Origin of the sequence: Pseudomonas sp. NBB (genome assembly GCF_032701105.1) — a bacterium.
Classification (GTDB): Bacteria; Pseudomonadota; Gammaproteobacteria; order Pseudomonadales; family Pseudomonadaceae; genus Aquipseudomonas; species Aquipseudomonas asiatica.
Genome location: NZ_CP103994.1, coordinates 2,837,065 through 2,949,025, shown reverse-complemented (window position 1 = coordinate 2,949,025; position 111,961 = coordinate 2,837,065). Strand labels below are relative to the sequence as shown.

Annotated in this window: 110 protein-coding genes, 4 pseudogenes and 1 riboswitch (1 of these 115 cut by a window edge); of the genes and pseudogenes, 56 read left to right on the top strand and 58 right to left on the bottom strand. The window is 63.3% G+C overall.

Features of this window, described 5'->3' with window-relative positions:
• Position 1 precedes the first annotated feature (1 nt).
• Positions 2-892, bottom strand: a complete 891-nt coding sequence (locus tag NY023_RS13890; RefSeq protein WP_013972578.1) for a LysR family transcriptional regulator — start codon at positions 890-892, stop codon at positions 2-4.
• 127 nt (positions 893-1,019) lie between these two features.
• Here NY023_RS13890 and NY023_RS13885 point away from each other — a divergent pair, with 127 nt between their 5' ends.
• Entirely contained in the window at positions 1,020-1,850 is an 831-nt protein-coding gene (locus tag NY023_RS13885; RefSeq protein ID WP_013972577.1) for an oxidoreductase, read from the top strand.
• Between the two features lie 47 nt (positions 1,851-1,897).
• On the opposite strand, the pseudogene NY023_RS13880 reads toward NY023_RS13885, so the two are convergent.
• The 4 genes and pseudogenes from NY023_RS13880 to NY023_RS13865 all read right to left on the bottom strand — a co-directional run.
• Positions 1,898-2,164: pseudogene (locus NY023_RS13880) on the bottom strand (LysR substrate-binding domain-containing protein); the annotation flags it as partial.
• A gap of 223 nt (positions 2,165-2,387) precedes the next feature.
• Positions 2,388-2,888: a peroxiredoxin gene (locus tag NY023_RS13875; protein ID WP_013972575.1), complete on the bottom strand. Its 501-nt coding sequence runs from the start codon at positions 2,886-2,888 to the stop codon at positions 2,388-2,390.
• A 90-nt stretch (positions 2,889-2,978) separates the two neighbouring features.
• The gene (locus NY023_RS13870) at positions 2,979-3,398 is read right to left on the bottom strand and encodes a DUF6691 family protein (RefSeq protein WP_024087109.1); all 420 of its coding nucleotides are present in this window, start codon (positions 3,396-3,398) and stop codon (positions 2,979-2,981) included.
• Between the two features lies 1 nt (position 3,399).
• The gene (locus tag NY023_RS13865) at positions 3,400-3,837 is read right to left on the bottom strand and encodes a YeeE/YedE family protein (RefSeq protein ID WP_013972573.1); all 438 of its coding nucleotides are present in this window, start codon (positions 3,835-3,837) and stop codon (positions 3,400-3,402) included.
• Positions 3,838-4,075: 238 nt separating this feature from the next.
• Between NY023_RS13865 and NY023_RS13860 the strand changes: the two genes are divergently transcribed.
• Complete coding sequence (locus NY023_RS13860; protein WP_024087108.1) at positions 4,076-4,498, top strand: hypothetical protein; 423 nt, start codon at positions 4,076-4,078, stop codon at positions 4,496-4,498.
• Between the two features lie 18 nt (positions 4,499-4,516).
• Here NY023_RS13860 and NY023_RS13855 read toward each other — a convergent pair whose 3' ends face one another.
• Positions 4,517-5,158 (bottom strand): dTMP kinase, encoded by a 642-nt coding sequence (locus tag NY023_RS13855; protein WP_013972571.1) that lies wholly within the window; start codon positions 5,156-5,158, stop codon positions 4,517-4,519.
• Positions 5,159-5,249: 91 nt separating this feature from the next.
• A complete protein-coding gene (locus tag NY023_RS13850; protein ID WP_013972570.1) occupies positions 5,250-6,038 on the bottom strand; it encodes a helix-turn-helix transcriptional regulator in 789 nt (262 codons plus the stop codon).
• A gap of 162 nt (positions 6,039-6,200) precedes the next feature.
• On the opposite strand from NY023_RS13850, the gene NY023_RS13845 reads away from it, so the two are divergent.
• Positions 6,201-7,022 carry a carbon-nitrogen hydrolase family protein gene (locus NY023_RS13845; protein ID WP_024087107.1) on the top strand — a complete coding sequence of 274 codons (822 nt, stop codon included), beginning with the start codon at positions 6,201-6,203 and terminating at the stop codon, positions 7,020-7,022.
• A 99-nt stretch (positions 7,023-7,121) separates the two neighbouring features.
• Complete coding sequence (locus NY023_RS13840) at positions 7,122-8,444, top strand: APC family permease (RefSeq protein WP_013972568.1); 1,323 nt, start codon at positions 7,122-7,124, stop codon at positions 8,442-8,444.
• 134 nt (positions 8,445-8,578) lie between these two features.
• On the opposite strand, the gene NY023_RS13835 is transcribed toward NY023_RS13840, so the two are convergent.
• Positions 8,579-10,222 (bottom strand): acetolactate synthase large subunit, encoded by a 1,644-nt coding sequence (locus NY023_RS13835; RefSeq protein WP_013972567.1) that lies wholly within the window; start codon positions 10,220-10,222, stop codon positions 8,579-8,581.
• 170 nt (positions 10,223-10,392) lie between these two features.
• On the opposite strand from NY023_RS13835, the gene NY023_RS13830 reads away from it, so the two are divergent.
• The 17 genes from NY023_RS13830 to NY023_RS13750 all read left to right on the top strand — a co-directional run bounded on the left by NY023_RS13830 (position 10,393) and on the right by NY023_RS13750 (position 30,497).
• Complete coding sequence (locus tag NY023_RS13830; RefSeq protein ID WP_013972566.1) at positions 10,393-11,274, top strand: LysR family transcriptional regulator; 882 nt, start codon at positions 10,393-10,395, stop codon at positions 11,272-11,274.
• Between the two features lie 238 nt (positions 11,275-11,512).
• Positions 11,513-12,697 (top strand): MFS transporter, encoded by a 1,185-nt coding sequence (locus tag NY023_RS13825; RefSeq protein WP_044047038.1) that lies wholly within the window; start codon positions 11,513-11,515, stop codon positions 12,695-12,697.
• A 199-nt stretch (positions 12,698-12,896) separates the two neighbouring features.
• Complete coding sequence (locus tag NY023_RS13820) at positions 12,897-13,862, top strand: endonuclease (RefSeq protein WP_013972564.1); 966 nt, start codon at positions 12,897-12,899, stop codon at positions 13,860-13,862.
• Positions 13,863-14,008: 146 nt separating this feature from the next.
• Positions 14,009-14,317: a hypothetical protein gene (locus NY023_RS13815; protein ID WP_013972563.1), complete on the top strand. Its 309-nt coding sequence runs from the start codon at positions 14,009-14,011 to the stop codon at positions 14,315-14,317.
• 48 nt (positions 14,318-14,365) lie between these two features.
• Complete coding sequence (locus NY023_RS13810) at positions 14,366-14,917, top strand: YbhB/YbcL family Raf kinase inhibitor-like protein (protein WP_013972562.1); 552 nt, start codon at positions 14,366-14,368, stop codon at positions 14,915-14,917.
• 555 nt (positions 14,918-15,472) lie between these two features.
• Positions 15,473-16,528 (top strand): 3-deoxy-7-phosphoheptulonate synthase, encoded by a 1,056-nt coding sequence (locus NY023_RS13805; RefSeq protein WP_013972561.1) that lies wholly within the window; start codon positions 15,473-15,475, stop codon positions 16,526-16,528.
• Between the two features lie 80 nt (positions 16,529-16,608).
• Positions 16,609-16,890: a peptidylprolyl isomerase gene (locus NY023_RS13800; protein WP_003258780.1), complete on the top strand. Its 282-nt coding sequence runs from the start codon at positions 16,609-16,611 to the stop codon at positions 16,888-16,890.
• 11 nt (positions 16,891-16,901) lie between these two features.
• Positions 16,902-18,830, top strand: a complete 1,929-nt coding sequence (locus NY023_RS13795) for an extracellular solute-binding protein (protein WP_044047037.1) — start codon at positions 16,902-16,904, stop codon at positions 18,828-18,830.
• Positions 18,827-19,885: a microcin C ABC transporter permease YejB gene (locus NY023_RS13790; RefSeq protein WP_013972559.1), complete on the top strand. Its 1,059-nt coding sequence runs from the start codon at positions 18,827-18,829 to the stop codon at positions 19,883-19,885. Before NY023_RS13795 ends, NY023_RS13790 begins: the two co-directional genes overlap by 4 nt.
• Positions 19,885-20,901, top strand: a complete 1,017-nt coding sequence (locus tag NY023_RS13785; protein WP_013972558.1) for an ABC transporter permease — start codon at positions 19,885-19,887, stop codon at positions 20,899-20,901. The genes NY023_RS13790 and NY023_RS13785 overlap by 1 nt, the downstream gene beginning before the upstream one ends.
• A gap of 139 nt (positions 20,902-21,040) precedes the next feature.
• On the top strand, positions 21,041-22,423 hold the full coding sequence (locus tag NY023_RS13780) for a sigma-54 interaction domain-containing protein (RefSeq protein ID WP_044047036.1): 1,383 nt from the start codon (positions 21,041-21,043) through the stop codon (positions 22,421-22,423).
• Positions 22,424-22,692: 269 nt separating this feature from the next.
• Positions 22,693-24,084: a GntP family permease gene (locus NY023_RS13775; RefSeq protein ID WP_013972556.1), complete on the top strand. Its 1,392-nt coding sequence runs from the start codon at positions 22,693-22,695 to the stop codon at positions 24,082-24,084.
• 10 nt (positions 24,085-24,094) lie between these two features.
• Complete coding sequence (gene hbdH, locus NY023_RS13770) at positions 24,095-24,865, top strand: 3-hydroxybutyrate dehydrogenase (protein WP_013972555.1); 771 nt, start codon at positions 24,095-24,097, stop codon at positions 24,863-24,865.
• Between the two features lie 55 nt (positions 24,866-24,920).
• Positions 24,921-25,400 (top strand): serine protease inhibitor ecotin, encoded by a 480-nt coding sequence (gene eco, locus NY023_RS13765; RefSeq protein ID WP_044047035.1) that lies wholly within the window; start codon positions 24,921-24,923, stop codon positions 25,398-25,400.
• Between the two features lie 144 nt (positions 25,401-25,544).
• Entirely contained in the window at positions 25,545-27,500 is a 1,956-nt protein-coding gene (locus NY023_RS13760) for an acetoacetate--CoA ligase (protein ID WP_031324340.1), read from the top strand.
• 202 nt (positions 27,501-27,702) lie between these two features.
• Positions 27,703-27,978, top strand: a complete 276-nt coding sequence (locus NY023_RS13755) for a peptidylprolyl isomerase (RefSeq protein WP_013972552.1) — start codon at positions 27,703-27,705, stop codon at positions 27,976-27,978.
• A 92-nt stretch (positions 27,979-28,070) separates the two neighbouring features.
• Positions 28,071-30,497 (top strand): autotransporter outer membrane beta-barrel domain-containing protein, encoded by a 2,427-nt coding sequence (locus NY023_RS13750; RefSeq protein WP_013972551.1) that lies wholly within the window; start codon positions 28,071-28,073, stop codon positions 30,495-30,497.
• Here the strand turns inward: NY023_RS13750 and NY023_RS13745 are convergent.
• Positions 30,494-31,117, bottom strand: coding sequence for a LysE family translocator (locus NY023_RS13745; protein ID WP_013972550.1), 624 nt, complete (start codon positions 31,115-31,117; stop codon positions 30,494-30,496). The two genes, NY023_RS13750 and NY023_RS13745, sit on opposite strands and share 4 nt — an antisense overlap.
• A gap of 131 nt (positions 31,118-31,248) precedes the next feature.
• Between NY023_RS13745 and NY023_RS13740 the strand changes: the two genes are divergently transcribed.
• Positions 31,249-32,067, top strand: coding sequence for a helix-turn-helix transcriptional regulator (locus NY023_RS13740; RefSeq protein WP_044047034.1), 819 nt, complete (start codon positions 31,249-31,251; stop codon positions 32,065-32,067).
• Positions 32,068-32,267: 200 nt separating this feature from the next.
• Positions 32,268-32,882, top strand: coding sequence for a LysE family translocator (locus NY023_RS13735; RefSeq protein WP_013972548.1), 615 nt, complete (start codon positions 32,268-32,270; stop codon positions 32,880-32,882).
• Here the strand turns inward: NY023_RS13735 and NY023_RS13730 are convergent.
• Positions 32,848-33,555 (bottom strand): metallophosphoesterase, encoded by a 708-nt coding sequence (locus tag NY023_RS13730; protein ID WP_013972547.1) that lies wholly within the window; start codon positions 33,553-33,555, stop codon positions 32,848-32,850. The genes NY023_RS13735 and NY023_RS13730 overlap by 35 nt on opposite strands.
• Before the next feature lie 75 nt (positions 33,556-33,630).
• On the opposite strand from NY023_RS13730, the gene NY023_RS13725 reads away from it, so the two are divergent.
• From NY023_RS13725 to NY023_RS13715, 3 genes are all read left to right on the top strand, one after another.
• Entirely contained in the window at positions 33,631-34,146 is a 516-nt protein-coding gene (locus NY023_RS13725; protein ID WP_015270245.1) for a DUF3016 domain-containing protein, read from the top strand.
• 76 nt (positions 34,147-34,222) lie between these two features.
• Positions 34,223-34,966 (top strand): carbon-nitrogen hydrolase family protein, encoded by a 744-nt coding sequence (locus NY023_RS13720; RefSeq protein ID WP_013972545.1) that lies wholly within the window; start codon positions 34,223-34,225, stop codon positions 34,964-34,966.
• Positions 34,963-35,205 carry a hypothetical protein gene (locus NY023_RS13715; RefSeq protein ID WP_013972544.1) on the top strand — a complete coding sequence of 81 codons (243 nt, stop codon included), beginning with the start codon at positions 34,963-34,965 and terminating at the stop codon, positions 35,203-35,205. Before NY023_RS13720 ends, NY023_RS13715 begins: the two co-directional genes overlap by 4 nt.
• A 3-nt stretch (positions 35,206-35,208) precedes the next feature.
• Here the strand turns inward: NY023_RS13715 and NY023_RS13710 are convergent, their stop codons facing one another.
• The 8 genes from NY023_RS13710 to NY023_RS13675 form a co-directional block, all read right to left on the bottom strand.
• The gene (locus tag NY023_RS13710; protein WP_003258793.1) at positions 35,209-35,709 is read right to left on the bottom strand and encodes a methylated-DNA--[protein]-cysteine S-methyltransferase; all 501 of its coding nucleotides are present in this window, start codon (positions 35,707-35,709) and stop codon (positions 35,209-35,211) included.
• A gap of 859 nt (positions 35,710-36,568) precedes the next feature.
• Positions 36,569-38,209 (bottom strand): fatty acid--CoA ligase, encoded by a 1,641-nt coding sequence (locus NY023_RS13705; RefSeq protein WP_024087054.1) that lies wholly within the window; start codon positions 38,207-38,209, stop codon positions 36,569-36,571.
• 11 nt (positions 38,210-38,220) lie between these two features.
• Positions 38,221-39,999, bottom strand: a complete 1,779-nt coding sequence (locus NY023_RS13700) for an acyl-CoA dehydrogenase C-terminal domain-containing protein (RefSeq protein ID WP_013972542.1) — start codon at positions 39,997-39,999, stop codon at positions 38,221-38,223.
• Positions 39,992-42,457, bottom strand: coding sequence for an efflux RND transporter permease subunit (locus NY023_RS13695; protein ID WP_013972541.1), 2,466 nt, complete (start codon positions 42,455-42,457; stop codon positions 39,992-39,994). Before NY023_RS13695 ends, NY023_RS13700 begins: the two co-directional genes overlap by 8 nt.
• Positions 42,458-42,472: 15 nt before the next feature.
• Positions 42,473-43,468 carry a WD40/YVTN/BNR-like repeat-containing protein gene (locus tag NY023_RS13690; RefSeq protein WP_044047033.1) on the bottom strand — a complete coding sequence of 332 codons (996 nt, stop codon included), beginning with the start codon at positions 43,466-43,468 and terminating at the stop codon, positions 42,473-42,475.
• 21 nt (positions 43,469-43,489) lie between these two features.
• Positions 43,490-44,848: a DUF1329 domain-containing protein gene (locus NY023_RS13685; RefSeq protein ID WP_013972539.1), complete on the bottom strand. Its 1,359-nt coding sequence runs from the start codon at positions 44,846-44,848 to the stop codon at positions 43,490-43,492.
• Positions 44,849-44,886: 38 nt separating this feature from the next.
• Complete coding sequence (locus NY023_RS13680) at positions 44,887-46,842, bottom strand: DUF1302 domain-containing protein (RefSeq protein WP_013972538.1); 1,956 nt, start codon at positions 46,840-46,842, stop codon at positions 44,887-44,889.
• Between the two features lie 74 nt (positions 46,843-46,916).
• Positions 46,917-47,495: an RBBP9/YdeN family alpha/beta hydrolase gene (locus NY023_RS13675; protein WP_013972537.1), complete on the bottom strand. Its 579-nt coding sequence runs from the start codon at positions 47,493-47,495 to the stop codon at positions 46,917-46,919.
• A gap of 207 nt (positions 47,496-47,702) precedes the next feature.
• Here NY023_RS13675 and NY023_RS13670 point away from each other — a divergent pair, with 207 nt between their 5' ends.
• Positions 47,703-48,713 carry an AraC family transcriptional regulator gene (locus NY023_RS13670; RefSeq protein WP_044047032.1) on the top strand — a complete coding sequence of 337 codons (1,011 nt, stop codon included), beginning with the start codon at positions 47,703-47,705 and terminating at the stop codon, positions 48,711-48,713.
• Between the two features lie 156 nt (positions 48,714-48,869).
• Here the strand turns inward: NY023_RS13670 and NY023_RS13665 are convergent, their stop codons facing one another.
• From NY023_RS13665 to NY023_RS13635, 7 genes are all read right to left on the bottom strand, one after another.
• The gene (locus tag NY023_RS13665) at positions 48,870-49,883 is read right to left on the bottom strand and encodes a YeiH family protein (protein WP_013972535.1); all 1,014 of its coding nucleotides are present in this window, start codon (positions 49,881-49,883) and stop codon (positions 48,870-48,872) included.
• On the bottom strand, positions 49,880-50,206 hold the full coding sequence (locus NY023_RS13660; RefSeq protein WP_013972534.1) for a Rieske (2Fe-2S) protein: 327 nt from the start codon (positions 50,204-50,206) through the stop codon (positions 49,880-49,882). Before NY023_RS13660 ends, NY023_RS13665 begins: the two co-directional genes overlap by 4 nt.
• Positions 50,203-50,856 carry a DsbA family oxidoreductase gene (locus NY023_RS13655; RefSeq protein WP_013972533.1) on the bottom strand — a complete coding sequence of 218 codons (654 nt, stop codon included), beginning with the start codon at positions 50,854-50,856 and terminating at the stop codon, positions 50,203-50,205. The genes NY023_RS13660 and NY023_RS13655 overlap by 4 nt, the downstream gene beginning before the upstream one ends.
• Positions 50,853-52,166, bottom strand: a complete 1,314-nt coding sequence (locus NY023_RS13650; protein ID WP_013972532.1) for an MFS transporter — start codon at positions 52,164-52,166, stop codon at positions 50,853-50,855. Before NY023_RS13650 ends, NY023_RS13655 begins: the two co-directional genes overlap by 4 nt.
• 220 nt (positions 52,167-52,386) lie before the next feature.
• Entirely contained in the window at positions 52,387-53,439 is a 1,053-nt protein-coding gene (locus tag NY023_RS13645) for a 3-keto-5-aminohexanoate cleavage protein (RefSeq protein ID WP_013972531.1), read from the bottom strand.
• Positions 53,440-53,493: 54 nt separating this feature from the next.
• Positions 53,494-54,342 (bottom strand): TauD/TfdA dioxygenase family protein, encoded by an 849-nt coding sequence (locus NY023_RS13640; protein ID WP_013972530.1) that lies wholly within the window; start codon positions 54,340-54,342, stop codon positions 53,494-53,496.
• 13 nt (positions 54,343-54,355) lie between these two features.
• Positions 54,356-55,336, bottom strand: a complete 981-nt coding sequence (locus NY023_RS13635) for a quinone oxidoreductase family protein (protein WP_013972529.1) — start codon at positions 55,334-55,336, stop codon at positions 54,356-54,358.
• 229 nt (positions 55,337-55,565) lie between these two features.
• Between NY023_RS13635 and NY023_RS13630 the strand changes: the two genes are divergently transcribed.
• Positions 55,566-55,772, top strand: coding sequence for a hypothetical protein (locus NY023_RS13630; protein WP_003258802.1), 207 nt, complete (start codon positions 55,566-55,568; stop codon positions 55,770-55,772).
• Positions 55,773-56,055: 283 nt separating this feature from the next.
• The gene (osmE, locus tag NY023_RS13625; RefSeq protein ID WP_013972527.1) at positions 56,056-56,412 is read left to right on the top strand and encodes an osmotically-inducible lipoprotein OsmE; all 357 of its coding nucleotides are present in this window, start codon (positions 56,056-56,058) and stop codon (positions 56,410-56,412) included.
• Between the two features lies 1 nt (position 56,413).
• Here the strand turns inward: osmE and NY023_RS13620 are convergent, their stop codons facing one another.
• Positions 56,414-56,743: a hypothetical protein gene (locus NY023_RS13620; protein ID WP_044047031.1), complete on the bottom strand. Its 330-nt coding sequence runs from the start codon at positions 56,741-56,743 to the stop codon at positions 56,414-56,416.
• 164 nt (positions 56,744-56,907) lie between these two features.
• Between NY023_RS13620 and NY023_RS13615 the strand changes: the two genes are divergently transcribed.
• The gene (locus NY023_RS13615; RefSeq protein WP_013972525.1) at positions 56,908-57,108 is read left to right on the top strand and encodes a hypothetical protein; all 201 of its coding nucleotides are present in this window, start codon (positions 56,908-56,910) and stop codon (positions 57,106-57,108) included.
• Positions 57,109-57,485: 377 nt separating this feature from the next.
• Here NY023_RS13615 and NY023_RS13610 read toward each other — a convergent pair whose 3' ends face one another.
• From NY023_RS13610 to NY023_RS13600, 3 genes are all read right to left on the bottom strand, one after another.
• The gene (locus tag NY023_RS13610) at positions 57,486-57,908 is read right to left on the bottom strand and encodes an anti-virulence regulator CigR family protein (RefSeq protein WP_013972524.1); all 423 of its coding nucleotides are present in this window, start codon (positions 57,906-57,908) and stop codon (positions 57,486-57,488) included.
• A 258-nt stretch (positions 57,909-58,166) separates the two neighbouring features.
• Complete coding sequence (locus NY023_RS13605; protein WP_013972523.1) at positions 58,167-59,435, bottom strand: cation:dicarboxylate symporter family transporter; 1,269 nt, start codon at positions 59,433-59,435, stop codon at positions 58,167-58,169.
• A gap of 27 nt (positions 59,436-59,462) precedes the next feature.
• Positions 59,463-59,876, bottom strand: coding sequence for a VOC family protein (locus NY023_RS13600; protein WP_023660900.1), 414 nt, complete (start codon positions 59,874-59,876; stop codon positions 59,463-59,465).
• Between the two features lie 90 nt (positions 59,877-59,966).
• On the opposite strand from NY023_RS13600, the gene NY023_RS13595 reads away from it, so the two are divergent.
• On the top strand, positions 59,967-60,824 hold the full coding sequence (locus NY023_RS13595) for a LysR family transcriptional regulator (protein WP_013972521.1): 858 nt from the start codon (positions 59,967-59,969) through the stop codon (positions 60,822-60,824).
• Positions 60,825-60,833: 9 nt separating this feature from the next.
• Here the strand turns inward: NY023_RS13595 and NY023_RS13590 are convergent.
• The 6 genes and pseudogenes from NY023_RS13590 to NY023_RS13565 all read right to left on the bottom strand — a co-directional run.
• Positions 60,834-60,953: pseudogene (locus tag NY023_RS13590) on the bottom strand (hemolysin D); the annotation flags it as partial.
• 145 nt (positions 60,954-61,098) lie between these two features.
• A complete protein-coding gene (locus NY023_RS13585) occupies positions 61,099-61,410 on the bottom strand; it encodes a hypothetical protein (RefSeq protein WP_024087046.1) in 312 nt (103 codons plus the stop codon).
• A gap of 128 nt (positions 61,411-61,538) precedes the next feature.
• Complete coding sequence (locus NY023_RS13580) at positions 61,539-61,871, bottom strand: hypothetical protein (RefSeq protein ID WP_044039752.1); 333 nt, start codon at positions 61,869-61,871, stop codon at positions 61,539-61,541.
• A gap of 301 nt (positions 61,872-62,172) precedes the next feature.
• Positions 62,173-62,322 carry a hypothetical protein gene (locus NY023_RS13575; protein WP_023660898.1) on the bottom strand — a complete coding sequence of 50 codons (150 nt, stop codon included), beginning with the start codon at positions 62,320-62,322 and terminating at the stop codon, positions 62,173-62,175.
• Positions 62,323-62,351: 29 nt separating this feature from the next.
• The gene (locus tag NY023_RS13570; protein ID WP_013972516.1) at positions 62,352-64,163 is read right to left on the bottom strand and encodes a DAHL domain-containing protein; all 1,812 of its coding nucleotides are present in this window, start codon (positions 64,161-64,163) and stop codon (positions 62,352-62,354) included.
• Positions 64,160-65,086 carry a cytochrome-c peroxidase gene (locus NY023_RS13565; protein ID WP_044039983.1) on the bottom strand — a complete coding sequence of 309 codons (927 nt, stop codon included), beginning with the start codon at positions 65,084-65,086 and terminating at the stop codon, positions 64,160-64,162. The genes NY023_RS13570 and NY023_RS13565 overlap by 4 nt, the downstream gene beginning before the upstream one ends.
• Positions 65,087-65,257: 171 nt before the next feature.
• Here NY023_RS13565 and NY023_RS13560 point away from each other — a divergent pair, with 171 nt between their 5' ends.
• From NY023_RS13560 to NY023_RS13540, 5 genes and pseudogenes are all read left to right on the top strand, one after another.
• Entirely contained in the window at positions 65,258-66,625 is a 1,368-nt protein-coding gene (locus tag NY023_RS13560) for an HD domain-containing phosphohydrolase (protein ID WP_013972514.1), read from the top strand.
• Between the two features lie 130 nt (positions 66,626-66,755).
• Positions 66,756-67,421, top strand: a complete 666-nt coding sequence (locus NY023_RS13555) for an SOS response-associated peptidase (RefSeq protein WP_013972513.1) — start codon at positions 66,756-66,758, stop codon at positions 67,419-67,421.
• 154 nt (positions 67,422-67,575) lie between these two features.
• Positions 67,576-67,788, top strand: a pseudogene (locus NY023_RS13550) (site-specific integrase); the annotation flags it as partial.
• A gap of 20 nt (positions 67,789-67,808) precedes the next feature.
• Positions 67,809-69,395, top strand: a complete 1,587-nt coding sequence (locus NY023_RS13545) for an ABC-F family ATPase (protein WP_013972511.1) — start codon at positions 67,809-67,811, stop codon at positions 69,393-69,395.
• A 409-nt stretch (positions 69,396-69,804) separates the two neighbouring features.
• Positions 69,805-70,998 (top strand): MFS transporter, encoded by a 1,194-nt coding sequence (locus NY023_RS13540; RefSeq protein WP_013972510.1) that lies wholly within the window; start codon positions 69,805-69,807, stop codon positions 70,996-70,998.
• Here NY023_RS13540 and NY023_RS13535 read toward each other — a convergent pair.
• Entirely contained in the window at positions 70,960-72,006 is a 1,047-nt protein-coding gene (locus tag NY023_RS13535) for an alpha/beta hydrolase family protein (protein ID WP_024087042.1), read from the bottom strand. The genes NY023_RS13540 and NY023_RS13535 overlap by 39 nt on opposite strands.
• 200 nt (positions 72,007-72,206) lie before the next feature.
• On the opposite strand from NY023_RS13535, the gene yghU reads away from it, so the two are divergent.
• Positions 72,207-73,049, top strand: coding sequence for a glutathione-dependent disulfide-bond oxidoreductase (gene yghU, locus NY023_RS13530; RefSeq protein ID WP_013972508.1), 843 nt, complete (start codon positions 72,207-72,209; stop codon positions 73,047-73,049).
• Between the two features lie 123 nt (positions 73,050-73,172).
• Here yghU and NY023_RS13525 read toward each other — a convergent pair whose 3' ends face one another.
• Positions 73,173-74,498, bottom strand: a complete 1,326-nt coding sequence (locus tag NY023_RS13525; RefSeq protein ID WP_013972507.1) for a sigma-54 dependent transcriptional regulator — start codon at positions 74,496-74,498, stop codon at positions 73,173-73,175.
• A gap of 342 nt (positions 74,499-74,840) precedes the next feature.
• Between NY023_RS13525 and NY023_RS13520 the strand changes: the two genes are divergently transcribed.
• Positions 74,841-75,107: a hypothetical protein gene (locus tag NY023_RS13520; RefSeq protein WP_013972506.1), complete on the top strand. Its 267-nt coding sequence runs from the start codon at positions 74,841-74,843 to the stop codon at positions 75,105-75,107.
• Between the two features lie 108 nt (positions 75,108-75,215).
• Here NY023_RS13520 and NY023_RS13515 read toward each other — a convergent pair whose 3' ends face one another.
• The 4 genes from NY023_RS13515 to cobW form a co-directional block, all read right to left on the bottom strand.
• Positions 75,216-75,782 carry a vWA domain-containing protein gene (locus tag NY023_RS13515; RefSeq protein ID WP_013972505.1) on the bottom strand — a complete coding sequence of 189 codons (567 nt, stop codon included), beginning with the start codon at positions 75,780-75,782 and terminating at the stop codon, positions 75,216-75,218.
• A 101-nt stretch (positions 75,783-75,883) separates the two neighbouring features.
• Positions 75,884-76,906 (bottom strand): ATP-binding protein, encoded by a 1,023-nt coding sequence (locus tag NY023_RS13510; RefSeq protein ID WP_015270206.1) that lies wholly within the window; start codon positions 76,904-76,906, stop codon positions 75,884-75,886.
• 1 nt (position 76,907) lies between these two features.
• Positions 76,908-80,669: a cobaltochelatase subunit CobN gene (gene cobN / locus NY023_RS13505; protein ID WP_013972503.1), complete on the bottom strand. Its 3,762-nt coding sequence runs from the start codon at positions 80,667-80,669 to the stop codon at positions 76,908-76,910.
• A 3-nt stretch (positions 80,670-80,672) separates the two neighbouring features.
• Positions 80,673-81,740: a cobalamin biosynthesis protein CobW gene (gene cobW / locus NY023_RS13500; RefSeq protein ID WP_013972502.1), complete on the bottom strand. Its 1,068-nt coding sequence runs from the start codon at positions 81,738-81,740 to the stop codon at positions 80,673-80,675.
• Between the two features lie 99 nt (positions 81,741-81,839).
• Positions 81,840-82,052, bottom strand: a riboswitch (cobalamin riboswitch).
• A gap of 98 nt (positions 82,053-82,150) precedes the next feature.
• Between cobW and NY023_RS13495 the strand changes: the two genes are divergently transcribed.
• The 3 genes and pseudogenes from NY023_RS13495 (at position 82,151) to NY023_RS13485 (ending at position 85,570) form a co-directional block, all read left to right on the top strand.
• A complete protein-coding gene (locus NY023_RS13495; RefSeq protein ID WP_038410433.1) occupies positions 82,151-82,510 on the top strand; it encodes a hypothetical protein in 360 nt (119 codons plus the stop codon).
• Between the two features lie 325 nt (positions 82,511-82,835).
• Positions 82,836-84,414 (top strand): annotated as a pseudogene (locus NY023_RS13490) (ATP-binding cassette domain-containing protein).
• A 136-nt stretch (positions 84,415-84,550) separates the two neighbouring features.
• Entirely contained in the window at positions 84,551-85,570 is a 1,020-nt protein-coding gene (locus NY023_RS13485; protein ID WP_013972500.1) for a branched-chain amino acid aminotransferase, read from the top strand.
• Between the two features lie 253 nt (positions 85,571-85,823).
• Here NY023_RS13485 and NY023_RS13480 read toward each other — a convergent pair whose 3' ends face one another.
• The gene (locus tag NY023_RS13480; RefSeq protein WP_044047030.1) at positions 85,824-86,252 is read right to left on the bottom strand and encodes a multidrug/biocide efflux PACE transporter; all 429 of its coding nucleotides are present in this window, start codon (positions 86,250-86,252) and stop codon (positions 85,824-85,826) included.
• A gap of 92 nt (positions 86,253-86,344) precedes the next feature.
• Between NY023_RS13480 and NY023_RS13475 the strand changes: the two genes are divergently transcribed.
• The 3 genes from NY023_RS13475 (at position 86,345) to NY023_RS13465 (ending at position 91,331) form a co-directional block, all read left to right on the top strand.
• Complete coding sequence (locus tag NY023_RS13475; RefSeq protein WP_013972498.1) at positions 86,345-87,199, top strand: LysR family transcriptional regulator; 855 nt, start codon at positions 86,345-86,347, stop codon at positions 87,197-87,199.
• Positions 87,200-87,378: 179 nt separating this feature from the next.
• Positions 87,379-90,564 carry a T6SS effector BTH_I2691 family protein gene (locus tag NY023_RS13470; protein WP_316927907.1) on the top strand — a complete coding sequence of 1,062 codons (3,186 nt, stop codon included), beginning with the start codon at positions 87,379-87,381 and terminating at the stop codon, positions 90,562-90,564.
• On the top strand, positions 90,561-91,331 hold the full coding sequence (locus NY023_RS13465) for a DUF6708 domain-containing protein (RefSeq protein ID WP_238531269.1): 771 nt from the start codon (positions 90,561-90,563) through the stop codon (positions 91,329-91,331). The genes NY023_RS13470 and NY023_RS13465 overlap by 4 nt, the downstream gene beginning before the upstream one ends.
• Positions 91,332-91,355: 24 nt before the next feature.
• On the opposite strand, the gene NY023_RS13460 is transcribed toward NY023_RS13465, so the two are convergent.
• The 3 genes from NY023_RS13460 to NY023_RS13450 all read right to left on the bottom strand — a co-directional run bounded on the left by NY023_RS13460 (position 91,356) and on the right by NY023_RS13450 (position 94,689).
• On the bottom strand, positions 91,356-92,249 hold the full coding sequence (locus tag NY023_RS13460; RefSeq protein WP_023660937.1) for a DUF2950 domain-containing protein: 894 nt from the start codon (positions 92,247-92,249) through the stop codon (positions 91,356-91,358).
• Complete coding sequence (locus NY023_RS13455; protein ID WP_013972495.1) at positions 92,246-93,703, bottom strand: DUF3300 domain-containing protein; 1,458 nt, start codon at positions 93,701-93,703, stop codon at positions 92,246-92,248. The genes NY023_RS13460 and NY023_RS13455 overlap by 4 nt, the downstream gene beginning before the upstream one ends.
• A 326-nt stretch (positions 93,704-94,029) precedes the next feature.
• Positions 94,030-94,689, bottom strand: a complete 660-nt coding sequence (locus tag NY023_RS13450) for a VIT1/CCC1 transporter family protein (protein WP_013972494.1) — start codon at positions 94,687-94,689, stop codon at positions 94,030-94,032.
• A 122-nt stretch (positions 94,690-94,811) separates the two neighbouring features.
• On the opposite strand from NY023_RS13450, the gene NY023_RS13445 reads away from it, so the two are divergent.
• The gene (locus tag NY023_RS13445; protein WP_013972493.1) at positions 94,812-95,063 is read left to right on the top strand and encodes a hypothetical protein; all 252 of its coding nucleotides are present in this window, start codon (positions 94,812-94,814) and stop codon (positions 95,061-95,063) included.
• Positions 95,064-95,144: 81 nt separating this feature from the next.
• On the top strand, positions 95,145-95,864 hold the full coding sequence (locus tag NY023_RS13440; RefSeq protein WP_023663023.1) for a TorF family putative porin: 720 nt from the start codon (positions 95,145-95,147) through the stop codon (positions 95,862-95,864).
• Here NY023_RS13440 and NY023_RS13435 read toward each other — a convergent pair.
• Positions 95,861-96,733: a DMT family transporter gene (locus NY023_RS13435; RefSeq protein WP_024087035.1), complete on the bottom strand. Its 873-nt coding sequence runs from the start codon at positions 96,731-96,733 to the stop codon at positions 95,861-95,863. The genes NY023_RS13440 and NY023_RS13435 overlap by 4 nt on opposite strands.
• Positions 96,734-96,841: 108 nt before the next feature.
• A complete protein-coding gene (locus NY023_RS13430) occupies positions 96,842-97,252 on the bottom strand; it encodes a RidA family protein (protein WP_013972490.1) in 411 nt (136 codons plus the stop codon).
• Positions 97,253-97,463: 211 nt separating this feature from the next.
• Here NY023_RS13430 and NY023_RS13425 point away from each other — a divergent pair, with 211 nt between their 5' ends.
• A complete protein-coding gene (locus NY023_RS13425) occupies positions 97,464-97,787 on the top strand; it encodes a hypothetical protein (protein WP_013972489.1) in 324 nt (107 codons plus the stop codon).
• A gap of 44 nt (positions 97,788-97,831) precedes the next feature.
• On the opposite strand, the gene NY023_RS13420 is transcribed toward NY023_RS13425, so the two are convergent.
• Together NY023_RS13420 and NY023_RS13415 are read right to left on the bottom strand one after the other, a co-directional pair.
• The gene (locus NY023_RS13420) at positions 97,832-98,044 is read right to left on the bottom strand and encodes a PLDc N-terminal domain-containing protein (RefSeq protein WP_013972488.1); all 213 of its coding nucleotides are present in this window, start codon (positions 98,042-98,044) and stop codon (positions 97,832-97,834) included.
• Positions 98,045-98,154: 110 nt separating this feature from the next.
• Complete coding sequence (locus tag NY023_RS13415; protein ID WP_013972487.1) at positions 98,155-98,625, bottom strand: hypothetical protein; 471 nt, start codon at positions 98,623-98,625, stop codon at positions 98,155-98,157.
• Positions 98,626-98,785: 160 nt separating this feature from the next.
• Between NY023_RS13415 and NY023_RS13410 the strand changes: the two genes are divergently transcribed.
• Complete coding sequence (locus NY023_RS13410; protein WP_013972486.1) at positions 98,786-99,793, top strand: GlxA family transcriptional regulator; 1,008 nt, start codon at positions 98,786-98,788, stop codon at positions 99,791-99,793.
• Positions 99,794-99,900: 107 nt separating this feature from the next.
• On the opposite strand, the gene NY023_RS13405 is transcribed toward NY023_RS13410, so the two are convergent.
• Together NY023_RS13405 and NY023_RS13400 are read right to left on the bottom strand one after the other, a co-directional pair.
• Positions 99,901-100,647 carry an anti-sigma factor family protein gene (locus tag NY023_RS13405; protein ID WP_013972485.1) on the bottom strand — a complete coding sequence of 249 codons (747 nt, stop codon included), beginning with the start codon at positions 100,645-100,647 and terminating at the stop codon, positions 99,901-99,903.
• Complete coding sequence (locus NY023_RS13400) at positions 100,644-101,165, bottom strand: sigma-70 family RNA polymerase sigma factor (protein ID WP_013972484.1); 522 nt, start codon at positions 101,163-101,165, stop codon at positions 100,644-100,646. Before NY023_RS13400 ends, NY023_RS13405 begins: the two co-directional genes overlap by 4 nt.
• Positions 101,166-101,289: 124 nt before the next feature.
• On the opposite strand from NY023_RS13400, the gene NY023_RS13395 reads away from it, so the two are divergent.
• From NY023_RS13395 to NY023_RS13380, 4 genes are all read left to right on the top strand, one after another.
• The gene (locus tag NY023_RS13395; RefSeq protein ID WP_013972483.1) at positions 101,290-102,342 is read left to right on the top strand and encodes a catalase family peroxidase; all 1,053 of its coding nucleotides are present in this window, start codon (positions 101,290-101,292) and stop codon (positions 102,340-102,342) included.
• Entirely contained in the window at positions 102,339-102,872 is a 534-nt protein-coding gene (locus NY023_RS13390) for a cytochrome b (protein WP_013972482.1), read from the top strand. Before NY023_RS13395 ends, NY023_RS13390 begins: the two co-directional genes overlap by 4 nt.
• Positions 102,873-102,956: 84 nt before the next feature.
• Positions 102,957-104,162: an MFS transporter gene (locus tag NY023_RS13385; RefSeq protein ID WP_013972481.1), complete on the top strand. Its 1,206-nt coding sequence runs from the start codon at positions 102,957-102,959 to the stop codon at positions 104,160-104,162.
• A gap of 81 nt (positions 104,163-104,243) precedes the next feature.
• The gene (locus tag NY023_RS13380) at positions 104,244-104,789 is read left to right on the top strand and encodes a cupin domain-containing protein (protein WP_003248033.1); all 546 of its coding nucleotides are present in this window, start codon (positions 104,244-104,246) and stop codon (positions 104,787-104,789) included.
• Between the two features lie 94 nt (positions 104,790-104,883).
• Here NY023_RS13380 and NY023_RS13375 read toward each other — a convergent pair whose 3' ends face one another.
• Positions 104,884-105,495, bottom strand: a complete 612-nt coding sequence (locus tag NY023_RS13375; protein ID WP_013972479.1) for a 2-hydroxychromene-2-carboxylate isomerase — start codon at positions 105,493-105,495, stop codon at positions 104,884-104,886.
• 31 nt (positions 105,496-105,526) lie between these two features.
• Positions 105,527-106,258: an SDR family oxidoreductase gene (locus tag NY023_RS13370; RefSeq protein WP_013972478.1), complete on the bottom strand. Its 732-nt coding sequence runs from the start codon at positions 106,256-106,258 to the stop codon at positions 105,527-105,529.
• An 89-nt stretch (positions 106,259-106,347) separates the two neighbouring features.
• Between NY023_RS13370 and NY023_RS13365 the strand changes: the two genes are divergently transcribed.
• Positions 106,348-106,911: a TetR/AcrR family transcriptional regulator gene (locus NY023_RS13365; RefSeq protein ID WP_013972477.1), complete on the top strand. Its 564-nt coding sequence runs from the start codon at positions 106,348-106,350 to the stop codon at positions 106,909-106,911.
• Positions 106,898-107,491, top strand: coding sequence for a DUF4157 domain-containing protein (locus NY023_RS13360; RefSeq protein WP_024087033.1), 594 nt, complete (start codon positions 106,898-106,900; stop codon positions 107,489-107,491). The genes NY023_RS13365 and NY023_RS13360 overlap by 14 nt, the downstream gene beginning before the upstream one ends.
• A 62-nt stretch (positions 107,492-107,553) precedes the next feature.
• Here the strand turns inward: NY023_RS13360 and NY023_RS13355 are convergent, their stop codons facing one another.
• A complete protein-coding gene (locus NY023_RS13355; RefSeq protein WP_023663275.1) occupies positions 107,554-108,546 on the bottom strand; it encodes a bile acid:sodium symporter family protein in 993 nt (330 codons plus the stop codon).
• A gap of 119 nt (positions 108,547-108,665) precedes the next feature.
• On the opposite strand from NY023_RS13355, the gene ampC reads away from it, so the two are divergent.
• Both ampC and NY023_RS13345 read left to right on the top strand, forming a co-directional pair.
• Entirely contained in the window at positions 108,666-109,808 is a 1,143-nt protein-coding gene (gene ampC, locus NY023_RS13350) for a class C beta-lactamase (protein WP_013972475.1), read from the top strand.
• A 301-nt stretch (positions 109,809-110,109) separates the two neighbouring features.
• A complete protein-coding gene (locus NY023_RS13345; protein WP_013972474.1) occupies positions 110,110-110,442 on the top strand; it encodes a hypothetical protein in 333 nt (110 codons plus the stop codon).
• A gap of 46 nt (positions 110,443-110,488) precedes the next feature.
• Here the strand turns inward: NY023_RS13345 and NY023_RS13340 are convergent, their stop codons facing one another.
• From NY023_RS13340 to NY023_RS13325, 4 genes are all read right to left on the bottom strand, one after another.
• A complete protein-coding gene (locus NY023_RS13340; protein WP_023663278.1) occupies positions 110,489-110,800 on the bottom strand; it encodes a hypothetical protein in 312 nt (103 codons plus the stop codon).
• A 140-nt stretch (positions 110,801-110,940) separates the two neighbouring features.
• Positions 110,941-111,129, bottom strand: a complete 189-nt coding sequence (locus tag NY023_RS13335) for a hypothetical protein (protein ID WP_003253897.1) — start codon at positions 111,127-111,129, stop codon at positions 110,941-110,943.
• Positions 111,130-111,267: 138 nt separating this feature from the next.
• On the bottom strand, positions 111,268-111,588 hold the full coding sequence (locus tag NY023_RS13330) for a YbjQ family protein (RefSeq protein WP_003258990.1): 321 nt from the start codon (positions 111,586-111,588) through the stop codon (positions 111,268-111,270).
• Between the two features lie 79 nt (positions 111,589-111,667).
• Positions 111,668-111,961 carry the 3' portion of an EamA family transporter gene (locus tag NY023_RS13325; RefSeq protein ID WP_023663280.1) on the bottom strand. Its footprint extends 591 nt past the window's final position, so only the last 294 of its 885 coding nucleotides appear in the window; the start codon falls outside the window, past its right edge — the gene reads right to left on this strand; it ends in the stop codon at positions 111,668-111,670.

Genomic DNA, 111,961 nt, shown 5'->3' with positions numbered 1-111,961 from the left:
GCTAGCGCTGCTCCCGTACGAATTCGATGAAGGCCCTCAACGCCGCAGGCACCTGGCGGCGGCTCGGGTAGTACAGATACAGCCCCGGGTAGTAGTGACACCAGTCCTCCAGCACCTGCTGCAGATGGCCACGCTCCAGGTGCTCCTTGGCCATGTCTTCGAACACGTAGGCCAGGCCGAGCCCTTGCAAGGCAGGCGCCAGCATCAGGCTGACGTCACCCAATACCAAGGGCCCCTGGACATCGACCTCCAGTTGCACACCCCCGCGCTCGAACTCCCATCGATAAAGTGCGCCACCAGGGAAGCGGTGCCCGATGCAAGGTAGTTGCTTCAAGTCTTGCGGGTGCTGTGGAACAGGATATCGATCGAAAAACGCGGGCGCCGCTACCACCACCGAACGAAGGTAAGGGCCGATGGGCAGCGAAACCATGTCCGCCTGGAGTCGCTCCCCCAGGCGCACGCCAGCGTCAAAGCCGGTGCCCACCATGTCCACCAGCGCATCGTCACTGACGATTTCCAGGCGTATATCCGGATACGCCAGCAGAAAGCGATTGGCCAGTGGCAGTAGCGCGAGCTCTACTGCGGCGCGCCCGGCAGTGATACGCAGGTTGCCTGACGGTTTGTCGCGGAAGTTGTTGAGGTCCTCCAGCGCGTCGGCGATGTCCCGAAAGGCCGGTTGCAGCCTCTGGTAAAGACGCTCCCCGGCCTCGGTAAGCGCCACACTGCGCGTGGTGCGGTTGAACAGGCGAACATCAAGACGGGTTTCCAGAGCCCGCAGCGCATGGCTCAGGGCCGAGGGCGTAAGGCCCAGCTCGACTGCCGCGCGGCTGAAGTTCAGGTGGCGGGCAATGCACAGGAACAGGGACAGATCGGCGGTGCTGGTTGGCTTCATTACTGAAAGCTACTCAAAGGCCTATGTAATATTCATGGGATTATCACAGCAATCCGCAGATTTTAAAGTTCGCTCAACTCATCGAGAAGGCCCGCATGGTGCAGGGTCGGATACAGGAGGAGTTGACATGCGTACCTGGCTCATTACTGGCGCTTCCCGCGGTTTCGGCACCCTGATCGCCCAACAGGCCCTGGCAGCGGGTGACGCCGTCATCGCAACGGCGCGTAACCCGGAAGCCATCGAGGCTCGCCTTGGCCGGCACCCGAACCTGCTGGCCGTGCGCCTGGATGTGACCCGCGAAGAGGACGCCCACGCGGCGGTCGCTGCTGGCATCAAGCATTTCGGGCAAATCGACGTGCTGGTCAACAATGCCGGTTATGGCGTGCTCGGCGCGGTAGAAGAAACCAGCGCCAGCGAAACCGAACGGCTGTTCGCCACCAACGTTTTCGGGCTGCTCAACGTAACCCGCGCCGTACTGCCCCACATGCGTCGCCAACGCAGCGGCCACGTGATCAACATCTCGTCGCTCGGCGGCTACCAGGCCTACATGGGCTGGGGGGTGTACGGTTCGACCAAGTTCGCGGTCGAAGGCATCAGCGAAGCGATGCATCAGGAGCTGGCCCCCTTGGGGATCAAGGTGACCGTGGTCGAGCCGGGCTTCTTCCGTACCGACTTCCTGGATGACCAATCGCTGGTGAAGACAGCCTTGGAGCTGCCTGACTACGCAGCCACCGTCGGCGTCATGCGCCACCACGCCGAGGCGGCCAACCATGCCCAGCCCGGCAACCCTGCGAAGCTGGCCGAAGCCCTGCTGGCCCTGGTCAATGCAGCGAACCCGCCACTGCGCCTGGCGCTGGGCAGCGATGCCGTCGCGCGCATCGAGGCCAAGAACAGCGCGGTAGAGCAAGAGCTGGCCCAGTGGCGGGACCTGTCGCTCTCTACCGACTTTGCCGCGTAGCCGTCGCTGGCGTGCCAAACCTGAACCGGGGGCGCCGGTTCAGGTTGTCAGTGGCATTGAACAACCGCCTCGACAATCAGCTGGACCAAGAGCGTAACCTGCACGCTCAAGGCAACGTTTGCAGGGTGAACCAGGCCAATGTCGCGATGGAACGTGTGGGCGCCAAGATCATAGGCGCGCACGGAGGCAGGCCAGGCGTCCCGGCTGACTGTTTGTGGTACCAACGCTACCCCCACACCCTTCCCGACCAGTTCGGTGATGGCATCCAGTTCGTCCAGTTCGCACACGTCTCTGGTATTGAAATGAAATTGTCGGCGGAGGTTGATGGGCCTATTTCGTACCCGCTCTCATAGAACAACGCATGAATCATTGATTTAGCAGGGCCCTGTGGGAGCGGGTTCACCCGCGAACACCGGCGAAGCCGGTGCCAAGCACCGCATTGGATTCTTCGCGGGTAAACCCGCTCCCACAGCGGTACGCGAAACACCCGCATGCTCAGTTTTCAGCGAGACAGCGCATGCCTTCAGTGCTCACGAACTAACGCAGCAACGCCAACATGCTCGCAGCGTCGCTGCACTCGAACTTGCCGGGTGCTTCGACCGCAATGTGCCTGACCACCAAGTCGTCGACCAACATGGCATAGCGTTGCGAACGCCGCCCCATGCCGCGTGCCGATAGGTCCTGGATCAGGCCCAGCGCCTCGCTGAATTCACCATTGCCATCGCCAATCATCCTGACCTCCTCGCCCACCTGCAGGCTCGCGCCCCAGGCATTCATGACGAATGCATCATTGACCGAAACACAGAGAATTTCGGCAACCCCGGTAGCGAACAGGTCCTGGGCCGCGGCCACGTAGCCCGGTACATGCCGCTGCGAACAGGTAGGCGTGAAGGCACCAGGCAAGCCGAAGATCACCACTTTTTTCTGCTTGCAGCGCTCGTGCAGGGAAAACGCGTTCGGGCCGATTGCACAGCCGCCCTCGCCGTTGCTGTACTGGTAAAGCGTTACGTCGGGCAGTGTTTCGCCGGTCTTGATCATCGTTTTCTCCGTGGGGCGGTAAATGGCCAAGCATGATGCAGCATCCACCAAGGTGCGTACATACAGCGGTCTGGCCTGGAAAGCTGGATGTCAGCTACCACGACGCGCCTCAAGCCACTGGAACAACCCCATGCCAACCAGCATCGCAGCGACGAACAGCCAGGCCTGCCAGTACCCTGCAGGCAGCAGCACCAGGGCCGGCCCCGGGCAGATGCCCGCAAGCCCCCAGCCAATGCCGAATACCAGGCTGCCGCCGATAAGGCGGCGGTCCACATCACGTCGGCCAGGCAATTGCATCGCCCCACCCAGCAGGGCCGTTGGATGACCGCTCGCCCAGCGCATCGGTATCCATGCTGCGGCAATCGCCCCGATCATCACCAGCGCCAGCGAAGGGTCCCATTGCCCTGCGATGTCGAGAAAGCCGAGCACCTTGGCGGGGTCGGCCATGCCTGCCAGCAACAACCCCACGCCGAACAGCAGCCCGGCGATGAAACCACTGAACACTGGCATGTCACACCCCTTGTACGAGATGGCGGACCACATAAACCGTGGCAAAACCGGTAGCCATGAAGCACAGCGTTGCCACCGCCGAACGGGGTGACAGGCGCGACAGGCCACAGACGCCGTGGCCGCTGGTACAACCGCTGCCGTAGCGGGTGCCGAGCCCTACCAGCAGGCCCGCTGCGATGAGTGTCCAGGATGCCGTGGTGAAACGGGCTGACGGCAGCGTGGCAAATATCCCCCAAAGCAACGGGGCTGCCAGCAGCCCCAAAAGAAAGGCAAGCTTTTCTCTGCGCCCTTCCCCGCCTCGCTGCAGCATCGAACCGAGCAAACCACTGATTCCTGCAATACGGCCATTCACCACCGCGAACAGCCCAGCCCCCAGCCCGATCAACACACCACCAGCCAGCGCGGACCATGGTGTAAAGGCCAGCCAATCAATTGCCATCGTATTTCTCCCGGAACATGAACAAGAGAACAATTAACGGTTCAGTAAGAAAGCTGAAAAATACCACGACCCTATGCCGACAACTTCAATGAGATTAGCCAGCCTATTCAAAGTACATGAAGCTGCACTTGTTTGATGCAGGTCAAATTCGCGACCAGATGGCCGCCTAGACTGCAATCATCCAGGCATACCAAGGCCTCGAGGCACGTCGTATATATCCATAAAAGTGGAGTTCGCCATGCAAACGCAATTGAAGTTGGTTCTTGCTGTTGTTCTGGCCGGTAGTGCATTCATGGCGCATGCCGAAGCCAAAAATCAGGCTGGCGACGCCTCCACCAGCGCCCCAGCCGCCAGTACAACTTCCGAGTCGCCCATGCACAAGGCGATGAGCGAGCAAATGCACAAGATGCAGGTTGCTCATGACAAAGCCGCAGCCGCGAAGACCCCTGCCGAGCGCCAGGCCGCCATGCGCGAGGGCATGAAGACAATGAAGGAGAGCATGGCCATGCTGCACCAGCAACATGCTGCGGGCTGCATGGGTTCGGGCATGGGAATGTCGGGAGCCAAGGGTGGCATGGGTATGGGCGACGGAATGATGGACATGATGATGAAGATGATGGATCAGCAGTCGTCGATGATGGATATGCCCATGAAGCAGTAACCAGTACTTGCTGTTGTTTCAGCACTGATCGCACTGCGGTCGATGGCGTGGTCGAAGCACGCCATCGATCTCGGCCACTATCTGCCGCGTTGCATCCTCGATGGCCCCTTCATTACGGCACAATACCCAGCCGTGTTCCGCAACCGCACGCTCGAACGCTTCGGTACAGGCAACCTGCTCGACCAGGCTATGGATCACCGTACTGCCCAGCCCGCGCGTCCTTGCCGCGGCTCTTGCCCATGAAGTATCGGGGGCCGTGACGACCCCGACATGCAAATCGGGCACTTGCACATTTCGCTCGAGGTTCAGGCGCAGGATCTCGTCGAACGCCACGCTGCGGCGAAATGCGGCATCAGAAGGGTACCAGCGATCGATCAGGATGATGCTGCCCGCTGGCTGCCTGGGCAGCACGTGTCGGGAAATCCAGGCACGGCTTTCGGCGAAGCGCTCGCATACCCTCAATTCCAGGTCCCGGGAGGGGTTTCTGACCAGTTGATTGACAAGGGCCATGGTTTCCCCCCGGTAGGGGTCGCTTTTTTTCTCGCAAAGCCGGATCACTTTCTTGTTGTCAGCCCGCAAGGCTTTGGTAACCGCCTCCAGAAGCGTGGTCTTGCCGGTGCCCTTGGGCCCATCGATGGAAACAAACAGCGGGCGGGTCATTTTTAATTACCAGTCGAATCTGAAGATGCAGCGCAGGCCTGGGTGCCACAGTATTCATCACAAGCCAGTGGAGCCATACAGCTAGCCTGATTCAACCCAGCTGGGCCTGAAGAAACAGCGAAAAAAGCTCCGACTGCGATTTGATACCCAACTTGCTGTACATATGCTTGCGGTGCACTTTCACTGTCTCCACGGAGATTTCAAGCTTGCGCGCAATTTCTTTGCTGGAACACCCGCTCAGCATCAGCCGCCCCACCTCCAGCTCACGCCCGGTCAGCGGCGACTCCATCTGCTCGACCCTGTCCTCCATGCGGCTTTGCCAGTGCGGCGCAGGTTTGGTGGCCTCTTCCAGCAACTCCCGCTCGAACGTCATCCGCTGGCGCATCAGCGCAGTGACCCATGGCCGCAACAGTTCCAGCAGGGTGACCTGTTCGATGCTGAACCGGCGCTTGCTACCCAACGACAGGCACAGCGTGCGCTGCGCATCCAGCTGCACGTTGAACTGAATTTCATCGGCAACCACGTTAAGTCGGAAATAGCGCTGGTAGTAGTCCGTCTGCTCGAAACACTCAGGGGCCACATCCGCCAGGCGCACCAGGCCGGACACCGCAGCCTCTCGGCTAGCCACGTAGAAAGGGTCCAGCAGGTACAAGCCCTTCAGGTAGTCCTGGAACAGCGGGTCAGGGTTGCCGTCTGCACTGGGGCACTCGGCGAACACCTGCGGGCGCCCTGCGGAAAACAGCAGCGCAACCCAGCTGTCGCAGGCAACGTACTCGTTCAGCAACCGCACCAAGGCTGTCCAGAAGTGGTCCTTGTCGAGGGTTTCGATCAATTGGCCTACCGAGCGGTGCCAGGCGATGTCGTGCAGCGTAAAATTCATCCTCTACCCCTGTTGGGTTACCACGTGGGCGTAATACCCCCCGCCATGATGACCACCCCATAATCCGGGCTAGCTTACGCTGAGCGAACCTGTACCGGGATCGTTTTTTACACCCCATGCCGCCAGGGCATGGCGGTCGAAGCTGTTAGTCGAGGATTGGAAATGAAGGTAGAGCTTGTCCAACTGGCCGGTCGCGATGGCGATACCGCGTACAACCTGCAGCGCACCATCGAAGCGATCGGCAACTGCGGCGCCGATACCGATCTGCTGGTCTTCCCGGAAACCCAGCTGATGGGCTTCCCAACCGAAGAAAACATCGGCCGCATCGCCGAGCCACTGGATGGCCCGAGCATCACGGCAGTCCAACAGGCCGCACAAGCGCAGAATGTTGCCGTAGTCGTCGGGATGGCCGAAGCCGCAGACGACGGCCGTTTCTACAACACCACCGTGCTGGTCACGCCTGAAGGCGTAGCGCTCACCTATCGCAAAACCCACCTTTGGGCATCGGACTGCGGGGTTTTCACCCCAGGCGACCGTTTTGCGACAGCCCTGTTCAAAGGCATCCGTGTCGGCCTGCTGATCTGCTTTGACATCGAATTCCCGGAAACCGCCCGTGCCCTGGGGCAGCTGGGCGCAGAACTGATCATCATCACCAACGGCAACATGGACCCGTACGGGCCCACCCACAGAACCGCCATCACCGCACGCGCCATGGAAAACCAGGCCTTTGCGGTCATGGTCAACCGCGTGGGTGATGGTGATGGCGGCCTGGTCTTCGCCGGCGGCAGTGCCGTCGTCGACCCGTACGGCCAGTTGCTGTGCGAAGCCGGCCGTGGCGAGTGCCGGATAACCGTCGAGCTGGCCATGGACCAACTGCAGCAGTCACGGCGCGATTACACCTACATCGCCCAGCGCCGCATCCAGCTGCCGGGTGAACAGGTCGAGCACGCCAACGGTCTTCGCGAACTGATCATCCCCTCCTGAAAATTCCACCCTTCCAGGCTCTATTACTGGAATGCAAGGCCGCCAGGGACGGCAGCGTGTTCGACTCTGAATAACAATCACAAGCTGGAGCAAGCAGTAATGGCCACACTCAAGCGAACGCTTTCGCTGGGCTCGGTGGTGCTTTTCGGCATCGCCTACATGACCCCCATCATCGTCCTGGGCACATTCGGTATCCTGGCCGAGACCACGGGAGGGAGGGTACCTGCAGCCTACCTCGCTGCAGCCATCGCCATGCTCTTTACAGCCTTGAGCTACGGCCACATGGCGCGCGCCTTCCCGGTCGCCGGGTCCGCCTATACCTACGTGCGCAAATCGATCAGCCCACAGCTGGGCTTCATCACCGGTTGGGCGGTGTTGCTCGACTACCTGTTCCTGCCCATGGCGATCTGGCTCATTGGCGCGGCCTATCTGCACTCGGCGTTCCCGGGCGTGCCACAAGCCATTTGGGTGTTGGCATTCATCGGCATCACAACAACGATCAATGTAATCGGCCTGCGGCTGGCCAAGACCGTCAATGGCCTGTTGATGTTCATTCAGCTGCTGGTGCTGGCGGCGTTCGTTGCACTGGCGGTGCACTATGTCTGGGGCGACCCCACGGTACCACTGTGGACACTCGAGCCGTTCTACAAGGAAGGCACCCAGTTGCCGCTGATCATGAGCGGTGCGGCGATTGCCTGCTATTCATTCCTGGGCTTCGACGCGGTCAGTACCCTGACCGAAGAAACCAAGGAACCACGCAAGAACATCCCGAAAGCCATCCTGCTGATCACCCTGATCGGTGGCGGGCTGTTCATCGCCTGCAGCTACTTCGTTCAGCTCGCTCACCCGTCCACCGACTTTGCCAACGCCGACGCGGCGGCTTATGAAATCGCCCAGAACATCGGTGGCGACATCTTCGTCAGCATCTTCCTGCTGGGGCTGATCGTCGGCCAGTTCACTTCTGGCCTGTCGGCGCAAGCCAGCGCCTCCCGGCTGCTGTATGCGATGGGGCGTGACGGAGTGCTGCCCAGGTCATTCTTCGGAAGGTTGAGCGAACGCTTCAGCACGCCGGTGCCCAGCATCATCCTGTGCGGGGTGGTCGCCCTGCTTGCCTTGCGCATGGACGTGACGACCTCCACCTCGTTCATCAACTTCGGTGCATTTCTCGCGTTCAGCCTGGTCAACCTGGCGGTGATCTTCCACTACTGGGTCGCCATGCAGCAGCGTGGTGCGAACGCGCTACTGATGTATCTCGCGTTCCCCTTGGTGGGCTTTGCATCCACGTTGTGGCTGATGGCAAGTCTTGATCACCTGGCGATCTACCTGGGGGCAGGCTGGCTCTGCCTCGGCGTGCTCTACCTGACGGTGATTACCCGTGGTTTCAAGCGCAAGCCCCCGGAGATGCACTTCGAGGAAGCCTGAGCTGTCCACTCAGGTCGATACGGCGCTTTGAGCGATGCTCTGGATGGCACCGGCGGCGCCGGTGTTTGCGGTTGCGGATTCTGAGGCAGGTCGGATCGGCGCCAGCCTTGAGGTGGCGCCGATCCTGTCAGGCCTTACACCGCCAGCGCGCGCTCACGCAGCTCGCTATTGAGGATGCGGTCGTTCTCGCTGTAATCGACCGGGCAGTCGATCACGTGCACGCCCGGGGTCTTGATGCAGTGCTCCAGCAGCGGCAGCAGGCCTTCGGCGCTTTCCACGCGGTGGCCGTTGGCACCGTAGGCTTCGGCGTACTTGACGAAGTCCGGGTTGCCGTAGTCCAGGCCGAAATCGGTGAAGCCCATGTTCGCCTGCTTCCAGCGGATCATGCCGTAGCCGTCGTCACGCAGGATCACCACGGTGATGTGCATGCCCAGGCGTACCGCAGTTTCCAGCTCCTGGCTGTTCATCATGAAGCCGCCGTCGCCGCAAACCGAGATCACCGGGCGGTCCGGGTGCACCAGGTGCGCGGCCATGGCCGATGGCAGGCCGGCGCCCATGGTTGCCAGGGCGTTGTCCAACAGCACGGTGTTCGGCTTGTGCGCCTTGTAGTTACGAGCGAACCAGATCTTGTAGATGCCGTTGTCCAGGGCAACGATACCTTCGGACGGCAGCACGCGACGGATGTCGGCGACCATGCGCTGCGGGTAGACCGGGAAGCGGTTGTCGTCAGCACCTTCGGCGATCTGTGCTTCGTTGGCTTCACGGATCGCCATCAGGCGGGTGAAGTCCCAGTGCGAAGTGTCGTTCAGCGCTTCGCTGATCTGCCATACGGCGTTGGCGATGTCGCCGATCACTTCAACCTGCGGGAAGTACACGGCATCGACTTCGGCGGAGCGGAAGTTGATGTGGATGACCTCGGTGCCGCCACGGACCATGAAGAACGGCGGCTTCTCGATCACGTCGTGGCCGATGTTGACGATCAGGTCGGCGGCTTCGACGGCGCGGTGCACGAAGTCACCCGACGACAGTGCGGCGTTGCCCAGGAAGCGCGGGTGGCGCTCGTCGACCACACCTTTACCCATCTGGGTGGTGATGAACGGGATGCCAGTCTTGTCGATCAGCTGCTTGAGGACCTTGGCGGTCATCTTGCGGTTGGCACCGGCGCCGATCACCAGGATCGGGTTACGGGCGTTCAGCAGCTTTTGTACGGCTGCGTCGATCGCCACGTGCTCGGCCAACGGGCGGCGGTGCAGGCTTGGCGGGATCGGCAGCGCGTCGGTCTGCTCGGCGGCGATGTCTTCCGGCAGCTCCAGGTGCACGGCACCCGGCTTTTCTTCTTCAGCCAGGCGGAAGGCTTCGCGCATGCGCGAAGGGATGTTGTCGGCGGAGGCGAACTGGTGGGTGTACTTGGTGATGGGGTCCATCATGCCGCACACGTCGATGATCTGGAAACGGCCCTGCTTGGACTTCTTGATCGGCTTCTGGCCGGTGATCATCATCATCGGCATGCCGCCCAGGTAGGCGTAGGCGCTGGCGGTGACCAGGTTGGTGGCGCCAGGGCCGAGGGTCGACAGGCTGACGCCGGTCTTGCCGGTCAGGCGACCATAGGTGGCAGCCATGAAACCTGCGGACTGCTCGTGACGGGTAAGTACCAGCTTGATCTTCGACTTGCGCAGGGATTCGAGCAGGTCGAGGTTTTCCTCACCAGGAATGCCGAACACATACTCGACACCTTCGTTTTCCAGGCATTGCACAACGACATCGGCGGCCTTGGCCATTTGGGGTACTACCTCAAAATCTTTGTGGGATTGCAGATTTATTAAGCTGCGTGACTGAGATGTTGCAGGATGTCTCAGTGGCGCGCATCGTAGGCCCTCTGGTTAATAATAATAAATATATTGTTATGATGCTTGGCATCACAGTTTGTTATGAACGGTAAACCCCCTCAATGAACCTCAAGGCATTGCGCTGCTGCGTCGAGATCGTGCGCCAAGGCAGCTTCACCAAAGCCGCGCAGCATCTGCATATCGCCCAGCCGGCACTTAGCATGGCCGTTACCCGCCTGGAGGAAGAACTGGGCGTCACCCTGTTCAACCGCACCACTCGCAAAGTGATACTGACGGCCGAGGGCGAACGCTTCCTGCCACGTATCGCTTCGGCCCTGCGCGAAATGGATGTGGCCCGGCAAGAACTGCGCGACATGGCCGACCTGAAGCGCGGCGAAGTGCGCCTGGGTATCCCGCCGATGTTCGGCCTGCACTATGTGCCCGGCCTGATGAACGCCTTCCGCCAGCTGTACCCGGGTATTGGCATGACCGTGTTCGAAGGCAGTGCCGAGGACATCGGCCATCGCCTGGAACAACGGGAAATCGACCTGGCGTTGCTCGAGTCCCGGCGCGTGCCACCCGACAAGGAATCGATCCTGCTGGGCAGCGACGAGATGCTGGCGTGTATGCACCCTGACCATCCCTATGCCGGCAAGGCCTTCCTCACGGCCGAGGACCTGCGCAATACCGACATGGTGGTATTCGATCGCACCTTCGTCCAGCGCCACCTGCTGGATGCGTTCTTTGCCGAACATGGCATCACCTACCGGGTAGCGCTGCAAAGCAACTTCGTATCGCTGGTGGTACAGGCCGCGCTGGACAACATGGGCGTGGCGACCCTGCTGCGCTCGGTGCAACAGCGCACACCGGGCATCGTCGGCGTACCGTTCCAGCCAGCGCAGCAGATGAGCTTCCGCTTGTGCTGGCGCTCGGGGGAATATCTGTCGCTGGCCAGCAAGCGCTTCATCGATTTTGCCGCGCAGACTCATTACCTGGAGCGCTGACTCCACCCTGCTCCGCTGCCACAGTCATTACGCAGATCTGCTGTGGGAGCGGGCGTGCCCGCGAACACCGGCGCAGCCGGTGCCATCCTCCGCGCTGGATTCTTCGCGGGCCTGCCCGCTCCCACAGGTGCTGCTTATGCCGCAGGTTCAGGAAGCTGGCCAGCTTCCTCGACGTCACCAGCACGGATTGACTATGATCCCGCCTTGAACGTTTCAGCATGTTTCAACAAGGATCCAGATGTCAGTTCAGGAATTACCCCCTCTCCCTAGCAAAAGTACCGTCGCGAAGATGGAAGCCGCCATGGCGCTGGGCAGCTTTGCCATTGGCACCGGCGAGTTCGCCATCATGGGCCTGATGCCCGATATCGCCAGCAATCTGCAATTGAGCGAGCCCCAGGTGGGCCATGCCATCAGCGCCTATGCGCTGGGGGTGATGGTTGGCGCCCCGACACTGGCGATCATCGGTGCCAAGCTGTTGCGCAAGCACATGCTGCTGCTGTTGATGGCGCTGTATGCCATAGGCAACCTGGCTACCGCCTTCGCCCCCTCGTTCGGTGGCCTGGTCGCCTTCCGCTTCATCAGCGGCCTGCCCCATGGCGCCTACTTCGGCATCGCGGCGGTGGTGGCGTCGAACATGGTGGCCAAGGACCAGCGGGCGGGGGCCGTGGCCCGGGTGATGATGGGGCTGACCGTGGCCATGTTGCTCGGCAACCCGGTTGCCACCTTGCTGGGCCAGTACTTCGGCTGGCGCTCGGCGTTCGTGCTGGTCGGCGCGATCGCCCTGTGCACCATCGCCCTGGTCTGGCGCTTCGTGCCCCAGCGCCACGATGAAGTGCGCAGCGACCCGCGCAAGGAACTGCAAGCCTTCACCCTGCCGCAAGTGTGGATGGCGCTGGGCATCGCCTCGATCGGCTTTGCCGGCATGTTCTGTGTGTTCAGCTACCTGGCGCCGACCATGTTGCAGGTGACCCAGGTGTCGCCGCAGTGGATTCCATTCGGCCTGGCGGCATTCGGCGTCGGCGGCATCGTCGGCAACATCGCCGGTGGCAAGCTGTTCGACCGCCTGCAGTTCCGCGCCGTCGGGCTGGTGCTGGTGTGGTCGATTGCCGTGCTGCTGTTCTTCAGCTTTGCCGCCCAGGCGCTGTGGAGCCTGCTGCTGGGCATTGGCCTGGTCGGCACCATGATTGCCCTGGCGGCGCCGTTGCAGATCCGCCTGATGGACATTGCCCATGAAGCGCCAAGCCTGGCGGCGGCGTCCAACCATGCGGCGTTCAACCTGGCCAATGCGCTGGGGCCGTGGCTGGGTGGCATGGCGATTACCGCAGGTATGGGCTGGACCAGCACCGGGTACATCGGCGCGGCTACGGCGCTGGTCGGGCTGGGGATCTACCTGGTGGCACGGCGGATGAAGGGTGGGCACTAAGGTTGAGGCCTGACAGATAGCGTGAAGGGGGCTGCCATGCAGCCCATCGCCGGCAAGCCAGCTCCCACAGAGACCGCACAATGCCTGAAATTTTCATGGGCAGCGACGACCCGCGCCGCCCACTAGTGTGGATCAGTGAGCTGGCCAGCCCCAAGGAAATGATTACAATGCATGCCCCAACCTGAAATATGTTTTTCCCATGAAATCACTGCTTTACGCCGTATCCTTACTGTTTTCCTTCACCCTCCCTGCCCTGGCCAGCCCGCCGGCAACCTTCACCGAGGCCAAGTTGGTGGCCAAGCAGAAGGTGTACATGGACCAGGCCAGCAGTGCCATGGGCGACCTGTACTGCGGTTGCAAATGGGCCTGGGTGGGCAAGTCTGGCGGGCGTATCGATGCCGCCTCGTGCGGCTACCAGACCCGCAAGCAGCAGAACCGCGCCGAACGCACCGAATGGGAACACATCGTGCCGGCCTACACCTTCGGCAACCAGCGCCAGTGCTGGAAGAATGGCGGCCGCGAGCATTGCGTGGATGACGACCCGGTGTTCCGCGCCATGGAGGCCGACCTGTTCAACCTGTACCCGGCAGTGGGCGAGGTAAACGGTGATCGCAGCAATTTCAACTACGGCATGGTTGCTGGCAATGCAGGGCAATACGGGCAGTGCACCACCAAGGTGGACTTCGTGCAGCGTGCTGCCGAACCACGCGACGAAGTGAAAGGCCTGGTCGCCCGCACCACCTTCTACATGTACGACCGTTACAAGCTGAGCATGTCGCGCCAACAGCAGCAGTTGCTGATGGCCTGGGACAAACAGCACCCGGTGTCGGCCTGGGAGAAAGAGCGTGACCGGCGCATTGCCGCGATCATGGGGCATGCCAACCCCTTCGTGACCGGGGAACGCAAATGGACCGCCAACTACAAGCCGGTCGGCAGTGGCGTAGTGCAGGCGGTGCCAGAAAAGGCCGCCAAGCCCGAATCCAAGCCGAGCCTGGCCAGTGCCGGGTCGGTGGGCGCGGTGCTTGGCAACCGCAACAGCCATGTCTATCACCTTTCCGTTGGTTGCCCGGGCTATACCCAGGTTACCGCGAAGAACCAGGTCACCTTCGCCACAGAGGGTGAGGCGCAGGCAGCGGGTTATCGCAAGGCGGGCAACTGCCGCTGATCGCCTTCCTCGGGGCCTGCGCGGCCCCCTTGCAATCGAGCGGGCTGCACAGCAGCCCGCAACAATGACCATCCGTCGCCCAGACGGCACCCCACTCCCCGCCCCCAGCCCAACGAATGACAGATCATCCGCAAAGGAGACGTTCCATGATCCGCATTCGCCCACTCTCACTCTGCCTTGCCCTTGCCCTGGCCAGCGTCACTGGCACCAGCTTCGCCGCCACCGACACAGCCACCGACAGCCGCCCGCAAACCGACCAGCACGGTGGCAAGACCGCCGGTGAAGACAGCAGCGTAAACAGCCCAGGCAGCAGCAAAACCAATGACAGCAGCGACACCGGCAGCAACAGCGATGCCGCCGACGGCGCCGCTGGTGGCTCGAACAGCACCGGCGAAGCAACCGGCTCCGGCGCCGGGCACACCGGTGGCACCGCCGAGGACCAGGACAGCCATTGAGGCCGGCCTGGGCTACACTGCGCCGGAACGCCCTGCCAAGGATTCACCATGAACCTCAAACCCTGGCTGCTCGCCGCCCTGCTGCCTTGCAGCGCCTTGGCCGTCGCTGGCAGCCAGGGCGCGCTGTCGATCAGCTCATCGTCGTTCACCGATGGCGGCGTGATCGCCTTGCAGCAGGTTGGCCCGGACCCGGCCTGTGGTGCTGGCGAAGAGCGCACCCCGCAACTGAGCTGGGACAACCTCCCCGCAGGCACTCAGTCGCTGGCACTGATCATGTTCGATCCGGACGGCGGCAAGGGTATTGGCGTGGTCCACTGGATCGCCTACAACATCGACCCGGCCCAGGATGGGCTGAAGGAAGGCGTCGCCGGGCTGACCGGGCAAGGCGTGACCGTGGGGCGCAACTCGCGGGGTACGCTCAGCTACCGCGGCCCCTGTCCACCCGCCGGCGACAACCCGCACCACTACGCGCTGACGCTGATCGCCACCGACCTGCCATTGGGTACCCTGCCCGAAGGCCTGGATCGCAGCGGCTTGCTGCAACTGCTGCAAGGCCACGCGCTGGGGGCGCAGAGCCTGGTCGGGCGCTATGGCCACTGAGCCTGGCCGTACCGGAACAATTAAACACCCCCATAGCATTTATCCATTGAATGGCCCAGTCGAACTGAAGTAAGCTCGGGCTCATTCACTGGAGAGCAACATGCCGAAACACACCCGCAACCACGCCAACCACACCGGTCGCACCCTGCGCCCTGTGCTGGCCGTTGCCGGCTGCGTGGCACCTGCCAGCTATTACTTTGGGTATTGGTTTAGCCACTAGGCGCCGATACCCACACGGCGCCCACCTTCGAGGGGCCGCCGAACATGAGAATACTCAAACCCCCGGTCGGCTCCCCGACCGGGGGTTTTGCTTTTCAGGCCTTTGAACAACACCGATTCACATTGAGGACAGATTCATGAACTACGCCACTTATTACTACGCAAACACCTACGCCTGGCGATTTAGCCAATCCCGTTCGGGCCAGCCTGCCGCCTCCGTTCGGTCTTCCACAGGTGGCAATGCAGCAGCCAATACGAATTCAACGATTTGTCGAACACCTCGATAGGGCCGACGACGCGGGCCAGAACCCGCCGTCCGCCCAGGGAAAAAATGCCATGCACGCTTCCAGCCTCGCCCTGACCCAGCCGCAAGCAGCCAACACCACCGTCAGCCAGCGCCTGCCCAGCCCGCACCTGCTCAAGCAGCAAATGCCGCTGTCCAGCGAACTTACCCAGCAAGTCCATGCCCACCGCCAGGCCATCCGCGACATCCTCGAAGGCCGCGACCAGCGCCTGCTGGTGATCGTTGGCCCGTGCTCGATCCACGACCCGCGCTCGGCCCTGGAATACGCCGACCGCCTGGCCACCCTCAGCCGCGAAGTCGACGACAAGCTGCTGCTGGTGATGCGCGCCTACGTCGAAAAACCCCGCACCACGGTCGGCTGGAAGGGCCTGGCCTACGACCCGCACCTCGATGGCAGCGACGACATGCACGCCGGCATCGCCCTGTCCCGCGGGCTGATGCTGAACATGATCGAACGCGGCCTGCCGGTTGCCACCGAACTGCTGCAGCCAATGGTCGCCGGCTACTTCGATGACCTTCTGACCTGGGCCGCGATTGGCGCGCGCACCACCGAGTCGCAGATCCACCGCGAAATGGTCAGTGGCCTGGAGCTGCCGGTCGGCTTCAAGAACGGCACCGACGGCGGCATCGCCATCGCCAGCGACGCCATGCGCAGTGCCGTCCACTCGCACCGCCACTTCGGCATGGATGCGCAGGGCTACCCGGCCATCATCGAGACCTTGGGCAACCCGGACACCCACCTGGTGCTGCGCGGCGGCCACAAGGGCCCGAACTTCGACGCCAACAGCATCGCCATGGCCCGCCAGGCGCTGGCCAAGGCCGGGTTGCAGGCGCGGATCATGGTCGATTGCAGCCATGCCAACAGCGGCAAGGACCCGGCGCGTCAGCCGGCCGTTTTCAACGATGTGCTGGAGCAGCGCCTGGCCGGCGACCGCTCGATCGTCGGCGTGATGATCGAAGGGCACCTGTTCGACGGCTGCCAGGCGCTGGGCAAGGGCGCGCTGAAATACGGCGTGTCGATCACCGACGGTTGCCTGGGTTGGGCCTCGACCGAAACCCTGTTGCGCGAGGCGGCACAAAAACTCTAGGTAGCGGGACGCAAGCCTGGCGAGACATACCCTGGACAAGTGCGCTAGGCTTGCCTTTTTTACCCCAAGGAGCAGTACCCATGGCCCGTGCAACCGCCCGCCACATCCTGGTCAGCAGCGAAGAGAAATGCAACGAACTGAAAGCCCAGATCGAAGCAGGCGCCGACTTCGCTGAAATCGCCAAAGCCAACTCCACCTGCCCGTCCAGCCGCCAGGGCGGTGACCTGGGCTCGTTCGGCCCGGGCCAGATGGTCAAGGAGTTCGACACCGTGGTGTTCAGCGCCCCGGTCAATACCGTGCAAGGCCCGGTCAAGACCCAGTTCGGCTACCACCTGCTGGAAGTGACCAGCCGCCAGGACTAAGTAGCCAGTAGCTGCTCATGTCCCCTGTGGGAGCGGGTTCACCCGCGAAATCGCCAGATCAGGCAACGACGTTGCGTGAACGGACGCATTCGCGGGTGAACCCGCTCCCACAGGCCCTGTGTTACCTTTTTCTGCTTTGTTTTTCCTTCAATAGCCAGGCTGCACCCACCCACGCCCTCACCGTCTACGGCGAAGCCCCCCGTTACAGCGCCAGCTTCCAGCATTTCGACTACGTCAACCCCGACGCCCCCAAAGGCGGCATCCTGCGCCGCTCGGCCATCGAGATTGGCCAGTTCGACCATATCCTGCCGTACATCGACAAAGGCATCGGTGTCAGCGAGGTCGATGGCCTGCTGTACGCGCCACTGGCCGTGCGCTCGTTCGATGAACCCTACACCGTCTACGGCCTGATCGCCCGGCGCATGGAGCGCGGCCCGGAGGATGCCTGGCTGCGCTTCGAGATCGACCCGCGTGCCACCTTCGCCGACGGCAAGCCGGTGCGCGCCGAGGACGTACGCTTTACCTTCGAGCTGCTGATGAGCAAGGGCAGCCTGAGGTATCGCACCCAGTTCGCCGATGTTGCCGCCGTCGTGGTGGAAAGCCCACACAGCGTGCGCTTCGACTTCAAGCCTGACCACGGCCGCACCCTGCCACTGGACCTCGCCAGCCTGCCGGTTCTGCCCGAACACGACTGGCAGCAGCGCGATTTTGCCAACGGCGCCGGCTTCGACAAGCCGGTCGGCAGCGGGCCGTACCGTATCGGGAGCATCGACAACGGCCGCAGCATCACCTTCCAGCGCGACGCCAACTGGTGGGCGCGCGATCTGCCGGTCAGCCGTGGCCGCTACAATTTCGACAAGCTGCGCATCGAGTACTTCGGTGATACCGAAGTGGCGCGGCAGGTGCTCAAAGGCGGCGGCTACGACTACAACCGCGAATTCTCCGCCACCGCCTACACCCTGGGCTACAACGGCGCGCAACTGGACGACGGCCGCCTGCAGCGCGCCCACCTGGGCCCGGCCAAACCGCAGGTGGCCCAAGGCTTCGTGTTCAACCTCGACCGGCCGCAGTTCAATGACCGTCGCGTGCGCCAGGCGCTGGGCATGCTGTGGGACTACGAGTGGAGCAACCGGCAGATGATGCGCAACATGTACATTCGCCAGCAGAGCGTGTTCTCCAATACCCCGCTGGCCGCCCGCCAACTGCCGGATGCCGGCGAGTTGAAACTGCTCGAACCGTTGCGCGGCAAGGTGCCGGACGAAGTCTTCAACACCGTGTTCACCGCCCCGGTCACCGATGGTTCGGGGATCATCCGCAAGCAGCAGCTGCAGGCACTGGCGCTGCTCGAACAAGCCGGCTGGCGCCCCGAAGGCGACCGCCTGGTGAACAGCCAGGGCACGCCGCTGGCGTTCACCTTCCTCAACGGCCAGGCAGGCATGGAGCGCCTGCTGCTGCCGTGGAAGCGCAACCTGGCCCAGATTGGCGTGACCCTGGACATCCGCAACGTCGATTCGGCCCAGTACGTCAACCGCCTGATGGCACGTGACTACGACATGATCGTCACCGGCTACCCGGTCACCCTGTCGCCTGGCGCCGAGCTGTACAACTATTTCGGTTCGGCGGCGGCCCACGACCCTGGGTCGAACAACCTGATGGTGCTGCAGGACCCTGCCGTGGACCGCCTGATCGACGGCCTGGTGCGCGCCGACACCCAGGCCGACATGCTGTACCACGCCCATGCCCTGGACCGGGTGCTGCAATGGAACTACTACTGGATCCCCAACTACTACCCACCGGGCAGCTCCACTGTCTGGTGGAACCGCTTCGGCCTGCCCAAGGTCCAGGCTGCCTATGACGAAGGCCTGGACACCTGGTGGGAAGTCAGCCCTGCCGCGCTGACCAACGCGCAAATGGCCGAACGCCGGAAATCCTCGCCATGACCACTTACATACTGCGCCGCCTGCTGCTGATCGTCCCGACCCTGCTGGCGATCCTGTTGGTCAACTTCCTGATCGTCCAGGCCGCACCGGGAGGCCCGGTGGAGCAGGCGGTGGCACGCCTGCAAGGTATCGGCGGTGGCGCTCCCGGTGCCCGGGCCGAGGTGGTGCACGGCGAGTCACGTGCCACCCGTGGCCTGGACCCGAAACTGATCGAGGAGATCAAGCGCCAGTACGGCTTCGACAAGTCCGCCCCCGAGCGCCTGTGGCTGATGCTGGGCCAGTACGCCCGGCTGGACTTCGGCAACAGCTTCTTCCGCGGCGCCAAGGTCACCGACCTGATCCTCGACAAGTTGCCGGTAACCCTGTCGCTGGGCTTCTGGGCCACGCTGATCACCTACCTGGTGTCGATCCCGCTGGGCATCCGCAAGGCGGTGCGCCATGGCAGCCGCTTCGATGCCTGGAGCAGTGCACTGATCGTGGTCGGCTATGCCCTGCCCTCGTTCCTGTTCGCCCTGTTGCTGATCGTGCTGTTCGCCGGCGGCACCTCGCTCAGCTGGTTCCCGGTGCGCGGCCTGGTCTCGGACAACTTCGACGAGCTCAGCCTGCTGGGCAAGGTCGCCGACTACTTCTGGCACCTGGTGCTGCCGGTCGGTGCCCTGGTGATCGGCGGCTTCGCCACCCTGACGCTGCTGACCAAGAACGCCTTCCTCGACGAGATTTCCCGGCAATACGTGGTTACCGCCCGCGCCAAGGGCCTGAGCGAACGCCGGGTGCTGTATGGCCACGTGCTGCGCAATGCCATGCTGCTGGTGGTAGCCGGGTTGCCGCAGGCATTGATCACGGTGTTCTTCGCCGGCTCGTTGCTGATCGAGGTGATCTTCTCGCTCGATGGCCTTGGCCGCATGAGTTACGAGGCGGCCGTGTCGCGGGATTACCCAGTGGTGTTCGGCACGCTGTTCATCTTCACCCTGGCGGGCCTGCTGATCCGCCTGATCGGTGACCTGTCGTACACCCTGCTCGACCCGCGTATCGACTTCGACGCGAGGGCACACTGATGCTTTCGCCGATCTCGCGTCGCCGCCTGCAACGCTTTCGCCGTAACCGCCTGGGCTGGGTTTCGCTGTGGCTGTTCACCGCCCTTTTGCTGCTGAGCCTGTGCGCCGAGCTGGTGGCCAACGACAAACCGCTGCTGCTGGGCTACAAGGGCGACCTGTACGTGCCGGCGCTCAAGCGTTACACCGAGCAGCAGTTCGGCGGCCAGCTGCCGTTCCAGCCAGACTACCGCAGCGCGTATGTACGCCAGTTGATCGAACAGCAAGGTGGCTGGATGCTGTTCGCCCCCATCCCGTTCAGCGCCGATACCCCCAACTACGACCTGCAGGTGCCCACCCCCAGCCCGCCGAGCGCGAGCAACTGGCTGGGTACCGACGACCAGGGCCGCGACGTGCTGGCCCGGGTGCTATATGGCACGCGGGTATCCTTGCTGTTCGCCTTCGCCCTGACCGTGGTCAGCGTGCTGATCGGGGTGGCGGCCGGGGCCCTGCAGGGCTACCACGGTGGTTGGGTCGACCTGGTCGGCCAGCGCCTGCTTGAGGTGTGGTCGGGGTTGCCGGTGCTGTACCTGCTGATCATCCTCAGCGGGTTCGTCGAGCCGGACTTCTGGTGGCTGCTGGGGATCATGGCGCTGTTCTCCTGGCTGACGCTGGTCGACGTGGTGCGCGCAGAGTTCCTGCGCGGTCGCAACCTGGAGTACGTCAAGGCCGCCCGAGCGTTGGGGTTGCCAGACAGCCAGGTAATGCTGCGGCACATCCTGCCCAATGCCATGAATGCGACCCTGACCTATGTGCCATTCATGCTGACCGGGGCGATCACCACCCTGACTGCGCTGGATTTTCTCGGTTTCGGCATGCCGGCCGGGAGTGCTTCGCTGGGAGAGCTGGTGACCCAGGGCAAACAGCACCTGGAGGCGCCGTGGCTGGGCTTTACCGCGTTCTTTGTGCTGGCGGTGATCCTGTCGCTGCTGGTGTTTATCGGGGATGCCTTGCGCGAGGCGTTCGACCCCAGGGGATAGGTTTTCAGGTCTGGCCTCTTCGCGGGTAAACCCGCTCCCACAGGGTCACCACAAATCCTGAGGCTGTGGGGTACCTGTGGGAGCGGGTTTACCCGCGAAGAGGCCGGCCCTGCTTTTACAGATTTCAGGATTTCTACCCATGCACGACAGCGACAGCCTCAAGGACTACCCCCAGGTACGGCAACTGGCGATCCGCTCGCTGTTCGAGATCATCGAGCAGTCCAGCGAGGGCACGGTAATCGTCGACCGCCAGGCGCGCATCGTCTGGATGAACGAGCGCTACGCCCGGCGCTTTGGCCTGGCCGACGCCGCCAGTGCCATCGGCCAGCCATGCGAGGCGGTGATCCCGGGCAGCCTGATGCGCGAAGTAGTGAACAATGGCCGGCCAATCCTGCTGGACATGCTCGATACCCCTAACGAGCCGCTGGTAGTGATGCGCCTGCCCATCCACGACGACCAGGGCGCGCTGATCGGTGCCATCGGCTTTGCCCTGTTCGATGAATTGCGCAGCCTGTCGCCGCTGCTCAAACGCTACTCCAGCATGCAGCAGGAACTGGCCTCGACCCGCTCGCAGTTGCGCGCTCGCCAGGCCAAGTACAGCTTCGCCCAGTTCGTCGGCAGCAGCGCCGCCAGCCTGGAGGCCAAGCGCCGCGCCCGGCGTGGCGCGAGCAGTGATTCGCCGGTGTTGCTGCTGGGCGAAACCGGCACCGGCAAGGAACTGCTGGCCCATGCCATCCATGCGGCGTCGGCGCGGGCGCACAAGGCGTTTGTCAGCATCAACAGTGCGGCGATCCCCGAAACACTGCTGGAAGCCGAATTCTTCGGCACCGCCCCCGGCGCCTTTACCGGCGCCGACCGCAAGGGCCGCACCGGCAAGCTGCAACTGGCCGAAGGCGGCACGCTGTTCCTCGACGAGATCGGCGACATGCCGCTGGCCCTGCAGAGCAAGCTGCTGCGGGTGTTGCAGGAAAAGGAATACGAGCCGGTAGGCTCGAACCAGATGCTGCGCAGTGATGTGCGCATCATTGCCGCCACTTCCATCGACCTGCAGGCCGCCATCGCCCGAGGGGCATTCCGCGCCGACCTGTATTACCGGCTGAATGTGCTGCCGATCGAGGTGCCACCACTGCGGCAACGGCTGGAGGACCTGCAGGCGCTGTGCGAGGCCATCCTGGGCGAACTGGGCAGCCAGTATGAGCTGGAGGCCGAAGCGCAGCAGCTACTGGCGCGGCATGCATGGCCGGGAAACATTCGCGAGCTGCGCAATGTGCTAGAGCGGGCCACGCTGCTGGCGGATCAGCCGCGGCTGGGGGTGGCGGATCTTCGGGCGGCATTGGGGCCGTTGAGCCCGGTGGCGGGTGAACCTATGCGGCAGACTTACCGTGAGGCCTGTGAGGCATTTGAGCGCGAGCTGATTGTTGGGGCACTGGCCGAACATGGGGGAAATGTGCCGGAAGCTGCGTCGGCGTTAGGACTGGGGCGGTCAACGCTGTATAAGAAGATGGTAGCGCTCGGTCTCTGAGTGGAGACTTTTGTTTCCATTTCGAGACTGTCGCGAGGGCTTTGCCCTCGATCGCGACACAAGGCCGCTCCTGCAGGAGATCGCGGTGCACATGTAGGAGCGGCCTTGTGTCGCGAGGGGCCGCAAAGCGGCCCCAAAATCTCAAGACAGAGACAAAAATTCAGAAGAAAACAAAATACCTATATAAATCAGTGAGTTAAAAACTGGCACGATTCCCGCTATCTCCTGCTCACCGATAAAAACAAGACTCACCCAGGAGACCCACCCCGATGACCGTGCTCATCGCCCTCGCCGCTCTGGCCCTGCTGATGCTGGCTGCCTACCGCGGCTACAGCGTAATCCTCTTCGCCCCCATCGCCGCCCTCGGTGCGGTACTGCTCACCGACCCGTCCGCCGTGGCCCCCGCATTCACCGGGGTATTCATGGAGAAAATGGTCGGCTTCATCAAGCTCTACTTCCCGGTGTTCCTGCTGGGCGCCGTGTTCGGCAAGCTGATCGAGCTGTCCGGTTTCTCGCGCTCGATCGTCGCCGCCGCCATCCGCGTGCTCGGCACCCGCCAGGCGATGCTGGTGATCGTGCTGGTCTGCGCGCTGCTCACCTACGGCGGCGTTTCGCTGCTCGTGGTGGTGTTCGCGGTGTACCCGTTCGCCGCCGAGATGTTCCGCCAGAGCAATATCCCCAAACGCCTGATTCCGGCAACCATCGCCCTGGGCGCGTTCTCGTTCACCATGGATGCCCTGCCCGGCACCCCGCAGATCCAGAACATCATCCCCAGCACCTTCTTCAACACCACCGCCTGGGCCGCGCCATGGCTGGGCCTGATCGGCACACTGTTCGTGTTCTGCGCCGGCATGGCCTACCTGCAGCGCCAGCGCAACAAGGCCCAGCGCGCCGGTGAAGGCTATGGCAGCGATTTGCGCAACGAACCGGAGACCGCTGCCGACCTGGCGCTGCCCAACCCTTGGCTGGCCCTGTCACCGCTGCTGCTGGTGGGGGTGATGAACCTGCTGTTCACCCACTGGATCCCGCAGTGGTACGGCCCAAGTCACAGCCTGCAACTGCCCGGCATGAGCGCACCGGTGCAAAGCGATGTGGCCAAGCTCACGGCCATCTGGGCGGTGCAGGCAGCGTTGCTGGTGGGCATCCTGATGGTGCTGGTGTGTGCCTTCGGCGCCATCCGCACCCGCCTGGCCGAAGGCACCAAAAGCGCCGTGGGCGGTGCCTTGCTGGCGGCCATGAACACCGCCTCGGAATACGGCTTTGGCGCGGTGATCGCCTCGCTGCCGGGCTTCCTGGTATTGGCCGACGCCCTGCGCGGCATCCCCAACCCACTGGTCAACGAAGCGATTACCGTGACCTTGCTGGCCGGCATCACCGGCTCTGCCTCGGGCGGCATGAGCATCGCCCTGGCGGCCATGGGCGACACCTTCATCGCCGCCGCCAATGCCGCCAACATCCCGCTCGAAGTACTGCACCGCGTGGCCGCCATGGCCAGCGGTGGCATGGACACCCTGCCGCACAACGGTGCGGTCATCACCCTGCTGGCCGTGACCGGGCTGACCCACCGCGAGGCCTACAAGGACATTTTCGGTATTACCCTGATCAAGACCCTGGCGGTGTTCGTGGTCATCGCCACGTTCTACGCCACCGGCATCGTCTAAGGAGCTTTGCATGACCCTCGAAGGCAAGACCGCACTCGTCACCGGTTCCACCAGCGGCATCGGCCTGGGCATTGCCCAGGTACTGGCTCGCGCAGGCGCCAACATCGTGCTCAACGGCTTCGGCGACCCTGCACCGGCGCTGGCGGAGATCGCCCGGCACGGGGTGAAGGTAGCCCATCACCCGGCCGACCTCTCGGACGTGGCCCAGATCGAAGCGCTGTTCGCCGTGGCCGCGCGCGAGTTCGGCGACGTCGACATCCTGGTCAACAACGCCGGTATCCAGCACGTGGCGCCAGTGGAACAGTTCCCGCTGGAAAGCTGGGACAAGATCATCGCCCTCAACCTGTCGGCCGTGTTCCACGCTACGCGACTGGCCCTGCCCGGCATGCGCACGCGCAATTGGGGGCGCATCATCAACATCGCTTCCGTGCACGGCCTGGTCGGCTCTACCGGCAAGGCGGCCTATGTGGCGGCCAAGCACGGCGTGGTCGGCCTGACCAAGGTAGTGGGCCTGGAAACCGCCACCAGCAACGTCACCTGCAATGCCATCTGCCCTGGCTGGGTGTTGACCCCGCTGGTGCAGAAGCAGATCGACGATCGTGCTGCCAACGGTGGCGATCCGCTGCAAGCGCAGCACGATCTGCTGGCAGAAAAACAACCGTCGCTGGCCTTCGTCACCCCCGAGCACCTGGGTGAGCTGGTACTATTCCTGTGCAGCGAGGCCGGTAGCCAGGTTCGCGGTGCCGCCTGGAACGTCGATGGTGGCTGGTTGGCCCAGTGACGAGCGGCCTGGGCCTGGCGGCGGTCTTGCATTCGTTTATCTGCAAGGAGGCCCTATGCGCCCAACCCCGATGACCGCGATTCTGGCCCTGACCCTGGCTGCCGCCGCACCCGCGATGGCAGCCAGCCTGAAGGACGTCGCGCCCTACCCCGAGGCGGAAAAAGGCTTTACCCGGCAGGTCATCCACCTCCCGGCCCAGGCTGATGAGTCGACCTACCAACTGGAAATCCTCGCCGGCAAGACCCTGAAGGTTGACTGCAATCGTCAGCGCCTGGGCGGCAGCCTGGAGGAACGTACCCTGGAAGGCTGGGGCTACAGCTACTACCGCCTGGACAAGGTCAGCGGCCCGGCCAGCACACTGATGGCCTGCCCCGATGGCAAGAAGACCGAGGCCTTCGTGCCAGTGGTCGGTGAAGGCTTCATGCTGCGCTACAACAGCAAGCTGCCGGTGGTGGTGTATGTGCCCAAGGACGTCGAAGTGCGCTACCGCGTCTGGACCGCGTCGCAGGACGTGCAAAAGGCTAAAGTAGAGTAACGCGCAAGCCCCTGCTGGGGGCTTCTTCGCGGGCACGCCCGCTCCCGCAGGCTATCACCAGGCTGGACATCTACGCTGTACCTGTGGGAGCGGGCGAGCCCGCGAAGGCGCCCTCGAATCCAAATGATCATCTGGAGGTTCGGCATGAACGATGTGCTCTGGCGCCCCTCCACGGCGCAGATCGAGGCCAGCCGGATGGATGCCTTCCGCCGCCGGGTCAACCTGCGTTACAACCTGCAACTCGACGACTACCACGCGCTGCACCGCTGGAGCATCGAGCAGCGCCCTGCCTTCTGGCAAACCGTTGCCGACTACTTCCACGTTCACTGGCATAACCCGCCAAGCCAGGTGCTCAGCGAAGGGCCGCAGATGCCCGATGCCCAGTGGTTCGCCAACGCCACCCTCAACTTTGCCGAACACCTGCTGCGCCGCCGTGACGACCGCCCGGCCCTGGTCGCCGTGCGCGAAGACGGCCAGCGTCAGCTGTTCACCCATGCCCAGCTGGCCGCCCAGGTGGCCGGCCTGCAAACAGCCTTGAAGGCCGCCGGCATCGGCCCCGGCGACCGCGTAGCCGCCATCATGCCCAATACCTGGCAGACACTGGTCGCCATGCTTGCCTGCACCAGCCTCGGTGCGGTGTGGTCCAGCTCCTCGCCAGAGTTTGGCGTACACGGCATCATCGACCGCTTCGGCCAGATCGAGCCCAAGCTGCTGATCGCCTGCGCCGGGTACCAGTACGCAGGCAAAGCCATCGACCAGGTGGACAAGGTCAACCAGGTGTGCGCGCAGCTGCCCGGGCTGGAACAGCTGATCGTGGTGCCCCACACCCGCAGCGGAACGCGTGTCGACGAATTCCAGGCCGCCAATGTCAGCCTGTGGGACGAGTTCTATCAGCCCGGCGGCGAGCCCCGCTTCACCCCGCTGCCCTTCGATCACCCGCTGTACATCCTGTATTCCAGCGGCACCACCGGCGTACCCAAGTGCATCGTCCACCGCGCCGGCGGCGTGTTGTTGCAGCACCTGAAGGAACATGGCCTGCACAATGACCTGAAAGCCGATGACGTACTGTTCTACTACACCACCTGCGGCTGGATGATGTGGAACTGGCTGGTCAGCGGCCTGGCGGTGGGCGCCACGCTGGTGCTGTATGACGGCTCGCCCTTCCATCCCGGCCCCGAGCGGCTGCTGGACCTGATCGACGCCGAGGATATCCAGGCCTTCGGTACCAGCGCCAAGTACCTGGCGGCACTGGAGCAGGCGGGCCTGGAACCTGCGGCAAGCCACCGCCTGGCGCGCTTGCGCCTGCTACTGTCCACCGGCTCGCCACTGTCGCCACACAGCTACGACTACGTGTACCGCAAGATCAAGGCCGACCTGTGCCTGGCGTCGATGTCCGGCGGCACCGATATCGTCTCTTGCTTCGTGCTGGGCAACCCGACCCTTCCAGTGCGCCGTGGCGAGATCCAGTGCAAGGGCCTGGGCATGGCGGTGGAGGTGTGGAACGAGCATGGCCAGCCGGTGCTGGGCGAAAAAGGCGAGCTGGTGTGCACGCGCAACTTCCCGTCCATGCCGCTGGGGTTCTGGAAGGACACGGACGGCAGCCGCTATCACGACGCCTACTTCAGCCAGTTCCCGGGGGTGTGGGCCCAGGGCGACTACGCCGAACAGCGTGCCGACGGCGGGCTGGTGATTCATGGCCGCTCCGATGCCGTGCTCAACCCCGGTGGCGTGCGCATTGGCACGGCGGAGATCTACCGCCAGGTGGAAAAGGTCGAGCAGGTGCTGGAAAGCGTGGCCATCGGCCAGGACTGGCAAGGCGATGTGCGGGTGGTGCTGTTCGTTCGCCTGCGGGACGGCCTGCAGCTGGATGAGGCCCTGCGCCAGCACATCCGCCAGGTGATCCGCCAGTTCACCACGCCCCGCCATGTACCGGCGGTGATCGCCCAGGTCGATGACATCCCGCGTACCATCAGCGGCAAGCTGGTGGAGTTGGCGATTCGCAATGTGGTGCATGGCTTGCCGGTGAAGAACACCGACGCCCTGGCCAACCCCGAGGCGCTGGAGCAGTTCCGGGATCGCGAGGAGTTGCGCACCCCGTAATGAAGGTATTCACCGTCATTGTGTGAGCGGCCTTGCGTCGCGAAAGGGCTGCAAAGCAGCCCCGGGATTTCAGCAGCGAAGCATAGATTTCTGGGGCCGCTTTGCGGCCCTTTCGCGACGCAAGGCCGCTCCCACAATGGCCTCCACTCGACTCGATCAGGCATAATGCCGACCTTTTTCGCCCCCGAAGCACAGGTACCCCATGAAAGCCCAAGCCCGCCACATCCTGGTCAAGACCGCTGACGAAGCCGAAAAGCTCAAGCAGCGCATCGCCAATGGCGAGGCTTTCGACGTGCTCGCAAAAAAGTTCTCCACCTGCCCTTCGGGCAAGCGTGGCGGCGACCTGGGTGAAATCCGCCCCGGGCAGATGGTCGGCGCCATCGACCAGGTGATCTTCAAGAAGCCCCTGCGCGTGGTGCACGGGCCGATCAAGAGCAAGTTCGGCTATCACCTGGTGCAGACGTTCTACCGCGACTGATAGCCCCGGGCCACCTGACATTTTTGCCAGTTGTCCCCCTACCGTACAAAACATACAACTCAGGCAGTGGCCCCTCTAATGGAGACCTGCCTATGCGCTGCCCTCGCCTGCTTTTGCCTGCCGCACTCCCTCTGCTGACTTTGCCTTTGCTGTCTCATGCCCAATCCCTGACCGTTGCAGCAGGCGAGGACCTGGGCGCCATCGTTCAGACGCCAGCTGCAGATCAGTTCATCATCACCGGCGGCAAGGTCACATCGTTGCAACAAGGCGAGGGGCAGGACACGTTCAACATGTCTGGTGGCGAACTAGGGTCGCTCAATCAAGGCGGTGCCATGGACGATTTCCTCATGACCAAGGGGACCATCAAGGGTGCCTTCGAAGATGGCGATACGGCCCGATTCAAGGGTGGCAGCATTGGCAGCATCGACCTCAAGATGGCTGATAACTTCCTTGAAATGTCCGAAAACCTTGGTGTGGAAACCATCGTTGTTGGCAACGTGGTCAGCGGCCTTGGCAACGATACTTACATCCTGGCTGGCGGCACCATCGGGAGAGATCTCAGTACCAGCAGCGGCAAAGACAAGATCAATGTCGAAGGCGTCAATCTCAAAGGCGAGATACGTGCCGGCCAGGGCGACGATAACTTCAACTGGACGAGCGGAAAGATCGGCAAGAAAGTCGACATGGGCGCCGACAATGACACGGCCACCGTCAGCACACTCGACTTGAGCAGTTCAACAGTGCTGTTGGACGGTGGTACGGGCACGGATACCCTGACGTTTCAGCAAGCCAAGGTCGGTCAGGGTGCCTTGTATGTCAACTGGGAGTCCATCAACCTGAACCAGGGCAGCCAGTTGACCCTGAACGACAGCTTGGCCCTGGGTGACCTGGGCTCCGATCAGAAACCGATAGCCGCAGCCACGGGCACCGGTACCCTGCAAGTCGACGCGACCAGCACACTGACAAGTCGCCACGGCAGCATCGTCAGCATCCAGAATGGCAACAAGGCGTCCGTGGTAAACGCCGGCACCATAGACCTGAGCCGTGGCAACGACGCTCAGGGCCGCCTGACCATCCAGGGCAACTACACCGGCAACAACGGCACCCTGCGACTGAACAGCATGCTGGCCGGCGACGGCGCCGCCTCCGATCGCCTGGTGGTCAGCCGTGGTGCGATTGGCGGCTCTACCCAGCTGCTCATCAACAACCTCAACGGCGCTGGCGCGGCGACGGCGCAAAACGGTATTCAAGTCGTTGAAGCGCGTGACGGCGCGGTCAGCACGGCCACCGCATTTGTCCAGACCCAGACCCTTTCAGCCGGCGCCTACGACTACCGGTTGTTCAAGGGCGGCGTGACTGCAGGCAGTGAAAACAGCTGGTACCTGCGCTCCACCCTGGTTGCGCCACCCGCTCCGGCCCCTGCGCCGGAACCGGGCGAGCCGACACAGCCAACGCAACCGGGCGAGCCAGTGGTCATCGCACCCGCCGCTACCCCGCCTGTCGCGGCCCCGGCGCCCGGCCAGGTCGAGCTGCCTGCCCCGATCCAAGGCGAGAGCCTGCCGCTGTACCGGCCTGAAGTCCCGCTGTACGCCACTGCGCCGAGGGGCGCCGCGATCATCGCCCGCCAGGCCTTGGGCACGTTCCACCAGCGTCAGGGCGACCAGCAGCTGCTGCAGGGTGACGGCGCCGTGCCCGCCAGTTGGGGCCAGGCCTATGGCGGCGCGTTACGTCAGCAATGGAGCGGCACGGTCAGCCCGAGCCTGGATGGCGACCTGTACGGCTTCAAGGTGGGCCAGGACCTGTATGCCAAGGTTGGCGACAGCGGTTATCGCCAGCACATCGGTATCTACGTCAGCCATAGCCGTCTGGACGCCGACGTCAAAGGCTTCGCCCTCGCCGTGGAGAACCGCAGCGTCGGTGACCTGGAGCTTGATGGCGACAGCGTCGGCGCCTACTGGACGCTGGTCGGACCGCAAGGCGGCTACCTCGACGCCGTGCTGCAGTACACCAACCTGGATGGCCGGGCGCGTTCGGACCGTGGTGACAAGCTGAACATCGACGGCCACGCCTGGACCGCTTCACTGGAGTCCGGCTATCCCATCGCCCTGTCCGAACGCTGGGTACTGGAGCCGCAGGCTCAGGTGATCGCGCAAAAAGTCTCGCTCGACAGCGCCAGCGATAGCGTCTCCCACATCAGCCACGACGCCCAGGTCGAGCTGACCGGCCGACTGGGGGTTCGGCTCGAGGGGGCCTTCAAAGGCAGCAGCGACCGCCTGTTGCAACCCTATGCGCAAGTCAACCTGTGGCACGGCGACGAGGGCCGCGATACCTTGACCTTCGATGGCGTCGACAAGATCAAGACCGATTACCGCTATACCTCGGTGCAACTTGAAAGCGGCGTGGTAGCGCAGGTCAACGAAGCGCTGAGCCTGCATGGCGGCGTGCAGTACACCGCCAACCTGGACAGCCGCCAGCAGGAAGCCAGCGGCGTGAACCTGGGCCTGCGCTGGCAGTTCTAGCGCCGCGCAGCCAGCAGCCCGAGGCCGGCGCAGCCCAGCAATGAGGCGCTGACCCGGTTGAACAGCCGGCGTGGGCCGGGCTGGCTGAACCAACGCTGCATGTACGCCCCCAGGCCGGCGTAGATGGCGATGGCGGCCCATTCCAGCAACAGGAACAACGCACCCAGCCAGAGGAACTGCTCGCTCACCGGAGTGGTACTGCCGACCGAAACGAACTGCGGCAGGAACGCGGTGAAGATCAGGATAGCCTTCGGATTACCAGCAGCCATCCAGAACTCCTGGCGTACCAGACGCCAGGTGCCGTGCGGCTGATCACCTGCAACCGCGGCCTCGCCCACCGGTGCCCGCCACAGTTGCCAGGCGATATAGAACAGGTACGCCGCCCCCGCCAATTTGATGGCCAGGAACAGGTATTCGCTGGTGTGCAGCACCACTGCCAGGCCCATCGCCGCCAGGGCGATCATGCCGCTGAAGGCGACGATGCGCCCGCCACCGGCCACGCAGGCCGTACGCAGGCCGTAACGGCTGGCATTGTGCAGCGACAGCAGGTTGTTCGGCCCCGGCGCCATATTCAGGGCGAAACAGGCGGGGATGAAAAGCAGCAGGCTTGAAAGGTCCATTATCGTTTTCCTTTGGCAACAGGCGCCTATTTCGGCGGTTAGCTGGCCTGGTGGTCAAGTTACAGCCAGTGGAAAAAACTGTATGGGTGCGCGGCGCCTGATAAGCTGCCGGGCATATCGAGGACCCTGTGATGCCCCGTTCCCATGCCGCGCTGTGGCGCGACCCGGCCCTGCCGCATGTCGAAAGCCGCCGCGCCTGCCATAGCCGCGCCTGCTACAAGGCCCACAGCCACCCAACGTTTTCCATCGGTGTGGTGGATGCCGGCCACAGTCATTTCACCGGTGCCGGCAACGGCCAGCAACGCCTGACGCCTGGCACTCTGGTGCTGGTCCCGGCCCGCCGGGTACATGCCTGCAACCCCGAGCCCGGGCAGGCGTGGAGCTACCAGATGCTGCATGTGGATGCCGACTGGCTGGCACAGCTGCACCTGGAGTCCGGGCTGGATGGTGCCGGGCCCGGCGAGCCGGCACGTATCTGCCAGGTGCCGGAGGTGTATCGGCAGTTCTGCGAACTGAACAGTCTGCTGTTTTCCAACGCCAGCAATGGTGAGAAGGATGCCGCGCTGATTGCCTTTCTGGGTGACCTGGACTTTGCCAGGCACGCGCCGCTGGCACCGGCACCGGCCCTGGGGGTGACCGCGTTGAGTGGGCTGATTGCGCACATCGAAGGCCAGGACCCGGCGCAGTTGAGCCTGGCGGTACTCGCGCGGGAGGCCGGGCTTGGGCGCTACCAGTTGATTCGCGCATTTCGCGCGGCCACCGGGTTTACGCCGCATGCCTACCTGCTCAATGCCCGGGTCAACCGTGGGCGCCAATTGTTGGGTGAAGGGCAGGCCCTGGCGGAGGTGGCCTATCGGCTCGGTTTTGCCGACCAAAGCCATTTCCAGCGGGTGTTCAAGGCCCATGTGGGGGTGACACCGGGGCAGTATCGGGACTTGCACAGCCTCTGAGACCATGGGGGCGCTGTGCGCCCCTTTCGCGACACAAGGCCGCTCCCACAAGGTGCTGCGTACGCCGTTCAATGTGGGAGCGGCCTTGTGTCGCGAAAGGGCTGCGCAGCAGCCCCGGCAATGGGCCTGCAATATTGTTCAATACGGCATGAGCGCCGAAGGGCAGAGTCAGGCTTTTCCTCCAGAGCAGCCTCACCCCAATGCAACAGTTCCTGATCATCGCCCTCGCCCACTTCCTCGCCCTGCTCTCTCCCGGCCCGGACTTCTTCCTGGTCGCACGCACTTCGGTCAACGCTGGCTGGCGCGTCGCGAGCGGCGCCTGCCTGGGTATCGCCCTGGCCAATGGCGTGTTCATCGCCATGGCTTTCACCGGTTTGTCGGTGCTGCAGGAAGGCAGCCTGCTGTTCACCGCCCTGCAACTGGCCGGCGCCGGCTACCTGCTGTACATCGGCACCCTGTTCCTGCGCCATGCCGGGCAAACCAGCCTGGGCACAGTCGCTGGCAAACAGACCGCCCATGGGTGGTGGCGGGGATTGGGCATGGGGTTCCTGTCCGGCATCCTCAACCCCAAGAATGCGCTGTTCTATGCCAGCCTGGTCAGCATGGTCGCCAGCGCCAGCTTTGCCTGGAAAGCAACCTGTGCCCTGTGGATGTTCAGCATTGTGCTGCTGTGGGACTTGCTGGTTGCCGTGGCCATCGGCAACTCGCTGGTGCTGCGGCGCTTCGCCCGCAGCCTGCCCTGGCTGGAACGGGCCTCCGGGGCCATGCTGGTGCTATTGGCTATGGCACTGTTGTTTCACCTGGCCTGGGGCTGACCAGTTGCAGGGTGCGCATGTCCATCAAGGTGAAATGGCCACTGGCCCAGCCGCCAGTGTCCAGGTGCCAGACGTTGCCAAGCAGCTTGGCCTCCAGCACCGGTGTGTGGCCCACCAACAAGGCACGCAGGCCCTGCACGGGCGCGGTATCGCCTACCTTCAGGCGCCGCCGCGACCATTGGCACACCTCCCGTACCTGCGGGTCGTCATCCAGTTCCAGCCAGGTCCTCAACACCGTCCAGTCGGCGTACGGGCTGTCGGCATGTAGCAGGCCTACCAGGCCGGCCGCGCTTTCAACCTCTATCGCGATCGGCAGCTGCTCGAAGCGCTCGACGAAACGTAACTGCCGAGCCCTCGGCAGGTCCAGAAACCAGCCCCCCCCGGCGGCGCGATACATGTCCAGATCGAGCCGCCCGCCGCGCACGCGGGTAATCGCCAGGGCCTCATGATTACCTTGCACGGCATGGAACCAGGGCTGCGCCAGCCAATCCAGCGCCGCCTCGCTGTCCGGGCCACGGTCGACCAGGTCCCCAACACTGAACAGGCGGTCCACGGCCGGATCGAACCCCACCCCATCCAGGCATTGCTGCAGGCGCTGGAAGTGACCATGGATATCGCCCACCGCCAGGTCACGCCCACGCAGGTTGGCAATCAGACGCCGAAACCGTGCCATTACAATCTTCCTCTGCTGGTGCCGCCATGCCAGGGGTAAAATGGAGGCACACACAATCTGCCCCGGAGGTGCATCATGCGTACCGCCCTCGTGTGTGCCGTGCTCATGGCGCTGTCTCTGGACAGCATGGCACAAGGTGCCCCGGCCGCGCAGGTCGAGGTACGTTTCGACCATCCGGAAAAATTCCGCGATGCCAGCCTCGACAGCCACGGGTACGAGCGTGGCGCCGACGCCTATGTGATGAAAACCCTGACCCAGTACCTGCAGAAGCTTGGCCAACGCTACCTGCAACCTGGCCAGCAACTGGTCATCGACATTCGCGACATCGACCTGGCCGGGCGTTTCGAGCCCTGGCACAGCCAGGCCTACGATGTACGCTTCATGCGCGAAATCACCTGGCCGACCATCGACCTCAGCTACACCCTCAGCCAACCGGGCAAACCCGACCAGCAGGCGCAGGAAAGGGTCAGCGACAAGATGTACCTCAGCCGCCCGGGCCGGGTCACGAGCAGCAGCGACCGCCTGTATGCCGAAAAGGCCATGCTCGACGACTGGTTCCGCCAGCGTTTCGCCGTCCACCCGGCATCCTGAAAATCCCTTCACTGGTACAGGCGTTGGTGCCGGTAGTATGCTCGGCCCTTCAACCTGAACCAGGGAAGGGCTTTTTATGAAGTTGTGCGCCGTGCAACTGGCGTCGCTCAAGGGCGATGTGCAAGCCAACCTCGAACGCCACCTGGCCTGCATCGAACAGGCCGCGGCCCTTGGTGCCGAACTGGTGGTATTTCCCGAACTGTCGCTGACCGGCTATGAGCCAACCCTAGCGCGCCAGGCCGCCCTGCCAGTCAGTTCGGCACGGCTGGACCCGCTGCAGGCAGCCTGCGACCGGTTTGGTATCACTGTCGCAGCGGGCCTGCCACTGCCGACCCCTGATGGCATTCGTATCGGCATGCCAATCCTCAGCCCCGGTGTACCGCGCCAGGCCTATGCCAAGCGGCGCCTGCATGATGATGAACTGCCCTGGTTCACCCCAGGCGATCAAGCCTTGCTGCTGCAGGTGGGCGCGCACCGGGTAGCGCCTGCGATCTGCTACGAATCGATGTTCATGGCGCATGCGGCAGCCGCGCGGGAACACGGCGCCGACCTGTACCTGGTCAGTGTGGCGAAAACTGCCAAGGGCATTCGCGAGGGTTACTTGCACTACTCCGAGGTGGCTCGAGAGCTGGGCATGGCAGTGTTGCTGGCCAACTGCGTGGGGCCGGCCGACACCTTCATCGGCGCTGGCGGCTCGGCGGCGTGGGACAGCCAGGGGCGCTTGCTGGCCAGCCTGGACGACCACAGCGAAGGGCTGATCGTGCTGAACACCGCCAGCGCCAGTGCCATGGCGGTGTCCTTGGCCCCGCACCCGTCATGATCTATCTGTTCCTGGCATTGCTGAGCTACGCCTGTACCTATTACCTGACGGGGCTGCTCATCCATGGGCAACTGGCCGATGTAGCCGAGGGTTTGCGCCACCGGCCTGATGCGCCGACACCCGGCGAATATCTGCGTGCAGTCAAGCCACATGCGCGCCGGGCCCATCGGCAGTACACCCTGATGGCCGGCTCGGCGTTGGCCCTGCTGGTCTGCCTGGCCGCCAGCTGGTTCTGCTGACATCTACAGGTCCAATGCCAGGCTTTGCCGGCCTTCCAGCGCCAGCAGGTACTGCTTTGCCGCAAGGCCACCGGCAAAGCCGGTCAGGCTGCCAGATGCACCGATTACCCGATGACACGGGGCGATGATCGAAATCGGGTTGCGGCCATTGGCGGCGCCTACCGCACGCACCGCGCTGGGGTTGCCGATCTGTCGGGCGATGTCGCTGTAGCTGCGGGTTTCGCCGAACGGAATCGCCAACAGCGCAGCCCACACCTGACGCTGGAATTCGGTACCGGCAAAATCCAGCGCCAGGTCGAAGCGCTGGCGCTTGCCGGCAAAGTACTCGCCGAGCTGGCGAGCGGTTTCCAGCAGTACCGGGCACTGGTCATCACGGTGCAGGGCACCAAGGCGCACGCGGTTTTCCCGCTCCTCTTCCCAGAGTACGGCTGTCAGGCACTCGCCACGGGCTACCAGGGTCAAGGTGCCGACGGGTGACTGCATGAAGGTGAATGCGCTGGACATAAGCAGGCTCCTGCCAGGTTGCGATCAACCTACTGTACGCATCCCCAGTTCTGCCTGCATCCGCTTTCTTGCTCAGGCAATCACGCAAGCGGAACATCGGCGTCGGCATATTGCCCGGACCAGAGTGCCCTCCACCGCGTCGCCTGCTTCGCAGAACATGCCCGCTCCCACAGGGGCCCCATCAGCTGAAGGAATACGCCATACCTGTAGGAGCGGGTTTACCCGCGAACACCGGCGCAGCCGGTGCCATCCACCGCGTCGCCTGCTTCGCGGGCATGCCCGCTCCCACAGGGACCCCATCAGCTGAAGGAATACGCCATACCTGTAGGAGCGGGCGCGCCCGCGAACACCGGCGTAGCCGGTGCCCTCCACCGCGTCGCCTGCGTCGCGGGTGAACCCGCTCCCACAGGGGCCCCACCAGCTGAAGGAATACGCCGTACCTGTAGGAGCGGGTTTACCCGCGAACACCGGCGCAGCCGGTGCCATCCACCGCGTCGCCTGCTTCGCGGGCATGCCCGCTCCCACAGGGACCCCATCAGCTGAAGGAATACGCCATACCTGTAGGAGCGGGCGCGCCCGCGAACACCGGCGTAGCCGGTGCCCTCCACCGCGTCGCCTGCTTCGCGGGTGAACCCGCTCCCACAGGGGCCCCACCAGCTGAAGGAATACGCTGTACCTGTGGGAGCGGGTTTACCCGCGAACACCGGCGCAGCCGGTGCCATCCACCGCGTCGCCTGCTTCGCGGGCATGCCCGCTCCCACAGGGGCCCCACCAGCTGAAGGAATACGCCATACCTGTAGGAGCGGGCGCGCCCGCGAACACCGGCGTAGCCGGTGCCATCAGCCGGCCCTGCCTGCATTCAGAGAAATGCCTGGCGGATCCGCTTCTTGTCGATTTTGCCAACGCTGGTCTTGGGGATCTCCTCCACGCAACGCAACTGCCGCGGTATCGCCCATTTGTTCAGGTGCCCGCTGTCGACAAACGGCTGCAGATGCCCTGCCAATGCCGCCTGGTCGAACTGCATTCCGTCACAACGGACCACCAAGGCCAAGGGTTGCTCACCCCACTGCGGGTCCGGGATGCCGATCACTGCCACCGAAGCGACTGCCGGGTGCTGGCTGATCAGGTTTTCCAGCGCCACCGAGCTGACCCACTCGCCTCCGGTCTTGATCACATCCTTGATCCGGTCACGAATGCGCACCACACCCGCAGGGTCGATGCAGGCCAGGTCGCCAGTATGCATCCAGCCCCCCAGCCACAACGCGGCACCCTGCTCCGGTTCGTGCAGATAGCCCTGGGTCAGCCACGGTGCACGCACCACGATTTCACCCAGGCTCTCGCCGTCGCGGGGCACATCAATGCCTTCAGCGTCGACGATGCGCAGGTCCACCAGGGCGATCGGCACGCCAGCATCGATACGCAGCGGCAGTTGTTGCGCCATGGGCAGTGCCAGCAGCTCGGCGCTCAGGTGGGTGATGCTGAGCAGCGGGCAGCTTTCCGACATGCCGTAGCCACAATGCACGCTGATGCCGCGCTCGCTGGCACGCTGCGCCAGGCCCAGGGTCAGGGCGCTGCCGCCCAGCAGCATCTTCCAACCGCTCAGGTCGGCGCGGCGCCCTTCCTCGCTGTCGAGCATCATCTGCAGCACCGTGGGCACGCAATGAGAGAACGTCACGCCCTCGTCGCGGTACAGGCGCACCAGGCGGTTGGGCTCGTAGCGCCCCGGGTAGACCTGCTTGATGCCCAGTGCCGTGGCCACATAGGGCACGCCCCAGGCATGCACATGGAACATCGGCGTAATGGGCATGTACACGTCGCCGCTGCGCAGCAGCGGCACCTCGCCGCAGGCAGCCAGGGTGCCCTGCTCGACCAGGGTATGCAGCACCAGTTGCCGGTGGCTGAAGTACACGCCCTTGGGGTTGCCGGTGGTACCGCTGGTGTAGAACAGCGTGGCCAGTGAGTGCTCGTCGAAATCGGCGAAGTCGAACTGTGGCTCGGCAGCCGCCAGCAGCGCTTCGTACTCACCCAGCAACGGCACATCTTGCGTTGCCGGGCCGCCTTCGCCGAGGCGAATGAAACCCTCGACCGTCGGCAAGTCATCGCGCAGTTGCGCCATCAACGGCAGGAAGTCGTCATGCACCAGTACCAGGCGGTCCTCGGCATGGTTCATGGTGTAGCGCACCTGCTCGGTGGACAGCCGTACGTTTACCGTGTGCAGCACCGCACCCAGCATCGGTACGGCGAAGAAGCATTCAAGGGCCCGATGGCTGTCCCAGTCGAGCAAGGCCACGGTGTCGCCAGGCTTGACCCCGGCGGCGGTCAGCACATTGGCCAGCCGCTGGATGCGTTCGAGCAGCGTGGTGTAGGTGTAGCGCAGCTTGTCGGCGTAGACGATTTCCTGGTTGGGCTGGTAGCGCACGCCCGACAGCAGCAGGCGCTTGATCAGCAGCGGATAGGCGTAGGCCTGCTCGGCCGCAGGCATGATGCGAGTGGTGATCATGTCGGCGGCCTTCACAGTTGCCCGGCCTCGAGCAGGTACAGGCTGTCGCTACCGGCCCTGACGCTGGCGCTCAGCGAATGAATGCGCGGCAGCAGGCGGGCAAAGTAGAAACGCGCGGTGCCCAGCTTGCTCAGGTGGAACGGCTCGGGAGCCGCATGACACTGGCAAACCACGGCCATGCGTGCCCACAGGTAGGCGTAGAAGGTGTAGCCAAACACCTGCAGGTACTCCACCGCCGCCGCGCCCAGCTCACGCGGGTTGCCCTGGGCCCGATCGAGCAACCAGGCGGTCAGCTCGTCGAGGTTGCGCACGGCAGCCAGCAGCGGCGCGCCGAACTCGGCGCACGCCGCGGGCAGCGTCTCGACAAAGGCAGTAATTTCATCGGACACGCTGCGATAGGCCTGGCCGCCATCGGCAAACAGTTTACGCCCCACCAGGTCGAGGGCCTGGATGCCATTGGTGCCTTCGTAGATCTGGGTAATGCGGCAGTCGCGGATCAACTGCTCCTGGCCCCATTCGCGGATATAGCCATGACCGCCCAGCACCTGCTGGCCGTGCACGGTGGTTTCCAGCCCCATGTCGGTTAGGAAGGCCTTGGCCACTGGCGTGAGCAATGCCACCTTGGCCTCGGCCTGGGCGCGTGCGACCGGGGCCTCGCTGTATTTGGCCAGGTCCAGCTGCAGTGCCACATAGGTAGAGAAGGCCCGCCCGCCTTCGTTCAGCGCTTTCATGGTCAGCAACATGCGCCGCACATCCGGGTGGACGACGATCGGGTCAGCGGCTTGCCCCGGCGCTTCGGCCCCCGTCGGCGCACGGCCCTGCTGGCGATCACGGGCATAGGCAATGGCGCCCTGGTAGGAGCGTTCGCCCAGGGCCAGGCCCTGGATACCTACGCCAAGGCGCTCGTAATTCATCATGGTGAACATCGCGTTGAGGCCCTTGTTCGGCTCGCCGACCAGGTAGCCGATTGCACCGTCGAAGTTCATCACGCAGGTGGCCGAGGCCTTGATGCCCATCTTGTGCTCGATCGACCCGCAGCTCACCGCATTGGCCTCGCCCAGCACGCCGTCGGCGTCAACCAGCACCTTGGGCACCAGGAACAGCGATATGCCCTTGGGCCCGGCGGGCGCATCCGGCAGCCGCGCCAGCACCAGGTGGATGATGTTCTCGGTCAGGTCCTGCTCACCGCCAGTGATGAAGATCTTGGTCCCGCTGATGCGGTAGCGGCCATCGGCAACCGGCTCGGCGCGGGTGCGAATCAGGCCCAGGTCGGTGCCAGCGTGCGGCTCGGTCAGGCACATCGAACCGGTCCAGCGCCCTTGGTACATGGGCGGCAGGTACAGCGCCTTCAACGGCTCGCTGGCATGGTTGAGCAGCGCCAGGCAGGCTCCGGCCGTGAGCATCGGGTACAGGCCGAACGACAGGTTGGCGGCATTGAGCATTTCTTCGAGCTGGGCACCGATCACTTTCGGCATGCCCATGCCCCCATATTCCGGGGCACCGGCCACACCCACCCAGCCATCCGCGGCAAATGCCCGGTAGGCGTCGGCGAAGCCATCGGGGGTGTATACCTGGCCGGCCTCCCAGCGGCAGCCCTGCTCGTCGCCACTGCGGTTGAGCGGCGCCACCACCTCGGCAATCAGCCGGCCGGCCTGTTCGAGCACGGCCCGGGCTGTGTCGCCATCGACCTGCTCGGCCAGCGCGGGCGTTTGCGCCCACCAGGCCGGGATGTCGAACACTTCGTTGAACAGAAAATCCATGTCGCGCAGTGGCGGAAGGTAATCAGACATGAGGCGAACACTCGGTTTCTTGGGTTTGCGGAAGCGACGTGGCCGGGGCCTCGGCAGGCGCCGGGGCGGCCTGGCCACGCAGGAGGAAATGCGACAAGGCGGGGATCAACACCAGCGCACCGAGCATGTTCCACAGGAACATGAAGGTCAGCAGCAGGCCCATGTCGGCCTGGAACTTGATCGGCGACCAGGCCCAGCCGACCACACCGGCCGCCAGGGTAATGCCGACCAGCCCGACCACCCGGCCGGTGAAGGCCACGGCTTTCTGGTAGGCCTGGGCCAGGCTCAACCCGGCGCGCTGGTAGTGCAGTTGCACGCTGAGCAGGTACAGCGCGTAGTCCACGCCAATACCTACGCCCAGGGCGATCACCGGCAATGTGGCGACCTTGACGCCAATGCCCATGGCTACCATCAGCGCTTCGCACAGCACCGAGGTGAGCATCAGCGGCAGGATCGCCACCAGCGTCGCGCGCCAGCTACGGAAGGTGAACAGGCAGAACAGCGTGACCGCCAGGTACACCAGCAACAGCATGCGGTGGTTGGCCTCGCGGACCACCACGTTGGTGGCGGCCTCGATGCCGGCGCTGCCGGCGGCCAGCAGGAACTGCTGTTCGGCGCTGCTGTTGGCCTGCGCAAAACGCTCGGCCACGGCGGCCACCTGGGCTAGGGTGTCGGCGCGGTGGTCCTTGAGGTAGGCGATTACCGGCATCAGCGAGCAGTCGTTGTTGAACAGCTCGGGGGCGTTGACCGAGGCCTGCTGGGCGGCGTAGTTGAGCACGTCCTGGTTGCGCTGCAGGCTGTTCAGGCGCGGGTTGCCTTCATAGGTGCCGGCGGTGATCTGGCGCACGGCATTGGCCAGCGACACGGTGGTCTGCACACCCGGCAATTGCTGCAGCTCCCAGGCCAGGCGGTCGGCAAGCACCAGCGTCTGGTATTGCAGGCAGCCTTCCGGCGCGGTCTTGACCATGACCGCGAAGGTGTCGCTGGACAGCGCGTAGTGCTGGGTGATGTAGGCGTTGTCGAGGTTGTAGCGGGAGTCGGCGCGCAGTTCGGGGGCACCGCTGTCGAGGTCGCCGATTTTCAGTTGCAGGCTGCCCCAGATGCCAAGGGCGCCCAGGGCCAGCGCCACCAGCAGTGCGACGCTGGCCCATTTGCGTTCGGTGAAGCGGTCGAGCAGGTCCCACAGCCGGCCGAAACCTCGGTGCTGGGCTGCGCGGGCGTCGATATGCAGGGCCCGCTCGGCAGCCTTGCGGCCAACACCAACATAAGACAGCGCCACCGGCATCAGCAGCAGCGAGGTGAAGATCAACACCGCCACGCCGATGCTGGCGGTGATCGCCAGGTCCTGGATCACCGGGATGTCGATCAGCATCAGCACGGCAAAGCCCACCGCATCCGCCAGCAACGCAGTCACCCCGGCCACGAACAGGCGGCGGAAGGTATAGCGCGCTGCCACTTGGCGGTGAGTGCCACGGCCGATGTCCTGAAGGATGCCGTTCATCTTCTGCGCCGCGTGGGATACGCCGATGGCAAAGATCAGGAATGGCACCAGGATCGAATACGGGTCGATGGCGTAGCCCAGCCAGGCGACGATGCCCAGCTGCCACACCACCGCGGTCAGCGAACACAGCACCACCAGCAGGGTGCTGCGCACGCAACGGGTGTAGCAGTAGATGATCAGCAGGCTGGTCAGCACCGCCAGGGCGAAGAACGCCATCACCTGGATCAGCCCGTCGATCAGGTCGCCCATCAGCTTGGCGAAGCCGATCACATGGATGCGGTACTGGCCGCTGGCCTGGTACTGGCTGCGCAGTTGTTCGAGCTTCTGCGAGAAGGCGTGGTAGTCGAGGCCTTTGCCGGTAGCCGAATCCTGGTCGAGCAGCGGCACGACCAGCATGCTCGACTTGAAGTCGCGCGCCACCAGGCTGCCGACGATGTTGGCGCGCTCGATGTTCTGCCGCAGTTGCTCGATGTCACCCGCAGCGCCCTGGTAGCCGTCGGGCATTACCGGGCCACCCTGGAAGCCCTCCTCGGTCACCTCGGTCCAGCGCACCGCCGGGCTCCACAGCGACTTAACCCAGGCCCGGTCCACGCCCTGGCTGAGGAACAGCTCGTCGTTGATGTGGCGCAGGGTCTGCAGGTAGCCCGGGTCGAAGATGTCGCCCTGGGTGTTCTCCACCACCACCCGCACCGCGTTGCCCAGGCCACGCAGTGATGGGCGGTTTTCCAGGTAGTTCTGGATGTAGGGGTGGCTCTGCGGCAGCATCTTGTCGAAACTGGGGCGCAGCTCCAGGCGGGTCAGCGCCATGTAGCCCAGCACCAGGGTCGCCAATAGCATGCACAGCAGGAACGGCAGGCGATGGTTGAACACCAGGCGCTCCAGGCAATTGCCCGAGCGTGGGTCGAAATCGTCGAGGTTGCGGATTACCGGCAGGGTGTCTTGGCGGGTAGCGGCCATCAGGGTCTTCTCTTGTTATGGGTGCAGCGTGGGGTTACCGGGCTGGTTGCGCACGCCCCGCTCGCCGACCAGTACCAGGCCGTTGCCGGTATCGGTGGCGAGCGCGGTCACCGGGCCACGGGCGCTTTGCGGCACCGGGCTGAAGCTGGCGCCATCATCCCGGCTGAGCAGCAGGTCGCCAGCCTGGCTGGCCAGCCATAGCTGGCCGTCCCGGTCGACACCGGCGGCGGTGAGGCTGGTGTTCACACCCGTGCTGACCGGTTGCCATTGCCGGCCGCCATCGGTGCTGCGGTAGGCATGCCCACGCAGGCCGTAGACCAGCAGTACGCCAGGCTTGCCGACAGCACCGAACAGTGTGCCGGCGTAGGGTGTCTGGACACGGCTGAAGCGCTCACCGTCCTGCTTCAGCAGCAGGCCTTGCTCGCCGGTGATGTACAGCTCGTCACCCACCGCGGCGAGGCTGGTCAGGTGCAGGCCTTGCGGGTTATCGCTGTGGTCGAGCCAGGGCTGCCAGTGCTCGCCGCCATCAACGGTGCGCAACAGCAGGTTGAACACGCCGACCGCATAGCCATTGCGGGCATCGCTGAACCACACGTCGAGCAAGGCATTGTCGCTACCCGTGCCCGGCAGTTGTTCGGCCAGTGCCCGGCCATCCAGCTGCTTTTGCCAGTGCACGCCACCATCGCGGCTGTGCAGCACCACGCCATCGTGGCCAACCGCCCAGCCCAGCTCGGGCGTGGCGAAGCTCACGGCATTCAGGTCGGCGCTGACCGGCACCTGGGCCTGCTGCCAGTGCGCGCCGTGATCGTCGGAGTACAGGATGTGCCCTCGCGGGCCCACCGCGACCAGGCGCTGGCCGGACAGGGTGACATCGCGCAAGGCGCTGCTGGCGACCAGGGCGCTGGGCCTGGCGGGCAGGTCCAGCACATCGGTGAAGGGCGCAGCCTGGGCCGCGCCCTGCAGCGCGGCCAAAGCCAGAACCACCACGCTGCATCGTTTGAAGACAGACATTGCCACCTCTGCTCCGTGCGTTCAGCGAATGCCGTTGCCGGCCAGCGACTCGGGCGACCACTGGGTTTTCGACAGCGGGTCGATATAGCGGATGCCGCCGTAGGCACCGACCACGCCATTGAGGTTATAGGTGCCGCCGATCAGGTCGTAGATCATGAACGGCGTGGCGTCCGGGGTCTGCTTGTCATAGCTCTGGGTGAGGAAGGCGAACGAGCCGCGGTACAGCTGGCCACGGGCGTCGTACTGGTCCGAGGCCAGGGCGATCCAGCTGTCTTCGTCGAGGTAGAAGCGGCGCTTGTGGTAGATATGGCGCGCACCGTCCTTGAGCTTGCCTTCCACCACCCACACCCGGTGCTTCTCCCAACGCACGAACTGCGGCGCCAGGTGATTGGGGGTGATCACCTGCTTGACGTCGGTGTTGTAGGTCAGCTGGTAGGTGTTGTACGGCACGTACATTTCCTGCTTGCCGACCAGGGTCCAGTCGTAGCGGTCCAGCGCACCGTTGAAGACGAACACGTCATCGTAGGTACCCGAACCCGAAGTGCCCGGGTTGGGCGTGTCGTAGGCGAGGTTCGGTGCCAGCTTGACCCGGCGCTGGCCCGGCAGGTACTGCCAGGCACTGCGTGGCTGCACCAGCGGGTTGGCGGCATCGCGCAGCATCATCGCTTCGCCTGCACGGCGTGCGGGCCCGGTGTACACCAGTTTCATCTGGTAGTAAGTGTCCTTGGCACCGATCGGCTTCGTCATGTCCTCGTAGATCGGGTAGCTGATATTGGCCTGGCCGGTGGTCGACAGCGATGGCTTGCCGGCAGCGTCGACGTTCCACGAGTCGTACTTGGCAGCCATGCTCACGCCCTGATAGCGCAGCAGGAAGTTCCACATGGCCTCGGCGCCGTTCTGCGGAATGGGGAACGGGATACCCGGCAGCACGTTGTCCACCGCCGTACCGCCCTCCTTGCTGTTGGCGGCAGTGGCGTTCTTGCGGGTGTTGTCCAGTACCGCTTGCGGCAGCGCCACGCTACGGTGGGTCGGGTATACATCGACGCGGTAGCTGGGGTAGCGCTTGAGCAGTTCCAGGGTGGTGGCAGTCAGCTGGCCCTTGTACTGCTCGGCGTTCTTGCCATCGATGACCAGCAGCGGCTTGTCGCTGGCGAACGGGTCGGGACGCATGCTGGCGCCGCTCTGGTAGCTGGCTGGCGGCGTCAGCAGGCCGCCCTGGTAGGCCGGGATGGAGCCATCGGCATTGCCGGCCTTTTCCGCGCCGATGGCGGTCAGGCTGGTGCCCAGGCGCGCGGCCTGGTCAGTGGAAACGGCGGCCTGGGCAGCATTCAGGGCGGCCAGCGACAGGCACGAGGCCAGCAGGGTACGTACGAAATTCATGATGGTTGTCTTCCTGTGTAGGCTGTAGGAAACATGACTCAGAAGGTCGTCTTGACGGTCAGGTACAGGGCGCCACGGTCCTCGGTGGTGGCACCACCGCCGGAGAAGGAGGCGTAGCCGCCGCCGTAGCAGGTGTAATCCTGTTCGCCGTCCAGGGCGTTGGGGGTGCTGCCGTCGGTCTGGCCGTCCTTGCAGGCCTTGGTCTCACCGAAACTGTCGACGTACTTGAGGTCGATGAAGTACTGGTTGTAGATCGCGGCGCTCACGCCCACCGCATAGTTGCCGGTGTTCTCGGCGCCACCGCCCTGCACCGGCGACACGCCGTCGAGGCCGACGTTGACCGACAGCGGCATGCTCAGGTCCATGCCCGGCAGCACCTGGTACCAGGTAGGGGTGAAGTTGACGGCGATGCCCCAGTTGTCGCGGGTGGCCTTGTCGATGCCGCGGTAGCTGCTCTTGCCCTTGTACAAGGCCTCGTTGTGGCTATCGAGCTTGAGCAGGTTGCTGTAGAACAGCTCGCCAAGCAGGGTTGCCGAATCGAACAGCGGCGTATCGCCAATGGTCATCAGGCCGTTCAAGGTCCAGTGCAAGGTGTCGCCGGTGGCGCTCAGGCCGTCGCCATCCTTGGGCACGTCGTAGATCACCCCGCTGCTGGGCAGGCGTGCCGGCAGCAGGCCGAAGCCGCCGCCCAGGCCACCCTGGCCGGGGGCGCTGACGATTGCCGGGATGCTCGCCAGCGGCATGTTGTGGCGGATGTTCAAGTCGCTGCCGACACTGATGCCGCCTACATCCTTGGACAGGCTCAGGCCATAGATGTCGATGTCGTCGGAGTAGGCGAACTGGTAGGTAGTGCTTTGCAGCGAGTTGTACAGGTTGCCGACTGCGCCTTGGCGGCTGCCCGGCGGGTTGCCGAACGGGCCGTTGGCGACGGTCATGCCGCGCGCGTCGAGCCAGGCCTGCGGGAGGATCTCGGAGGTCTTGCGGTAGTAGAAGCCGAGGGTGCCGCCCAGCCACTCAGGCGACCACTTGGCCATAATGCCCCAGTCGCCGCTCTTGCCTGGGTTCAGGTCATGGCCACGGCGGATGGTGGTCAGCGCACCGCGCACCGGGATCAACCCCGGGGTACCAGTGTGGCCGAGCAGGAAGCTTTGGGCGCCCTCGCCTACCACGTCCGAGCCGCCATAGTAGGTACCGGCTTCGGGCAGGCGGGCGGCGTCCCAGTCGAAGAAGTACTGGGCGCCCAGGGTCAGTTCAGAGTTGACCAGGAACGAGGTCGACAGCTGGTTGCGCGGCACGAACAGCTCCTTGGCCTCGGTGCCCGGCGAAGCGGCCAGCTTGGCCAGGTCGAGGCCCGACTGGCCGTAGCTCAGCGAATGCACCGGGTTGAGCAGGGTTTCACCCCAGAACAGGTTGTGCTGGCCCAGCTTGGCGCTGACCTGCGAGGCCTCGCCGACTTCACGGCTGAAGAACACGAAGGCATCCAGCACTTCACCGGACGGGCCGCTGTAGTAACGCTGGGCGTAGTTGCTCAGGTGCGGGCTGCCCAGCGGCACACCGGTGCCGGGCAGGCCATTGAGGCTGGGGTTGATGCCGGACTGGTCACCGTTGCCGTTGACGAACGGGTTGCTGTTGGAACCGGTGTTGTCATAGGCCTTGTCGTACCAGCTGGCGGTGCTGACGCGGAACCCGGTGTTGCCCTGGTAGACCACATCCAGTTCGGTCAGCAAGTCGACCCGGTTGGTGATGTTGGTGCCGGCCTTGCGGAAGTTGTAGTCACCGTCGTTGCTGTTGGGCGTGCCCAGCATGCGCTTGTCGGCGCTTTCGGTGCGCACGCCGTAGTTGTACTTGACGGTGTTGTCGAAGCGCACGGCCCAGTTTTCATTACCGGTATCGACTTCGAACGCCTGGGCGGCGGGCAGCGTGAGCAGGCCGATGGCGCAGGCAAGCAGGCAGCACTGTGGTTTCACAGCACGGTAAATGCGGTGTTCTGGCATTACGATGGCTCCACGTATTGTTATTGTTTTTTTCGCCGCCCGTCTTTTGCGAGCGTGGCTGGGGCGTCCATGCGCTATTGCAGGTTGGGCTGGTCCAGTCGCTGGATGAACGCCTCGGCCTGCGGCCAGGGGCCGAAGCCGGAGGCCGGGTTGAGGTGGCCGACGGCCCCCAGTGCGACCAGTTCGCTACCCCAGCCATGGGCCAGGGCGCTGGCTGCGGCAAAGCTGGCCAGGTGGTCGTTGCTGCTGGCCGCGACAATGCTGGGGAACGGTAGCGGCGCCTGGGGCAATGGCGACCAGCCGTGCTCGGCCAGGCTGGCCGGGCTTGGGTAGTGGGCCGGCCATGGCGCGTTCAGGTCGGGCGGCGCCGCCAGCAATGCACCCTTGATCGGCCGCCGGTAGCGCGCCGCCCAGTGGGCGACCATCAGCACGCCAGCGCTGTGCGCCACCAGGATCACCTCACCATCGATCTGGTCCAGCTCGCGCTGGATCGCCTCGACCCGGGCTGTGCAGCTCAGGCCGTCGACCTGCAGTGGCGGCACGCTGCGCACCTTGGCCAGGCGGCCTGCGAGCAGGGTCTGCCAGTGTTCGGCAACATGGTCGCGCAGGCCGGGAACGATCAGCACGGTGGCGGTAGTTTGCAGTTTTTCCACGGTGAACCTCGTGTGCGGTGTAGCTCTTGAGGTTCACAGTAAACAGCCCACCCACCGGGTGCTTCACATTGGGCGTCAGGGGCTTTTCATTTGATGACAATGGCCAATACAGGGCTTTGCTTTTCAATTCATGACACGCAGGCTATAAAACACAAAACGCATGTCGGCATACCCAACAACAAGAAACCGCATGGAAAACAACCAAAGATGCCTGCCCTAGTCCGTGCCGCCAGCTTGACCAATTACCTTGAGGTGTCCCGCCACCTGGGCCTCAATCCCCATGCGCTGTTGGCACAGGTTGGCCTCAGCGCCGCGTTGCTCGAAGACCCCAATCGGCGTATTCCGGTTGCCAGCGTCATCGCCTTGCTGGAAGCCTCCGCCAGCGCCACCCGCTGCGAAAGCTTCGGCCTGCGCATGGCCGAGTTGCGGCAACTGTCGGACTTCGGCGAAATAAGCCTGTTGCTCAGCCACCAACGCACCCTGCGTGATGCACTGCAGGTGATCGTGCAGTACCGTCACCTGCTCAATGACGCCCTGGCCATTCATATCGAGGAAGCCGGCAAGACCGTGGTCATTCGCGAGGAGGTGATCAACGAACGCGCGCCCTGCAGCCGCCAGGCCACCGAGCTGGCGATCGGCGTGATGATGCGCCTGTGCGCGGCGCTGCTAGGTGCGCACTGGCACCCGATCAGCGCCAACTTCACCCACGCGCCTCCCGCCGACCTGGCCACCCACCGGCGCATTTTCGGCTGCACGCTGGTGTTCGGCAGCGAGTTCAACGGTATTGTCTGCCCGGCCGCCGACCTCGACAGCGCCAGCCCGCAGGCCAACGAGGCCATGGCGCGCCTGGCGCAGCGCTATCTGGACAGCCTGCCGGCGGGCGGCACGCCGTCCCTGGAGCTGGAGTTGCGCAAGACCATCTACCTGCTGCTACCCATGGGCCGCGCCACCATCGAACAGGTGGCACAGACCCAGGGCATGAACGTGCGCACCCTGCAGCGGCGCCTGGAAGAAAGCGGGTTGACCTTCAAGGACCTGATCAACAGCGTGCGCCGTGACCTGGTGATGCGCTACCTGGAAAACCCCGGCTATTCGCTGGGGCGTATCGCCGACATGCTGGGTTATTCGATGCCCAGCTCGTTCACCCGCTGGTTCATCGCCCAGTTCGGCATGCCGCCGGCCAGTTGGCGGGCACAGCGGGATGATCAAGGGCTTTAGCTTGATCCTGGTACGGCCCGTGTAGGAGCGGCCTTGTGTCGCGACAGGGCTGCGCAGCAGCCCCGGGGGGGGCAGTGCAGACGCCCATATTGCCGGGGCTGCTGCGCAGCCCTTTCGCGACACAAGGCCGCACCTACAATCGACCGCGTCAAGCAGTCAGGCAAGGCCCCAGTGCATCAACGCCAGCACCAAAAGCACAAGAAACACGCTCTCCCCCACCATCAACGCAATGGGTTTCACCCCGACCGAGGCCAGCGCCTTGAGTTGGGTTTTCATGCCCAGGGCACTGATCGCCACCACCAGGCAGCCGCGCGACAGGTCGTTGATACCGCCCTGCACCGCGGCGGGTACCCAGCCTGTGCTGTTGACGCACGCCAGCAGCAGGAAGCCGACCGCGAACCAAGGCAGCAAGGGCGGCCGCTGGCCACCGGCCTTGAGGCCCTGGCGCCGCGTGATCATGGCCGCGCAGACAATGACCGGCAACAGCATGGCCACCCGCATCAGCTTGACCACGGTGGCGATGTCGCCGGTTTCGGTAGACATGCTGTAGCCCGCGCCCACCACCTGCGCCACATCGTGGATGGTCGCACCGAGGAACACCCCGGCCTGCGCTGGGGACAGGTGCAGCCACTGGGCAATCATCGGGTAGAGGATCATCGCCAAAGTCGACAGCGCTGACACGCCGATCACGGTGAACAGCGTTGCATGCTCCTTGCGCGGGTGCTGGGGCAAGGCAGCTACCAGCGCCAGCGCCGCCGAGGCACCGCAAATGGCCGTGGCACCGCCGGTGAGCATGCCGAACAGCCGTGAAAACCCCAGCGCCTTGGCCACCACCACCGAAATCAGGATGGTCACCACCACCAGGGTCACGACCAGGGCCACGGGCTTCCAGCCCAGGCTGGCGATCTGGTCCAGGGTGATGCGCATGCCAAGCAACGCCACGCCCAGGCGCAGTACCGTGCGGGCGGTGAACTCGATACCGGCTTTGCAGGGGCCATCGACCGCGAGAAAGTTCAGCGCCATCCCCAGTAACAAGGCAAACAGCATGACCGGCGCTGCGTAATGCTCACTGAGGAAACTGGCGGCCGCACCGACGATGAGGCTGACCACCACCCCCGGGGCGAGGGTGCGGATACGCTGATGGGTAGCGCCAAGTGCCAGTGTATTCATTGCCCCGCCTCCTCACTGTCAAACACGATATAGACCTGCCCGCCCTGCTGCTCGACCGGGTAGCTGGCAACCTTCAAGGCCCTGGAATTGACCAGGTAGCCGCTGGCCAGGTCAAAGCGCAGGCCATGCGCGCAGCACTGGATGACACGGCCTTCCAGCCGGCCGCCACACAACGATGCGCCCTGGTGCGGGCAGCTGTCGTCAATGGCATAGAGCGAGTCGGCAACGTTGAACAGCGCGACGCTGCGCCCTTCGCAGGCCAACAGCACACGGCCGTCACGCTCCGGCACCTGATGGGGGGCCAATGCAATGCGCCGGGTCATGCCCTCTCAACCTCTTGCAGCGCTTCGGTCATGGCCGCATACAGCACCTCGGCAGGCTGCGCACCTGCAATGAGCGGCCCTTGATTGAAACGGAAACGCGGCACCGCACTGCCCGCGCGCCCTGCCCCATCGAGGAACGGGCTGCCGTCGTCACGCAGGCAGTCGACAACCTGCGCGGCTTCCAGCCCGCAGCACTGCGCGATGTCGAGCAAGGTGCGGCTATCCCCCAGGTCGCGCCCCTGGTGGAAATAGGCGATGAACAGCTGTGCCAGCAAGGCTTCCAGTTGCCCTGCCTGGAGCAACTGAGCAGCACGTTGCAGCAACCGATGGGCATTGCCGGTGTTGGGCATGCGGCGAATACGCGAGAAGTCGATGTCCTCGCCCACCACGCGGGCAGCGGCGCGCACCTGGGCCTGGCGCTCACGTACCGCTTCCTCGCTGCCCAGGCGTTGCAGATAGAAGGCATGGAACGGCACGCCACTGGCTGGCAAGCCCGGCAACAACTGCACACCTCGCCATTGCAGTTGTACCTGCACTTGCGGCTGTTCGCGCTGCAAGTGCAAGAGCGCGGCCTGCAGGTGTCGCTGGCCAATCAGGCACCAGGGGCAGACGAAATCGAAGAACACTTCGACGGACAACAGCTGTTTCACGGTTTCAACTCCCGGGGTGCGGCAGCGTCGCCTGCCAGTGCATGCAGACGCTCCATGTCGCGGTGGTAATGACGTTTGGCAAGGAAAAACACTGCCGCCGCGCCGATGCTCATCAGCGGTACCAGCTGGAAGGCGGCATGCAAGCCGATCAGGTCGGAAACGCGCCCGGTGATCAGCGGCCCGGTCGCCAGGCCCAACAGGTTGTTGGCCAGGGTCAGGGTGGCAAACGCGGTGCCGTGCACCGAGGCGTGGGTGAGGTTGGCGACCATGGCACTGGACGGGCCGTTGGTGCCGGCGGCGATCATCATGCCCAGGCAGATCAGTACCAGTTGGGCGGTGCCGGCCGGCACTGCGAAGGCGATGGACAACAGCGCGCAACTACCCAGGCAGTAGGCGATGGCAAGGCTGATCTTGCGGTCCGGGCGCTGCCGCCCGAGGCGGTCGCAGAGCATGGCGCAGAGGATCATGCCGATGCCGCTGCACAGCACGATGACTGCGGCAATCGCCCCGGCGCGGTCGGTGCCCATGGCGTAATAGCGGTTCAGGTAGCTTGGCATCCACACGATCACGGTGCCGCCGACGAACAGCTGCAGCCCGCTGCCGACGTAGGCCGCGATGACCGAACGGCTGCTGTACAGGGTGCGCAGCGGGCGGCCGGCCTTGCCTTGCAAGTGCTGCGCGCACCGAGGCGCAATACGTGCCTCCTTGACGATCAGCGGGTACAGCATTGCCAGCACCAGGCCGAACAGCGCCATGCCGGCAAATGCCCAGCGCCAGCCCAGGTGCTGGGCCAGTACACCGCCCAGGGCCATGCCCAGCACCGAGCCGAACATGCCACCGGCCATGAACGCCCCGGCCAGGGTCGAGCGCATGTCGCGGGGGAACACGGCGACCACCACGGCGATGCCGACACTGCCGTAGGCAGCCTCGCCCACCCCCACCAGAAAACGCGCGACGAACATTTGCGGGTAGTTTTCCGCCAGGGCGCAGCCGAGGGTGGCCAGGCTCCACAGTACTGCCATCAGCACCAGGCTGCGCACCCGGCCGAAGCGGTCGGCCAGCAGCGACAGCGGGAAGGTCAGCAGGCCGACCATCAGCGCGACGATACCGCTGAGCAGGCCGAGCTGGCTGTCGCTCAATGCCCATTCGCCCTTGAGCAGCGGGAAAACCGCATTGAGCACCTGGCGCGACATGTAGTCGGAGATCAACAGGCCAAAGGTCAGGGCGAAGACCACCCAGGCATAGCGCCGAGGGACGCTGTGGGCGGTGTCGGTGCCGGAATCTTCGGCACTGGCGAGATAGGTGGCCATGTTGCCTCCTTGGGATGTAGGGCGTGAGGTTGTTCTTGTTGTTATGAACTACTGCAAAACCTTGTTCGGTCGCTGTGGGAGCGGCCTTGTGTCGCGAAAGGGCTGCGGAGCAGCCCCAGAAATCAGCGACAGAGCAGTAATTGCTGGGGCTGCTCCGCAGCCCTTTCGCGACACAAGGCCGCTCCCACAAAAAGCATCAAGACCGTGGCACCCTGCTGTATCAGCCGCGCTGCGGCACGCCCTTCACACCCGGCTGGCGATTCGGCGCCATGCCGTTGGCCTCGAGGGTCTGCTCGATGCTGTCGTACTGCTGCCCGATGCGATAAATGGCGCGTGCTTCCTTGCCGCTGGCAATCTCGCGGCCCAGCTCATGGGCCACACGCACGGTCTGCTGGATCTGCTGCACCGAGGTGAAGCGCTTGCCATGCTGGTCGATGATGGTGTCTTCGTTACCGCAGCGTGGGTGCAAGCCCATGGCCAGGGCCATGGTGTTGAACGGCAGCACGTTCTTCAGCAACGATTCGGCGGTCAGGGTGCAGCCGTCCGGCGCGCGGTGGATGAAGTTGAAGAAGTTAAACGGGTTGGGGCCGTCGAAACCGCCGCCAATGCCGATCCAGGTCAGGTTCAGCGGGCCCATGTAGTCACCGCGACGCACGATGCGCTCGAGCGTCTCCAGGGCATGCATGCCGGTCAGCTGGAAATGCGGCTGGATGTTGCTGGCCCGCAGGCGGCGCAGGTGCTCGCGGACCCAGGCTGGGCCGGCCGGCACGGTCATTTCGCTGTAGGCGGCATGAATCGCCGGGCTGGCCAGCGAGGTGCCTTCCAGGTACTCGGGGTACAGCAACTCCATGATGTTCATCTGCGTGGTGTTGATGGCCACGGTCACCTGGTCGGGGCGCGGCGTCAGCTCGGCGAGCATGTGCCGGGTGTCGTCCGACAGCCACTTGGCCGCCTCGCCCTCGCTTTCCGGGGCGAAGGAAATCGATCCGCCAACCTGGATGATCATGTCCGGCACCGCTTCGCGCACCCCGGCGATCAGCTCGTTGAACTTGGACAGGCGCTTGGAGCCCTTGCCGTCCAGTTCGCGCACGTGCAGGTGCAGTACGGTGGCACCTGCATCAAAGCAGTCGACAGCCTTCTGCACCTGCTCGTCCATGGTCAGGGGAATGTCTTCAGGGAAGTCTTCGGGCATCCACTCCGGGCCATAGGGGGCCACGGTGATCACCACCTTTTCCATGTTTTCCGGGTGCAACGAATCGTCGAAGAATTGCATGCTGTAGTCCTCGCTATTGTTATTGTGCGGTTGCCGCCAGCGACGGCGACGAACTCAGAACGTGGGGCTGCCCTTGATCCCGGCGCGCTCCATCTTGCGATGGCACGGCGGGTAGTCCATGACGGCGTAATGCTGTGTGCTGCGGTTGTCCCAGATCGCCACGCTGTTGGGCTTCCAGCGCCAGCGCACCTGGTACTCCGGCAGGTAGGCCTGGCTGATGAGGTAGCGCAGCAGGTCGCTGGCGCCGGGGTTGGCGTCCTGGCCGAAGCGCACCCGCTGCGGGGTGTGGTAGTTGCTGAAATGGGTGGTGAAGGCGTTGACGAACAGCACCTGCTCGCCGGTTTCCGGGTGGGTGCGCACAACCGGGTGCTCGGCATCGGGGAACTGCGCCTTCAGCGCCAGGCGCTTTTCCAGCGGCATGGCAGCGCCAAAGCTCGCCTCGATGCTGTGGCGGGCGCGCAGGCCTTCGATCTTGGCCTTCACATCGCCTGGCAGGTTTTCATAGGCCAGCACCATGTTCGCCCACATCGTGTCGCCGCCCACGGGCGGGCATTCGATGCAGCGCAGCACACAGCCCATCGGCGGGGCCTCGCGCCAGGTGGCGTCGGTGTGCCAGGCATTTTCATAGCGGTCGTTGGGCTGGTCCGGGCGCTTGTAGATCTGTACCAGGCCCGGATGCTCCGGGTCGCTGCCGGCCACCGGGTGGTCCTCCAGGTCGCCGAAGCGGCGGGCGAACGCCACGTGTTCGGCGCGGCTGAAGTGCTGGTCGCGCAGGAACAGCACACGGTGCCGGAGCAACTGCGCGCGAAGCTGGGCGAACAGGTCGTCGTCGTGGATCGCGTCGGCCAGGTTGACCCCACTTACCTCGGCACCGATCGCGCAGGTCAGTTGTTCGATGTGCATGCTGTTGCCCTCTTCAGATGACGAAGATCGACGAGCCGGTGGTCTTGCGCGCTTCCAGGTCACGGTGGGCCTGGACGGCATCCTGCAGTGCGTAGTGCTGGTTGATCTCGATACGGATGCGCCCGCTGCCGACGTGATCGAACAGCTCACCGGCCAGGTCGGCCTTTTCCGCCGGGTCGGCGATGAAGTCGGCCAGTGCCGGGCGGGTGAGCTGCAGCGAGCCCTTGATCGCCAGCAATTGCGGGTCGAACGGCGGGATGGTGCCTGACGCCGTGCCGACGCAAACCATCAGGCCGCGGCGCTTGAGCGAATCGAGCGAGCCCATGAAGGTGTTCTTGCCAACGCTGTCGAACACCACGTTCACCCCCACCCCGTCGGTCAGCTCACGCACGCGCGTGGCAACGTCCTCGACGCTGTAGTTGATGACGTGGTTGCAGCCATGGGCGCGGGCCACTTCGGCCTTGGCCTCGGTGGACACCGTGCCGATCACGTTAAGCCCCAGCAGCTGCGCCCACTGCGCGACGATCAGGCCGACCCCGCCAGCAGCGGCATGCAGCAGCACGCTGTCGCCGGGTTTGAAGTCATGCAGCCGACGCAGCAGATAGGCCGAGGTCAGGCCGCGCATGGTCATGGCAGCGGCGGTTTCGAAGGCGATGGTATCGGGCAGCTTGATCAGCGCGGCCGCGGGGATCAGGCGCTCGGTGCAATAGGCGCCCAGGGTGTTGAGGAAGCCGGTGTAGGTGACCCGGTCACCGACTGCCACCTGGGTCACACCCTCGCCCAGCGCCTCGACCACCCCGGCCGCTTCCACGCCGATGCCGTTGGGCAGCGGGATCGGGTAGGTGCCGTTGCGGAAATAGGTATCGGCGTAGTTCAGGCCCACAGCCACCTGGCGCAAACGCACCTGCCCCGGGCCGGGCTCGCCGACCTCGGCGTCCTCGTAGCGCAGCACCTCGGGGCCACCGGTCTGATGGAAACGTACGACTTTGGACATGCTTGTCTCTCCAATCATCGATCTGGACGCATGGCGTCAGTTCTGGGTAATTGGACTGTATGCCCTTGGTGTGTGGGGTGCTTCGCATCGGACGACAGCGGGTTTTCATTTGATGACAGTACGAGCGTCAACCTGCCGATCACGAAAACCGTGTTTTATTCATGAGCCTCCTTGATGCTTGCCAATGGTCAGACTAATACTTAAGTCTCTGCCTGGGGAGGCACGAAAAATGCAACCAAGATTCGTTATCGTTCCCGCTGTGCCGATCGAAAAGGAGTCGTTCCGCGTGGGTAGCCGCTATTACGCCGCTACCGTATGTGGGGGTTTCGACATCTACGATAACCAAGCGAAGGAGCGGCTCAAACCCAGTTATCCAAGCAGGACGGCTGCGCAGACGCAGTGTGAGCAGATGAACAAGCGCGGTGATGCAGGCTGATCGCGCAAGCAATAGCCTTGCTCGATCCCTGTGGGAGATCGCCCAGCCCTTTGGGCTGCGCTTCCACGTAGAGAACTGAATTCGCAAGCAGTCCGCGGACCCTGTGGGAGCGGCTTTAGCCGCGAAGCATGCAACGCGGTGCATGGCACCGGCTGCGCCGGTGTTCGCGACTAAAGCCGCTCCCACATGGGGGCACGTTACTGCGGGTGAGGCAGTGCAGGCGTATGATTGAAAGCCGAGCGAATTGATATCGCCGGTCGGCGTCCTCTACCGGAGCACTGCCATGAACAAACCCTTTCACGCGCTGATCCTTGCAATGGCAGCGCTTTCCGCCTGCTCGTTCAACTCCACGCTGTACCACGACCAGCCGCTGGTGGCGAAAGTCACCAACGGCATGAGCAGAGACCAGGTCATGCAGGTAGGCGGCAAGCCCGATGCCGAGATCGAACGCACCGTGGTGCCCGGCACCTGTTTCGACTACATGCTGACCAAGGCCGACAACCGGCAGCCCTACAGCGTAAGTTTCGACGGCACCGGCAAAGTGGACAATACCGCTTTCATGACCTGCGCCGAGTGGAGCAATGCTCAGCGCAGGGCCCGCCTGCCCAGCATGGGCGGCTCTAGCGGATCGGGTTACTGAGTCAGTCCAGGCATTCCCTGGCAGCCTGGCGCAATTTGTCGCCAGACAGGAAGCTGCCCTTGTAGAAGGTCGCGCGGCTGCCCTCGTGGGAATCGACTACGTCCAGCACATCATCGGATGCCACGGGGCTGGGTGCCGTTAGCCGGTAGCCGTGGGCGATCGATTTCTGCGTGGCTTGAGGCGCCAGTGCTTGCCATTTGGGTAGTACGCAAGCGGCGTATTGCTGGTGCGATTTGTGAGTCAGTTTGCTGGCAGTGGGTTTGCCAGGGGTTGCGCAGCCGGCAACACCGGTGACCAGCACGGCGAAGAGAAAGATACGAAACATAGACATTTGCAATTAGCCATCAAGGATACGCTGCATTCTATCGGGGGTTGTATTGGCTTACCAATCAACCAAAGTCTCGCAGCACAGGCCGCAACTGATATTTCTGCCAGTGGCCTGGGTGAGTGAAGGCTGGGAAAGTGCATCTGCCAATAGCCTTCGGAGCACTAACCATGCAAAAGAACACCAACAGAACGCAATTCTTCTATCAGAATGGAAAACTGATCTCTCTGACGGTAGGTGAACAAGGTCGCAGTATTTTCCGTACTACAGATGTGCCACTCGCCGAACTGCAAACTGAAGGCAGCCACTCCAGCGGCTTGCTGGCGACGGACGATAAGGGTTCAGTACTGAACGTGCAGGAAAACTCCTGATTTTGGAGGAACGGGCGCTATCGAGAACACTGGCGTAGCCGGTATCAGCCACCGCGTCGTCTGCTTCGCGGGTGAACCCGCTCCCACAGGGACCCATCAGCCGAAAGAATGCGCCATACCTGTGGGAGCGGGCGCGCCCGCGAACACCGGCGCAGCCGGTGCCAGCCAACGCGTCGCCTGCTTCGCGGGCATGCCCGCTCCCACAAGGACCCCATCTGCCGAAAGCATGCGCTGTAACTGTGGGAGCGGGTTTACCCGCGAACACCGGCGCAGCCGGTGGCAACCACCGCGTCGCCTGCCGGGGGCTGCTTTGCAGCCCATCGCGACACAAGGCCGCTCCTACAATTGACGGCGCTCGCAGACACCTGCGCCTGACGTCAATCCAGCGCGCCGTTCAACACCTCGTAGATGATCCCCGTAGCAACTGCCACCAGGATCAGGTCCGCACCCGCCTGCATCCATTCATAGCCATCGTAATGAGGCAACTGCCCCAGCAGCCTGCCATCCAGCTTCTTGGCGATACCCGGCGGCAGTGGTTTGCCACGGGCCAGGTTCTTCTGAATGCCCGGGGGCAGCGCCGGCCCTGCGCTCCAGTAGCTGCGGTGCCCGTCAAGAATGCCAAGCACATCGCCACGGTTTATCGACGGCCCACCATACGAGCCCCCGTGACCTTGACCATGCTGCCCCTTGTCCTTGCCGTGGCCCTGCCCTTTACCATTACCCGGGTCGGCATAAGTGAGCGCCGGCCCCACTGCCAGCGCAATCGAGGTAGCGATAACTGCCCATCGACGCTTTGCCATAGCTGTTTCCTTACACGGAAGACGTCCCAGCACTGTAGACCAAAACCCGGTTCAGGGTGGAAGTCCCCAAACCCGGGTCAGGGCTTGGCACTCCGATAGAGCATGATGGCTGCCACATCGAGAGCCAACACGGCAACGGCGTAGAGAAACATGAAGTACAGATCTTCTGGAAACATGGCCGTATCCCCAAATGAGCAGGTTTTCAGGGATGCAGCAATTCCCGTTCCAAACGCCTGGCTGAACGAGCCTGCCCATCTGCTATCGAGATGATTGCTCCATAACCACGACATCAGCCGGTAATGTTCCAGCGCGGCTTTCCCATTTTGCGACCACGATCGGCGCCAGCGCATTGCCGAGTACGTTCAGTGCCGTAACGGGCATGTCCATCAATCGATACACCCCTGCAATCAAGGCCACGCCTTCCAAAGGCAAACCTGCCGCCGTCAGGGTTGCGGTGAGAATGACAAACATGAACCCGGGCACTCCGGCAGCGCCTTTGGACGTCAATACCATGATGAATACCAACATAACCTGGTCTGCCAAGGCCAGTTCAATATTGTAGGCCTGCGCGATAAACAGCGTACCCAGGCCCGCAAACAGCGACGCGCCATCCAGGTTGAATGAATAGCCCAACGGGATCACCAGCGAAGTGATCGTACGCGGTACACCCCGTGCTTCGGTCTTGGCCATCAATTGCGGCATGACGGTGGCAGAACTCGCGCTGCTGAACGCCAGTATCAGTTCACCCTTGAAGGCCTTGATGATCTCGAAGATATTCTCGCCAACAGCCCTGGCAACAAGGCCCAGCACGACAATTGCAAAGAACAGTACCGCCACATAAGTAATGGCTATCAGTTTTGCCAACGGCAGCAGTGAATCAATCCCGAAGGTCGACACCGTGACAGCTATCAGGGCAAAGATGCCGATCGGTGAGTAGGCCATGACCATATGAGTGACCTTGAACATGGTATCCACTACCGTCTGCAGCACTGCAACCAACGGCTGTTTCCTGGGTTCATCCAGCGTAGACAGTGCCACCCCGAACAAGATTGCGAAGAACAGTACCGATAACAGCTTAGCCTCCGCCATTGCCGCCACTACATTATCAGGAATGATGCCCAACAGTACCTTGCCGAGCCCTGCCGAAGCATTTTGCACAGGAGGCACTGCCCCACTCGCCGGTGTAACGGCGAACCCCGCACCGGCGCCTGGCTGGAGCACGTTACCGACCAACAAGCCGAAAATGATTGCGACCCCGGTCACGGCAAAGAAATAGACAAGGCTCTTTGTTCCCACCCGCCCCAGGGCGCGCTTGCCGGAGCCGGCTATGCCTACCACCATGCAGGAAAACACCAGCGGCACGATGATCATTTTCATCAGTTTTATGAACGCATCACCCGCCGGTTGCAGAACTTGCTCGATCCACCAGCCCTTGTAATCTGGAAAATGATTCAATAGCAGGCCAACGCATATACCGAAAGCCAGACCAATTGCAATTTGCGTGATTAGATTTATTTTTATTCTCACGGGATTGATCTCTGTTTTTATAAAACCTTAGGAAGCAAAGATTGCACGAAAGTTCTTGAACCCCTTGATCTCGATCGGGTTACCACTGGGATCCAGGAAAAACATTGTCCTTTGTTCGCCAGGCTCACCCTCAAAACGAACAACCGGCGGGATTTCGAACTGCACGCCCAGAATTTCAAGGCGCTTAGCCAAGGCCTGCCATCGCTCCAGAGGCAATATCACTCCGATATGAGGCATCAATACAAGGTGCGGGCCGACCTTGCCAGTGCGACTGGTTTCAAAGGGCTTGCCCACATGCAGAGATATCTGGTGACCAAAAAACTCGAAGTCTACCCAGGTCTCAGTGCTACGTCCCTCGACGCAACCAAGAACTTCTTTATAGAATTTTCTTGCCACATCCAGATCGCTGACATGATAAGCAACATGAAAGGGTGTCAACATGATGGTACTCCTCGAACGGAGCCACTATCCTCACACCGCCCGGCATCCATGTACACCAACTGACACTTGGCCTGAGCATAAGCATTACTTATGGACATTCAAAATCTGGAAAGCCTCATATCCGTTGTCGAATGCGGCTCCATTGCGGGTGCGGCAAAGAAAGCAAATGTTTCAGCCGCCGCAATAAGTTTGCGTATTCGCAATATGGAGAAACACCTGGGCTGTGCACTCTTCAATAGAGAGGCCCATGCGATCAGGCCGACAGACAAGCTGCTGGTATTGATGCCACGGATACGTTGCATTGTCGAACATGCCAGTCAGCTCAGGAATGACCTGAACGCCGACACGCTGACCGGGGAACTGCGCATTGGCGCCATATCAACTGCACTCACCGGCCTTGTACCGGCAGCACTGGAGCATTTGTCATCCTCCGCGCCCAACCTCAAGCTCACCATCACGCCCGGTGACTCCAAATTGCTCCATGACAAGCTGATCAATCAGGAACTGGATGCGGCAATTCTGGTTACGCCACCCTTCAAGACAGCAAAATCGTTGAGAATGCTCACGTTGCGCAGCGAACCGCTGTGCTTGTTGGCACCTGCCACAGCCTCCCGCGCTGAAGCACACGCAATGCTGGCCACTGGGCCCTATATCCGGTATGCCGTCGACTCCTGGGGAGGCCTGATAACCCAGCGCTATCTGGACGATCTGGGCCTCGCACCCAACGTGGCTTGCGACCTGGATGCACTCGAGGCCATCAGCCTGCTGGTGTCCCTGGGGCAAGGCGTTTCCTTGGTCCCGCAATGGCCGTCATTGCTGGAGCAATCGCCAAACGCCCTGGTTCTGGCCGAAGAACCAAGGTACTGCCGCGACATAGTGTTGGCCTACAGTGCCGGCCATCACCGCACGTCGGCAATAAAGCTACTGGCATCCGTACTGATGGCCTGACGCTCCAGCTCAGTAGAGACGGGCCTTGATCAGCGGGCGCAGCAAGTGATTGAGCACGCTGCGCTTGCCGCTGAGGATATCCATCTCGGCAACCATGCCGGGGATGATCGGCAGTACTTTCTTGCCGCGCAGGAACCGGTTGCCGCCTGTTCGGCTCGGCAGTACCGCTGATGCTGCTGCCATCCGGGGCAAAATGCCTTGGGAGCGCTCCAACTTTGGCGAAAACGCCAGTCGCAATTGATCTCTTGATCGGAAATGGAATCTCGTGTTCGCTCTAGTTGAACTTGAGTTTGGCCACCTTGCTCAGTGCCCACCCACTGAACACGTAAAACGCATCCAGGTAAAAGCGCCCCTCGTAGTTGGGCAGCGGCTCACGATTCAACAACAGCTCGGGCATGTCGGACGAAGGGGGAAACAGCGCATAAAAACCATTGGGCAATACCGCCAACGCAATGAGCAGAAGGTAGGTCACGATCCGCAATGTGCTGGCGCGGCTACCGGATTGTTCGGCCCATTTCAGGCCGAACCAGGCGATCAGGCCGGCAACGGGCAACACCCAGAAATGCGTCGGCATCCCAATGAACATCTCAGCAACAACGCTTCTTTCTTCCAACTTGGTGTTCTCCTTCAAATGAGCGGATTATTGCGGCTGGGGTCGGCAAATGCAAAAAGCCCGCTCTCGAGGGCGGGCCTTTTGTATAAGGGGTCAGATGATCACGCTTTCGAACACATCAGCGCGGCATCCAGCAGCCTGCCATGGTCGTACCAGGCATCACGTTGATAGGCCGCGAACTGGCGCTGGGTCCCCGTGCCCCGCACTTCGACCAGGCCACCCGCCGTGTCGGGGTCGGTGCTATCAACGAACAGCCTGACCGAGTTATCGCCATCGACCTGGTACGTTTTCACATTACCTTGAAGTTCGCTTTTGACGCACCCCAGGTACGCCGGCGTACTTCTTTCAGTGGCCCCGGCCGCATACCCATGGCCCTGACGCACATCGGGCTCATGTGCGCAGCCTGCCATGAACAGAGTGGCGAAAGTGGACATCAGTATTGCGCCTGCTACCGATCTTGGACTTTTCACGCGACACGCTCCTGCTGCCCCATCGAGTAACTTGGGAAAGTGTTGCCAAGCCGCATGCCTTTTTTTGGTTTTTGTTCGCTCATGGTACTGCTCGACGTTAGCCGGGCAATAGGCTTGTTTGCTATATCGGCTTCCGGGCGGGTTTTCCTCGCGAAGATAACCTACGTTCATGGATCAGTGGAAAAGTGCCAGACAGGCCAGCCTGGGCCGGGTTCACTCTGCGGATGTCCCCGATTTCGGGTACAACCGGACCCACAAACGGGGGTCAGGCGATGACCTTCAGAAACACAAATGTCGCTGCTAGATCCAGAACCAGCACAGCAACCACAACGAAGATCATGTAGTAGCGGTCATTCTGAGTCATTTCTGCGTACTCCGCATGAACGATGCACCAAGGGGTCACAGCAATTTGCATTCCACTTCCCTGGTGTGCTCGGAGCGGGCTCAGGCCGACCGAGCCTGATGGATGGGCAGTTCGACCCTGAATGTCGTACCGACTCCCACCTCGCTGTCTACGCGGATCTCGCCACCATGACGCTTGATGATTCCGTACGAAAGTGACAATCCCAGCCCGGTGCCCTGGCCGATGGGCTTCGTCGTGTAGAACGGATCGAAGATCTTTTGCAGGCTTTCGCCAGGAATGCCACAACCATTGTCTGCGACTTCGATCCATACCCACTTGTCACTGGCACCGGTTCGCAGGGTAATTCTGCCACGCTCGGCCCCCATCGCCTGGGTGGCATTGACCAGCAGATTCATGATTACCTGATTGATCTGTGAAGGTAGGCATTCGACCGGCGGCAATGGGCTGTAATCCTTGACAAGGTCCGCCTTGTGCCTGAGTTCGCTGGCAACAATGTTCAGAGTTGACTCTATGCCTTGATGCAAGTCTGCCACTTGCCAGTCATGGCTGGTCTCTACTCGCGAAAAGTCCTTGAGGTCTTTGACGATCCGCGCAACGCGGCCGATGCCGTCTTTGGATTCGCGAATCAGCGCCGGAATATCCTCCAGCAAGTAATCCAGCTCGATTTCCGTGCGCAACTTCGCCAGCTCAGCGCCGAGCGCGTTTGGAACCAGGGTATGTTCCGCGTCAGCATATGCATTCAGCATTACCTGCAAACGGCCGAAATAATCGTCCAGTGCACCGAGGTTGGAAGAGACAAAACCAATCGGGTTGTTGACTTCATGGGCTACGCCGGCTGCCAGCTGACCGAGCGAGGCAAGCTTTTCGGACTGGACCAACTGGTTCTCGAGCAATCGGCGTTCATCCACCTCGCGCTGCAGTGCTGCGCTGGCTTGGGTAAGTGCCTGGGTACGCCGTTCGACCCGCTGTTCCAATTCGTCGTTGGCACTCACCAGCGCTCGGTTTACACGGTTTATTTCGGCGTAGCTACGCATCAGCCACATCCCCAGGTACAGCAATAGCAAAACCAGCAGGGTGGAAAACACCAACATATAAAAATGGTATCGCTGAGCCATCAGCACTGCTGCTTGCTCGTCGCGGTCCAGCATCAGGGCAATGGCGTCCAGGTACTCGGCGATCGGAACCGCCTCGATCGCTTCAAGCAGTTGATCGACTTTGGGTTGCTCACGAAGAATCAACTCTATGTGTTTGCTGATGGTATCGATGGGCACCTGAAAATCGCCGGGCAAGCGCTCCTTGTTGACAGAAAGGTTGTTCAGTCCGACAAGGATTTCGGCAGCTTTTTCATCGGTTGTGGTCTGGGCAAACTCAAGGCTGCTCAGCATCAAGTCGTAGGTATCGCTTGTGACTCTACGCAGACGCAGTGTATCGGCATCGACCAATTGCCGGAGGTGCACCTGTATTACATCAGCCGCAGCCGGGAGAAAAGCCAGGGAATTTCGCAGGATTGCATTGTGCGTCTTGAAGCGCGAGACCAGCAGGACCTTGTCGTCAAAGGCCTGTTGGTAGTCGCGAAAAGCCTTTTGCCAAGCGAGCAGTTCCGTTTTTTGATGACGCCCTTCCAGCGTGCCGAATTCCCGCCATAGGCGCTTCATTTCAATCAACGGCAACACCAGCGGGTCGTAGTTGTAATTGGTAGTGGTGCGCGCCTTGAGCACTGCACCCTCCCACTGTGCATCGTACTGCTTGATCTGGCGTATCAGATCGCGCGCCTGAGCGTAGTCGCCACTCTCATCGGACCTGGACATCCAGTACAGGTAGACCAGCACGGAAGCCAGCAATATGGCGCACGCAGCCAACAGCAGCAGACTGCGCCGAGCGTTCAACCTCATAGCGGTTTACCCTCCCATTGGCCGGTGAGGGTCTGGAGAAACTTGATGATCAGCGCTTTATCATCGTCGCTCGGCGTACGTCCCAACTGATAATGAAACATGGCATCGACGGCTGCTTCCAAGGTGGGCGCCGAACCGTCATGAAAGTAAGGGGCAGTCACCTCCACGTTTCGCAGGCTTGGAACTTTGAACAGGTGTAGGTCGTCCGGGTCACCTGTCACGTTGTAGCGTCCCCGATCTGCCCCGGTAACATTGCCACGGTTGGCGAAATAATCATCGAAGACGCCGAACTTCTGCAGCATGTTGCCGCCGATATTCACACCCTGGTGGCAGGCTATACAACCGTACTCCTGGAAGCGCTGATAGCCATGCTTCTCTTCCAGGCTGAGGCTGCTGGTATCTCCTTTCAGATAGCGATCGAAGCGTGAATCGGGTGTCAGCAGGGTGCGCTGGTACGTAACCAGGGCATCTTTGACATCAATGGTGGTCACCGGCTTGCCATAGGCTTCGGCGAACCCCGTCTGGTAAGCCGGATCGTCAGCAATTCGTTGAACCGCGGTAGCCCAGCCATCTTCTTTGCCGTCCGTATTACCGGTTGCCAGGTGCACCAGGCCGTCAAACGATTGCGCGCGCCCATCCCAGAACTGCAGGAAGTTCAGGCTGGCGTTGAAGACGCTGGGGGTGTGAACTGGCAAGGGTTTGCCATCTGCACCAAGCGAGCGCGCCTGCCCGTCCGCGCCACCACGATCCAGGCGATGGCAATCTGCACAGGACTGGCTGCTATCGAGGGACAAACGCGAGTCATTGAACAGTTTGCGCCCCAGTTCCACCCGGGCAGGGTCAAGCTCAGGCACCGCCGGCAATGGCGTGAGCGGCCCACCGATGCTCTGGGCCAGCACCCATGCCGGTAAAACGACAAGCATCGAGGCAACGATGCGAACCTGCAGACAAATCGGCACAGCATGACCCTCCCTGGCAAGATGCACCTGTCTCCGAGCATAGTGAGGCCAACAGGCAAAAGCTAACGGCAGGGGCAAATATCATCTAGGCTGTCGCCTGGGAGTAATCTGGCCGAGACCAGCAGGGAGGGACCCATGGAGCTACCCGTTACCGATGGCGCAGCAGACAAGCCGGTGATACTTCTGGTTGACGACGAGCCCTCGATTCTCAGCAGCCTTCGTCGTCTACTTCGCAACCAACCCTACGAACTCCTCCTTGCCGAAAGCGGTGCCGACGCCCTGCAACTGCTCCAACAACGCCCGATCAATCTGGTGATGAGTGATGCGCGCATGCCAAACATGGACGGGGCAACGCTGTTGGCCCACGTACATGAGCGCTTTCCCGATACGTTGCGCATCCTGCTTACGGGTTACGCTGACACGGACACCATCGCAAAAGCCATCAATGATGGGCACATCTATCGTTACATCAGCAAACCCTGGAATGATGAAGAACTGTTGGTCACTCTGCGCCAGGCATTGGCCCACCAGCATTCGGAAAGCGAGCGAAAGCGCCTGGAACAACTGACTCAGTTACAGATCAAGCAACTCAAGGCGCTTAACGAAAGCCTTGAACAGCGTGTAGTGGCGCGCACCGCCGAGCTGCAGCAAACTGCCGACATGCTTGACCTTGCCTATGAAGAACTCAAGCGCAGTTACGTGACCACCACCGAGTTCTTTTCGCAGTTAGGCAACATGCGTCTGCCCAAGGCCAAGCAGACCAACCGGCAAGTCATAGAATTGATACGGGTGTATTGCACCAGCCATGGACTGGACGAAGGTACCTGTCGCAACCTGACCATGGCTGCAGCCCTCTACAACATCGGCAAGATGAGCTGGACCGACAACATGCTCACCTGCCCCGCCGATCTCATACCTCCACCAGAGCGCGAACTGTACCGGTCATACCCGAAACAGAGCGAAGCACTGGTCATGACCCTGGAGCCAATAAAAGAGGCTGCACAACTCATACTTCACCACCAGGAACGCTGGGATGGCAGCGGTTTTCCGGGCCACCTGAAGGGCGCGGCAATTCCACTGGGCGCCCGCTGGTTGAAAATGGCCGTGGATTTCATCGAATTGCAGCGCGGACTGGTCCTGGATCGCCAGCTCAATAGCGATGAGGCACTGCTCTACATACGCAAGCATGCTGGAAAGCTGTATGACCCAGATCTGGTGGAAGACTTCGTCAATGTCTGTGCCGCGTACATGCGCGACATTACCTTGACCGACCCGGCGATCAAGGTATTGAGCACGCACGAACTGGCGGATGGCATGATACTGGCGCGCAACCTCAACGCCGACAACGGCATGCTGCTATTGAATGCCGGCAAGGTACTGAACGGTGCGCTGGTGAAAAAACTGATTGCCTTCGAAGAAATGGAAGGTGGCAGATACAGCGTGTTCGTCAGGGTTCCCGAGCAGGCAGACAGCCTGCAGCCATCGCCCGCAACGGCAGGCTGACCCCGTTGCGGGTAGGTGCTGAAATCCGTTGGTCATGCATCGTGGCATGCTGGGTGCCTGGCCGTCTCCGTATGACTGCCGGCACTACTACCAGCCAACGGCTATCCTTCAGGTTTCGGTAGGAGGGCGTATGTGCGGAAGGCTCAGCCAGTACCGTGGCATACATGACTTCGTTGAAACCCTGAGCCTGCCAGAGGCCTGGCGGAACAACGTCGGCGACCAGCCGCTTGGCCGGTACAACATCGCGCCGACCACGCCGGTGGCAGTACTGCGGATGGATGACGCAGGCCCACGAGCGGACCTGGTGAGGTGGGGATGGCGACCGCACTGGGCGAATGATCGCGCTGCGCCGATCAACGCCCGCGTCGAGAAGGTGGCGCATGGCCCATTCTTCCGGGCGATCTGGCCGCACCGGGCCATCACCCCAATCGACGGCTGGTACGAATGGGTTGATGAAGGTGGGCCGAAGAAGCAGCCGTACTACATCCGCCGCCAGGATGGGCGCCCTGCCCTTTGCGCCTCGATCGGCCAGTTCACCGGCACAGAGCACGACGGGTTCGTCATCATTACCGCCGACGCTCAGGGCGGAATGGTCGACGTTCACGACCGCCGGCCTGTCGTGTTGTCGCCAGAACTGGCGTACGAGTGGATCGCGGCAGCAATGCCGAGCGAGCGCGCAGAACAACTGGTGCTCAACCTGGGTGAGCCGGCCGAAGCCTTCGAGTGGTACCGGGTGGGTATCGCCGTGGGGAATGTGCGTAACCAAGGTGCCGAGCTGATAACTCCGCTTCCGTGAACAGGAGGCAAAGCCTTGAAACAGGATACGGAGCGTCGAAGGCAGGCAAGGCCTTTCGCCGAATCGCCGTTCGTCTTCCTGCCCGGATCAAGATGAAAAACACGTAAAACCTGCACCATCAATAGCGCCCGATCGTCAAGGGTCCGGGGATCAGATACCGCCCCCGTATAACTGCCGTCGCACCTATGCGACAATGTGCTCAATGTCTGGTCTCAACCCCGCATTCATCGCCCATCAGCTCGGGCATAGCGTGCAGATGCTCTTATCGACTCATGCGCGCTGGATTAACTCGTCCAACGACTGGCAGGAGCTGGAAAAGCTCCCGATTGGTCCAGAATGGGTCCGACGCTGCGAAGAAGTCACGTAAGTTATTGATAGGTAAGCCTCTTGATCTCCACCGCCAACATCACCATGCAGTTCGGCTCCAAGCCGCTGTTCGAAAACGTTTCCGTCAAATTCAACAACGGCAACCGCTACGGCCTGATCGGCGCCAACGGTTGCGGCAAGTCGACCTTCATGAAGATCCTCGGCGGTGACCTGGAGCCGTCCGGCGGCCAGGTCATGCTCGAGCCGAACACGCGCCTGGGCAAGCTGCGCCAGGACCAGTTCGCCTACGAGGAATTCACCGTGATCGACACGGTGATCATGGGCCACGGCCAGCTGTGGAAGGTCAAGGCCGAGCGCGATCGCATCTACTCGCTGCCGGAAATGACCGAGGAAGACGGCATGGCCGTCGCCGAACTGGAAACCGAATTCGCCGAGATGGACGGCTACACCGCCGAATCACGCGCCGGTGAACTGCTGCTGGGCCTGGGTATTCCGCTGGAACAGCACTTCGGCCCGATGAGCGAGGTGGCTCCGGGCTGGAAGCTGCGTGTCCTGCTGGCCCAGGCGCTGTTCTCGGACCCGGACGTACTGCTGCTCGACGAGCCGACCAACCACCTGGACATCAACACCATCCGCTGGCTGGAGAACATCCTCACCGCGCGCAACAGCACCATGGTGATCATTTCCCACGACCGGCACTTCCTCAACAGTGTCTGCACCCACATGGCCGACCTGGACTACGGCGAGCTGCGCGTGTTCCCGGGCAACTACGACGAGTACATGACCGCTGCCACCCAGGCCCGCGAGCAGCTGCTGTCGGACAACGCCAAGAAGAAAGCCCAGATCGCCGAACTGCAGACCTTCGTCAGCCGCTTCTCGGCCAACGCCTCCAAGGCCAAGCAGGCCACCTCGCGGGCCAAGCAGATCGACAAGATCCAGCTGGCCGAGGTCAAGCCGTCGAGCCGGGTGAGCCCGTTCATCCGCTTCGAGCAGACCAAGAAACTGCACCGCCAGGCTGTTACCGTCGAAAAAATGGCCAAGGCCTTCGACGACAAGGTGCTGTTCAAGGACCTGGGCTTTACCATCGAGGCTGGCGAGCGCGTGGCGATCATCGGCCCCAACGGTATCGGCAAGACCACCCTGCTGCGCACCCTGGTCGGTGAAATGACCCCGGACAAGGGTGAAGTGAAGTGGACCGACAGCGCCGAAGTGGGCTACTACGCCCAGGACCACGCCCACGACTTCGAAGACGACATGACCCTGTTCGACTGGATGGGCCAGTGGACCTCCGGCGAGCAGGTGATCCGCGGCACCCTCGGGCGCATGTTGTTCTCCAACGACGAGATCCTCAAGTCGGTGAAGGTGATTTCCGGTGGTGAGCAAGGCCGCATGCTGTTCGGCAAGCTCATCCTGCAGAAGCCGAACGTGCTGGTGATGGACGAGCCGACCAACCACCTGGACATGGAATCGATCGAAGCGCTGAACCTGGCGCTGGAGAACTACCCGGGCACCCTGCTGTTCGTCAGCCATGACCGTGAGTTCGTGTCTTCGCTGGCCACGCGCATCATCGAGCTGTCGGCTGATGGCGTGGTGGACTTCAGCGGTACCTACGACGATTACCTGCGTAGCCAGGGTGTGCTGGTCTGATTGATGGAGCGGCCTGGCCATCTTGTATGGCTGGGCCGGCCTCTTCGCGGGTAAACCCGCTCCCACAGGGGCTGCGTAGCACTTGAGGCCTATGCAAATCCTGTGGGAGCGGGCGAGCCCGCGAATGACGATTACCTGCGTAGCCAGGGTGTGCTGGTCTGATTGATGGGGCGGCCTGGCCATCTTGTATGGCTGGGCCGGCCTCTTCGCGGGCATGCCCGCTCCCACAGGGGCTGCGTAGCATTTGAGGCCTATGCACATCCTGCAGGAGCGGGCTCGCCCGCGAAGAATTCACCGCCGATCCCACGGGCTGGCACTGCCCGACGATTAATTCGTTAGCCTGCTTTCATTTCCTTCGCGCAACGGCCATGATGGGGCCACGCCCAACCGCCCGCCCGCGAACGAGCCCATGACCGCGCAACAACCCGCCCCCGCCAGTAACACGCTGCAAATCACCCTGCAGATCCTGTCGATCGTTTTCTACACCTTCATCGCCTTCCTCTGCATCGGCCTGCCGATCGCCGTGCTGCCCAGCCATGTGCACGACCAGCTGGGGTTTGGCGCGGTGGTCGCCGGGCTGACCATTGGCCTGCAATACCTGGCCACGCTACTCAGCCGCCCGTTTGCCGGGCGCGTGGCCGATACCCTGGGGGGCAAGCAGGCCATTCGCTTCGGTTTGCTGGGGATTGCCGGCTGCGGGGTGTTGACCCTGCTCTCAGCCTGGACCCTGACGCTACCGCTGCTGAGCCTGGCGCTGTTGCTCGGCGGGCGCCTGCTGCTGGGCGTCGCCCAAGGGCTGATCGGCGTGGCCACGCTGAGCTGGGGCATCGGCCAGGTCGGGCCCGAACACACTGCCAGGGTGATTTCGTGGAACGGTATCGCCTCCTATGGCGCCATCGCCATTGGTGCCCCCTTGGGTGTATTGGCCGTCGACGGGCTGGACTTCAGCGTGCTGGGGCCGGCATTGCTGGTGCTGGCGGTATCTGCCCTGCTGGTACTGCGCAAGCGGCCGGACGTGGTGGTGGTGCGCGGCGAACGCCTGCCTTTCTGGTCGGCCTTCGGCCGGGTTGCACCGTGCGGTCTGGGCCTGACCCTTGCCTCTATCGGCTACGGTACCCTGACCACCTTCGTCACCCTGTATTACCTGGAGCGCGGCTGGGTGGGCGCAGCCTGGTGCCTGAGTGCGTTTGGCGTGTGTTTCATCATTTCCCGGCTGCTGTTCGTCAATGCGGTCAACCGCTTTGGTGGCTACAACGTGGCGGTCGCGTGCATGGCCACCGAAGTGCTCGGCCTGAGCCTGCTGTGGCTGGCACCGTCGCCGCCGTGGGCGCTGATCGGTGCCGGGCTTACCGGTTTCGGGCTATCGCTGGTGTACCCGGCGCTGGGGGTTGAAGCGATCAAGCAGGTACCCAGCAGTAGCCGTGGTGCAGGGCTGGGGGCCTACGCCGTGTTCTTCGACATGGCCCTGGCCATCGCCGGGCCGGTGATGGGCGCAGTGGCCGCACATCTGGGCTATGCCTCGATCTTCTGTGTGGCCGCCCTGCTCGCCCTGGCCGGTGTCGGCCTAACGCTGTTGCTGGCGCGGCGCGCCACTCGCGGCTGAACGCTCGGCCGGCTCCGGCGCGCCCAACGCCTGGCTGAAGAACACCGCGGCTTCCTGCTGCAGGGAATGGTGGATGTGCCGGCGGTCCACGCCTGCGGCGTCCTTGCACAGCGCCGGCATCCGCACGGACTGCTCGGCATCGCAATGGGCCATGAACACGAAGTGCCCGGCGCCGGCCAGCAGGCGATAGTCCGGTGTGACCGGCAATTTGCGGGCCAGGGCTTCGGCGTTGCGGTCCACCGCCACCAGCTGGTCGCTGTCGCCACTGTAGATCAGCGCCGGCACCTGCACCCCGGCCAGGGCATGGCGCCCGAACAGCAGGCTGAGAGGTGCCATCAGCATCACGGCCCCCACCCGTTGGTCGGCCTCTGGCACCAGCTCGCTGCGGTCGGCAATCAGTACACCGTGGGTCTTGCAGGCGTCGGCGTCGTCAGGGCGCTCCAGGCAGTACTTGCGCAGGCGGTCCAGGTCCGGGCGCGCGCCTGAGAGGATCAAGGCAGTTTCACCACCGGCCGAGTAGCCGATCACCCCAACCTTGCCACCGTTCAGGTAAGGCCCCAGCAAGGCATCATCGCGGGCGGCCGTAATTGCAGCACTCACTTGCAGCGGCCGGCCGTACAGGTTGCTCAGGGTGCCCAGGCGGCTGTGGTCGCGGGCGTTGTCGCCGGGGTGCACCACCGCCACCACGATAAAACCCTGGCGCGCCAGCGACGTCGCCAGGTAGTGCAAGGCCAGCGGGCTGCCGGTATTGCCGTGGGACAGCACCAGCAACGGGAACTGGCCCAATGCTACCGGCCCCTCTTCACTCACATCGACCGGGTAGCCGTCTATCCGGCTGCTGCGGGTCTTGCCAATGGCCGGGTAGAACGCCAGCGCCTGCATGGGCCGGGCGTCGACCGGGTCGGCCAACGTCATGTGATGCAGGCCGGCAACCCAGGGTGCGGCCTCGGCATGGGCCAGAAGGCTACCGAGCAGGGCCAGTGCCAGCATGCAGCGAGAGTGAGTCATCGGCCGGCGGTTCCTTGCAGGGCGAAGAGATAGCCCAGCATAGAACCGGCCTGGGCTGCACAGGATGAAACCTGAATGAAACCGAAGTCATGCACTTCACGCCCGCGCCCTATGCATTTGCGCTTTTCGTCGAACCCGTGGCATAGATGCAGGTCCACGTCTCTACGTGACCGTTTCGCGCCATTTAAGGAGATTCACGCATGAGCAAGCCCGCCTACGTGCCACCCAAAGTCTGGCGCAACGACGCCGCATCCGGTGGCCAGTTCGCCAGCATCAACCGCCCGGTTGCCGGCCCGACTCACGACAAGGACCTGCCGCAGGGTAAGCACCCGCTGCAGCTGTACTCCCTGGCCACGCCCAATGGCGTGAAGGTCACCATCGCCCTCGAAGAGCTGCTTGCCCTGGGCCACCTTGGTGCCGAGTACGATGCCTGGTTGATCCGCATTGGCGAGGGCGACCAATTCTCCAGCGGCTTTGTCCAGGTAAACCCCAACTCGAAGATCCCTGCCCTGCTCGACCGCAGCGTCGAGCCGCCGGTGCGGGTGTTCGAGTCGGGTTCGATCCTGCTGTACCTGGCGGAAAAGTTCGGTGCCTTGCTGCCGAAAGCGCCAGCTGCACGCACCGAAAGCCTGAACTGGCTATTCTGGCAAATGGGCGCGGCGCCATACCTGGGCGGGGGCTTTGGCCACTTCTATGTGTATGCGCCAGAAAAGTTCGAGTACGCGATCAACCGCTTCACCATGGAAGCCAAACGTCAGCTGGATGTGCTCGACCGGCGCCTGGCCGAAAGCCGCTACCTGGGCGGCGAGGAATACAGCATCGCCGACATTGCCGTGTGGCCTTGGTATGGCCAGCTGGTGCGCGGCAACCTGTATGGCGCGGCGGAGTTCCTGGCGGTGGACGAGTACAAGCATGTGCAGCGCTGGGCCGAGGAGATTGCCTTGCGCCCGGCGGTGCAGCGTGGCACACGGGTGAACCGGACCTGGGGGGATGAGGCCAGCCAGGTGCCGGAGCGGCATGCAGCGGCAGACCTGGACGAATAACACGGCCTCTTGTGGGAGCGGGTTTACCCGCGAATACCGGCGTAGCTGGTGCCATCCACCGCAGCGCCTGCTTCGCGGGCATGCCTGCTCCCACAAGGCTCGGGCACGGCCGAGGGCTGCTGCTCAGCGAATCTGGTGCTTGTGCAGCAACCGATAGAAAGTCGGCCGCGATATACCTAGCACCTTGGCCGCCACACTCATGTTGTCACTGTGCCGGCTGAGTACATCGCACAGCGCCTGACGCTCGGCTCGGTGCTTGTACTCTTCCAGCGTGCCCAGCGGTTGCTGTACCTGGTCCAGGGGCTGCAACCCAAGGTCCTGTGCCTCGATTTGCCGGCCTTCTGCGAGCACCAGCCCGCGCCTTACCCGGTTGGCCAACTCGCGGACATTGCCCGGCCAGTCATGCCGGCCCATGGCCGCCAGGGCATGCTCGCTGAACGAGCGCGGTCGACGCCCGGTTTCAAGACTGTAGAAATGGGCAAAATGACTGGCCAGCATCGACAGGTCGCCATGCCGGTCTCGCAATGGTGCGGTCACCACCTGCAACACGTTCAGGCGATAATACAGGTCTTCGCGAAAGCGCCCTTGCTCGATGGCCCTTTCCAGGTCCACGTGGGTAGCCGCCAGCACCCTGACATCCACCGGGATCGGCTGGCTGCCCCCCACGCGCTCGATGTGCTTTTCCTGCAGAAAGCGCAGCAGGTTGGCCTGCAACTCCAGCGGCAAATCGCCAATTTCGTCGAGAAACAGCGTGCCACCATTAGCCGCTTCGATGCGCCCGGCCTTGCGCTGATGAGCACCCGTGAAAGCGCCCTTTTCATGGCCGAACAGTTCCGACTGGATCAGGTGCTCGGGGATTGCCCCGCAGTTGATGGCAATGAACGGTTGCTCGCTGCGTTGCGACTGGCGATGCAGGGTGCGGGCCACCAGTTCCTTGCCGGTGCCGCTTTCTCCACAGATCAGCACCGGCGATTCAGTGGGCGCCAGCTTGCCCAGCAGCTTGCGCAGTTCGCGGATCGGGCGGCTATCACCGAGCAGTTCGTGGCTTGCTTCATCCACCCTCGCCATCCCTTTGCCGCGCAGGCGCGCCATTCCGAAGGCCCGACCCAGCGTGACCTGAACGCGGGAAACGTCGAACGGCAAGGTGTGGAAGTCAAAGAACCATTCACAAACAAAATCGCCGACGGCCGGCATACGCAGTTGTTCGGCGCTGAGCACGGCAATCCATTCGGTGTTGCTGCGTTTGATCAAGTCCTTGACCCCGTCCGGGCGCCTCAGGTGTGACGCCTGCAAGCGCAACAGGCCCACATCGCAAGGGTGATCCAACGCGGCGCCGAGCATGCAGCTGTGCACATCCCAGCCTGCGCTGCGCAATCCGGGTAACAAACGATGGCAGTCATCGCAGGGGTCGACGATGAGCAAACGGCGTTGGGCGGCAGGCTGCTGCATGACCAATCCTTGGCGCCAGTTTTCAGTTTTTTGAAATAAAACAGTAAGTTGTGGCGCCCGATTAACAGTAGCAACTAAGTTGACGGTTCCCAGTACCGTCTGTCTGCCGAATCATTTTTTTACAATGCGTGACGGGAATTTTCGCACTTTATCGACATCACATGGCGGCATGGGCAAGAACGGATTCGACCCTGGCAAAATTTTTTACAACCAATGTGTGACTCGCCCCCGGACAACGAGCATCAGTACACATAACCCCGCGCTGCACTTCGCGATAACCGAGGCGACTTCGAAGCAACGCGGACTTTAACTGGATGTTTGGGACCATAGAGAGACCGAACCATGAATGCCCCGCTCCGTGTCAACGAAGCACTGCTGATTGCCGACCACGCCTTCGAACCTTTCCAGTGCGTAGCCTGGGATGCACCCAACGGTACTGGTGAACTGAGCCTGGCAGTGATCGACCGGACCAGCACCCGCATCGGCAGCAAGCAAGTGTCTTCGCGCATCTATTCCGACCCGGCCCAGTGGGCCAGCCTGATCGAGGAAGTGCGCGCCGAGCTGTGCGAAAAAGGTTACGACCTGCAGCCGTGGTCAATGCCGAAATAATATCGGCCGGCAAACCAAGTGCGTGCGTCGCCACGCACTTGTACAACTTCCGGGTTGCTGTTCTCGCAACTTTTTCTTATTGCGGCATAGTGTCGCACCGGTGCTTTTTCAATCCACCAACCTGAACTGTTGCAGGTGCTGGTAATCCGCCTGAAGTTGCTGCGCCAGGCGCTGCGCACGGCCCAGGCGCACCGGCGCCAGTTCCATGTCCACCAACAGAGTGGCGCACGGCATCGGCTGCACGGTATTCCAGTGTTGCAGGCGACCGTCGGTGAACACCAGGCAGCGTAACGCTTCTTCGGGGTGGGCCCGTTGCCGATCCTGCAACCAGTGCCGAGCCTGCTCCAGTGCAGCGATCAACGGCGTGCCACCACCAGCTCCCAAGGCTTGCAGCCACGGTTGCAAGGCGGCCGAGGCCTTCAGGCCGTGGCGCTGCCACTGCGGTGAGCGCCCGCTGGCGGTAAGCAGGGCCAACCGGGCACGTTGGCGGTAGGCTTGGTCGAATAGCGCCGCCAGCAGCCCTTTGGTTTGCGCCAACGCCTGGTGGCGACGGGTCGAGGCCGAAGCATCGACGATTACCAGCCACAGTTCTGCGGGCCTGGCTTGGCGTTGCTGCCAGCACAGGTCCTGGCGCTGGCGTGGCCGCCCCTTGAGCAGGGTCGGCAACCAGGCCACCCGCCCGGCCGCAGCACTGCGCGCCCGGCCTCGGCTGGCACCGTATTGCTTACCTGCGCCTGCGTTGGCATCCGCCCCTTTGGCAGGTGACTGGGGGATGCTCAGGGCTTTTTTGCCCAGTTCGGCACCTCGCGGCGAGCGCCGCTGGCCACAGGCTGCGCCGGCATTGCGCCCCAGTCGCCCTGCCCGCCCTGTTCGCCAGGGTTGCCCGCGTCTTGTCGACCGGGTTGCTGTTCAGGCTGCTGCGGCGCCGCAGGCGGGTTGGCCTGGGGCGAAACGCGGCGGCGATGGCGCAAGGCGAACTCGGCCACTGCATCGACATCGGCCTCCTCGATGGCCTCGCCACCACGCCACGCACAGTGGGCGCGTGCGGCGCGCAGCCAGACCAGATCGGCGCGCAACCCGTCGACCCCAGCGGCATAGCAGCGTTCGGTGATCCAGGCCAGTGCCTGGTCGTCCAGGGCAATGCCGGCCAGGGCCTGACGCGCCGCCTGGCAGCGCTCGCGCAATTGCGCCTGGGCCTCGGCCCATTGCGCGCAAAAGGCCTGCGGGTCGCTGTCGAAGGCCAGACGGCGGCGAATGATCTGTTGGCGCGCCTCAGGTTCGGGCAAGCCTTCCAGAGCCACATTGAGGCCAAAGCGGTCGAGCAACTGCGGGCGGAGTTCGCCCTCCTCCGGGTTCATGGTGCCGATCAGTACGAAGCGGGCACTGTGCCGGTGCGAGATGCCGTCGCGCTCGATACGGTTGGTGCCACTGGCCGCCACATCGAGCAACAGGTCGACGAGGGTGTCGGGCAGCAGGTTGACCTCATCGACATACAGCACGCCACCATCGGCCTGGGCCAGTACCCCTGGGGAGAACTGCGCCTTGCCCTGCCCCAGTGCGGCATCCAGGTCGAGGGTGCCGACCAGCCGCTCTTCGCTGGCGCCCAGTGGCAGGGTCACGAACGGGCCCTCACCGAGCAGGTCGGCCAAGCCACGGGCCAGAGTACTCTTGGCCATGCCACGTGGCCCCTCGATCAGCACGCCGCCGATCTTCGGGTCGATTGCGGTCAGGCACAGCGCCAGTTTCAGGTCATCGGCACCGACCACGGCTGCCAGTGGAAATTGCACGGGTTCACTCATTTCAAGCCTGTTCCTCGCCGTCGAGCAGTTGTTCCTCGAGGGCCTCGCGGTAGTCACCCGGTGCCTGCCACAGACCGCGCTGCTGGGCCTCCAGCAAACGCTCGGTAAGGTCGCGCAGGGCCTCGGGGTTGTGCTCGCGCATGAAGTCGCGGGTCGCCGGGTCGAGCACGTAGGCATCGGCCAGCGCCTGGTAATGATGGTCGTCGATCAGTTCCGTGGTGGCGTCGAAGGCGAACAGGTTGTCGACCGTCGCCGCCATCTCGAAGGCGCCCTTGTAGCCGTGGCGCTTGGCCCCGTCGATCCATTTCGGGTTCAGCGCCCGGGCGCGGATGACCCGGTTCAGCTCTTCCTTGAGGGTACGGATGCGCGGCCGGTCGGCCTGGCTATGGTCGCCGTGATAACTGGCAACTGCCGCACCGGACAAGGTTTCCGACGCCGCCAGCATGCCACCCTGGAACTGGTAATAGTCGTTGGAATCGAGCAGGTCGTGTTCGTGGTTGTCCTGGTTCTGCAGCACCGCCTGCACCTTGGCCAGGCGCTGGGTGAACTGGGCTCGGGCCGGGGTTCCGTCGTCGCTGGCGCCGTAGGCATAGCCGCCGTGATTGAGGTAGACCTCGGCCAGGTCGTCGCGGCTGTGCCACAGGCGCCCGTCGATGGCGTTCTGCACCCCCGCGCCGTAGGCCCCTGGTTTGGCACCGAACACCCTCCAGCCAGCCTGGCGCGCGGCCTGCTCGGCGTCCACGCCCTGCGCCTGCAGCGCGGCACGCTCGCTACGCACGCGGGCGGCCAGGGGGTTGAGATCGTCGGGCTCATCCAGCGCGGCCACGGCCTGCACTGCGGCATCGAACAGGCGGATGAGGTTGCCGAAGGCATCACGGAAAAAGCCGGAAACGCGCAAGGTCACATCCACCCGCGGGCGGTCGAGCAGGCTGAGTGGCAGGATCTCGAAATCGTCTACCCGCTGGCTGCCCGTGGCCCACACCGGACGCACGCCCATCAGCGCCATGGCCTGGGCGATGTCATCACCGCCGGTACGCATGGTTGCCGTGCCCCACACCGAAAGACCGAGCTGGCGCAGGTGATCGCCGTGGTCCTGCAGATGGCGCTCCAGGATTAGGTTGGCGGAGGCGAAGCCCAGGCGCCAGGCGGTGGTGGTGGGCAGGTTGCGCACGTCCACGGTATAGAAGTTGCGACCGGTGGGCAGCACGTCCAGGCGACCACGACTGGGTGCGCCACTGGGGCCGGCGGGCACGAAACGCCCGGCCAGCGCCGCCAGCAGGCCATCCATTTCGGCGCTGCCGCAGGCGTCCAGGCTGGGTGCCACCGATTCTCGCAGCGTCCGTACCACATCGTGCACCGGCTGCCATTCGCTCTGGGCAGGTAAATGCACAGTGCCGCACAGCGCCTGGTCGATCAACTGCAGCGCCAACAGTTCGAGGCGTTCGCGGGTATCGCCACAGGTGCGCCAAGGCTCGCTGCTCATGGCCTGCAGTTGGTCCGGGCGTGGCCCTTGCCACGGCTGGCCAAGTTCGCAATCGAGCGGATCGAAGCCTGGCACCAGCGCCTTGGCCAGGGCCCGCAACAGGCTGGCATTGCCACCGCGACCGTCGCCACGCTCGACCCGTAACAGCGCCAGCAAGGTATCCAGCCGCAGCCGGCCTTCCGGGGACTGGCCGAACACATGCAGGCCATCGCGAATCTGCGATTCCTTCAGGTCGCACAGGTAGGTATCCAGGCGTGGCAGCCACACGGCGGCATCGTCCAGTTGGCCTTCCAGCTGCAGTTCGCGGTCGATGTGGTTGGCCTTGACCAGTTCGAGAATGTCGCGCTGCAACTCGCGAGCGCGCCGCGGGTCGAGCAGCTGCGCTTCGTAGAACTCGTCGGCCAATTGCTCCAGGTGGCGCAACGGGCCATAGGTTTCGGCACGGGTCAGCGGCGGCATCAGGTGGTCGATGATCACTGCCTGGGTGCGGCGCTTGGCCTGGGCGCCCTCGCCCGGGTCGTTGACGATGAACGGATAGATGTTCGGCAGCGGGCCGAGCAAGGCGTCCGGCCAGCACTGCGCCGACAACCCGACGCCCTTGCCGGGCAGCCATTCGAGGTTGCCGTGCTTGCCGACATGGATCACCGCGTCGGCGGCAAAGGCATGGCGCAGCCAGAAGTGAAATGCCAGATAGCCGTGCGGCGGTACCAGGTCCGGGTCGTGGTACACCGCGCTGGGGTCCACCTGGTAACCGCGCGCCGGCTGGATGCCGACAAAGGTCAAGCCAAAGCGCAGGCCGGCCACCATCAGCCGGCCACTGCGGTACATCGGGTCCTGCTGCGGCGGCCCCCAGCGTTCCAGCACGGCCTGGCGGTTTGCCTCTGGCAGGCGCTCGAAGGCAGCCTGGTAGTCGGCCAGGCTCAGGCTCTGCGCGCAGGGGCGCAGGTCCAGATGGTCGAGGTCGTTGGTCACGCCACCGAGCAACTGATGGATCAGCTGCGTGCCGCTGCCCGGCAAGTCGGCCAGCGGATAGCCTTCGGCCTGCAGGGCCTTGAGGATGTTCAGCGCGGCCGCTGGCGTGTCCAGGCCAACGCCGTTGCCAATGCGGCCATCCCGGGTCGGGTAGTTGGCCAGCACCAGGGCCACGCGCTTTTGCGTATTTGGCAGGCGCGCCAGTTCGACCCAGCGGCGGGCCAGTTCGGCGACAAAGTCCATGCGCTCGGGGTGGGCGCGGTAGCAGACCACGTCGGACTGGCTGCGCTCGCTGCGCCAGGCCATGTCCTTGAAACTGACCGGGCGGGTGATGATGCGCCCGTCCAGTTCTGGCAAGGCAATGTGCATGGCCAGATCACGCGCCCCCAGGCCCTGCTCGCTGGCTTCCCAGCCGGGCTGGTTGTCTTGCGCGCAGATGGCCTGCAGCACCGGGATGTCGCGACGGAACGGGCGCAGGTTGGGGCGCTCGGGGCTGGACAGGGCAAAGCCGGTGGTGTTGACCAGCACTTCGGCCCCCACCTCGTCCAGCCAGGCTTCGACCTGTTCCAGGCAGGCGCTTTCCTTGAGGCTGGCCACGGCGATCGGCAATGGGTTGAGCCCGGCCGCCTGCAGGCGCTGGCAGAACACATCGATGAACGCGGTGTTGGCCGCCTGCAGGTGCGAGCGGTAGAACAACAGTGGTGCCACCGGCTGCTCGGGGTGCCACTGCGTGTACCAATCCTCCAGCGTGGCGCTGCCCTTGGCCGGGTGATACACGGCAGTGCGCGGCAGCGGCTGCGGCTCGTCCCAGGCATAGTCGCGGCCCAGCCACTGGCTGGCCAGGCAGTTGAACAGGTTGATGGCATTGGCCTTGCCGCCCTGGCGCAAGTAGTGCCAGAGGCGTTCGGCCTGCTCGCCGCTGACACTGCCCAGGCTGGTCAGCTCCGGGTCCGGGCGGTCGTCACCCGGCACCAGGATCAGCTGCACGCCACGTCCGGCCAGCTCGACCAACTGCTCGACGCCATAGCGCCAGTAGCCGACGCCACCGTGCAGCGACACCAGGATGACCTTGGCATGGCGCAGCACCTGGTCGACGTACAGGTCGACCGAGGCATGGTTCTGGACCTGCATCGGGTTGGCCAGGCGCAGGCTGGGGTAATCCTCGGGCAATTGCTCGGCGGTATCGGCGAGCAATGCCAGGTGCGAATCGCCGCTGCAGAGAATCACCAGCTCGGCGGGCGTCTGGCCGAGGTCGGCAATGCTGTCATCCGGCACGAAGCCGCCGGGCTGGGTCCGCAGCAGGTGCATGGGTCAGGCGCCCAGTGCCTGGCGCAGGCGCGCTTCCAGCTGGGCGGCGTCAAGGTCCTGGCCAATCAGCACCAGGCGTGTGATGCGCGGCTCGTCGGCGCGCCAGGCGCGGTCGAAGTGCTTGTCGAAACGGGTACCCACGCCTTGCACCAGCAGGCGCATCGGTTTGCCCGGGATGGCAGCGAAGCCTTTGGCGCGCAGGATGCCGAACTCCACCACCAGCTGGGTCAGGGCATCGAGCAGCAGGCTTTCGTCGGCTTCGGGTAGGTCGATGGAGATGGAGTCGAAGGCGTCGTGGTCATGATCGTCATGGTCATCACCGTCATGGTGGGAATCATGGTGGGTACGGCGACCATCGATGTGCGCCTCGGACTCGGCGCCCACACCCAGCAACACCTCCAGCGGCAGCTTGCCGCTGCTGGCCTCGACAACCTTGACCGCCGGAGGCAGTTCTTCGGCCACCTCGGTGCGGACCTTGGCCAGGCCTTCGGCGTCGATCAGGTCGGCCTTGTTCAGCACCACCAGGTCGGCACTGGCCAACTGGTCGGCGAACAGTTCGTGCAGTGGCGACTCGTGGTCCAGGTTGGGGTCGAGCTTGCGCTGGGCATCGACCTGGTCCGGGTAGGCGGCGAAGGTGCCGGCGGCCACCGCAGGGCTGTCGACCACAGTGATCACCGCGTCGACGGTGCAGGCATTGCGGATTTCTGGCCACTGGAAGGCTTGCACCAGCGGTTTGGGCAGCGCCAGGCCGCTGGTTTCGATGAGGATATGGTCCAGGTCGCCACGGCGTGCCACCAACTCGCGCATCACCGGGAAGAACTCTTCCTGCACGGTGCAGCACAGGCAGCCGTTGGCCAGTTCGTAGACGCGGCCGGTGGCTTCTTCCTCGGTGCAACCGATGCTGCACTGCTTGAGGATTTCGCCGTCGATGCCCAGCTCGCCGAACTCGTTGACGATTACCGCAATGCGGCGGCCCTGGGCGTTGTCGAGCATGTGGCGCAGCAAGGTAGTCTTGCCCGAGCCGAGGAAGCCGGTGACGATGGTGACGGGGAGCTTGGCCAGTGTTTTCATGTCGCATTGCCCTTGGCAGATTGGCGCGGGCATGCAGGACGACAGCCGCAGGCCAGGCCGGCCGGGCTTGTTCGCCACCGGATCACCCCGCCCGGTTGAAAGTCGAAAACGTGACGAGGCAGGTCTCCTGGCTCGCACCGTTCCATGTGCCCGCTGGTGCAGCGGGCTGGCGGGATGACGCCTTCCCGCGCGCGGGCGCAGTGGCTGTGTCGATCCGTTTCGGTGCTTACAGTTGCGGGGGCAGCCGCGGCTTGTACCGCGTTCCCGTCTTAGCTTCGGCCTGGCCGAAGAACCTCGAGGTGGCAAGGCTACGCAGTGGCTGGCGGGTGGTCAACCATTGCTGTCGGGCTGGCCGACAACAAGTGGCGCAACTGCGTTACAGTGGTGGCTTTGAGCAGCGAGGCCCCCCGGTGAAACCCCTGAACAAGCGCGATATGGCACGCCTGGAGCGTGAACTGGTGGTTTGCCTGACCGAAGCCTGCGAAACCGCCAAGGCGGAGATCGTCGGTTTCAGCTGGCTTACCCATCGTCTCGCGCCCGAGGACTTTCCGGCCAGCCTGCGTATTACCTGGGTGTTCGAGCGAGAGGCCGACAAGGCCGCCGCCGTGGCGGGCGACGCGAAGGTGCGCATGCTGGCACTGACAGGCCTTGCGCTGGAGCAGGCCGGCATTCAGCTGGATCATCCGGCCTGGCATGTGCGGTTTGACAGTGAAGAGGCCTGCCAGCAGAGCCACGGGGGCGACTGGACCAGGCGCTTGATGGGACGCTGAACCAGGGGCATGCGCGGTCCTACAGGTCCAGTGCACGCTTTAAGGGCGACGCCGACCATGTGGCAGCGGGTTTAACCGCGAACACGGGCGAAGCCCGTGCCATCCACCGCGTCACCTGTTTCGTGGGTGAACCCGCTCCTACAGGGCACGCGGCGCACTCGCGGAATCTGTTTTCCCGCGACAACGATGCCTCTATCCGTTAGGCTACGCATTCCCCTGTCACGAGGTGTTCGTCCAATGCGCCATTGATGCCGCCGTCCCTTCGACGGCCAGTCTTCAGCCTCCGGTTCGCTCCGGAGATGTCGCGGCATTTGTGGAGTTGTGCATGACGAACACGTCGATCCTGACGCTGGACAGCGTTTCCTTGGCCTTGCCTGACGGCAGGCTGTTATTTACCAACCTCAGCGAAACCTTCGACCAACGCCGCACCGGCCTGGTCGGGCGCAACGGTGTGGGCAAGAGCCTGCTCGGGCAGGTACTTGCCGGCCAGCGCGAACCAAGCAGCGGCCAGTGTCGGCGCCTTGGGCGCATCCATCTTCTGGACCAGCAGGTGATCGAGCACAGCGCCACGGTCGCCGACCTGGCCCAGGTGGGCGCGGTGCTCGCTGCGCTGGAGCGCATCGAGCAAGGCAGCGTCGCACCCAGTGACTTCGACACCGTCGGCGAACGCTGGGATATCCGCGAGCAATTGCAGGGGCACCTGCAACGCCACGGCCTGGGCCAGCTCGACTGGCACCAGCCCGCCCACAGCCTGAGCGGTGGCCAGGCCATGCGCGTGGCGCTGGTCGGCGCCTGGCTCAGCGAAGCGGACTACCTGATCCTCGACGAACCGAGCAATCACCTGGACAGCAACGCCCGCGCCCAACTGCTGAGCATGATCGAAGCCTGGGACCGGGGGCTTGCTGTTGATCAGCCATGATCGCAAACTGCTCGCGCACATGACGCGCATCGTCGAATTGTCCAGCCTGGGCTTGCAGGCCTATGGCGGCAACTACAGCTTTTATTCGGCCCAGAAAGCCAGCCAGACGGCGCTGGCCCAACAGCAACTTGCCCGGCTGAAACAGGAGCAGCAACGCCAGGCGCGCGAACTGCAGCGCCAGCGCGAAGACCTGGAACGTCATCAAGCCCGCGCCGGGCGCAACGCCAGGCACGCCAACCAGGCCAAGATCCTGGTCGACCGCCAGCAGGAACGCAGCCAGGCCACTGCGGGCAAGCAGTGCCGCGACCATCGCGACGCCCGGCAGGCGCTGCAGGGCAAAGTGCGTGACGCCGCTCGCGAAGTCGAGCAGGACTGCGCCATTACCCTGCATGCACCCACGCCGCAGCGCCATCCGGGCCGCGAAGTGCTGGCCTTGCACGCGCTGCACCTACCCCGCGGCACGCGCAAACCATTGAACCTGCGCTTGTGCCTGGGCCAGCGGGTGGGCCTGGTCGGCGCCAATGGCAGTGGCAAGTCCACCCTGCTCAAGCTGATGAACGGCGAGTTGCCAGCACCGCCCGACAGCCTGCGCCTCAGTGGTGAAACCGCCCTGCTCGACCAGCACTGCAGCGCACTACCAGGCCATACCAGCGTGCTCGACCACCTGCACCAGGCAAACCCGACATTGGCCCAGGGCGACTTGCGCAGCCGCCTGGCACAACTTGGCCTGGATGCGGCCCGCATCGAACTGCCCAGCGGCCTGCTCAGCGGCGGTGAACGAATGAAGGCAGCACTGGCCGCCGTGCTGTACCGCGAACGGCCGCTCGACCTGTTGCTGCTGGACGAACCCGGCAACCACCTGGACCTGCCGTCGCTGGCCGCACTGGAGCACATGCTCGGGCAGTTTCGCGGGGCGCTGGTGGTGGCGTCCCACGACCAGGTACTGCTCGACCGGCTGGCGCTGGACGAATACCTGCACTTGTAGAAGCCACAATAAATGCATTGCAGGCTATCAATTCGTGACTGGCCGTTCCCGATCTGCCACGGATGTATTATGGTGGCGTGGTGCGCATATAACAGCAGCCCGAGCAATCGGGCACTTGCAAGACAATGAGGGTGTCATGAGCAACGAAAGCATTAATTGGGACAAGCTGGGTTTCGACTACATCAAGACCGACAAACGCTACCTGTCCGTATGGCGCAATGGCGAGTGGGACAAGGGCACCCTGACCGAAGACAACGTACTGCACATCAGTGAAGGCTCCACTGCCCTGCACTACGGCCAGCAGTGCTTCGAGGGCCTCAAGGCCTACCGTTGCAAGGACGGTTCGATCAACCTGTTCCGCCCGGACCAGAACGCCGCCCGCATGCAGCGCAGCTGCGCCCGCCTGCTGATGCCGCAGGTGCCGACCGATGTGTTCATCGAGGCGTGCAAGCAAGTGGTCAAGGCCAACGAGAAGTTCGTGCCACCGCATGGTAAAGGCGCCCTCTACCTGCGCCCGTTCGTGATCGGCACCGGTGACAACATTGGCGTGCGCACCGCCCCCGAGTTCATCTTCTCGATCTTCGCCATCCCGGTTGGCTCGTACTTCAAGGGCGGCATGAAGCCGCACAACTTCCAGATCTCCAGCTTCGACCGCGCAGCCCCGCAAGGCACCGGCGCGGCCAAGGTCGGTGGCAACTACGCCGCCAGCCTGCAGCCGGGTGCAGAAGCGAAGAAAGCCAACTTCGCCGACGCCATCTACCTCGACCCGCTGACCCACACCAAGATCGAGGAAGTCGGTTCGGCCAACTTCTTCGGCATCACCGCCAACAACGAGTTCGTCACCCCGAAATCGGCTTCGGTGCTGCCAGGCATCACCCGCCTGTCGCTGATGGAACTGGCGCAATCGCGCCTGGGCCTGACCGTGATCGAAGGCGATGTGGAAATCAACAAGCTGGACCGTTTCATCGAAGCCGGCGCCTGCGGTACCGCTGCGGTGATCACTCCGATCGGCGGCATCGAGTACAACGGCAAGCTGCACGTGTTCCACGACCTGGAAAAGGTCGGCCCGGTTACCCAGAAGCTCTACAACGAGCTGACCGGTATCCAGAGCGGTGACGTGGAAGCACCGGCTGGCTGGATCGTCAAGGTTGCCTGAGGCGCTTTAACGGTTTGAAAAACGGGGCATGCCAGCGATGGCATGCCCCGTTTTTTATGGGCTGACGCGGTCAACTATAGGATGGCACCGGCTGCGCCGGTGTTCGCGGCTAAAGCCGCTTCCACAGGTACAGCGCAAGCCTGATGCCTGCGCCATCCCTGTAGGAGCGGCCTTGTGTCGCGAAAGGGCTGCGAAGCAGCCCCAGGATATCCGCGCAATGCACAAATCGAGGAGCAGCGCAGGCTGGTAGTTTTCATGCAAAGCGACGCTGCATCAGCAGGTGCCGGGCTTTGTCGAAGGCCCAGTTGTACAGCACGGTGTAGGGCAAGATGATCACGAAGAAGCCCAACTCCACCATGAACGCCTGCAGCAACGAAATTTCCAGCATCCACGCCGCCACCGGCTGGCACCACACCACCAGCCCGGCTTCGAAGCCCAGGCCGTGTGCAAAGCGAGCGCTGGCCTTCCAGTGGATGCGCTCGACCCGCACGTAGCGATCGACCAGTGCGTTGTAGACCATGTTCCACAGCATGGCGATCACCGAGAGGGTCACCGCCAGCGCCCCCGCCGTCGCCAGCGACTTGCCCATGATCCAGGACAACAGCGGCGCACACAGCAGCACGGCGAACACTTCATAACCGACGGCGTGGACCAGGCGTTCGGTGAAAGAAACGTTTTTCATTGCAGATTCCATCCATTGCGTGAGTCGTGCTTCCTATTTTCTTTGATAGAACTGATACTCGCGACATAGCTACCATCGGTTTTATCAATACTATGCGCTACTCACCCGAAGCTCTGGTCGCCTTTGTCGAAGCCGCATCGCTGGGTTCGTTCTCCGCTGCGGCGCGCAAGTTGCGCAAAAGCCAGTCCACCATCAGCATTGCCATCGCCAATTTCGAGGCCGATGTGGGTTGCCCGTTGTTCGAGCGTGGCGGTCGCCACCCTACTCTGAACGAGGCTGGGCGGCAGGTGCTGAGCCATGTGGAGGCGATTCTCGATGCCAGCGCCCAGCTCGATGCCCTGGCGGTGCGGCTGGCGGAAAACATCGAGGCACTGGTCTCGGTGGTGATGTCGGACAGCTACAGCGTGACCTTCCAGGGCGCGGTGATGGCCCGCTTCGCCCAGCACTACCCGCATACCGAGCTGCGCTGCGGCCCATCGGAAGATGCCGATGTGATCGAGCTGATCCAGCAGGGCCTGGCACACGTCGGCATTCTTGCCACCCAGCCCAGCTACCCCGCTGACGTTGCCGTGGCACGCTTGCCCGAGCAGGCAGAGTTTGGGGTGTACGTGGCCAGCGGGCATCCGTTGGCGGCTTTGCCCCAGGTGCAGACGCAGCACCTGGAGAACGTCCGGCAGCTGTATATCAAGACCTATGCTCCCAGCCTGCACCACGGTCGTGGCCAAGCCTGGTCGGCACCGGACTACCTCACCCTGCTGGAGTTCGCCGTGCGCGGGTTCGGCTGGGCCGAGCTGCCCAGGGCACTGGTGGCACGGTTTGGCAGTGGGCTGGTGGAGTTGCAGGTGGCCGGGTATCCGCGACGGGTAGACATGGACGTGGCCTGGTCGAGCCGGCGCGCGCTCGGGCCGGCAGGGCAGTGGCTAGTGCGGCAGATGTTGGGGCAATAGACTTTTATTGCCGGCAAGATCCTGGGGCTCCTGCGCAGCAGTCGCGACACAAGGCCGCTCCTATAGGGGGACTAAAGCGAAAAATCCTACAACGTTTTAGGAAGCCCATTGCTCCCCCGCGAAGGCGTTCCTCGCTAGTGTTTTGGCCGTTGCGTCAAATCACTGGAAAGGAACTCCTGATGAGCATCAGCAAAGCCATCCACATCGCCATGCAGGAAGAGATCCCCAACACCTACGGCACCTGCAATGCCTGCGAACGCTCCGGTCTGCCGATTCTGCTGCTGCGCGAGGCCTACGCCCCACGCCCGGACACAGGGCGCCCCTATCGCCTGGCAGACGATAGCGAAATCATCTTCCACCCGATGCACACCGACCAGCTGCGCCTTTTGCGCCAGGGTTATGTCTACGTACTGCTCGACCAGGAAATCTGGCAGGCCTACGAGGTAGCGGCGGAAGGTACCTTGCAGCGCTTTCCGGTGTCGCAGATGCCCTTGGGGCCACCCAGATCGTTACCCAAGGTATGCGCCACCGAAGGCCACGATGTGATTGCCTCGTTCATCAACATCGATACCCTGCTCTACCGCAAGGCCTGGATCGCCTTCGCCAACGACCCTTGGCCCCGTGCGGTACTCGACCGCTATCGGCAAGGCATCGTCGACAGTGACCCGGGCACCCTCGCCCGCTTCGTCGAAGTGGACCTGAACAGCGCACGCAACGACCCTGCCAGCCTCGGCATCGCCATGACCGACAGCTTCCGCTTCGGCCTGGAACAGGTGCTGGAGTTCTCGACCTTTTCTTCTGCCAGGTTTACCAGCGTCCATGGCTTTTACAGCCGCCTGGGCCGCTGGCATGAAACCCGCACGCATGTACGCAATGTCATCCAGCAGGAACAACTGCCCAATGGCCTGCTGGCGCTGACGCTACCCGACCCGGTCGGCATGGTCATGGAGCTCAACGCGCAACGCACTGGCTGGGTGCAAGCCCTGCAGGAATGGCGGGCGCAGCCGCAGCGGCACTTCGAATACTTCACCTCGCAAGCACTACTGGGCATCCGCGAACTGCACGCGGCCATGGCGGCCGTGCAGGGTGCCGAGGACGCGCAGCGGGAAGCCCGGCAGATCGAGCAGTGGAACGACAGCCCGATCGCGGCCAAGGCGTATCTGCCGCCGGTGGACATCGACGCGCAGGCCGAACGCAACACCGCGCGCAAACAGCAGGACGCCCGCGAGCGGCTGGAAGAGCGTTACGACGAAAGCGCCCGCGCAGCGTTCCATGCCGATTACGACCGCGAACTGAAAAACTGGCAGTCGATGATCGACCAGGTTGGCGATCTGTATGCGCGGCACTATGCCAAGCGGGCGTTTCAGCAGATCGGCTACTACGACTATGACGCGACCTCCCCCGTTTCGGTGGAGTACTTCATCCAGATGATGGCCGCCTGCCTGGCCGGCGGGCCCACTGAAACCTTGCCGCAGGAGGGTCAGCCGCTCGGGATCACCCAGCATATCTGGCAGCAGCTGCTGGAAGACGACCGCAGCCTGCTTTACCAAGCACTGCTGGCCAAGAACCAGAAGCTGATGCAGCAGGTGGCCAGCGCGCTGTCCGGGGACGACTTCGGCAAGGTGTACGACATCATCAAGGGCATCGCCGGGACCGCCGATGGCCAACTGCTGATGATCAAGCCGATACAGGATGCCGTTGGCCAGTTGCTGGCCGCGACCAACAGCGCAGGGAATGCGCTCAGCCAGCACATCAGTGAACGGACCAAGACCCTGATCGGCCATGTGCATCGCTCGGCGTTTGCCCTGTTCGCCGGGCAGCAGGTAACGCCGCTGCGGGTGTCGCTGACAGTGGGCGAATACATGAGCCTGCTCAATGAAGCCCTGGAGGCGCGGACCGATGCGTTTCTACAGCAGGTAGACAAGCAGTTCCGTGATCCCCTGGGCCGCAAGGTGCGGGCCATGGTGCTGAGTGGCGCGATCAATATTGCGGCAGCGGGTAACCGTAGCCAGATGATCGAGGTGATGCTCTGGACGCTCGAAAGCGCCGAGAGTTTGCAGGCGCGGTTGGTGCAGTTGCGCGAGGGTGCAGCCGGTGGCGTCGGGGCGCTGGTACGCAATGTTGCGATTGGTGCGGGTACGCTGCGTGCGCAGGTTACGGGTGGTTTGAAGATCAGTTCTACGGCCGCGCAAAGCGTGGCAAGCGATGCCATGCGCAGCCTGCGGGATGCTGCAGCGAGTAGCGGAAGCGTCGGGCTGCTATTTGCCTTGGGCAGCATGTGGTTCCATCAGGACAGCCTGGGCAAGAACTATCGAGCGTTGCAAGAGACGCATCAGGACAACCCGGAGGCGCTTGCGGCGATCTGGTCTTCTTCGCTTGGGTTGTTGGGTGCCAGCGTCGAAGCGGCGGGACTGGTTGTTGCGCTTGTGCGTCCGAAGATACCGTGGCCGGGGACGGTGACAACAATCTCATTGGGAACCGGTATTGCCAGATTCGGCTCGGGGATTTCTGCGCTTGCTGGTGTCATGGATGCGGTTCAGTACAGGTATGCAAACCTTAGATCCGAGAGAGTGGGAGATGGCTCTGCAGCTCGCCTCTACCGGTTCGCAAGTGCCACTTCATTCGGGGCCGCAGCATTTGGCGTCTGGGCCGCATTTGGCTCCAGCGCTTTACTTGGCCCGATAGGCATAAGCATCACCTTGGGCATAGCAGCCTATCTGCTTGCAACTTCAGCCAAGCACAAAGAATCATCAGCAACGCAGATTTGGGCCAGAAATGCCAAGTGGGGGTTACCGGAATCACATCGCCAATGGATGACCAACGCCGATATGGACGCGGCCATTGCCGCCCTCAATGCGTCCCTCCTCGGTTTGGAGGCGGAGGTCTCGATTCAAATCCAATTCGAAATCAATCACTCCATCCACAAAGAAAATGCGTCAACGATATTTACCAGTGATGGTAATGCGGTCCCGGCAAGCGTCGGCCTGATTTTCTTTATTCGCATTCCAAATTTCAATCAGCACCTGTCGCATTACGAGTGGAGCTTAAGCCTGTACCACGGACCTAGAGGTAGTGAATTAGCTGTACTGTCCGCAGACAGTTCCTCGCCGTTGAAACTGCAAGCTCAAGACAGAGCGACCAATAAGCTCTTCTCCAGACCACCCGATATGCAGCCACTCGCAAAGGTCGACCCAATGACTAAAGCCCTCACCATTCAAGGAGCGCTGCCATTGTCCGACCACCACACCATCCAGGCAATAGAATTCACCCTAAACTTCTGGCCTGACAAAGACGACAAAACAACACTCGCTCAGATTGTATTAATAGAGAATGAGATACGCACCAACAAGAGCAAAAATCAATGAGCCGCCCAAGACTGATCCCACCCTGCACTGGCTGGCAAGAAGACTTGCCATCGCCCTTCGATGCACCGATTCTAGAACCTGGCTTGGCTCCCCACACGCCGAACTTTCAAGATGATATTTACCTCGAGATTTGTCGCTCAGCAATGGCGTATCGTGGGATCGTTTCGATATTGGCACTTATCTTTCTGATTTCGATCCTGGTTGACCTTCCTTGGGTGATCAGGCATACGGACCCAACGGACATAGAAAGTGTTCTTCAGGAAATTATCATGCTCTCATTGTCAGCATGGTGCACCGTTGTCCTGTTCCGGGCAGACCTCTCAGCGCCCCGAGACCTGCCCATTCGATTCAACCGGGCCCGTAATAAAATCTACGCCTACAACTTCAAGCATCAATGGTGGAACCCCTTCGACAAAGGCAAGGTCGTGCCGGTCAGTTACGACTGGTCCCAAGTCCGCGCCGAGCGCTGGTCCCAAACCGGCGCACTGCCAAACGGTGGGTTAATTTTCAAATGGGGTGTCACACTCTCCATCGTTGCACCAGGCACAAACAATGTCATCGACCGTTTTCCTCTGGTCACGATGGGCACCAATGAACATGCCTGGGCCTACATCTGCACCTACATGCAGGAAGGCCCCTCAGCCCTGCCACCACCAGGCGAACCCAAAGACCACAACGATGTGCTCTGGTGTGAGTTCGCCCTGCGTTTGGCACCGAAGGTAAACTGGCCGTCAGAGATGGATCTGGAATCGAGAACAGCCCCCTGAAAGGGGGTGGGTGATACGAGCGGCTCAATCCCCCGTCGGTACATCCACCACCTTCCAACTGTCATCCGGATCGAAGCGTTTCATCTCCTTGGCCAGCTTGTCACCGTGCGGCCCGAGGTCTTTCTCGAACACCTCGCCGTCATGGCTGATCATGAAGCTCATCACCCCGGTGTCATCGTACCTGGCCGGCCAGGCAACCATGGCGAAGCCACGGCTCATCTGGTTGCCGATCAGGTAACTGTAGGCACCGCCAGGGGCGGATGGGCCCTGTGCATCGAGGATACGAAAGTGGTAGCCATACCAGTCGTCGCCAACCCGGTCCTGGCCGAACAACGGGCCCAGCGGGCTGACCTGGCCATCGCCATCGTCGTCCCAGTACAGCCCGTCATGCTTGCCGGGCTCGCTGAATATCTTCTGCGCGTATTCCAGCGCACCGTTGCCGTTGTGGTCCTGGGTGGCGTACTCCATTTGCGCATCGTGATAGGCCAGCATCGACTGCATGGCACCCAGCTCGTTGCGGCCAATGCGCCGGGCGCGGATTTCGGCGCTGCCGGCCTTGAGGTCGAAACGCCAACCCTGGTCGCCTTTGGTCAACGGAATAGGCAACGTCCAGTGATCACTGCCCACCGCAAGGATGGCCTTGTTTGTACCCGACAGGTTGATGCTGTGCTGCGCGCGATACTGCGCAAGGAACGTGTCCACATCACTGCGTTGCACACCACCGCGCGGTATGTAGGCACGCCAGTCATCACCCAGCAACCGGGCCAGGCGGGCTTCATCAGGTTTCTCCTCGCCCAGCGCCGCAACAAAGGATTCCACGGCCTTCTCCGGTGTCGGGAAGGCTTCCTGCGCAGCGGCCAGGGATGACCATGTCATACCGGCTGCGATTACCAGTGCCGCTATCATTTGACGGTTCATCGACGGCCACCTCCCCCGCGGCGTGCGGGCGCACTGGGCCGGGAAATCTGGTGCCCGGCGGCACGTGATGCGCTCGGTCGCTGGGCGAACGACTGGCTGGTGCGGCCACGGCTGGCCTGCACGCTGGTGCGCGAGGGTGAACGGACGCCGTCGAAGGCATTGTTACGCGCGCGGCCAGCGGTATTGGAAGGCCGATTTTGTGCCAGCTGCCGCCCCTGGCCTTCGCCCTGCCTGCGCTGGTTCACCTGGCTGTTCTGCTGGCGAGCCTGGGTGTTGCGGGTTTCCTGTCGACGGTCGGTTGCCCTGGGGTTGTCGCTACGAGGCTGCATGCGGTTGCCGACCGAATTGCCTGCCTGCGCCTCGCGCATCTGCTGGCGTGCCTGGCGGTTGCTGGTGGCCGGACGTTCGATGCCGGCCCGGTCCATCGACGCCCGGGCCTTGTCCCGCGCCTGGGCGCGTTGGGTGTCGTCACCGCGGAAGGCAGTACGCTGGGTGGCACCGTCCAGCTGGCGACCGTACTGCTGGCGGCTGCGAGAGTCGCGGTAGGGCACGCCGTCGCGGTTGGCGGCGTTGTGCTGCCATTTGTTCTGGTTGTTGGTGATGCGGTTGTTGGCGTTGATGTTGTTGTAGCGGTTGACGTCGATGTCGATGTCGTTGTTGCCCCAGTCACAGTCGCCCCACAGCGAGGCTACGATCGCCACGCCGGTACCGAAGGCCAGGCCCGCCACCAGTGCAGAACCAGGGTAATACATGGGCGGTGGCGGGTAATACACCGGCGGCGAGGCCGGGTAGGCCCAGGTGCCGTAGCTGGTGGTCGGGTTGTAGCTGGGCACGTACACCACTTGCGGGTCGGCTGGCTCGATGATGATGGTGGTGGGCGGGCTACTGGCCGTAACCACCTGGGTACTGCTACCGCTGGAGGCCGGTGCCGGGGCGGTCTGCACGGTCACGTTCTGGTACTGGTTGCTCTGCAGGTTGCCGGCGGCCTGGGCCTGGTGGCGCAGGCGCTGCACGCCGCCCATGACATCGTCGGGCTGCGCAAGGAAGGCGTCACCCAGGCGCTGCACCCAGACCGGGTCTTGCCCCAGGGTCGCCAGTACCTGCGGGAAGGCCACCAGCGCCTGTACACTCGGGTCCCAGGGCTGGTTCGCCACCTTCTTGACGGCATCGTCGCCGGTGGCCTTGGGGTTGGCCTTGGACCAGGTCACAGCTTCGCTCACCTGCCCCGGGTAAGTGGAGGCCATCAATACCTGTGCCAGCAGCGCATCGGGGTACAGCGCGATGGGTGCCAGCATCTGATCCAGTTGCTCCTGGGTGAACACCGGGTCCTTGGCCGCGACCGTGTCGGTTTGTGGTGCCGGGTCGGGGGCCGGTACATCCTCTGCCAGCACCAGGCCGGGCGTGGCACTCAGATACAGGATCACCGACAGGACCGCTGACAATGGCATGCGCATCGCATCTCTCCGTGAGATCAGGCCGCGTGGGTTAAGGGTAGCAATGGCGCTGCTTTTGGCCAGATACGGGGGCGCAAACTTTTCGCGCTCTAAGGGTGGGGTGGTTGCTGCTTTTGAATCTATGTCAGGGCTGGGTTGAGATCTGTAATTGACTGTACCGGCCCTTTCGCGGGCACGCCCGCTCCCACAGGTACTCCACAATGTTCAAACCTGTGGTGATCCTGTGGGAGCGGGCGTGCCCGCGAAGAGGCCGGCGCATGCACAAGGCCGTATCCACAGCAAGGCCGTGAGCGCGCCCGCGACATGAAATACTGAGCGGGCGGTGCTCAACCGCCCAAGGCGATGATCGCCACGATCAGCAACGCCCCGACTACCGCCAGAACCACGCCGGTCAACAGGGCGCGGCCACCGGAATAGCGTGCCAGCAGCCAGCCCGCAAGGAAGAGCATGGCCAGGGCGACCAGGTTCGATACACGGATGGCCGTACCGGTGGTCTCGATCAGCAGGAACGGAATGACCATCGGGAAAGTTGCCAGTACCACCAGCAGGAAAGTGGCCAGCGCCGCCTTGAAATCATCCAGCCCCAGGCGTGCCGGCAGCGGGCGGCCAGCATCACGCAGCATGCGCCCACGCAGCATCTCCAGCCCGTCTTCATCCAGTGCCAGGCCGATGCGCTCTGGCAGCGTATCGGCAATCAGCCTGCGCCCCTGGTTGATATCACCTGCTTGCAAGCGGGCCAGCAAGGTCCGGCTGCGGGTACGTTCGGTCCAGGTACGCAGCAGGTAGATGACGGCATCGGCCAGGCCCCAGGCCAGGTTGCAGCCGAGTGCGGCAATCAGCATCAGCCGCGCGTCTTCGCGCCCTGCCGTGGCCACGCTCAGCGAGCCGATGAAGGTCATCGCCATCAACAGGCCGAAGATGACTTCGGTGATCCGGTCGATCGGTTCCAGCACGCCCCATTTTCGCGGTTGCTCGTCTTGCCCCATCGCACCCTCCCAGGAACCATCGATAGTCACTATCGAGAATGGCAATTTCTGCCGAACGACATGGCCGAATAACCTAGCTCCATCGACTCGCCGCCCACCACACCGGCCCCTGGAGCTATCTGATGAACACCTTGGCCCGCCTGCTGTCCGCCACCCTTGCCGTCATTGCCATCGCCATCACCAGCGGCTGTGCCAGCCACCCCGAACTGCGTCCCTACACCGCCGAAGAAACCCGTCAACTGCAACTGGAAGCCTTGCAACGCCGTGGCCTGTCGCTGGAAGATTACGAGCAGCAACGGCGGGTAATCCAGCGTGCCGGCAACCTGCCCGTGGTGACCGAAGCTGCAGACGCCGACCGTTCGACCAAAGGCTGAATGGGCTAGCCGGCGGTTCCCTCACGTTATCTGCACAGGTATGCTTTACCGCTCAACCGCAAGCCTTCCAGGACGGAGACCATGACCAGGCCCCTTCTGTTGCTGAGTGCTGCCCTGCTGTTCAGCCCCATGCTGCTGGCCCAACAGATCAAACGCGAACTGGGCGACTTCGACTTTACACTCGGCACCACCCCCTCACGCAGTATGGCCCAGGGGCTGATATCGCCCAGCGCCATCGGTGCGTTCCACGGTGGCCTCGACTTCAGCCACCCCAGCGGCTGGTACCTTGGCCAGTACGCCCCGAGCATGGGCGTGACGCCCGACTCCACCCTGCGGCTGGACAGTTACCTGGGCTACAAGCACCGGTTCGACAGTAGCCTGGGCTACGAGGTGGGGTTGATCCATTATAGTCAGCCAAACGTTGCGGGCCCCGACAGCTATGCCCTGTACGGTGGTGTTTCGGTGCTGGGCAGCCGTTTCGGTGGAGCGCTGCGCGACAATCCCGACAACCGCACCGCCACGCTATTCGCCGACTTCGGCCAACTGCCGCTGTTTGATGTCGACCTGAGCGTCAAGCTCGCCCATCACCGCCTGGGTACGCCATTCACCATTGGTGATGGCAGCGAGGTGAATGCCTTTTCCGATTGGTCGCTGGAACTATCCCGGCCTTGGCTCGGCATCGACCTGAACCTGGTCTACAGCAACTCAAACCTCAGTGGTGGCGGGTGTGATGCGTATTCGGGCATCAACACCTATTGCGACAGCATGGTCACGCTTAAGGCGCAACGCCGTTTCTTTTAACGGCGCGACGCCAGCGCCAGGGCGATACCGCCCAGCACCACCACGCAGGCCACCAGCAAGCGCAACGACAATGGCTCGCCGATCAGGCCAACCCCGCCCAACGCCGCGATCACCGGGACGCTGAGCTGCATGGTCGCCGCCTGCTGCGCGCTGACTTGCCTGACCACGCCGTACCACACGGCATAGCCAGCACCGGACGCCAGCACACCAGAACCCAGCGCATACAGCACGCCGAGCGGGCTCAGGTGCAAGTCGGCGCCCAGCATCAGCATCGGCGCCAGCAGCACCAGGCACGGCAGGCTCCGGGTGAAATTGCCGGCAGTGTCGGCCAGCGGCCTGGGTGAACCTTTGCCCAGCAGCGTGTAAACGCCCCAGGCCACGCCAGACAGGGCCATCAGCAAGGCACTGGCAAAAGGTGGCGCCGCAGTACCGGGCAACAGCAGCACCAGCAGGCCGACGAAGGCGATCAACATGCCCAGCAGCATCCGCGCGGTGATTTGTTCGCCTTTGTACCAGGCGAAGCCGAACATGGTGATCTGCACCGCGCCGAACAGCAGCAACGCACCCGCGCCTGCGCCCAGTTGCAGATATGCCGCAGAAAACAGGAATGCATAGAGGAACAGGGCCAAGCCGCCGCGCCAGCTACCCCCCATGGCAAGCGCGGGTTTGCGCAGGCGGATCAACAGCAGCAGGAACAGTGCACCACTGGCCAGGCGCACCACGGTGAAGGAGGCTGGGTCGATGGCCCCATCCTTCAGCGCGAGCCGGCAGAATACGGAGTTGGCAGCGAAGGCCACCAGGCTGAAAAGTGCGGGCCAGACCCAGGCCCGGGCCTTGGGGTTGGTAAGCGTGGTGGTGCCGGTGCTCATGGTGTGGTCACCTTTGAGGTCAATTGTTGTTATAGCGGCCATGCTGGTTGGGCCAGCACCGATATACAACATAGTGTTTATCTGCCGCCACCACCGAATCGCCCGGACCTATACAGCCGCCACTGCCTCGATCTCCACCAGCATGCCGTCCAGCGCCAACCGGGGTACCGGTATCAGCGTGCAGGTCGGCTTCATGCAACGGCCCCAGGCCCTGTCAGCCTCGGCTACCCATTCATGCAGTCGCGTTTCGGAATGCTCGACGATCAGCAGGGTCAGCTTGAACACCTGGGCCAGGCTGGCGCCTTTCGACGCCAGGGCAATCTCAAGGTTGGCCAGTGCCTGGCGCGCCTGCTCGGCGAACAGCGGCGACAGCTGCCCGTTGCGGTCCTCCCCGCCCTGGCCGGCGATGAACAACAGGCGGCTATCGGCATGAACCTCGGCGACATGAGAGTAGGCATTGCCGCTGGGGTCGTACAGGCCTTCGGGGTTGCTCAGCTGGAACGCGGTTGAATGGCTCACGGTAAACCCTCGATCAGTTGGAAGAGGGACGGAGTATCGAACCTTGAGTTAACTCGAGGTCAAGCATGCATCGTAAAAACGGGCTTGCCTGCGTAGGACGTTTCGCACAGCGCGCTGGCTTGCGTGAACCACGCGTTTGTATGCGCGGTGGCTGCCAGGCGCTAGATTGCGAGGCCCGGCATGGAGGCCTGCACGTATCAAGGATAAAGCGATGAGCAAATATGATTTTCAGCTGGCTTATACCATCAAGCCCAAAACCGCACGAAATGAAGACGATGCGGCAAAGGCGCGCCTGCACCTGCGCGAAAAAATTGGCCTGGACACCGTCGAACACATTGAAACCACCTTGCTCGGGGTGATCACTCTCAGCAGCACCACGCTCGCAGACCGCAGGCGCGATGCCGAAAAGCTGCTTCACGATTACATCCATGAAGCGCTCAAGCATCTGTGTGTGCTGTCGACCGTGAAGTTCTACGGTTGCCTGATGGTGGACGGGCTGGGGTCAGCCATTCGCTTCGATATCCTGCCCAAGTGAACATCGACGGCCTCAGGCGCCCCCGCGCCTGAGGCCGTTCTCCATCATTTTTCCTGCAGTACCGCCCTGCCCTTCACCGCCCGAGGCCCGCGCCAGGCCCAGAACAGCAAGCCGGGGAACGGTGCGTAGACCACGAAGACGATCCACAGCATCTTGCGCTCGGCGCGCCGGTCACTGCCGATGATGTGCCAGATGGCCCAGATTTCCAGCAGGATTACAAAGGCCGCGACGATGATCCAGATCGTTCCTATTTCCATGAGCGCTCTCCCATTTGGCATGTAATGGGTTGGGTTGCAGAGGCTGCCGAGGGTTCAGATTGATTTGGCTGGCGGCATGGCACCACTCCTACAGGGAGCAGTGACAGCTCTCAATGCCGTGGTGCAGCTTCCAACGCCGCCTTCAACGCCGGCGCATCGGCAAATGCCCGCTGGCTCACCAGCTTGCCCTGCTCCAGTTGCAACCACTGCACCTGGCCATCCTGCCCTGGATAACGACTGGCCACGCGCCCGTCGCGGTCGAGCAGCACGCGGTAGTTGTAATCGCGCATGGCGGGGATGGCGAACAGCTTGCTGATCAGCGCCGGCATGCGCTGGATGTCGGCAACGAACACCGCATCGCGCGCCTCCAGGTAACCCTTGGGCTGTTCGGCCAGCGCCGCCTTCACCAGCTTGGCACCGTCCATGTCGCGTGCCACCAGCAGGATGTGCGTGCCGGCGGCAAGGCTATAGGCCTGGTCGTACTGGTCGAGCAGCGTCCACGGGGCGAGCTTGTCGCCCTGCTCCAGGGCATTGGCCAGCAATGGCATCAGGCAAAGCAACAGGGCAGCGGCATACTTCATCAAGGTATCCTCAGTGACAGGAGCATCAGCATAGCGGCAACGGGCCAAGCCAGACAGGTTGCCTGAACACGACCTGGAATACGACACGGCCACCTAGGAGATTGTCTTTCCCCCGGCCACCCGCCACACTCTCAAGGCCAGCCAGGAAGCGGAGTCCAGAGTGCCCACGCCACGCCAGTTCAGCAAGAAGACCAGTACCAGCAACATGCTGCGGCTGAAGTCCACCAGCGCCAATGCCCAAGCCCCCTATCGGGTCGATTTCGTATTGCTCGAACACTTCTCCATGGCCAGCTTCACCGTGGCCATGGACGTGCTGGTCACGGCCAACCTGCTGCGCGCCGACAGCTTTCGATTCACCCCACTGTCGCTTGCAGGCGACCGCGTGCTCAGCGACCTGGGGTTGGAGTTGGTGGCTACCGAGTTATCCGCCGAGGCCCTGAAGGAGTTGGACCTGCTGGTGATCTGTGGCGGCCTGCGCACGCCATTGAAGTACCCCGAGCTTGACCGCCTGCTGGGCGATTGCGCGGCCCACGGCATGGCCCTGGGCGGCTTGTGGAACGGCGCGTGGTTCCTCGGCCGCGCAGGGGTGCTGGACGACTATGGCTGCAGTATCCACCCCGAGCAACGCGCCAGCCTGTCCGAGCGCAGCCCGCAGACGCGGATCACCCCAGCCAGCTTCACTCTCGACCGCGACCGCCTCAGCGCTGCCAGCCCCAATGGTGCCATGGAGCTGATGCTCGGCCTGGTGCGCCGGCTGTATGGCGACGGCCTGGCCGAAGGCGTCGAGGAGATCCTGTCGTTCTCCGGTGCCCGCTATCGTCAGGTCGGCCCGGGCGCGAAGAAGTCCATGAGCCTGCACCTGCGCACCATCGTCGAGCTGATGGAGAACAACCTCGAGGAAACCCTCAGCCTCGACCAGTTGGCCGCCTACAGCGGGCGCTCGCGCCGACAGATCGACCGCCTGTTCCAGGCCCAGCTGGGCACTTCGCCGCGGCGTTACTACATGGAGTTGCGCGTCACCAAAAGCCGCCGCCTACTGCAGTATTCCGACCTGTCGGTGATGGAGGTGGCAGTGGCCTGCGGGTTTGTTTCGGTGTCGCACTTCAGCAAATGCTATGCGGCTTACTTTGGCTACCCGCCGTCGCGTGAGCAGCGGTTGGGCGAGTGAGCAGGGGAAAATGGCAGGAATGTGTGGCCTGGCGAGGCCTCTTCGCGGGCGCGCCCGCTCCCACAGGATCACCACAGCATCCACGCGCGATTCCGGCGAGAGCGGGCTCACAAACCCAAGCGCAACGCCTCCCCCACCCCCGCCCCACGCAAATCGTCCACCGCGCTGACCAGAGCAAAGTTGTAGGCCCCATGCGACCAGTACCGCGCCTCCAGCTGCCCGTCCACGCGCTGCCCGTCCGGCATGCGCCGATAATGATCACCTGGTGAGCGCAGGAACAGGCTGATGCGCTGGCCCTTGCCATCCTCGAACACCAGCAATGCCGCCGGCCCCTGCTCGTTGCTTAGCAGGCGCGCGCCCACCGGTTTGAAGCCGTAGCCCGCCAGGTCCGGCAAGTGGCCAACGCGGCTGAAGTGGCGCCCCAGCCAGTCGCGCAACTGGCCTGGGTCGCTGGCCTGGATATCCAACGCCTGGCTACCGGCAAACAAGCGGTGCGCCTGGACGGCATCGGCCATCGGCAGCTCGGCACGCGCCAAGGTCGCATCGCGCACCTGCCAACCTCCCAGGCCACCTATGCCAAACGCCAGCAGCAGCACCGCCGCCGTAGCCCAGCGGCGCTGGCGGCGTTGGCGCACTTGCCTGCGCAACTGCCCCAGGTCCAGCTGCGCCGGCACTTCGCCAAACCCGGCCAGCGCCGTACGCAGGCGGCGGGCGTCGACACGCCAACCCTCGACCTTGGCCGCAGCCTGCGGGTTGGCCGCCAGCCAGGCTTGAACCTCGACCCGGCGCGCAGGCTCCAGGCGCTCGTCGACATAAGCGTGCAGTTCGTCTTCGCTGGGGATCAGGCGCGTCATTTCAGTCTCCGCAAGGCCGGGGGCTGGGGGCTGCCCTCGGTCAGTTCGCGCAAGGCATTGCGGGCGCGCGACAGGCGCGACATCACAGTGCCGATAGGGATGCCCAGGGCCTGGGCGGCCTCCTTGTAGCTCAAACCTTCAATGCTGACCAGCAGCAACAACGCACGCTGTTCTGCCGTGAGCCGGGCGAAAGCCTGCAGGTCGGCCTGGGCCAGGACAATGGCCTCGAGGTTGCCACCAACCGGCTCGTCATCGCGCTCGCCGCGGCCGAACCAGGACAGCCATCGCGCGTGCAGGCGCTCGCGGCGCTTTCCATCGAGGAACAGCCGATAAAGGATGGTGAACAGCCAGGCCCGCAGGGCATCGGCATCACGTTGCTGGTCGCGCCGGCTCAAGGCCCGCTCGACCGTTGCCTGTACCAGGTCGTCGGCGCTGCCCGGCTCGCGGGTCAGCCACACGGCAAAGCGGCGCAGGCGGGCCAGCAGCTCGCGCCACTGGTGGTCGTCCAGATCATGCATGGCAAGGTCCCGGCCTCTGGGGTTGTCAGTGTAAGAGGCAGACGCCTGCGAGGAAAATCTATTCCCGGCAAGGGAATAAGTTTTTCTCTGCGCCGTCGTACCGGCACCTTCACTGAACCGGACAATGACCATGAACTCACCCCTGCACGGCCCGGCCAAGGCCCTGCGCCTGGCCGCCATCGGCGTCGTGATGCTGGGCGCGGGCGCCGCCTTTGCCTATGCCGCCGGCTGGGTTGGCGATACCCGCCTGACCCCACAACGCATCATCGACACCTTCGAAGCCCAGGCCGGGCATTACCCGGGTTACCGCAAGAACCACGCCAAGGGCCTGTGCGTCAGCGGCTACTTCCAGCCCAGCGGGCAGGCCGTCAGCCTGTCCACGGCGCGGGCGTTCAGCCAGCCACGGGTGCCAGTGATCGGCCGCTTCGCCATCGGCGGCGCCAACCCGTTCGCGCCGGATACCGGCATACCGGTGCGCAGCCTGGCCATCGAGTTGAGCACCGACGACGGGCAAGTCTGGCGTACCGGCATGAACAACCCGCCGGTGCTGGCGGTAAGCACGCCACAAGCCTTCTATGAACAGGTACTGGCGGGGGCACCCGACCCGGCCACCGGCAAACCGGACCCGGGCAAACTGCAGGCGTTTTTCGCCGCCCACCCTGAAAGCGCGGCGTTTCGCCAATGGGCGGCGGGGTACAAGCCCAGCAACAGCTTCGCCAGCACGCAGTACCACAGCATCAACGCCTTCCGCCTGATCGACGCAAGCGGCGCGTCCCACCCCGTGCGTTGGCAACTGGAGCCGCAGACAGCGTTTGCCGCCCTGCCTGCCCAAGTCGATGACAAACAGTTCCTGCAGCACGACCTGCAGCAACGGCTGGCCCAGGCCCCGCTGCGCTGGACGCTGCGCCTGGTACTGGCGGAACCCGGCGATGCAGTGGACGACCCTGCCAGCCCGTGGCCTGCCGACCGACGCAGCGTGGACGCCGGCACGCTGGTACTGGAACAGGTCGACGGCCCCGAGCAAGGGGCCTGCCGCGACATCAACTTCGACCCGCTGATTCTACCCCGGGGCATCCAGGCCTCTGCCGACCCGATTCTCGCCGCCCGTTCGGCCGCCTACTCGGAATCCTTTAACCGCCGCAGCCGCGAATCGCTCGACACCGGAGCCCACCCATGAAAACCGACGCCTTCCACCCCCTCGCCCGCCTGTTGCACTGGCTGATGGCCGTGCTGATCCTGGCCATGTTGTTCATCGGTGTGAGCATGGTCGCCGACCTGTCGCCGCGCCACCCCGTGCTGATCGGGTTGCACAAGGCAACCGGCCTGGCCCTGCTGGTGCTGGTGCTGCTGCGCATCGCCGTTCGCCTGGCCCTGCCCCACCCAGCCCTGCCGCGCGACCTGCCTGCACTGCAACGCTGGGGCGCCGGGGCTTCGCACCTGGTGCTCTACGGACTGATGCTTGCCATGCCGCTGCTGGGCTGGGCCATGCTGTCGGCCGGTGGCTACCCCCGCCCCCTGGGCTTGCCGGCCATTGCCCCCCATGACCTGCAACTGTATGCAGTACTGCGCCAGGCCCATGGCTGGGCTGGCTACTTGCTGTTCGCCACGGTGCTGGTGCATGTGGGTGCGGCCTTGATGCACGCGTGGGTGCGCCGCGATGGCGTGTTGCGTAGCATGTGGCCTGGCCCGCTGCGCCGCAGCCAATGACACTCGGCAGCCCGGGGGCTCGACACCGATAACGATTCCCAACAAGATCGGCTTTCTATTTGCCGTACCGCCCTGGACTGCCCTATGAATGTCGCAAAGGATCCTGCCACACTCGCACCCGCCAGTACTCTGGACTTGCGCCCCCTGCTGCTGGCCAACATGGCCTGCACCATGTCGATGATGGCCTTCGTCGCCCTGATCGGCCCGATCGCCCGCCAGCTCGGCATGGCCACCTGGCAAGCCGGTGCCGCCGTGACCGTGGCGGGCGTGGTCTGGGTGCTGCTGGCCCGGCCTTGGGGGCGCGCCGCAGACCGTCTGGGCCGTCGGCGCATCCTGCTGCTGGGCAGCGCCGGCTTCACCCTGGCCTACTGGCTGCTGTGCCTGTTCGTAGAAGGTGCGCTGCGCTGGCTACCAGGGGCGACCCTGGCCTTCATCGGCCTGATGGTCGCGCGCGGCTGTATCGGCGCCTTCTATGCTGCCATCCCGGTGGGCTGCAATGCGCTGATCGCCGACCATGTCGAACCGCAACGCCGGGCCCGGGCCATGGCCTCGCTGGGGGCGGCCAACGCCGTCGGCCTGGTGATGGGGCCGGCGCTGGCAGCGCTGCTGGCGCGGCATAGCCTGAGCCTGCCGTTCCATATCATGTCGCTGCTGCCGGCCAGTGCCTTTCTGGTCCTGCTGTTCACCCTGAAGCCGCAGGCGCTGCCGCACAGCCATGCCCCCAGCCCGGTGCGGCTGAACGACCCGCGCCTGCGTCGGCCCTTGCTGGTGGCGTTCAGCGCCATGCTCAGTGTCACGGTATCGCAGATCATCGTCGGTTTCTTTGCCCTCGACCGCCTGCACCTGGGCCCTGCCGAGGCTGCGCAGGCCGCTGGCATCGCCCTGACCACGGTGGGTGTGGCGCTGATCCTGGCGCAGGTGCTGCTGCGCCAGCTGGAATGGCCGCCGTTGAAGATGATCCGGGTCGGCGCCACAGTTTCGGCCCTGGGCTTTGCCTGCGGCTCGCTGGCCACCACGGCGCCCTGGCTGTGGGCTTGCTACTTTGTCGCGGCGGCGGGCATGGGCTTTGTCTTCCCGGCGTTTTCGGCGCTGGCGGCCAATGCCATGCACGCCTCCGAGCAAGGCGCCACAGCCGGCTCCATCGGTGCTGCCCAGGGCATGGGCGCAGTGATCGGGCCGCTGGCCGGCACCTTGGTTTATGCCGTCGATCCACGCTTGCCATTCCTGGCGGTGGCGGCGCTGTTGCTGCTGGTCGGGTCATGGCCGATGCCGCGCGATCAGCGGGCCTGACAAGCACAGCGCGCAAGCGCGCAGAGTGTGTTTTAATGCGCATCGCTCATTATTATTGACACCTCTGATTACAAGGCGGCTATGGACACGGGGACGCGACTCAAACTGGTGCGTGAACGCAACAACCTCTCCCAACGGGAACTGGCCCGCCGCAGCGGGCTGACCAATTCGACGATCTCGCAGATCGAGCAGAATCGCGTCAGCCCTTCGGTCAGCTCCCTGAAAAAACTGCTCGAAGGCATTCCGATGAGCCTGGCGGAGTTCTTCAGTTTCGACGAGCCGGTGCGCGAAGAGCGCTACGTGTTCCGTGGCGGCGAGCAGCCAGACCTGGGCCGCAACGGCCTGCGCATGCTGCTGGTTGGCGCCAGCGTCGAAGGCCGGCAGATGCGCATGCTGCGTGAACTGTATGCACCGGGTGCCGATTCGGGCGAGCCGATCGTGCATGCCGAGGGTGAGGAGTGTGGCCTGGTCACACGCGGCACCGTCGAGTTGTGGGTCGATGGCCAGGTGAGCGTGCTCAACTCGGGCGACGGTTACTACATCCCCACTACCCTGCCGCACAGTTTCAAGAACATCGGCCCGGACGAGGCCGAAATCATCAGCGCCAACACCCCGGCGAACTTCTGACTGCTTTATGCGTGGGGTATGGCACCGGTTTCGCCGGTGTTCGCGGCTAAAGCCGCTCCCACAGGGAAAGCGCCAACCCTGTGGGAGCGCGCATTCAGGACGGGCTGTCGGCGCCCTGACGCAGGGCCTCTTCGACAAAGTCCAGGCGGTCCTGCCCGAAGAACATCTCGCCACCGACAAAACAGGTCGGCGCGCCGAACACCCCGCGCTCCACTGCAGCTTCGGTCGCGTGCCTGAGCGCGGACTTCACCTCGTCATCACCCGCCAGCGCGCGAAATGCCTGCGGGTCGAAGCCGCCCTGGCTCAGCGTGTCGTCGAGGACGGCGATGTCGCCCAGATTGCGGCGCTGCGCAAACAGACCATTGAACAGCACCGCCAGCAACGCATCGAACCGCTCCGGCGAACGCAGTTGGGTGCCCATTGCCCCGCGCATCAGGGTCAAGGTATTGACCGGGAACCCCGGCGGCAACCCGAACGGTACCCCGTAGCGCTCGGCGAAGCGCGCCAGGTCGGTGAACATGTAGCGGCCCTTGGCCGGGATCATCACCGGCGAGGCGTTGCCGGTGGCCTGGAAAACCCCGCCCAGCAGCATCGGCCGGTAACGCAGCGTGGCACCCTGGCGCGCACACAGGCCAGGCAGTTGGGTCCAGGCCAGATAGCTGGCCGGGCTGCCCAGGTCAAAAAAGAAATCGACAGTCTTGTTCATGTGGTTACGGTCCTTGCTCGGTAAAAGGGGCTTACCAACGTTCCATCCAGGGGCGCAGGTCCAGCTCGAAGGTCCAGGCGTCGCGGGGCTGGGCATGCAGGAACCAGTAGCTGTCGGCGATGTGGGCCGGGTCGAGGATGCCATCCTGGTCCTTGAGGGCGTAGCGCTCGGGGAAAGTGTCACGGATGAAGGCGGTGTCGATGGCTCCGTCAACCACCACGTGGGCGACATGGATGTTCCGCGGCCCCAGCTCGCGCGCCATGCTCTGGGCCAGGGCGCGCAAAGCGTGCTTGGCCCCGGCGAATGCCGCAAAGCCCGCCGCGCCACGAGTGCCAGCGGTGGCGCCGGTGAACAGGATGGTGCCACGCTCGCGCTGGACCATGCGCCGGGCCACCGCCTGGGCGGTGAGGAAACCGGCAAAACAGGCCATCTCCCAGATCTTGAAGTACTTGCGCGGGGTTTCCTCAAGAATGCTACAGGGCACATTGGCACCGATATTGAACACAAACGCTTCGATCGGGCCGATATCACGCTCGATGGTTTCGACCAGCGCCGCCACCTCCTCCTCCTTGCGCGCATCGGAGCCAAACCCGTGGGCCTGGCCGCCGGCAGCACGGATTTCGTCCAGCAGCGGCTGCAACTTGTCAGCCTGGCGCCGGGTAACACAGGCAATGTAGCCCTCGCGGGCAAAGCGCTTGGCGATCTCGCCGCCGGTAGCATCCCCCGCGCCAATCACGAGCACCACTTTTTGTTGTTCTGTCATGCCAGCCTCTATTAGTAAATGATCGTTTAGTAAACGAACGCTATGTTATGATCGCCGCCACCGTCAAGCCCGCCTGCAGAGGCAAATGAATGCGTTACACCAACGAACACAAACAGCAAACCCGCGAGCGGCTGCTGGCCAGCAGCGGCGCGCTGGCCAAACGCGGGGGCTTTTCCAGCACCGGCGTAGCCGGGCTGATGAAGGCGATCGGCCTGACCGGCGGAGCCTTCTACAACCACTTCCCGTCCAAGGATGACCTGTTCACCGAGGTAGTGCGGCAGGAATTGTGCAACAGCCCGCTGGCGCGCCTGACCAACCAGGGCGCCAGTCGCGAACGCCTGGGCCGTTGCCTGCAGCAGTACCTGAGCCTGGCCCACCTGCACAATGCCGAAGGTGGCTGCCCGCTGCCGCCATTGGGGGTGGAGATTGCCCGGGCCGAAGCACCGGTGCGTGCAGTGGCCGAGCATTGGCTGTTGGAGCTGCACCAGGCCTGGAGCGCGACCCTGGAAGACAGCGAATTGGCCTGGGTGCTGATCAGCCAGTGCGTCGGTGCCTTGCTGGTCGGGCGCATGCTGGCCACGGAAAGCGTGCAGTCGCAGGTACTGGACGCCAGCCGCCACTTTGTCGAGAAGGCCCTGCATGAAGCGGATTAGTCTACTGCTGGGGCTACTGATGAGCTTGCCTGCACTCGCCGAACAGGCCTGCCCGCCAGGGCAATACCAGGTGTGCCTGATGGGATGTTTCTGTGCGCCCATCGACCCCGGCCAGGCCGGGCAGATTTTCAAGGACGTGGAAGTACTGGCTTCGTCCAGTCTGACCTACGCCTTGCAGCAGGCCCGCGACGAAGCCACCGCCAGCGGCGTCGAGCCGATCCCGTTGCATATCCGTGCGCAACTCGAACCTTGGTACGACTTTGCCGTGCTCGACGCGGCGCGCTTCCGGGTGGGTGACGAACAGCAAATGAGCGCGGCCAATGCGCTGCTGCAGAACCCCGATGTGAACGCCGTGACGCTGATCGACACGATCATTTTCCGCCGCCCCGCCGATGCCGAGGACAACGTGGCGTTGTGGGCACATGAGCTCAAGCATGTGCAGCAGTATCAGCAGCTGGGTGTGGAAGAGTTCGCCCGGCGCTACACGCGCAACTACGACGACCTGGAAGCGCCGGCCTACAAGATCGAGGCCGAGGTAGGCAAGGCGCTGCGCGAGCGTGGTTCAGGGCAGGCCAGATAATTTCTGGTCATTGCGCGGTCGCCGTGTAGGAGCGGCGACCGCATCAGTGGCCAAACCAGGTGTCAGGACGCCGCCGAAGCTTCTTCAGCCACCTGCTCACGGCTGGCATAACGCTGCGCCAGCACCGCACAGACCATCAGCTGAATCTGGTGGAACAGCATCAGCGGCAGGATCATCGCGCCAATGCCACTGCCGACGAACAGCACCTGCGCCATTGGCACCCCGGTGGCCAGGCTCTTCTTCGAACCGGCGAACAGGATGGTAATGCGGTCCTCCAGGTCAAAGCCCGCCAGCTTGCCGAGCAGCCGGGTACCGTACAACACCACCGCCAACAAGATTCCGCACACGGCAAACAACCCGGCCAGGTGCTGCGGCGATACCGTGTGCCACAGCCCGGTGACCACCGCCTCGCTGAACGCGGTGTAGACCACCAGCAGGATCGAACCCTGGTCCACCACCTTGAGCCAGCGCGCATTGCGCTTGACCCAGGCACCGATCCAGCGCCGGGCGACCTGCCCGGCCACGAACGGCACCAGCAGCTGCAGGGTGATCTTCAGCACCGCATCCAGACCAGAACCAGTATCACCGCTGGCCCCCAGCAACATCATTACCAGCAACGGCGTGAGGAAGATACCCAGCAGGCTGGATGCCGCCGCACTGCAAATGGCCGCCGGCACGTTACCACGCGCCAGCGAAGTGAAGGCGATGGCCGACTGCACGGTAGCCGGCAAGGCACACAGGTAGAGCACGCCCAGGTAAAGTTCGTTGCCCACCAGCGGCACGAACAGTGGCTTGAACGCCAGGCCCAGCAGCGGGAACAGCACGAAGGTGCAGGAGAACACCAGCAAGTGCAGGCGCCAGTGCCCCGCTCCGGCGATGATCGCCTCGCGCGACAGCTTGGCGCCGTGCAGGAAGAACAGCAGGCCGATGGCCAGGTTGGTCAGCCAACCAAAATACACCGCGCCGTCGCCCGAGCAAGGCAGCACGGTGGCAATCAGCACCACCCCGAGCAAGGCCAGGGTGAAATTGTCGAATAACATGCGCAAATACTTCATCACAGTTTCCGTCTTGTCATTGTGCAAGGGCAGACGATAAGGTCTTCGGTTTTTCGCCGCTAACGCCGGAACCCCCACCGGTGTCGCTCAACGGACACGCTCCAGCACAGGACCCGCTCATGCCCCTCTCCCGCCTGGCTGCACTTGCAGCCGCCATCACTCTCACCCTGGGCTACAGTGCCGCCCAGGCCGACGACCAGTTGCAGGCCAAGGTCGACCAGATCATCCGCCCGCTCATGCAGGAGCAAGGCATCACCGGTATGGCCGTGGCCATCTATGCTCGCAACCACGCGCACTACTTCAGCTATGGCGTGGCCAGCAAGGCCGACAATGTGCCGGTCAGCCGCGACACGCTGTTCGAGATCGGTTCGCTGAGCAAGACCTACACCGCCACCCTGGCCGCATTGGCCAGTGCCGAAGGCAAGCTGGACCTCGATGCCCCGGCCAAGCGCTATCACCCGGCCCTTGCCGGGGCCCCCATCGGCGACGCAAGCGTGCTGGAGCTGGGCGCCTATAGTGCCGACTGCCTACCGTTGCAGTTCCCGGATGCGGTGCAGACGCCGCAGCAGGTGGTCGATTTCTTCCGTCACTGGCAGCCCCGCGCCAAACCCGGCACCCAGCGCTGCTACTCGAACCCCAGCCTGGGCTTGTTCGGTGACCTGGCCGCCCGCGCGCAGCATCAGCCGTTTTCCACGCTGATGAGCGAGGGCCTGCTGAAACAGATGGGCCTGCGAAACACCTATCTGCAGGTCCCGGCCAGCGCCCAGGGGTTGTATGCCCAAGGTTACGACAGTGCCGACAAGCCGGTGCGTGTCGGCCCCGGCCCTTACGCCGACGAAGCCTACGGCATCAAGACCAGCGCCAGCGACCTGCTGCGCTATGTGCGCCTGCACATGCAGCCGGAGGGGCTGCCACCGGCGCTGGCACAAGCCACCGCCATCACTCAGCGGGGCTACTTCCAGGTCGGCGCCATGACCCAGGGCCTGGGCTGGGAGCGTTACCCCTACCCGGTCACGCTGGCCACACTGGTCGATGGCAACGGCCCGCAGCTTATCCGTGAACCGCAGGCAACCACACGCCTGCAACCAGCCCTGCCGCCGCTGCCGGCAGCCTGGTACAACAAGACCGGCTCGACCAATGGATTCGGCGCCTACGCCGCGTTCGTGCCCGCCGAACAACTGGCCGTGGTGTTGCTGGCCAACCGAAACTACCCGAACGAAGCCCGGGTGCGCGCAGCCTTCGACATTCTCTCCGGGCTGTAGTGCGGGCAGCGATTGTCGAACAAAACGACACAATGTAGTGAGGAAAAATATTCACTACAAAATGGTTGACGCCGTTCATCGCCCTTGGGCATGATGAAGCCGTCTCCCTGATCGGGAGCGGTGGCAAGGGTGTTCCAGACGGCCTGCGCGGTAACGCAGGCCGTCCGTGGAGAGGGAAACTGTCCAAAAGGCAGCGTGAGAAAGCCCCTGTTGCGATGCTGCTGTAGCAGCCTTGGTAGTGCGCTACACCGTAGTAGCGCCAACTGTGAAAAATCACCTACGAATGGGTAATGGGGGCTTTATGATGAACTTGAACAACAATCCGACTATCGACCAATTGGCCCAGCTGTTCGCCGTACGCAAGGACAGCCTTGACGACCATCTGCTGTGGGTAAGCCAGACCGGTGAAGTGCGCCTCGACCGCCTGCCACCGAACACCGTCGAAGATGAATTCGAAGAGCACCTGCCCAGCATGCGTGCCCGCTTCAAGGTCTACCGCCGTGGCCAAGGCTACGTCGGCAAGAAGGCCGCCGCCGACACCGAGTTCGTCGGCCGCGTTCTGCAGACCCTGCAACAAGAATGGCCCGCTGCCCGTGAGCAGCAGTCAGTCAAGGTGATCGAACCGCTCAACTGAGGGTTCCCACCTTTACCAGAGCCCGGCCCGCACAGGCCGGGCTTTTTCATGCCTGGCGCCGCTGGCTGCGGGGTTCCGGCAGCGGCAAGGCGCCGGTTGCCATCGCCCGGGCGCGGTCTACACCCCATACCAGGGCGCGGGTCATGGTCTCCCCTGGGCGTGCGGGGTAATACTCCTCCAGCAACGCTCGCCCATCACCGGCGTACAACCCCAAAAACAGTTGGGTCGCCCCCAGGCGCGACAGGCGCACCTGCACGTCGAGCGTGGTGCCGTCACTGAGTGCTTCGTCGTGGCAGCGGCTGTGCAGCTGTGCGTCGGCCCATTGCCAATAGGTCTCTTCCCTGACTCGCATGAGCATTCAATCCTCCGTTGCTGGAATGCCGCGCAAGAAAACCACAGCCTTGGCCATCCTGCGAGCGCAACCCGGCAATGCCATGAGGCGGATCAAGAAATGGCAATAAAAACCCCGCCATTCGGCGGGGTTGTGCTGGAGCGGGATCACTTCTTGAGCGGAACCCGCGGCATGAAGCGGCCTTTTTTGCTGCGCTGCAGATGTGCAGGCTGGAGCTGTTCGGAATCATCCAGTGTCATGTGGGCGAAGCCCAGGCGAAATGCCGCTTGGCCGCAACGCACCTGGCTGTTGATCGGGAACGCGTCGTTCAGGTCTTCGAAAAAGGATTCGCTCATGCCCTGTCTCCCTCCAGTGGCGGACGCGTCGGCAACCAGAACAGTTGCTCTACCAAACGCGACCTGTGAAAGTGAGACTAGCTGGTCATTTGCGGACCGCCCAGACCGAAGCCTTGGACCCGACCAGCGGCAGACGCTCTACTTCAGGCGCACCGCTGTACCAGTAGCAAATACAACGACCATGCCGCCCTGTACCGACGGCATGCTGATCTCGAAATCCACTCCCACTACCGCATCGGCTTGCAACTGGCGTGCCCGCGCCTTCAGTTCTTCGGTGGCCTGCTCGCGGGCTTCGCGCAGTGCGCTTTCCAGGGTTTGCGAACGCCCGCCGAAGAAGTCGCGAAAACGTGCAAAGAAATCGCGCACGAAATTGATGCCCTGCACCGATTCGGAGCTGACCACACCCAGGTATTCGGCAATCGGGCGGCCTTCGAGCTGGCTGGTGGTGGAAATGATCATGGGGTGCGCTCCATTGGCCTGGCAAAAGAGGCCGATTTTAACAGAGCACCCTGTTTGCAACGCGCATTTGTGGGAGCGGCTACGCGCTGACAGCCCTTAAACGGCGCCCAAGCCTTGCGCCAAACACGTTCACCAGCAACCCGGCCATCACCAGCAATGCGCCCCAGCCCTGGGTCGCGGTCAGACGCTCGCCCAGCAACAACGCCGACGAACTCAGGCCTATCACAGGCACCAGCAGCGAGAACGGCGCCACCTTGCCGGCCGGGTGGCGCGACAGCAACTTGCTCCACAGGCTGTAGCCGAGCATGGTGGCGACAAACGCCAGGTAAGCCAGGGCCAATACCGAACTCCAGCTGATATTGGCAATGGCGTG

Bases quoted from the DNA above. Each gene is read 5' to 3' on its own strand.
- NY023_RS13385 (WP_013972481.1), top strand. From the start codon at position 102,957: ATGAATGTCGCAAAGGATCCTGCCACACTCGCACCCGCCAGTACTCTG.
- NY023_RS13560 (WP_013972514.1), top strand. From the start codon at position 65,258: ATGGAGCTACCCGTTACCGATGGCGCAGCAGACAAGCCGGTGATACTT.
- NY023_RS13340 (WP_023663278.1), bottom strand. From the start codon at position 110,800: ATGCTCATGCGAGTCAGGGAAGAGACCTATTGGCAATGGGCCGACGCA.
- NY023_RS13835 (WP_013972567.1), bottom strand. From the start codon at position 10,222: ATGGCCAAGGCCGCCGATGTCGTTGTGCAATGCCTGGAAAACGAAGGT.
- NY023_RS13425 (WP_013972489.1), top strand. From the start codon at position 97,464: ATGAGCAAATATGATTTTCAGCTGGCTTATACCATCAAGCCCAAAACC.
- NY023_RS13400 (WP_013972484.1), bottom strand. From the start codon at position 101,165: ATGCATGATCTGGACGACCACCAGTGGCGCGAGCTGCTGGCCCGCCTG.
- NY023_RS13715 (WP_013972544.1), top strand. From the start codon at position 34,963: ATGATCTATCTGTTCCTGGCATTGCTGAGCTACGCCTGTACCTATTAC.
- NY023_RS13680 (WP_013972538.1), bottom strand. From the start codon at position 46,842: ATGCCAGAACACCGCATTTACCGTGCTGTGAAACCACAGTGCTGCCTG.
- NY023_RS13535 (WP_024087042.1), bottom strand. From the start codon at position 72,006: ATGACTCACTCTCGCTGCATGCTGGCACTGGCCCTGCTCGGTAGCCTT.
- NY023_RS13735 (WP_013972548.1), top strand. From the start codon at position 32,268: ATGCAACAGTTCCTGATCATCGCCCTCGCCCACTTCCTCGCCCTGCTC.
- NY023_RS13875 (WP_013972575.1), bottom strand. From the start codon at position 2,888: ATGATCAAGACCGGCGAAACACTGCCCGACGTAACGCTTTACCAGTAC.
- NY023_RS13845 (WP_024087107.1), top strand. From the start codon at position 6,201: ATGAAGGTAGAGCTTGTCCAACTGGCCGGTCGCGATGGCGATACCGCG.
- NY023_RS13690 (WP_044047033.1), bottom strand. From the start codon at position 43,468: ATGTCTGTCTTCAAACGATGCAGCGTGGTGGTTCTGGCTTTGGCCGCG.
- NY023_RS13355 (WP_023663275.1), bottom strand. From the start codon at position 108,546: ATGAAGTATTTGCGCATGTTATTCGACAATTTCACCCTGGCCTTGCTC.
- NY023_RS13720 (WP_013972545.1), top strand. From the start codon at position 34,223: ATGAAGTTGTGCGCCGTGCAACTGGCGTCGCTCAAGGGCGATGTGCAA.
- NY023_RS13800 (WP_003258780.1), top strand. From the start codon at position 16,609: ATGGCCCGTGCAACCGCCCGCCACATCCTGGTCAGCAGCGAAGAGAAA.
- NY023_RS13700 (WP_013972542.1), bottom strand. From the start codon at position 39,999: ATGTCTGATTACCTTCCGCCACTGCGCGACATGGATTTTCTGTTCAAC.
- ampC (WP_013972475.1), top strand. From the start codon at position 108,666: ATGCCCCTCTCCCGCCTGGCTGCACTTGCAGCCGCCATCACTCTCACC.
- NY023_RS13525 (WP_013972507.1), bottom strand. From the start codon at position 74,498: ATGCAGCAGCCTGCCGCCCAACGCCGTTTGCTCATCGTCGACCCCTGC.
- NY023_RS13825 (WP_044047038.1), top strand. From the start codon at position 11,513: ATGTCAGTTCAGGAATTACCCCCTCTCCCTAGCAAAAGTACCGTCGCG.
- NY023_RS13570 (WP_013972516.1), bottom strand. From the start codon at position 64,163: ATGAGGTTGAACGCTCGGCGCAGTCTGCTGCTGTTGGCTGCGTGCGCC.
- NY023_RS13860 (WP_024087108.1), top strand. From the start codon at position 4,076: ATGCAAACGCAATTGAAGTTGGTTCTTGCTGTTGTTCTGGCCGGTAGT.
- NY023_RS13440 (WP_023663023.1), top strand. From the start codon at position 95,145: ATGACCAGGCCCCTTCTGTTGCTGAGTGCTGCCCTGCTGTTCAGCCCC.
- NY023_RS13580 (WP_044039752.1), bottom strand. From the start codon at position 61,871: ATGTCCACTTTCGCCACTCTGTTCATGGCAGGCTGCGCACATGAGCCC.
- NY023_RS13365 (WP_013972477.1), top strand. From the start codon at position 106,348: ATGCGTTACACCAACGAACACAAACAGCAAACCCGCGAGCGGCTGCTG.
- NY023_RS13840 (WP_013972568.1), top strand. From the start codon at position 7,122: ATGGCCACACTCAAGCGAACGCTTTCGCTGGGCTCGGTGGTGCTTTTC.
- cobW (WP_013972502.1), bottom strand. From the start codon at position 81,740: ATGAAAACACTGGCCAAGCTCCCCGTCACCATCGTCACCGGCTTCCTC.
- NY023_RS13575 (WP_023660898.1), bottom strand. From the start codon at position 62,322: ATGCAAATTGCTGTGACCCCTTGGTGCATCGTTCATGCGGAGTACGCA.
- NY023_RS13420 (WP_013972488.1), bottom strand. From the start codon at position 98,044: ATGGAAATAGGAACGATCTGGATCATCGTCGCGGCCTTTGTAATCCTG.
- NY023_RS13485 (WP_013972500.1), top strand. From the start codon at position 84,551: ATGAGCAACGAAAGCATTAATTGGGACAAGCTGGGTTTCGACTACATC.
- eco (WP_044047035.1), top strand. From the start codon at position 24,921: ATGCGCCCAACCCCGATGACCGCGATTCTGGCCCTGACCCTGGCTGCC.
- NY023_RS13510 (WP_015270206.1), bottom strand. From the start codon at position 76,906: ATGAGTGAACCCGTGCAATTTCCACTGGCAGCCGTGGTCGGTGCCGAT.
- NY023_RS13620 (WP_044047031.1), bottom strand. From the start codon at position 56,743: ATGTCTATGTTTCGTATCTTTCTCTTCGCCGTGCTGGTCACCGGTGTT.
- NY023_RS13780 (WP_044047036.1), top strand. From the start codon at position 21,041: ATGCACGACAGCGACAGCCTCAAGGACTACCCCCAGGTACGGCAACTG.
- NY023_RS13850 (WP_013972570.1), bottom strand. From the start codon at position 6,038: ATGAATTTTACGCTGCACGACATCGCCTGGCACCGCTCGGTAGGCCAA.
- NY023_RS13750 (WP_013972551.1), top strand. From the start codon at position 28,071: ATGCGCTGCCCTCGCCTGCTTTTGCCTGCCGCACTCCCTCTGCTGACT.
- NY023_RS13380 (WP_003248033.1), top strand. From the start codon at position 104,244: ATGGACACGGGGACGCGACTCAAACTGGTGCGTGAACGCAACAACCTC.
- NY023_RS13595 (WP_013972521.1), top strand. From the start codon at position 59,967: ATGGACATTCAAAATCTGGAAAGCCTCATATCCGTTGTCGAATGCGGC.
- osmE (WP_013972527.1), top strand. From the start codon at position 56,056: ATGAACAAACCCTTTCACGCGCTGATCCTTGCAATGGCAGCGCTTTCC.
- NY023_RS13415 (WP_013972487.1), bottom strand. From the start codon at position 98,625: ATGAAGTATGCCGCTGCCCTGTTGCTTTGCCTGATGCCATTGCTGGCC.
- NY023_RS13610 (WP_013972524.1), bottom strand. From the start codon at position 57,908: ATGGCAAAGCGTCGATGGGCAGTTATCGCTACCTCGATTGCGCTGGCA.
- NY023_RS13810 (WP_013972562.1), top strand. From the start codon at position 14,366: ATGAACCTCAAACCCTGGCTGCTCGCCGCCCTGCTGCCTTGCAGCGCC.
- NY023_RS13645 (WP_013972531.1), bottom strand. From the start codon at position 53,439: ATGCAATTCTTCGACGATTCGTTGCACCCGGAAAACATGGAAAAGGTG.
- NY023_RS13450 (WP_013972494.1), bottom strand. From the start codon at position 94,689: ATGGGGCAAGACGAGCAACCGCGAAAATGGGGCGTGCTGGAACCGATC.
- NY023_RS13745 (WP_013972550.1), bottom strand. From the start codon at position 31,117: ATGGACCTTTCAAGCCTGCTGCTTTTCATCCCCGCCTGTTTCGCCCTG.
- NY023_RS13790 (WP_013972559.1), top strand. From the start codon at position 18,827: ATGACCACTTACATACTGCGCCGCCTGCTGCTGATCGTCCCGACCCTG.
- NY023_RS13650 (WP_013972532.1), bottom strand. From the start codon at position 52,166: ATGGCCACCTATCTCGCCAGTGCCGAAGATTCCGGCACCGACACCGCC.
- NY023_RS13475 (WP_013972498.1), top strand. From the start codon at position 86,345: ATGCGCTACTCACCCGAAGCTCTGGTCGCCTTTGTCGAAGCCGCATCG.
- NY023_RS13740 (WP_044047034.1), top strand. From the start codon at position 31,249: ATGCCCCGTTCCCATGCCGCGCTGTGGCGCGACCCGGCCCTGCCGCAT.
- NY023_RS13375 (WP_013972479.1), bottom strand. From the start codon at position 105,495: ATGAACAAGACTGTCGATTTCTTTTTTGACCTGGGCAGCCCGGCCAGC.
- NY023_RS13660 (WP_013972534.1), bottom strand. From the start codon at position 50,206: ATGACCCGGCGCATTGCATTGGCCCCCCATCAGGTGCCGGAGCGTGAC.
- NY023_RS13395 (WP_013972483.1), top strand. From the start codon at position 101,290: ATGACCATGAACTCACCCCTGCACGGCCCGGCCAAGGCCCTGCGCCTG.
- hbdH (WP_013972555.1), top strand. From the start codon at position 24,095: ATGACCCTCGAAGGCAAGACCGCACTCGTCACCGGTTCCACCAGCGGC.
- NY023_RS13540 (WP_013972510.1), top strand. From the start codon at position 69,805: ATGACCGCGCAACAACCCGCCCCCGCCAGTAACACGCTGCAAATCACC.
- NY023_RS13775 (WP_013972556.1), top strand. From the start codon at position 22,693: ATGACCGTGCTCATCGCCCTCGCCGCTCTGGCCCTGCTGATGCTGGCT.
- NY023_RS13725 (WP_015270245.1), top strand. From the start codon at position 33,631: ATGCGTACCGCCCTCGTGTGTGCCGTGCTCATGGCGCTGTCTCTGGAC.
- NY023_RS13465 (WP_238531269.1), top strand. From the start codon at position 90,561: ATGAGCCGCCCAAGACTGATCCCACCCTGCACTGGCTGGCAAGAAGAC.
- NY023_RS13435 (WP_024087035.1), bottom strand. From the start codon at position 96,733: ATGAGCACCGGCACCACCACGCTTACCAACCCCAAGGCCCGGGCCTGG.
- NY023_RS13445 (WP_013972493.1), top strand. From the start codon at position 94,812: ATGAACACCTTGGCCCGCCTGCTGTCCGCCACCCTTGCCGTCATTGCC.
- NY023_RS13665 (WP_013972535.1), bottom strand. From the start codon at position 49,883: ATGAATACACTGGCACTTGGCGCTACCCATCAGCGTATCCGCACCCTC.
- NY023_RS13345 (WP_013972474.1), top strand. From the start codon at position 110,110: ATGATGAACTTGAACAACAATCCGACTATCGACCAATTGGCCCAGCTG.
- NY023_RS13815 (WP_013972563.1), top strand. From the start codon at position 14,009: ATGATCCGCATTCGCCCACTCTCACTCTGCCTTGCCCTTGCCCTGGCC.
- NY023_RS13855 (WP_013972571.1), bottom strand. From the start codon at position 5,158: ATGACCCGCCCGCTGTTTGTTTCCATCGATGGGCCCAAGGGCACCGGC.
- NY023_RS13455 (WP_013972495.1), bottom strand. From the start codon at position 93,703: ATGCGCATGCCATTGTCAGCGGTCCTGTCGGTGATCCTGTATCTGAGT.
- NY023_RS13630 (WP_003258802.1), top strand. From the start codon at position 55,566: ATGCAACCAAGATTCGTTATCGTTCCCGCTGTGCCGATCGAAAAGGAG.
- NY023_RS13885 (WP_013972577.1), top strand. From the start codon at position 1,020: ATGCGTACCTGGCTCATTACTGGCGCTTCCCGCGGTTTCGGCACCCTG.
- NY023_RS13615 (WP_013972525.1), top strand. From the start codon at position 56,908: ATGCAAAAGAACACCAACAGAACGCAATTCTTCTATCAGAATGGAAAA.
- NY023_RS13685 (WP_013972539.1), bottom strand. From the start codon at position 44,848: ATGAATTTCGTACGTACCCTGCTGGCCTCGTGCCTGTCGCTGGCCGCC.
- yghU (WP_013972508.1), top strand. From the start codon at position 72,207: ATGAGCAAGCCCGCCTACGTGCCACCCAAAGTCTGGCGCAACGACGCC.
- cobN (WP_013972503.1), bottom strand. From the start codon at position 80,669: ATGCACCTGCTGCGGACCCAGCCCGGCGGCTTCGTGCCGGATGACAGC.
- NY023_RS13695 (WP_013972541.1), bottom strand. From the start codon at position 42,457: ATGGCCGCTACCCGCCAAGACACCCTGCCGGTAATCCGCAACCTCGAC.
- NY023_RS13640 (WP_013972530.1), bottom strand. From the start codon at position 54,342: ATGCACATCGAACAACTGACCTGCGCGATCGGTGCCGAGGTAAGTGGG.
- NY023_RS13555 (WP_013972513.1), top strand. From the start codon at position 66,756: ATGTGCGGAAGGCTCAGCCAGTACCGTGGCATACATGACTTCGTTGAA.
- NY023_RS13520 (WP_013972506.1), top strand. From the start codon at position 74,841: ATGAATGCCCCGCTCCGTGTCAACGAAGCACTGCTGATTGCCGACCAC.
- NY023_RS13470 (WP_316927907.1), top strand. From the start codon at position 87,379: ATGAGCATCAGCAAAGCCATCCACATCGCCATGCAGGAAGAGATCCCC.
- NY023_RS13785 (WP_013972558.1), top strand. From the start codon at position 19,885: ATGCTTTCGCCGATCTCGCGTCGCCGCCTGCAACGCTTTCGCCGTAAC.
- NY023_RS13390 (WP_013972482.1), top strand. From the start codon at position 102,339: ATGAAAACCGACGCCTTCCACCCCCTCGCCCGCCTGTTGCACTGGCTG.
- NY023_RS13805 (WP_013972561.1), top strand. From the start codon at position 15,473: ATGCACGCTTCCAGCCTCGCCCTGACCCAGCCGCAAGCAGCCAACACC.
- NY023_RS13635 (WP_013972529.1), bottom strand. From the start codon at position 55,336: ATGTCCAAAGTCGTACGTTTCCATCAGACCGGTGGCCCCGAGGTGCTG.
- NY023_RS13760 (WP_031324340.1), top strand. From the start codon at position 25,545: ATGAACGATGTGCTCTGGCGCCCCTCCACGGCGCAGATCGAGGCCAGC.
- NY023_RS13820 (WP_013972564.1), top strand. From the start codon at position 12,897: ATGAAATCACTGCTTTACGCCGTATCCTTACTGTTTTCCTTCACCCTC.
- NY023_RS13755 (WP_013972552.1), top strand. From the start codon at position 27,703: ATGAAAGCCCAAGCCCGCCACATCCTGGTCAAGACCGCTGACGAAGCC.
- NY023_RS13870 (WP_024087109.1), bottom strand. From the start codon at position 3,398: ATGCCAGTGTTCAGTGGTTTCATCGCCGGGCTGCTGTTCGGCGTGGGG.
- NY023_RS13710 (WP_003258793.1), bottom strand. From the start codon at position 35,709: ATGTCCAGCGCATTCACCTTCATGCAGTCACCCGTCGGCACCTTGACC.
- NY023_RS13705 (WP_024087054.1), bottom strand. From the start codon at position 38,209: ATGATCACCACTCGCATCATGCCTGCGGCCGAGCAGGCCTACGCCTAT.
- NY023_RS13890 (WP_013972578.1), bottom strand. From the start codon at position 892: ATGAAGCCAACCAGCACCGCCGATCTGTCCCTGTTCCTGTGCATTGCC.
- NY023_RS13865 (WP_013972573.1), bottom strand. From the start codon at position 3,837: ATGGCAATTGATTGGCTGGCCTTTACACCATGGTCCGCGCTGGCTGGT.
- NY023_RS13565 (WP_044039983.1), bottom strand. From the start codon at position 65,086: ATGCTTGTCGTTTTACCGGCATGGGTGCTGGCCCAGAGCATCGGTGGG.
- NY023_RS13480 (WP_044047030.1), bottom strand. From the start codon at position 86,252: ATGAAAAACGTTTCTTTCACCGAACGCCTGGTCCACGCCGTCGGTTAT.
- NY023_RS13460 (WP_023660937.1), bottom strand. From the start codon at position 92,249: ATGAACCGTCAAATGATAGCGGCACTGGTAATCGCAGCCGGTATGACA.
- NY023_RS13670 (WP_044047032.1), top strand. From the start codon at position 47,703: ATGCCTGCCCTAGTCCGTGCCGCCAGCTTGACCAATTACCTTGAGGTG.
- NY023_RS13830 (WP_013972566.1), top strand. From the start codon at position 10,393: ATGAACCTCAAGGCATTGCGCTGCTGCGTCGAGATCGTGCGCCAAGGC.
- NY023_RS13730 (WP_013972547.1), bottom strand. From the start codon at position 33,555: ATGGCACGGTTTCGGCGTCTGATTGCCAACCTGCGTGGGCGTGACCTG.
- NY023_RS13600 (WP_023660900.1), bottom strand. From the start codon at position 59,876: ATGTTGACACCCTTTCATGTTGCTTATCATGTCAGCGATCTGGATGTG.
- NY023_RS13330 (WP_003258990.1), bottom strand. From the start codon at position 111,588: ATGATCATTTCCACCACCAGCCAGCTCGAAGGCCGCCCGATTGCCGAA.
- NY023_RS13335 (WP_003253897.1), bottom strand. From the start codon at position 111,129: ATGAGCGAATCCTTTTTCGAAGACCTGAACGACGCGTTCCCGATCAAC.
- NY023_RS13360 (WP_024087033.1), top strand. From the start codon at position 106,898: ATGAAGCGGATTAGTCTACTGCTGGGGCTACTGATGAGCTTGCCTGCA.
- NY023_RS13405 (WP_013972485.1), bottom strand. From the start codon at position 100,647: ATGACGCGCCTGATCCCCAGCGAAGACGAACTGCACGCTTATGTCGAC.
- NY023_RS13585 (WP_024087046.1), bottom strand. From the start codon at position 61,410: ATGTTCATTGGGATGCCGACGCATTTCTGGGTGTTGCCCGTTGCCGGC.
- NY023_RS13370 (WP_013972478.1), bottom strand. From the start codon at position 106,258: ATGACAGAACAACAAAAAGTGGTGCTCGTGATTGGCGCGGGGGATGCT.